Raw genomic sequence first — 102,715 nt, forward strand, 5'->3', positions numbered from 1 at the left:
TTGGGACGGTCCCGCGGGTCTTTCTCCAGCATCGACATGACGAATTGCCGCAGCTGCAGGTCAATGGAATCCGGCAGGGGAGGCACCGGCTCGTTGACATGCGCCGCCGCGATATCAACCGGCGTAGCCCCGGTGAAAGGCCGGTGCCCGCATAATCCCTCGTAGGCGACAACACCGAGAGAGTAAATGTCAGACTGGGCGGTCGCCTGCTTGCCTTGCGCCTGTTCCGGGGAAATGTACTGTGCTGTACCAACCACCATGCCATCTTGGGTGATTTGCTCCTGATTGGTGGAGTATGACACGCCGAAATCGGTGATTTTCACTTCACCATCATCAGAAACCATGATATTGGCCGGCTTCACATCACGATGGATCACACCATGCGAATGGGCGACAAACAGCCCGCGCGCCACCTGAATCAGGATCGGCAACAGTTCCGTAGGATCCATCGCACCCTGCTCGTGGTAAATATCCGCCAAGGATTTGCTGGGCACGTATTCCATGATGAGGAACCCGATACCGTCATGCTCGTAATATTCGAACAATGCGGCGATATTGGGATGCGCCAGATTCGCGGAATTATGCGCCTCAGCACGCAACCGGCGCAGCTTCGCCTCACTGTTGGCGGCGTCGCTGCGCAACGCTTTGATCGCTACCGGACGCCCAAGCTGAATGTCGTAACCTTTCCAAACCTCACCCATACCACCTTGGGCGAGTCGGCGGTCCAAACGATACCGGCGATGAATCAGCTGCCCTTCAATCAATCTCACTGCTTCAACGCCTCCTCCATCACCTGCTTCATAACCGGGCCTGCGGCGGTCACGCCGAACGCATTGACATTATGTATCACCACGGCGACGGCGATTTTCGGGTTGTCCGCGGGAGCGAAGCCCATCACCCACGCGTCGTTGGACTGGTTGTCCGTGCCGATCTGCGCGGTGCCTGTTTTCGCGGCGACTTGAACCCCGTTGATGGCAAGCGTGGGGCTTTCCTTGGACACAACGTTCTCCATCATGCCGGTCAGCGCGCTCGCCGTATTGGAGCTCATCGCCTGGGACATCACCACCGGCTTGGTTTCGGAAATCGTCGACAAGTCGCTCGCACGCACGCGGTCAACCAGGGTCGGCTGCATCAACGTGCCGCCGTTGGCGATCGCCGCGGCGATCATCGCATTCTGCAACGGTGTCTCCAACGTATCTCCCTGGCCGATGGCCGCGAGAGCCAGCTTGTCCGCAGGCAGATTCGACGGGAAGGTTGAAGCGACCGCTTTCATCGGATTGCCGGTGGACGTGGACCCGTCCACGGTGATCGACTGCCCGAATCCAAGCTTTTTCGCCTGTTCGGCAATGGCGTCCTCACCGAGAGCGACCCCGAGCTGGGCGAACGCCGTATTGGATGAGTATGCCATAGCGTCAGACAGCGAAATCTGTCCGTTGGTACCGTTCGCCGCCGTCGTTGCGTTCGTCAGCTGCGTGGCCGTGTTCGGCAGCGTGTAGGCGCTGCCAGCGGGAATCTGGGTATCGGCCTGATACTTTCCACTTTCCAGGGCCGCAGCCGCCACCACAGTTTTGAACGTGGATCCCGGCGGGTAAAGTTCCGACGTTGCACGGTTAAGCATCGGATTCGTCGCGTTGGAAGTCAATGCCGCATACGCATTGTTGACTTTCACGGTGTCATGCTGGGCGAGGACATTGGGGTCGTAGCTCGGCGTACTGACCATGGCGACAATCCGCCCGGTCTTAGGGACGATGGCGACGACAGCGCCGTCATACCCTTGGTTGCTCAACGCCTGATACGCGACATCCTGCAGTTTGGTGTTGATGGACGTTTCGATGGAAGCGCCCTTGTTCTCGGTGCCGGTCAGCAACGCCTTGAATTTCTGTACGGCCAGCGCACTCGCGGTACCGCTGAGCAGGGCCGCTCGGGACGCTTCGATACCACGGTCGGCGTTCTGGCTGATGGAGAAGAAGCCTGTGACCGGCGCGTATTCCTGCCCGTTGGAGTACGAACGCTGATAGGAGAACGCGTCATTCGACGGATCGGATTTTGCGAGTACCGTGCCATCAGATGAGAGAATCGAGCCGCGAGGGGCGCCGAACTGGTAGTACAACGCCCTGCGATTACGCGGATCGGCGTTGAGCTCGTTGGCGCGGAACGCGGTGAAAACCGTCGTGGAGCATCCGAGAATCACGAACATGATGACCACCACGGTGAAAATCTGCCGGAGATTCTTGTTCAACGCGCACCTCCTTTCGCCGTACGCTGCCCCATGGCAGGCGGCGCCGGAGGAGCGGGGGGAGCGCCGAGGCCCATGCCTGAAGGTTCATCGGGAACAGCGGGGATGGCGGCATCGGGCTTATCGGCGTCGGCGGGCAGCTGACTCGTGGTTTCCGCAGGATCGGATGCGTCATCGTCCTGCCAGTCGCTCCAATCACCCCAGTCGCCGTGTTCACCGGCTTGGTCAGGAGTGATGGCTTCCGTCTCATCATCGCCGTCCGCATGCTCACCGTGGGCGGCGTGCAAACCGCGGCCACGCCGCGCCTCGTCACGTTTTTCCGCTTCTGCAGCGGATTTCGCGCGCTCCTTGAGCTCGTGATCGCGCAACACGGCCAACGCCTCATACTGGAACGTGTCCGATGTCAATTCCGGTTCGGGCTTGTTGGCGGCGTTCGAAATAACCAGCAGCAACGTCACCAATATGGAATTCGCCACCAGGGAGGAACCACCGGCGGCCATGAACGGCATCGTCAGACCGGTCAGGGGGATGACCAGCGTGATACCGCCGACCACGGTGAACACTTGGACAGCCATCGTGAACACCAGACCGGAAGCAAGCAGCTTGCCGAACCCGTCCTTGATTTTCATCGCAGTAATCAGCCCCGAGGCGATAATCACCAGGTACAACGCGAGCACCGCCAGCAGACCGGTCAAACCAAGCTCCTCGCCGACCGACGAGTAGATGAAATCAGAATTCGCCAACGGGGTCAGGCTTGGATGCCCTTGGCCGAGCCCCGTCCCCATCAGGCCGCCCGAAGCGAGGCCGAACAAGCCGGTCACCAACTGTTCCGAGCCTCCAGCACGGTTATACACTTTCGCATCAAAGGGGTGCAGCCACGCTTCGATACGATTGTCCACGTGCGCGAACATGCGGCTCGCGGCGATGGCGCCCACCGCGAACGCGAGCATGCCGATGACGATCCAACTTTTCCGGTCAGTCGCCACATACAGCATGCACACGAACATCGCGAAGAACATCAACGACGTACCCAAATCACGCTGAACCACCAGCACGCCCATCGAAATCGCCCAGACCACCATAATCGGCCCCAGATCTTTGATGCGCGGCAACTGCAATCCCGCAATCTTCTTGCCACCCACCGCAAGCTGGTCACGATGGTCGAACAGGTATGCCGCGAAGAAGAACGCGATGAACAGTTTGGCGAATTCGCCCGGCTGCAACGAATACGAGCCGATACCAATCCAGATGCGTGCGCCGCCGATGGTCCTACCCAAGCCAGGAATCATCGGGGACAGCAACAGTACGATGCCGACGACCATACTCACGTACGAGAAGCGTCTCAGCACACGGTAATCACGCAAGCACACCACCAGAATGCAACACAGAATCAGGGCGGTGCACAGCCAGATCAGCTGTCGGGAACCGGCATGGGACCCTTTCTGCTGGTCGATACGAGCGATCAGGGTGATGCCGATGCCGGTGAGCAGCAGCGTACATGGCAGAATCGATTGGCTTGCGTACGGCTGGAACTTGAGCAGCAACGCCCACATGACGATGAACAGGAACGCTGCGACACCAAGCAAAACCGCGTATTCATGCGGAAAAGTCCCGGTCGTGCGTTCAAACATCTGGAAGAAGCCGATGAAGCTGATTCCCATGGCGAGCAGCAACAACGACATCTGGCGCAGACGGGTGACGATCATCCAATCACCACCCCTGTGATTCGGGGCATCGGCAGTTGGAAGGAAGCCGGAGCCCGCACCGAAGACGCGCTCGGGGAAGGGCTCGCCGGCTGACTCGCCGATGGGTTTGCTGATGGGCTCGCCGATGGGCTCGCCTTGTTGCCGTTACCGGTGTCATCCGTGCCTTTATTGTTGGCTTTTTCGGTTGCTTTGAAGCTTTTCATCTCCTGCTCGATGAGCTTGACATGACTGCGCGCCTCGTCCAGACTGTCCACGGTAATACCTTGGGCCAGTTGATCACGCCACGATTGCGGCAAGGACGACACTTTGATGTCAGTATCCTGGACCGCGTGGAAAAGCTCTACGCCGAACACGTTGGTGGGCACGCCCTGGTAAATCGACACGACGCCGTTATGCTCACCAATGTAGTACTTGGTTTGGCTCCACCGGTACCCGGCGAACCCGCCGCCCACAATCGCGGCGATCGCGATGATCAAAGCGGCGATAACCCCCAAACGGGATAGATGCCGACGCTTGCTGTGCACACGATTCTGCTGCGCCTGCTCACGCTGGATGGCTTTCGCCACCTCCGGATCATTCGGATCGGCGGATACGCGGCCATCGCGTTTTTTCACGACAGGAATCTCACCGGTGTCAGTATTCGGGATTTCACCGTTCTCTTCACGCACTTGGGACGGCTGAGCGACACGCGATTGCGGCCCCCGATCCTGCTGCTCGGCATCGCGTGTACTGCGCCCCACGCCTTGGATGAGCGCGGCCGCACGCTGGGCGGGGGAGTTCTTTCCCGCGCGCAACACCGGTGCGGAAGCAACCGGCTTATGCATGATGTCGGCAATCGCTTCGAGACTCGCACTTGCCGCGCCACCGACCAACGGGGTCTGGTGCGGCAGATCAAACGCATCGGCGTCCAAAGCCAGCGTGGCGTCACCGATAACCGCGGTGACATTGTCCGTGCTGCCGGCTTTCAATGCCATGGATACGAGCCGTTGAGCGCATTCCTCCTGATCGGACACCGTGCTGAGCATTTCCTCGATCGTGGAATCCTCGAGCACACCGCACAGGCCGTCGGAGCACAGCAGCCAACGGTCGGCGGGGTGCGCCTGGCAGATTGCGATATCCGGATGCGGATCGATATCGAAATCGCCCAGCACACGCATAACCACATTGCGCTGCGGATGGTTGCGCGCCTCCGCAGCGGTGATACGACCGGTATCGATGAGATGCTGCACATAACTGTGATCCGTGGTCATTCTTGACAGTTTGCCGTCACGGAGCAGATAGGCGCGGGAATCGCCGATATGAGCCAACACCCAGTATCCGGAAACCAACGCGACCGCGACCACGGTCGTTCCCATGCCGGCGAGCTTACGTTCACGCTTCGCCTTGCCGACAATCGCGTCATGCGCAGCCATCACCGAGGTTTCCATCATGTTCGCCACGGTCTGCACGCTGCCCTGCTCGTCATCCTGTTCGATATGGGCGAGCGAACGGATAGCGATCGTGGAAGCGGTATCGCCGCCGGCGTGGCCGCCCATGCCGTCGCACATGGCGATCAAACGCTCACCGGCGAATGAAGAATCCTGATTGTTGCTTCGGACCGTACCCACGTCGGAAACGGTGGTCGAATAAAGGAACAACGTCTGTTTGGCTGTATTAGGCATTCGGCATCACCTCAGCTCAAACGTGGTGGCACCGATACGGACGGGAACGCGCGCGGCCAGCACAGTAGGCACGCTGATGCGGCGCTGGTTGACGACAGTGCCGTTCGTGGATCCCAAATCCTCGATGATCCACGAACCGGAAGACGGATCCGGATAGACGCGGGCATGATGTGATGAGACGAACTCATCGTCAAGCACCACCGTGTTGGATGCAGCGCGGCCAAGCGTGATCGGCGCGTTGCCGAGCGGTACTGAGCTGCCGGCCAACGGGCCGTCAATCACCACCAACAGCGACGGCTGGACCGACTGGCGGCGGACCGGCGACGACTGTCTGACGGCGGCAGGTGCGGGGGTCGCTGTTTTGGCGGCCTTACGGGCCTTACGGTCCCGACGCCTGCTGGACAGTGACTTACGCGGGCTGAATGTCTCAATATCCCGACGCAACGAACGCACGACAAGCCAAAGAAACACCCACAGCAGGATGAGATACCCGTATTTGAGGATTGCAAAGGTAAGTTCGGTGGGCATGACGAAAACTCGCTCTCAGGCCGGGTCAGTCCTGATCCTGTGACGAAGCCCAATACAGGATACGGGTGCGGCCGATGGTAATGGTGTTGCCGTCAAGCAACGTGGCCGCAGGAACCTGATGACCTTCGACGAACGTACCGTTCGTCGAGCCGAGATCGCGCGCGATCACGCCGTTATCAGTGATGTCGATTTCCAAATGCTTGCGGGAGATGCCGGGGTCGTCGATGACGATATCGCAGCCTGAACCGCGGCCGATTACCGTCTTCGGTTTGGTCAGCAGGTACTGGCTGCCGTTGATTTCCAGCATCGGACTGTCTTGTGACTGGTTGTCGGTGGTGACCGGGACTGCGTTGCCTTGCACGGATTCCGAGGTCAGCTTGAAATCGCCTTTGCTCAAGTCAAGGTCTTCCTCGAAAATCACCACGACCGGACCGACGAAAGCGTAATGCTGGCTTTTGGCGTACTGGGTGAGATTATCGGCCAGCTCGTTGGCGAGCGCCTCGCTGCCCCACTGTTCGATGCGGTCGAAATCGGGTGTGCTCAGCTTGAACCGGTACTCGTTGGGGGCCACCGTGCGATCGCGGCCGACCGGCATAGCTTCGGAGTCGATTGCACGTTCGAGGGCGCTTGACAGGTCAACGGGTTGCAGGTCTTTCGGCCCGAACTTCGAAAACACACCGTTGACGGCGCCTTCCACGCTCTTCTCAAAACGGTCGAGAACGCTCATAGTGATCCCTTTCTATATCCTCGTCCATCCTACGCTGTGTCGTCACTTCGTCCAAAATCGTGCGGCAATACTTGCAATTTCTTCATTCCGTGGTGCGTGGATGGTGATGTCGCCCACAAAATCATCGGAAAATGCGGCGGTTGGGGGAGAGATGGCTTCGGATGCAGATTCTGCGGGCCGTTCCGTGCGGCGCGGATTGCGGCACGACTTGCATGGTGTGGAAAGGATACCGGCACCGTCAAGCGTGCAGCGATTGTGAGTCCTTCCGCAAAACCGCATGATTCCGCCGATCCTTCATCTCGCGGTGTCGCTGTTCCCGATTCCATCCCACGGTATCGATTCCACACCAGCACAATCAGGCCGGGAAACGCATGGCATGGAGGCCGGGTCCGTTACCTGCTGCCTGCCTGTCAGCCTCGCAACTCCCTACCGGAGTAGGCTGAAAGCATGAGTGAACTTGATACGCATACCATCGGTTCCGCCGATGGCGATACCGCATCCGCCATTGAGTGTTTCCCCGAGCGTAAGGCCCGGACGCTGCGTTTTACGTGCGGGGCGCCACGATCGGCGACCGTTATCGGCGACGGATCGCGGGCACTGTTCCTACGTTCCGACGGTCCGGAAGACACGGTGACCGCCCTGTGGCTGAGCACCTTCGACGTTGATTGCGGTACTCACGATGAGGTTCTGCTTGCCGACCCGCGTAAGCTGCTCCCCGACGCCGACGCCGAGGAGGTTCCAGCTGAGGAGCGGGCACGCCGCGAGCGCGCACGCGAAGGCGGGCAAGGCATCGTGGCGTATTCGGTTGATGCTGCCGGCGATCGCGTGGTATTCACCATCAACAACCAATTATTCCTCACCCAGATTGACGCGGACGGCCGTGGGGCGCGCACACGCCAGCTTGCCGTCGACACGCTGTCCCCGGCGTCTATCGGCACGAGCGGCACCGAGACGGCTGAGCGTCTCCACGCGCACGCCGCCGGTCATACTTGCGCGGATGAGGATGATGAAGCCGCCGATTTCACGCCTGCCGTCGACCACGATGACCTGTTGCCGGTCCTGAACCCGCGTATTTCCCCTGATGGCCGCCACGTGCTGTATACCACGGGCGGGCATCTGGTCATGGTGGATATCGCCGACTGGCCTCAGGCTGATGAATCTGACACCGATACGCCGTCGCATGACACCATCCGCGCCATCTGGGGCGTTCACGACGACGGCACCGACCCGGCAGGACGCGCGTGGACCATCGGGCTTGCGGAATTCGCGGCAGGTGAGGAAATGGACCGGTATGACGGGTTCTGGTGGTCGCCTGATTCACGGTCTGTCATCTTCGAAACCTTCGACAGCTCCGCGGAACCGGTCTGGCATATCAGCGACCCTGCGAACCCCGACCGCGACGCGACCGCACGCCACTACCCGCAGGCATTGACCCGCAACGCCGAAGTATTCCTCACGCTGGTCGATCTTGAATTCGACGAGCATGGCCGGTATTGCGGCATGGACGCCCGCCGTATCGCTTGGGACCGCGCAACATACGAGTATCTCGCCGCCCTGCGATGGACGGCGGGCCATCGTCCGCTATTGCTCGTGCAGAATCGTTTGCAAAACCATGATCAGGTGCTCCAAGTCGAACGCAATGGTACAACCACCGTGCTCGAAGAGCATACGAACCCCCAATGGCTTGATTTGATTGCCGGCACGCCGTCATTCACCCCGGACGGACGCCTGGTGTGCGCACTCAACGATATGGACGCCGACACCAACCGTCTCACCGTCAATGGCAAGGCGTTCACTCCTGTCGGCTGGCAGGTGCGCACCGTGTTGGATGTCGGCGATGAGGATGTGCTCGCCGTCGTGCAGCGCACACCCGACAATCCGCAGGCCGTTGAGCTTCCGGATGCGTGGGCGGATCAGGCGGATCGTCACGACGCCCGCAGTTTCGACGTGGTGCGCTTGGGCTATGACGGTTCGATCACGCCGATCACGCTGTCTGCCGGCGTGTGGACCGCCACGCGCAATGGCCGGGGAATCGTCGTCTCCGGCAGGGATATGGATCACGCGCAATCGCGAATGGTTCACCTGGTCGCTCTCGATACGGATGGCGATCCGGCGACCGCAGACCGGTTCCCTTCCCTTGACTATCATTTGCGCGCCGAACTCGCCAATCATGCGGCGACACCCGGTTTTACGCCGAACACGCGGTTTGTCAGACTGGGCGGACACCGGCTGTACACCGCCATCACCCGCCCGAGAGTCAACAGCCCGTATGCGAGCGCGCAGCGCCTGCCGGTACTGCTCAAGCCGTACGGGGGGCCAGGCCATCAGGAGGTCACGCTCAGTCAAGCCGCGTATTGGGATGCGCAATGGTGGGCGGATCAAGGTTTCCTGGTGGTCACCGCTGACGGCCGCGGCACCACCGGCCGTGGCCCGCGCTGGGATCGTGAGATTTTCCACGCCATGAAACAAGTCACGCTGGATGATCAGGTCGAGGCTGTGCACGCCTTACAGGAGGCGGCGCCCGAAGCGGATACCGACCGCGTGGCGATGATCGGCTGGTCGTACGGCGGGTTCTTGTCCGCACTGGCGGTGCTTGACGCACCAGAAACGGTTCAAGCGGCATGTGCGGGCGCGCCGCCCACCGATTGGACCTTGTACGACACGCACTACACCGAACGCTACCTTGGTCTCGACCCGGAAACCTACCGTGCCAACAGCATTATCGAGGACGCGCCACAGTTGAGCCGGCCGCTCATGCTGATCCACGGGTTCGCGGACGACAATGTGAGCATCGCCAACTCGCTGCGCCTGTCACAAGCCTTGATGGCCGCAGGCAAGCCGCACACCTTCCTGCCACTCACCGGTATCACCCATATGACCAACGACCCGACAGTCGCACGCAATCTGCTCATCCTGCAACGCGACTTCCTGATCCAAGCACTGGGCATCGCACCGCGAGCATAACCGGCATACGGATTCGGCGCATCGAAACACACTGGAGTATTGGCCATTCGCAGCTTGGATGACCAATACTCCAGCAAACCGTTTCGACTACAGTAGATGCCATGACTATTCCGCTGATCGACGAGAGCCACTATCAGGCGCAAATGGACACTGTGGTCCTGCCCGCACTGAAACGCTGCAGCACCGAAGGATGGATGGATCCCGCGCAAGCCCCCGGGCTCGACCAGCCGGCAACGGAAGGCAAACTGCATTACGTATGCTATGACGCCAGGGAATTCGACAAACTCAACATCGACGGCGCCACGGCAATGTTCAACGGGGCCATCGTCATCTCACACGGTTTCACCGAATTCGCAGCCAAATACAGCGAAATCATCTGGTATTTCCTGCTCGCCGGATATTCCGTATGCTTCCTGGAACACCGCGGCCACGGCCATTCCGTACGCGACGTGGACAATCCGTCCCTCGTCTGGATCGACGACTGGCACCGGTATGTCGCCGACCTCAACAAATTCGCCTTCAACATCGGCCGCGAATACGCTGGAGGACGCCCCCTGTTCCTGTACAGCCATTCGATGGGCGGCGGTATCGGCGCATCCCTGCTGGAAACCTACCCCGACACCTTCGACCGGGCCGTCCTATCCAGCCCGATGATCGCCCCGCAAACCGGCATGCCGAACTGGATCGCCTATCTCGTCTCAAGCCTGATGTGCGCATGCGGGCAAGGCAAACACATCGTATTCGGCCAAAGCGAGTTCACGCCGGAACTCAACATGAACGATTATCCGGGGGCATGCGAGGCACGCGTACGCTGGTATCAGCAACAACGCGTCAACGACGTACACAACCAAACGTATGCTGCGACCTTCTCCTGGGTACGACAGTCACTCCAACTGTCACACGCGGTACAGAAACCACGGGCATGCGCCAATATCGACACCCCGCTGCTCCTCTTCCAAGCGGGACGCGACCAATGGGTGCTCAACGAAGCGCAGAACCGGTTCATCCACTGGGTGATCAACGCCGGGGGAGATGCGAAACTCGTGCGCATCCCCACCTCCCTGCATGAAATCTTCAGCATGCCGAACGATATCCTCGGACCATACCTTGAGCGGATTCTCGCGTTCTACGCGGATGCGGACGAGCTGGACCACTGACAGTCCCCGGCAAGACCCGGCACAGACAGACACACCATCCAGCCGGCGAGCGCTATCCGCCTGCGGTGCGACGCAACCGTCACACCGCGGACAGATACGCCGTCATCATGCGACCGCGGCGCTCGCCGGCCATCTGTTTCGAAAGGGGCTCAATCATTCACTGTCATCATCATCAAGAATCGACTTGAACGGGGCGTCCGGCAGGAATCCGTCATAGGAATGCCAGCGACGTTCAAGCTCCTTGTTCGCCTCGTCATGTTCGCGTTGGCCGCGTTTCGCGTATTCACGCAACTCATTCGGCCCCATCATCTTCACGTCTGCCATGTCTCCCATGCTAGCCGCAAGCGCACGCGACCGGCAGTCTCAGAACACGTATTCACGCAACCGGTCGATCGCCTCACGCACGCGGCTTTCCGGCAACGCCACATTCATCCGGATAGTGTCCGGCATATCGAACATCACGCCATCCTGCCAGGCGACACCCACATCCCAGCCGCGCTTTTCAAGTTCACCGATGCTCACACCATGCTCCCGGCACCAACGCGAGCAATCCAAATACAGCATGTACGTGCCCTGCGGCCGGGCGACTTCCACGCCGTCAACCGATGACAGGTAGTCGAACATCAATTCCACGTTGCGTGACAACACCACGAGCAGTTCATCAAGCCACTGGCGTCCCTCCTGCGTGTACGCGCCGACCAGCGTGTGCATGGCGAGCACGTTGGCTTCGTTGTAATGCGATTTTGACGCTTGCGCTTCAACACGGTCACGCAGATATCGGTCATAGATGATGTGGTAGGCGCCGACCAGACCGGACACATTGAACGTCTTACACGGCGCGTACAAGGCGATCGTCCGCCGTTTTGCATCCTCACCGACCGATTGGGTGGGAATATGCCGGCGGCCGTCCAGCACCAGATCCGACCAGATTTCGTCGGAAATCACCACGCAGTCATTGCGGCGGAACACGTCCATCGCCTGCTCGATCTCCCAACGCTCCCACACGCGGCCGCAAGGATTGTGCGGGCTGCAGAACACCGCCACATGGATGTGGTTCTCCTTCAAGCGCCGATCCATATCGTCGAAATCCATACGCCACACGCCCTGTTCGTCACGTGTGAGAGGGCTGTGCTCGATAGCGTATCCGGCGTTTTCCAGTGTCATGGTGAACCCCACGTAAGTGGGGCTGTGCAGCAGAATCTTGTCTCCCGGAGCCGCAAACGCCGCCACCGCGGACATCAAGCCACCAAGCACGCCGTTTTCGTAGCCGATCGCTTCACGTGGCACGTCGGCGATGCCATTGCGGTCACGCTGCCAGTCGGCGATGGCGTTGAAATAGTCGTCGCTCATCTGGAAATACCCGAACGCCGGATGCTGCGCACGTTGGATAATCGCTTGCGGGATGGTGGGGACTGTGGGGAAGTTCATGTCAGCGATCCACATGGGGATGGTATCAAACCCCGGTTTTGGCGGATCCGGCGCAAACCCGGGCATGGACCCCAAGCCGTCGACGGCGAGCGCATCCTTGCCGTGCCGTTCCATAATCGAAGTGAAATCGTAGGTCATTGCGGATTCTCCTTGACAGGTGATGCTGCCCGAATATGGGCATGGTTGCTGCAGTTGTACTGCTGTATTAGGTGAGCGGCGTTTCATACGCATTGCCGTCATGTCACGGGCGTCGCGGGCGCGGCGACGAATGCGGCAATGTCCAGGAAATGCGAACGTGCCGCCGGAAAACCAGCGACACGTCAGGAATAGTGAAGGACGATGGGATAGTGTCGCGTTTAGTCGTCGACTTTTGCGCGATAGAAGTTGATGTAGGAGCGCGATGGGGTCGGACCGCGTTGGCCTTGATAATGCGAGCCGGTCCCCTTGGACCCGTACGGGTGTTCAGCGGGGGAGCTCAGCTTGAAGAAGCACATCTGGCCGATTTTCATGCCCGGCCACAGTTTGACCGGCAGCGTGCTGACGTTGGACAGTTCAAGCGTGATATGCCCTTCGAAACCCGGGTCGATGAAGCCGGCGGTGGAATGGGTGAGGATACCCAGACGGCCCAGTGAGCTCTTGCCTTCCAAGCGCGCCGCGATGGTGGGGTCGAGTTTCACGTACTCCCATGTGGAGGCGAGCGCGAATTCGCCGGGGTGAAGGATCCATGGCTCGTCGGGCTGGACTTCGAACTGTTCGGTCAGTGCGCCCTGGTTTTCCGCCGGATCGACGTACGTGTAGGCGTGGTTGTTGAACAGGCGGAAGAAACGGTCCAGACGCACGTCGATGGAAGCGGGCTGCACCATCTCGGGCGTCCACGGGTCGAGTGAAATATGACCGTCGGCCTGGGCGGCGAGGATGTCACGGTCGGACAGCAGCATTGGGATTCTCCTTGGCAAGACTATTGCTTATTGCTCTGGTTGCGGTCGGCCGCCTGCTTACGGGCGCGGCCTTTCATGCTGTATGCCAGTGTACGCGGCGGCGCGGCCATCGCCTGTCGCGTCGCCCTGTCGGCATGATTGTGGCACGAAATTGGCAGGATTCTTTCAGGAAAACTTCGAGATGCCCACAGCATCGTGGATTCTAATAGAACATGTCAGCAAATAGCTGATCGGGAACCCGGTTCCTGATAATTGAATCCCTTTTCTTCTTCTCTCTCCTTTCTCTCCTCCCCGGCGGCATCCACCGCCGGGGTTCTCTTTTCCGGGCATAGTCAACACAGAAGTCATCAACGACAACGCATATCCGAACGGATTCCACAACACGTACGGTATACCGGCAACCTTCTGCCAACACTGATTGAATCTTCAGCGGCGGGCCTCACACGTCGTATCGCCAACTCTTATCGGTGAGTACGCGTGCCATCACCAAGCCGATCGGCAGGCAGATGATCACCATGAACGCGCGGAACGCCCAATCCAACGCGTGCAACGTGTCGAAAGCGCCAAGATAGAACATCGCGCGGTACATGTACATGCCGGGCACCATGATCACAATGGACGGCACGGTCATGCAGATGCGAGGGTATCCCAGATGCGGGGGCAGCAACCCGCGCCGGACCGAAGAGCGCCATGCTGACGCCAGCAGGCCGGCGAGCAGCGCACCGATGAACGCCCCGGCCTCGGCAGGCACGCCCATATCCACGATTTCGAGACGCAAGGTGTCAGTGATCATGCCGATGACGGCGGCGACCAAGCACATGCGTTGCGGCGAGTTGAACATCACCGAGAAGCCCCACACACCGATGAATGCGAACACCATGCGCAGCAGACAGTTGACCACCGGATCAAGTCCCAGCGGCTCGAATCCTTGCGGGTTGAGATGCACAATCGAAGCGACCATCCAGCCGGCGAGCGTGGCGATCAGCACGATACACAGCACATACGCCACCCGTTGAATGCCTGAGGGGAAGTCGATTTTCGCCATATCCAGTCCGCCGGTGATCATCGGGAAGCCAGGGATGACGAACAACATCGCCCCGATATACGCGGTGTCATGTTGCAAAGCGACAGGATCGAACAAACCGATCAGGCGCAGCATGCCCGTGCATGCCAGCGCAGCGACGCTCACACATACGAAAGTCACGAAGAACTGGTTGAGATGGTGAGCGAACATGCGTCGACGCAGCCAATGGCCAAGCCCCGCCCCCACGAACGCGCCGATCATATCGTATGGACCGCCACCGAGCAGAAACACGAAGGCCGCGCACGCACACGCCGAGGCGAGCCCCGCGAACGCCGGAGAATACAGGGGTTTGCGACGTTCAATCATATCGAGCCGCTCATGGGCCTGCCGCACGGTGACCCCGCGAGGCCGGTCAGGCGACTGACCGACATGGTCGAAATGGTTCGCATACTCGCCTTTCGGTGGACGCTGGATGCGTTCGAGACGACGGATACGACGACGCCCGCGTGCTTCTTCACAGTGCCCTCGCCGCGTTGTCACCTCTTGCGCCGCCTGTGCACCGCGCTCCGCACGCTCCGCACGATTGACATCGTGGATATCTAGCGGTGTCGCCGTCTGTGAGTCCCCGGTATCCGGACGGGAGAGCTCCGCCTGTTCCAGCGCGTCAAGCACGGGATCGTCATCGGCTTCAGCCGCTTGTTCTTGTGCCTCAAGCTCAGCTTTACGCTCTTTGCTTTCTTTGCGTAGCTGCTTGGACAGGTCGGCGGACACCTGGGAGGCGTCACGCTGGTCGAGATGCTGCATCAGCCCTTCAGATACTTCGGTGCGGCTGTGATACATGGATCCGGTGCCGAGATTCACGTTGAACCAGTCGGCGAAATGCTCGAGCAGCCAGATACGTTCCGTATTGACGCCGGTGGTCGGCAGGTCCACCACTTCGGTGATCCGGTCGTGGCCGTCCGTGCAAGCGGCTTCGATATCGGTAAGATTCACGTCGGCGCGCACGTGCACGCCCAACGGGTATGCAATGCGATGCATCATTTCGCGAACGCGGAAACTTCCGGTGCCCGCCCCCAAATCCAGCATGCCGACACGCACGATCACACTGGCTTTCGCCGCGATCCCCGCTTCTGTGATCGGCTTGTCCCAATCACGCTCGATATCCTCCATATCAAGCGGAATGGAGTGCGTATGGTATTTCCTCACCGCAGCCGCGGCATTTTCAATACCGCTGGACTGTGCACTATCCCGTAGCGTTGCTTGTGGATGTTCTTGCTGTTGCGAAGGCTGTTGTGAAGTCACGATTCCATTACTATCGCAAGCCGTACCCCGTACCTGCCACGCGTCAACGTCGCTGCGCAAACCCGCAGTCAAGCCCGTAAAAAACCTGATATCACACCGATTCATGACATGTCCACCATACGGTCACCGCAGCAATACATTTCGGACATGTTACATACCCGTCGAAAACACAGCCGTATAATGCCACTGCAACCGCTGAACCGACGGCTTTGGGTTCGCAACGGCCGGCACCACAACCGTGGAGGAGCCACGGAAGACCGGCAGACCGAACAACCGGAGGTTTGGAAAAGGAGGTTCAATGACAACAGAAAATCAGCAAATCACGCCAGCCGACGCCGCTATCGTGACGTCCGGCACGGGCACCAAAGGCCCGGAAGAGCGTGCTCTCCCTGATTCGCTGAAGCACGACATGGATCTGTGCCTGCAGATCGTGCGCGAAGTGCTCGGCGAATTCGATCCCAAACTGCTCGAAACATTCGATATCGTCCGCCAGTACGTGGCCGACGCGAGTGCCGAGCATTTCACCAGTGTTCACACGGACCCGAGCGAGGGGCAACGCGAACTGGACAAGGCAGTTGAAACCATCGATGCGATGAATCTGCACGATGCGCAGCTGCTTGCCCGCGCTTTCACCACTTACTTCCATCTGGCGAACCTGTGCGAGGAAAACTACCGCGTATCCGTACTGCATCAGCGTGAAGCCGCAGTCGCCGGCGACGAGGCGGTCGATCCAGTCAACGAGATGACCAACGCCTATCACAAGCTCATTGTTGAAATGGGCCCGGCCAAGGCGAAGGAGCTGCTCAACAAGCTTGAGTTCCACCCCGTGTTCACCGCGCACCCGACCGAAGCCCGCCGTAAGGCAGTCGAAGGCAAGATCCGCCGCATCGCCCAGCTGCTGGAAAGCAGCAAGATGCTCGGCGGCTCCGACAAGAAGGAAAGCTACCGTCGCCTGTACAACGAGATCGACGCGCTGTTCCGCACTTCGCCGATTGCACTGAAGAAGCCGACGCCTGTCGAGGAAGCCGATACTATCCTCGATATCTTCGACAACACGCTGTTCGAGACGATTCCTCTCGTCTACCGTCGTTTCGACGATTGGATCCTGGGCGACAAGGCCGGACTCGTTCCGCCGGTGTGCCCAGCGTTCTTCCATCCAGGCAGCTGGATCGGTTCCGACCGCGATGGCAACCCGAACGTCACCGCGAAGGTCAGCCGTCAAGTCGCACGCAAGTTCAGCGATCACGTGATTGCCGCGCTCGAGGAAGCCTGCCGCACTGTCGGCCGCAACCTCACCATGGAAGCGGGAACCACGCCGCCGAGCGCCGAATTGAAGAACCTGTGGAACCACCAGAAGGAAATGAGCGAACGGCTCACTTCCAAGGCCGCGTTGATCTCCACCAAGGAGATGCACCGCGCTGTCATGCTGGTGATGGCAGACCGTCTGCATTACACAATCGAGCGTGACGCCGATCTGATGTACAAGTCTTGCGACGATTTCATCGCAGATTTGCAGGTCGTGCAACGTTCCCTCGCCGCCGCAGGCGACCCGCGCGCCGCGTATGGCCCGCTGCAGGATCTTATCTGGCAGGCGCAAACCTTCGGATTCCACATGGTGGAGATGGAGTTCCGCCAGCATTCAGTCGTGCATTCGCGCGCGCTCGAGGACATCCGCGAGCATGGTTTGCACGGCGAACGCGGCGAATTGCAGCCGATGACCCATGAGGTGCTCGACACCTTCCGCGCTCTGGGTGCCATCCAGAAGCGCAATGGCATCAAGGCCGCACGCCGTTACATCATCTCCTTTACGAAGTCCGCTCAGAACGTGCGCGACGTGTACGAACTGAACCGTCTCGCCTTCGCCCATCCGGAGGATGTGCCGACCATCGATGTGATCCCGCTGTTTGAACAACTTGAGGATCTGCAGAACTCGGTGGATGTGCTCGATGAAATCATCAAGATTCCTGAAGTACAGGCACGTCTTAAGGCAACCGGCGGCAAGATGGAGGTCATGCTCGGCTACTCGGATTCCTCCAAGGACGCCGGCCCGACCACATCCATCCTCGCGCTGCATGAGACTGAAGGCCGTATCGCCAAGTGGGCCAAGGAACACGATATCGATCTGACGCTGTTCCACGGTCGTGGCGGCGCTGTCGGTCGTGGCGGCGGCCCGGCGAACCGCGCGGTGCTCGCGCAGCCTGCCGGCTCGGTCAATTGCCGTTTCAAGCTCACCGAGCAGGGCGAGGTCATCTTCGCCCGGTACGGCAACCCGGTGCTTGGCATCCGTCACATCGAGTCTGTCGCCGCGGCAACGCTTCTGCAGTCCGCTCCGAGCATTGACAAGATCAACACGGAGATGACCGCGAAGTACAAGTCGATGGCTGATGAGCTCAACGAGACTTCGCACGAGCGCTTCCTCGACCTGTTGCACACGCCGGACTTCGCCGAATGGTTCTCGACCGTCACCCCGCTCGCCGAGGTCGGTCTGCTGCCTATCGGCTCCCGTCCTGCCAAGCGCGGCCTGGGCGCCAAGTCGCTGGACGATTTACGTACCATCCCGTGGGTGTTCGCATGGTCGCAGGCGCGCATCAATCTGGCCGCATGGTATGGTCTGGGCACGGCGTGCGAGAAGTTCGGCGACCTCGATACCCTGCGCAAGGCGTATGAGGAATGGCCGCTGTTCTCCACGTTCATCGACAATATCGAAATGTCGATTGCGAAGACCGATGAGCGTATCGCCAAGATGTATCTGGCGCTCGGCGACCGCGACGATCTGCGTGACAAGGTGCTCGACGAGATGCGTCTGACCCGCAAGTGGGTGCTGCGCATCGTCGGCGACGCATGGCCGCTGCAACATCGTCATGTGCTCGGTCAGGCCATCAGGGTCCGCTCCCCGTATGTGGACGCGTTGTCTGTCACCCAGGTGCTGGCGTTGCGTTCGCTGCGTCGCAAGGTGGACAAGGAAGAACTCAGCCAAAGCCAACAGGCAGAGTTCATCTACCTTATCCTGTGCACCGTTTCGGGTGTCGCTGCAGGCCTGCAGAACACGGGCTGATTTCAATTTCCGACCAGTGCAAACGCGGGAAGGCCTCGTATCCTATGGGTGCGGGGTCTTCCCGCGTTTTCAGGCGGTTTGTACGTGATTAGCGTGTGGCATACGACAGGGTTGGATTTGTCTTCGGATTACGACTGTATGCGATGACATACTCAACTCATCACATGCCACGACGACATGACTTCACTCGTCAGCATTGGACTACCCGGGAATGTCATCGTTCACCCCACCTGCCGGGAGTTTGCATGAATTCGTCGATGGCAGCGCGTTCTCCCGCATATGCGCGGGACTTCTCGCAACAAGTGCGATTCGGGCCATAATCTCCCATCGGCTTGATTCGGGTCGTGTTGGTATTTCAACGTTTTCCTTGGCGCATTATCGCCGAATCACGTTCTTGCGAGTAATCTCCCGGGAGATTATCTACCGCCTCGTGAATCTGCGAAGAACTCCCGCGCTCCCGTCCCCATCAGCAACTGCCGAAAAAGCAAGCGCCCGTCGTATGGGATGATACCCACACGACGGGCGCGATTCAGATGGGTGCGATGCCAACCCAACAGCTGCACGAAAGAAATCAGGCTCCCAGCAGATCAAGCATCTGCGGCACCGATTTCTTGCCGAATTCGATGGTCTGCTGCGCACCGGGCCGGGTGATAACCATGCACGGCACGCTCATCACGCTGAACTTGTCCTTGAGCTGGGGGAAGTGCGCGATATCGTAGGCTTCCGCCCGCACCTTCGGGTTCGCGGCGGCGATCCGTTGTGTCGCGAGCACGGTTTCCGGGCACATCGTGCAGGTGAGCGAAACCAGCAGCATGACATCAACCGGCTTGCTGATGGAAGCAATCCGCTCAGCGGTGTCATGATCAAGCGCCTGCCCGGGACCGGCCACGTTGTACAGGGCGAGTACGAAGGAGTTGAACTCATGCCCGCTTGGAACACCATGGAAGGCGATACCGGTTTCCTGCGGCTCGCCGTTCGCTCCGACCGTGCACAACCGCACGTTCGGCCGCGCATCCGGCAGAGGGTCATCGAGTGACGTCTCACCGGCGTCGGCCGAAGCCGTATCGACCACCGTGCTCAGTTTGCCGCCGCTCAACGCCACCATTTCACCGATGAACGCCTGCAATTCCTTGGACAGCGGCGAATCATCGAGCTCGAGCTTCAACACCAGCGGACGTGCCATCCGGGAGAATACGACCGCAAGCTGTTGGCGGATCGCATCGTCGAAGAACGCATGATTACCGGCGCCCGACGCGGAAGAGGCACTGCCAGAGCGCTGTGGCGCCGGAGCTGGGGACGTGCCCGACGCGCTGGCGGCCTTCGCGGCTTTCTCTTCCTGCTGCTCGTATGCGGATGTCGTCGGGCGCGGCGGCATCAGTCCGGTCTTCTCGCTCAGTTGCTTCGCATACCGTTCCAGTTCGACCGCGGCGATTGCGCCATCGGCGGTCGCCGTGACCACTTGGCGCAAATTCTTGACCCGCAGATCGCCCGCCGCATACACGCCAGGAACCGAGGTCTCCAAGTAGCCGTGCGTGACCACATATCCGTGATCATCAAGCTCCACAACACCACGAACCAGCTCGGTCTGCGGCACATAGCCGGCGAACACGAACACGCCGAATGTTCCACCATCCGCAGGCTTCCATACGGTTGTCTCGCCGGTTTGCGTATCGCGCAGCGTCGCCTCGGTCAGCCCACCGGAACCGGCGGCGACCCCTTCGAGCTGTGTATGGTACCGCACTTCGATCTTCGGGTGGTTCTTGGCTTCGGCTGCGACAGCCGCGTCACAGGTGAAATCGCCTTCACGCACGAGGATGGTGACTTTGCTGGCGTATTTTGTCAGGAATACGGATTCTTCTGCCGCCGCGAACCCGCCACCGACCACGATGACCTCACGGCCATTGAAGAATTCGCCATCGCACGTGGCACAATACGCCACACCGCGACCCGCGTACTCCTGTTCGCCGGTAAAACCGATTTTGCGCGGTGAAGCGCCGGTCGCGATGAGGATGCCGAAACAGCGGATATCCCCACGATTGGTGTGGACGATTTTGATGTCACCGTCCACGTCCAATCCTGTTGCTTCGGCGATTTTGAATTCTGCTCCGAAATTCTGCGCCTGCTTGCGCATGGTCGCCGTGAGTTTGCGTCCGTCAGTGCGTTCGACACCCGGATAGTTCACCACTTCGGATGTGATGGTGATCTGCCCGCCGAAATCCGCCTTTTCCAGTATCAGGACGCGATATCGCGCACGCGCCAAATACAGGCCTGCGGTCAGACCGGCAGGGCCGCCGCCGATGACCACGACATCATACAAATCATCTTGCTGTTGCATTGTCAGCTCCTCATATCGTACCGATTACGGGTTCATATGACGGGTGCCGCCGCCTGGCGCAGCCACAAACCTGACTGGTTGCGATGGTGCGACCGGCGACGGCACCCAGAGTAGGGACTTTCAGCTGATCAGCTGACCGTCACAGCTGGCCGACAAGGTCAAGCGACGGCGCGATGGTGTCCTCACCCGGTTCCCACTTGGCGGGGCACACCTGATCGCCGTGCTCGTAGACGAACTGGGATGCCTGCACGCGGCGCAGCAGCTCTTCGGCGTTGCGGCCCACGTTGGAGGAGATCACCTCGTAAGCGACGACTTTGCCTTCCGGGTTGATGATGAAGTCGCCGCGCTCAGCCTGGCCGAGTTCCTCATTGTAGGTGTCGAGATCGCGGGCGAGCAGTGCGGTCGGGTCGGCGAGCATCGGATATTGGATTTTTGCGATTTTCTCATTCGCGTCATGCCACGCCTTGTGCACGAAGTGCGTGTCGTGGGAGACGGAGTAGATTTCGCAGCCGATCTTCTTGAACTCTTCGTAGTGGTCCGCGAGATCTTCAAGCTCGGTCGGGCAGACGAAGGTGAAATCAGCCGGATAGAAGAAGAACAGGGACCAGTGGCCGAGCACGTCAGCCTTGGTCACTTCGTGGAAATCGTTGTTCTGGAACGCCTGGACAGTGAAGTCGGTCAGTTCATGTTGCAGTAGTGTCATGGTGCACCTCGTCGTCTCGTTGTTCGATGCTGACGGGCTTTGCGCACGGCCCGCCTGTGTACGGGCCCGGAGGTTCCGGCCCCGCGTGGCTCCCATGCTAGACCATGACCGATGGAAAAACTCGGATTTCTGCTGTGGCAATCATCACACTGTGTCGTGCTTGACATCCATGCGCCGCACAGCGATACTGTCGTCTTTCAAGCCGATGATGGCAGGAGTCACGCTACCGTAACCGGTTGGCGAGATTGCCGGTTGGGCGGTTGCCGTCATCCCACCGGATGCATATGGGTTGGGCGCATAGAATCCGCTCAGCCACGGCATCGTCGAATCTGCGATACGATGGCAACGCACATCACAGGCAGGAGGCCCCATGGCAGACCAGACACACAATGATGACGTCCAGCACGAACCGACCGCAACGTCGACGTGGAGCCGCCTGCTCGCCGGTAACCGGCGTTTCGCTCAAGGCAAGATGACACACGCCTGGCAGGATTGTGAAACCCGTGAATCATTGCTTGATTCTCAGCGTCCCGATGCGGCTGTGCTGTCTTGTTCGGATTCCCGGGTGCCGCCGGAAATCATCTTCGATGCCGGTCTCGGCGATATGTTCACGGTTCGGACAGCAGGGCAGATCATCGATGACAGTGTGCTCGCCTCGCTCGAATACGCTGTCGACAAGCTGCATGTCAGTCTGCTGGTCATTCTCGGGCATCAGCACTGCGGTGCCATCCAAGCGGCGGAGACACAGCTTGGAGTGCTGGCGTCGCGTGTAAGACACGGCGATGATTCGCCTGAAACCGCACAATCACTGGCATCCGTCATTGATGAAATCGAAGCGATAGACGACGCGCAAACCGCCGAAACCGCACAAGATCAACTGGAAGAATCCTTGGAACATCTGGTCGCCGAAGCGACTTCCCCGATTGTGCGGTCAGTCGGCCCATCCGTTCTCCAAGCATATGAAGCGCAATTGCGCAATCACGAGGATATCGAACGCGTACATATCGCCCACACCATCGAGGAACTGGTCGATCGTTCGCAGCCGATCCAACAAGCCCTGGCGGATGAGCGCCTGATGCTTGTCGGAGCACGCTACTGCATGGATACCGGCCTGGTGGAAGTGTTGAGCTTCTAGCGAACCCCGTGATTTCGGATTCAAACTCCACGCCGACCGCCTGGATTGCCGCGTCATTCCCACTCGTCAGCGTCTCACGCAGCAGGATCGCCGCTTGACCGACGCTTCTTCTAGAGTGGAAGGCATGTCGTCACTGTGGTTGAATGTCCTGCTGATCTTTGTGTTTCTCGTGCTCGGATCGGTGTTTTCCGGCACAGAGCTGGCGCTGGTGAGTCTGCGCGGTTCGCAGATCGATCAGATGGAGCAGGAGGATGCCCGCGGCGCACGCGTTGCGCGTATCGCACGTGACCCCAATACCTTCCTGTCCACAGTACAGCTTGGCGTCACGCTATCCGGCTTCCTCTCGGCTTCTTTCGGCGAATCGGCGATATCCCCGATGATTGTCCCCGTGGTGGTCAGTTGGGGTGTGCCGCAGCATATCGCCGGCCCACTGACCACGATCGTACTGACGTTGATCATCTCATACTGCTCGATCGTCATTTCCGAGATGGTGCCGAAACGTATCGCCATGCAACGCACCGAACAGATCGCCCGCGCAGTTGTCCCCGCCATCGATGTATTTGCGAAAGTATGCAAGCCGATTATCTGGCTGATCGGCAAGAACACCAATGGTCTGGTCCGTCTGCTCGGCTTCGACCCGAATGAGACGGAAAGCGAAGTTTCCGACGAGGAGCTGCGTGTGCTGGTCAACACGAATACGCGGCTTGGCAAGGACGAACGCACCATTCTGGACGACGTATTCGACGCGTCCGAAACGATTGTGGCCGAAGTGATGCGGCCGCGCGCCGATGTTGTGTTTCTTGAAGGCGATATGACCATCGAGGACGCCGCCGCCTACGTGCGTGAGATGCCGTATTCGCGGTATCCGGTCACCGGCAAGGATTTCGACGACGTGCTCGGTTTCGTACACGTGCGCGACCTCCTGGACGTGCGCGACCCCAACGCCAAAACCGTGGCGGATATCACCCGCGAAGGCATTTCCCTGCCAGGTACGTCGAAACTGCTGCCCAGCCTTGAGCTACTGCGCAAAAGTGGTATTCATCTCGCCGTGGTCATTGACGAGTACGGCGGCACGGACGGCATTGTGACGCTTGAGGATATGACCGAGGAGCTGGTCGGCGACATCCACGACGAATACGATCTGCCGGAAACCAAGGATGGCAAGACCGCACCGGACACCGCGTTCGTCAATGGCGTGGCGACCATCGACGGCGGCATGACGATCGAGGATTTCGCCGATCTGACCGGCATCGAACTCGAGGACGGCCCGTATGAGACGGTCGCCGGGTATTTCCTCGCTCATACCGGCAAAATGGGCGCTGTAGGCGATGTACTGCACTCCGATGACGGCTACGATATGGTCGTCACGAAAGTCGACGGCCGGCGGATCGAAACCGTTGAAGTCCGCAAAAGCGGCTCGCCTGATCATGTGGATATCGCTGACAATGGAAAGAAGCCAGCAAATACCGACGAATCACACGACAGCGATGCCGTGGCCCGCTGACCAGTCGCGCTGACTATCTCAGGTCAATCGCCGGCCCTCACAGCACGGCGTAACGGTTGAGTTCCCGTCGCAGGGTACGCCAGTCGGGCAAGAACCGGTCCATCAGCTGTTGGAATCGGGACCCATGGCCGCCCGCCCACAAATGGGTCAGTTCGTGGACCAGCACGTATTCCAAGAATCGCGGCTCCATCAACCCCAACTGCAAGTTGAGCCGGATCCGCCCTGTCGCCGGGGTGCATGACCCCCACCGCGAATGCATGATACGGAACGTGATGCGCGTCGGCGAGCGCCCGATGATGCGTGTCCAATGGTCCAGGAGCGCCGGAAGCTGCCGTTCCAGCGATTGTTTGGCTTGTTGCCGCATGTCGTCGGTCCACCCTGCGACCCCGGTGGCGGAGTGTGACGGGTTTGCTGTATCAACGCCGGATTTCTGCCTGTCGGACTGCCCATTGCCGGACATTTCGCGCATCAGCCGCATAGTGTCGTGCTGCATCCGCTGGATGGTGCGCTGTTGCGCGTGAATCCACGCCACGCGTTCGCCGACGAATGTTTCGATCCGTTCCGTGGGTATGCGCATGGGTGCGGTGACTTGGATGGTGCCGTTCGGCGGTTGGACGCGCAGGTACATGTTGCGGATCGGCTTGCGGATGACGGTGACGGTCATGCCGCCGATACGCATGGTGGTTGTTGATGCGGTGCGCCTTGATGCGCGGCGTCGGGTGCTCACGGCGCGTCCTTTCTGCTGGGTCGGGTGTCGGGTTCCGCGCTATCCGCGGATTGTGGTTGCGGATGTCACAAACGCAGCGTCATTTCATCATACGGTGCGGTGAGTTCCGGCCCGTCCCCGCGTAATGGCGCGACTTGATGGCATGCCAGACGCGCTTGTGACAGCTCCGCCCCACGCGCGGATGCCGCGGAAAGCAGCTTGCCTCCAGGAATATTGCGATTAAGCCATTCCTGGGCATGGTCTGTGTCGCACAGTACTGGCATCCGGTCATGTACGTGTGCGGCGACACCAACCGAGTCGCGTGTCAGGATGGTCGTGGTAAGCAGCCATGTGGCGTTGTCATGATTGCGGGGCAGCCACCATGAGTACAGGCCGAGCAGTAGCAACGGCTGGTTGTCGTTCGCGTGGAAATAGTAGGGCTTGCGGTCTGCCGACCACTCGTAGTAGCCGGAGACGGGGATGATGGCACGGTTGTGTTGTGCTGCTTGTGCGAAGGTCGGCCGGTTGAGTGCGGATTCGATGCGTGCGTTGAAGGTGGGGTAGGGCAGTTGTTGTGATTCCGCGGTGGGCGGGATGAGTGACCAGTAGGCTGGCGCAAGATGGTTGACACCATGGGCGTCCTGACCGACGATGGCGATGGTCTGGGTTGGGTTGATATTCCATGACCGCTCCGGTAATCCGGCGGACGGTTGCGCGCGCAGCATCCGCGCGATTTCAGGGTAGTCAAGCTCCGCAGCGAATCGTCCACACATGTTGTTCAGCGTAGTCGGAACGGGTGAACGATTGTATGGGCTCAGATAACTCGGCAAACGCAACACGCCGGACACACGCAAGTTGACTGCTTCTGCCACTGTGGTATTATATCTGCTTGTGCGCTTTTAGCGTGCGGATCGGGCCCGTAGCTCAGGTGGTTAGAGCGCATCCCTGATAAGGATGAGGTCGGAGGTTCAAGTCCTCCCGGGCCCACGTCGGAAAATTCAGCGGCTCGCGAGCCGCTCTTTTTTTCACACGGGGCTATAGCGCAGCTGGTAGCGCATCTGCTTTGCAAGCAGAGGGTCGCCGGTTCGAACCCGGCTAGCTCCACAGCAAACCCCCGGAACCTTTCAATCAGCAGAGTTCCGGGGGTTCTTGTATTTCCGCTTCTTCCTTCACAAACCAACTACGCGAATGGCCACGCAGGCGTAACCGGTTTGGGAAGGACGGGATTTCGGGGTCAGCGCACGTCGGATGGCGTGTCAGAGGCGTTGCCGCCGCCCTGCTTGGCAAGCTGGTCTCGGATTTCACGCAGCAACAGCACGGTCTCTTCGTCGTTGCTCAGTTTCTCCTCCTGTTCCTTCTCGACCTTGGCGTCCTCTTCGCCCTTGGCTTTGGCGATCAGCGCTTCGGACATGTCACGCAGCTTGTTGATTGGCACGAGGATGCAGAAGTACACGGCTGCGGCGACGACCAGGAAGTTCAACACTTCGCCGAGAATCGCACCGAAGGATACGGTCGCGCCGTTGAACGTGAAAGCGAGCAGCCCGTCCATATTCGGTTTGCCGAAGATCATGGCGATGAGCGGGTTGATGAGGTTCTTGACGATGGAGTTCACCACGGCGGTGACCGCGGCGCCCATGACCACGCCGACAGCCATATCGATCATGTTGCCGCGTGAAATGAATTTCTTGAATCCGTCTATCATATTGTTCTCGATTCTTTGGTTGGTCTGAAAGTCGTATGACTGGCCGACATGGCCTGCGTGAACGGTAAGGCGTCATGCCCGTTCTCATCATACCGTGTGTCGTGCATCGTTTGACCCTATGACACACCCGTGCACCGGGCGATATTGGGCGACCAAACCGTAGTCAACGTCTTGCCGTAGGGGTGTATTCGCGCTTACAATACAACCGTCTTATCAATAACCCGACCAATGAGGGGAGAGCTATGCTCACCGAAGAGTATGTCAAGCGCGTGTATGCGCAAGTGGAACGCCGTGACGGCGACCAGCCAGAATTTTTGCAGGCCGTGCATGAGGTGTTCGAGAGTTTGGAGCCGGTTGTCGCCAAGCATCCCGAGTATGAGCGCAACGGCGTGCTGGAACGGTTCGTTGAGCCGGAACGCTTGGTGAAGTTCCGCGTCGCATGGACTGATGACGAGGGCCACGTCCAGGTGAACCGCGGCTACCGCGTCCAGTTCAATTCGGCGATCGGCCCGTACAAGGGCGGCCTGCGCTTCCACCCGACGGTCAACGAGTCCGTCATCAAGTTCCTCGGTTTCGAGCAGATTCTCAAGAACTCCCTGACCGGCCTGCCGATGGGCGGCGGTAAAGGCGGCTCCGATTTCAATCCGAAGGGCCGTTCCGACGGTGAGGTGATGCGCTTCTGCCAGGCGTTCATGACCGAGTTGCAGCGTCATATCGGCCAGTTCACCGATGTTCCCGCCGGCGACATCAATGTCGGTGCCCGTGAAATCGGCTATCTGTTCGGCCAGTACAAGCGTATCCGTGACGAATACTCCGGCGTGCTCACCGGCAAGGGCCTGGAATTCGGCGGTTCGCTCGCCCGCACCGAGGCGACCGGCTACGGCCTGTGCTACTACACGCAGGAGGCGCTGCGTGTGCTGCGCAACGATTCCTTCCAAGGCAAGACCGTGGTTGTTTCCGGTTCCGGCAATGTCGCGATTTTCGCGATTGAGAAGGCGCAACGTTTGGGCGCGAAGGTGGTCACCTGCTCTGATTCGAGCGGATACGTGTACGATCCCAAGGGCATCCAGCTTGATGTCGTCAAGGATATCAAGCTCGGTCATCGTGGCCGTATCAAGGAATACGCCGAACGCGTGCCCGGATCCGAATATCATGACGACTGCCGTGGCGTGTGGACGGTTCCGTGCGATATCGCGCTGCCGTGCGCCACACAGAACGAGATCGACGGCGAATCCGCCCGCACGTTGGTGGACAACGGCTGCACGGTCGTGTGCGAAGGCGCGAATATGCCCAGCACGCCGGAGGCCATCGCCGTGTATCAGGGCGCAAAACTGCTGTACGGCCCTGCAAAGGCCGCCAATGCCGGTGGCGTGGCGGTTTCCGGCTTGGAGATGAGCCAGAACTCGTATCGTCTGAGCTGGACCTTCGACGAGGTTGATGCCAAGCTCAAGCAGATCATGGAAGATATCGTGGCGAACTCCTTGAGCGCCGCGAAGGAGTACGGTCACGAAGGTGACCTCATGCTGGGCGCGAATGCCGCCGGCTTCGTCAAGGTCGCAAACGCGATGGTCGCGCAGGGTATTTTCTGACCCTGTTCTGCGTCTGTCTACGCTGGCAGCTGGCAGCTGGCTGGTGTCAGCGTAGACGAACGCGGGAATCACCGCCCTGCTGCAGGCGTTTCACGGCCCTGCCGCCCATCCTGCTGATTCTGCGGTATGGATGGTACCGGCGTACCATCAACGGTATTCGTACGCTCACGTTCCGTTTCAGTATCGCCCGGAATATAATCCCACGGCATCTGTTTGAATACCAGTGCGAACACCGCGACCGCGATGACCAGAAGCCCGCTGTGAGCGTCCTTCTGCAGCAGGGTCAGCAGGAACCATCCGCCGATAATCACCGTGCGAATCACATAGAACAGCACACGTTTCCAGCCGCGTCGCGCACGGGTTTCCATACTCATGTGGGTGAACATGCCGCCGAGTGTCTGTCCGCGGTGCGAGGCGGGAATCCACAGCTCGAAGACGAGGAATGACACCATGCCAAGCACGGTGACTATGGTGTCCAACGATTCGACGTGTACGATAGCGCCCGCCAGCTGGAATGTCCCGTCGGGAAGCGGCTTCGCCAGCATGTGGAACAGCAGGATGACCACCAGTCCGAGCGGATAGTAGCCCAATGTGACGATGATCATATCGATGGCGAAGGTCACGCCACGATGCACAATGCCCGGCCTGTGGTTGACTTCCAGCCGATCTACCGGCCGGTACGGCCATCGGCGGTCGCACAGCTTCGCGATACCATACCCTGCAACAGCACCCAGCGTATTGGTCAGCAGATCGTCGACATCGAACTGCCGGTACGAGCACGGGTAGAGGCCCAGCAAACCGCTCAGCTGGGTCAGTTCGATCACCAGTGACAGGATGAACCCGACAATCGCCGTATGGGCGAATCCTCGGCGCAGGAACCGCATGAGCAGGAATCCGAGCGGCAAGAACAACACCACGTTGAGCAGCAGTTGCAGGACCGCGGAGACACCACCCGTGGTGATGTCTTGGATGAATGCCAGCGGGTTGAGTTGCGGGGACAGGTGATGTGTGGCGCAGTAGCGGTCGGGGTTGTCCGGCATCGGATACTGGGTGAACGTCACCAGGCCGGCGACATACAGTACACTCAGGTAGGATCCGATGACGGAAGCCAGACGCAGCCGATGGTCGCGATGGTAGAGCAGCGCGAGAATCGGCAAGGTCAGGAACGCCGAGATGAACGGCCAAGCCACCAGCGCGATCAACAGGGGAGTGCTGAAAGTCTTCGCATACAGGGTTACGATACTCATCGTTCACCACACTAGTGCAACGGCTGCGGGTTGTCCCGGCACCGGTACGGTTTTTGGCTCGGCGGAGGGTTCCGGGAACACACGTTCAGCCTGTGGACGATAGCGGATTGTAAGCCGCCACTAGGTTCAGTTGATTACAGCTTGGCGAGGGCCTCGCTCACCCAGGGTTCGGGAATCACACGCCGCCACGCCATCATCGACGCCCATGTGGTGACGATACGGAAATACTTGCGTCTCGCGTCCGGCTTGGACATGCTCAAATCGTGCAGACCGCCGCGGATGGTCGCCAAGGCGATCACATCGCCCAGATGCAATGCCGCTTGGCGGATTGCGGTGATGTCCAGCACGCTGTCCGCTTCACGCATATCCTCGTCCCACGTGGTTTGCAGCATCATGGATTTATCCGACGTACATACCAGCACAGGGATTTGGATATCAAGATTCTTCGCGATCTCATCCTGCCCGTTGTAGATGGCTTGCATCCAGCCTGCCCGAGGCAGGAACTCCACATCGGGGTTGAGCGGATGGTCAAGATAATCCCATTCCCCGCCGGTCGACCGTTTGATGCACCGGGCGTAGAATCCCGGGTCACGCATCGGCATAATGGTTTTGCCGCCACGCAAGCGGTACATTTGCACGACCGGCGTGGACAGCAGACGGAACATCCGGTTGCCTTGCAGCTCAAGCCAAGGGGAGTTGAGCGCCAACGCCTCGACATGGTGCGGATGCTCCGAATCAATCCACAGTGAAGCGCTTAATCCACCTTGAGAGTGGGCAATCATCAGAATGCGTACATCCTTGCCCTGTTCTTTGACGATCTGGTCACGCAACGCGTTGAATTCCAGACGGTAGTCGTGCAGGTCTTCGATATATCCGGGAGTCTGGTAAGAACGGTAGGATCGTCCGAATTTGCGCAAATCCACTGCGTAGAAGGGGATGCCCAGCGACTCCCAGTATTCGGATGCGTGCCGGCGGTAAAAGTAGTCGTTCCAGCCGTGTACATACATGATCGCCAAGCGGTGGCCTCGCATGCTGTAATGCCAGCGGCGCCACCGTTGCTGTAGGGACAGCTGTGAGGGATTTTTGCGCACAAAGGTCGCCACAATCTCACCTTCGGCGTCTTCACCGAGATGGACTGTCGCCTGCTGGTATCCTTCAAGTACGGTGTCAGTCTTCCATGGATCCACATACGCGTATGCGGCTTGCGAGTCGGTTGTGCGCTGATGTTGCGAAAGCGCATCATCCGGCAACGGTTCCGACGATGAGGCGGATACGGCAAGCGTATTGGCTGAATCCATCGAAGTTCCTGTCATGGCTGACACCTCCTGATCTGCCGTATGGAGCCATTACTGGCTATCTTATTCAAGCCGCGCACACGTTCGCCATAAGCATGTGTCCCATCCTGCTTCTGCCGACGCTCACACCGTGCTCAGCGTCGGCAGAAACAAAGAACACACCCTCCACCGACGCTCACCGCCCCCTCAGCGTCGGCAGAAACAGGATGGGGGGCCGACCGTGGTCTGGATGGGGGTCGCGCTGGTGATGTCACGGATGATGGTCACGGTTGTGGGGATAAGCGAAGGGGCGGCTCCGAAATTCGGAACCGCCCCTCATCATGGTTGTGATGGCTATGGGAACGCGTCAGTCGTCGCCCAGCGTCACATGGACGCCGCCGACCAGCGAGCTGACCACGTTGTACAGGAGTGCGAAAATCGTCGCCAGGAGGGTGAACAACACCACACCGACAATGGCAAGAATCGTCACCGTGCTCAGCACCGTACTCAATGAGAGCACATCAGCGAGGTTGAATCCACTGGAATCAAGGCCTGTCGATGAGACGATCTGCGTGACCTGATCGAATACGCCTGCCAGGTTGAGGATCAGCCATACGAGTGCCGCTGCGACGATTTGGATGATACCGCCCGCCACGCTGAGCAGGAAGGTGACTTTGGCCACCGACCAAGCGTCCACGCGGGTCAGGGACAGGCTCATGCGCCGTGCGCGAGGCGTATGATGCCGACGCTTGCTCGCCGCCGCCGCACGCGCCGCGGATGGCATCGGAGCCTCATTACCGGTACTGATCGGCTGATTTGAGACGGTCCTGCCTACGCGCGGTTCACGGCGCCCTTCTTCGTCGACGTTTTCGCTCATTGTTTCTCCTTGGACGTTTCCGACTGCCTTCGCCTGATTAGTGAACCTACCAGTGTTCGGGGACGATTACCGCCCTGATACCGAGGTCTGCACACTATCCGGCGAACCGAGCCCATTGTCCGGTTCGCCGGCAGCGTGTCATCATTCGGTTGGCGTCACAGTTGCCGCATCAGCCGGCTGATTCTGCTGGTCTTGCGACGCCGTATTGTTCTGGTCGGTATCATCGTCGTCGCCATCGTCATCCTTTTCGGCGTTGCGTGCGATGGCGAGAATCTCGTCACCCTTGTCAGGCTTGGCGAAGGTCACGCCCTGTGTGGTCCTGCCGGTGCGATTGACCTCGGACACGTCGGAGCGGATGACTTTGCCGGACTTCATGATCGCCATGACTTGGTCGTCCTCGCTGACTACGAGCGCACCGACCAACGAGCCACGGCCTTCCGTCAGTTGCAAGGCTTTGACACCGAAACCGTTACGGCCTTGCAGACGGTATTCGCTGATGGCCGTACGCTTGGCGAAGCCTTCGTTGGTGACCACGAACAGGTCTTTGTCGCTGTCGCCCCAGATGACGTCCATGGACAGCAGTTCATCGCCGTCACGGAACTTCATGCCTTGTACGCCGGCGGTCTGGCGTCCCATCGGACGCAGTTGCTCGTCGTCCGCGCGGAATTTGAGGCTCATACCGTGCTTGGAGACGAGGATGATGTCGTCCTCCGGGTTGCACAGCGCGGCGCCGATCAGCTCATCGGCCGGCTCCCCGGTTTCCGGATCGGTCGCCAGACGCACGGCGATGAGGCCGCCCTGGCGAGGCGAATCATATTCGGCGAGGCTGGTTTTCTTGACTTTGCCGGAGCGTGTGGCGAGCACCAGATATTTGGCGACCTCGTAGTTCGGAATCGACAGCACCGCCTGGATAGTTTCGTCGGGGGCGAACTGCAGCAGGTTGGCCACATGTTGGCCCTTGGAATCCCTCGACCCTTCGGGCAACTCGTAGGCTTTGAGACGGTATACGCGTCCCTTGTTGGTGAAGAACAGCAGCCAGTTGTGCGTGCTGGTGAGGAAGAAGTGGTCGACCACGTCGTCCTCGCGCAGCTTGGTGCCCTTGATGCCTTTGCCGCCGCGGTGCTGGGCGCGGTATTCGTCGGCTTTGGTGCGTTTGATGAAGCCGGAATGGGTGACCGTCACGACGACGTTCTCTTCGGCGATCAGGTCTTCGACGTTCATCTCGCCAGAATACGGCAGGATGCGGGTACGGCGTTCGTCGCCGTACTTTTCGACGATTTCGTCAAGTTCGTCGCCCACGATCTGACGCTGGCGTTCCGGCTTGGCGAGGATGTCGTTGTAATCGGCGATCTTGCGCTGCAATTCCTCGTGTTCGTCGAGGATCTTCTGCCGTTCGAGGGCGGCGAGACGGCGCAGCTGCATCGCGAGGATCGCGTCCGCCTGCACGTCATCGACGTCCAGCAGGTCCTTCAAGCCTTCACGGGCGGTGTCCACGTCCTTGGAGGAACGGATGAGGGCGATGACCTCGTCGATCATGTCGAGGGCTTTGAGATAGCCCTGCAGGATGTGATCGCGTTCTTCAGCCTCACGCTTCAAATACCGGGTACGACGTTCGACGACATCAAGCTGGTGGGAGACCCAATGGCGGATGAACGCGTCCAGGCTGAGCGTGCGCGGCACACCATCGACCAAGGCGAGCATATTGGCACCGAAGGTCTGCTGGAGCTGGGAATGCTTGTACAGGTTGTTGAGCACGACCTTGGGGACCGCATCACGCTTGAGCACGAGCACCAGACGCTGGCCGGTACGGCCGGAGGTTTCGTCGCGCATGTCGGCGATGCCTTGGATCTTGCCGTCACGCACCGCTTCGCGGATGGAGACGACCAGACGGTCCGGGTTGACCTGATAGGGCAGCTCGGTAACCACCAAGCACATACGCCCGTTGATTTCCTCCGTGTTGACCACGGCACGCATGGTGATCAGGCCACGGCCGGTGCGGTACGCCTGTTCGATGCCCTTGTGGCCGAGAATAGTCGCTCCGGTCGGGAAGTCCGGCCCCTTGATGCGTTCGATGAGCGCGTTGAGCAGTTCTTCGCGGCTCGCGTCAGGATGGTCGAGCGCCCAATGTACGCCGTCAGCCACTTCGCGCAGGTTGTGCGGCGGGATGTTGGTGGCCATGCCGACGGCGATGCCGGCGGAACCGTTGACCAGCAGGTTCGGGAAACGGCTGGGCAGTACGGTCGGCTCCTGAGTTTTGCCATCGTAGTTGGGCACGAAATCGACGGTGTCCTTGTCGATGTCACGCACCATTTCCATGGCGAGCGGAGCCATACGGCATTCGGTGTAACGCATGGCGGCCGCCGGGTCGTCGCCCGGGGAGCCGAAGTTGCCCTGACCGTCCACAAGCGGATAGCGCATGGACCACGGCTGGGCCATACGCACAAGCGTGTCGTAGATGGCGGCGTCGCCGTGCGGATGATACTTGCCCATGACGTCACCGACGACGCGGGAGCACTTGTTGTAGCCGCGGTCGGGACGGTAGCCGCCGTCGTACATCGCGTAGATGACACGACGATGGACCGGCTTCATGCCATCACGCACGTCAGGCAGTGCGCGTTCCACGATGACGGACAACGCGTAGGCCAGATATGATTCGCGCATTTCCTGCTGCAAATCGATCGGTTGGACGCGCTGGCCTTTCATCAGGCCGTAATCGGTGTTGTCGGCCTCTTGGGGGCTCAACGGCTCATGGTTGTTGTCGAGCCCGTTGATCTGGTCGTCATTGCTGGCCCCGCTGTCTTCCGGATTGTTGGTGTTGGTTTCGTCTGCCACGGTTAATCCTTCGTTTCCTTGTCCATCCTTGTGGGATGGCTAGCCTGACACGGCTAGTGGTGAAGTGTGCTGGTTTCCGTGCCAGGACCCGTGGAAAATCGCGAATCCCGGCATTGTACGGTCACGCGTCGATGAATCGTGCGTCGTGCGCGTTGCGCTGAATGAACAGGCGTCGGGGTTCGACCTCGTCTCCCATCAGCATGGAGAAGGTTTCGTCCGCCTGCGCCGCGTCCTCGATGTGGATTTGCTTGAGGATGCGATGATCGGGGTCCATGGTGGTTTCCCACAGCTCCTGGTAGGTCATCTCGCCCAGACCCTTGTAACGCTGGATGCCTTCGCCCTTCGGCAGCTGACGGCCGGACCCCTTGCCTTCACGCAGCACGCGGTCGCGCTCGGCGTCCGTGTACACGAAGGAGTGCGGTCCCTTGGTCCATTTGATGCGGTACAGCGGCGGCATGGCCACGTACACGTATCCGGCGGTGATCATCGGGCGCATATAGCGGAAGAACAGCGTCAGGTTCAGCGTGGCGATATGTGCACCGTCGACATCGGCATCGGCCATGATGATGATCTTGTGGTAGCGCACCTTGCTCACGTCGAAGTCTTCGCCGTAGCCGCCGCCGATCGCGGTGATCAGCGACTCGATGGTGTCGGACTTGAGCATGCGGTCGATGGATGCGCGCTCGGTGTTGAGGATCTTGCCTCGCAGCGGCAGAATCGCCTGCGTGATCGGGTTGCGCCCCTGGATGGCGGAGCCGCCTGCGGAGTCACCCTCGACGATGAACAGCTCGCATTCCTCCGGATTGTTGGACTGGCAGTCCTTGAGCTTGTCAGGCATGCCTGCGGATTCGAAAATCGACTTGCGCCGGGTCGATTCGCGGGCCTTCTTCGCGGCGATACGGGCGCGGGAGGCCTCGATCGCCTTCTGGATGACGCTTTTAGCCTCGGCAGGGTGTGCGTCGAACCAGTCGCCGAGTTTGTCGGTCATCACACGCTGGACGAAGGTCTTCGCCTCGGAATTGCCGAGTTTGGTCTTGGTCTGGCCTTCGAACTGCGGGTTGGTGAGTTTGACGGATACGACGGCGGTCAGACCTTCGCGCACGTCATCACCGGAAAGGTTGTCGTCCTTTTCTTTGAGGATGTTCTTCTCGCGCGCATACCGGTTGACGAGCGTGGTGAGCGCCGCGCGGAAGCCTTCCTCGTGGGTGCCGCCTTCGGTTGTGGAGATGGTGTTGGCGAAGGTGTGCACCGATTCGGAGTAGGCGGTCGTCCATTGCATGGCGATTTCCGCCGAAATGCCGATGTTGAGGTCTTCGGCCTCGAAATCGATGACTTCCTCTTCAATCGGGTTGGTTTTGCGGCTTTTGACCAGATAGGCCACGTAATCCTTGATGCCGTGCTCGTAGCAGTACGTCACGGAGCGATGGAGCTCCTCGACCGGGTTGTCGCCGTCGCCGGCCACCTCGTCGCCCGCCTGGTCGATTTCACGCAGGTCGGTCAGGGAGATGCGCAGGCCGCGGTTCAAGAAGGCCATCTGCTGGAAACGCGAACGCAAGGTTTCGAAATCGTAGACCGTGGTTTCGAAGATCTTCGGGTCGGCCCAGAAGGTCACGGAGGTGCCGGTCGATTCGCCGTCTTCCATGGGTTTTCCTTGGGCGAGCGGAGCCGTCGGATGCTGGTCGATGTACGTCTGGGTCCAGTGGAAGCCCTGCCGGCGCACCTCGATTTCCATACGCGTAGACAGCGCGTTGACCACGGAGATACCCACGCCGTGCAGACCGCCGGAGACCGCGTAACCGCCGCCGCCGAACTTGCCGCCGGCGTGCAGCTTGGTCATCACCGTTTCGACACCGGAGACGCCTTCGCCCGGCACGATGTCGACCGGGATGCCTCGACCGTCGTCGACCACCCGGATGCCGTTGTCCGGCAGGATGGTCACTTCGATATGGGTGGCGAAGCCGGCGAGGGCCTCATCCACCGAGTTGTCGACGATTTCGTAGACCAGATGATGCAGGCCTCGCGGACCGGTCGAACCGATATACATGCCCGGGCGGATACGCACCGCTTCGAGGCCTTCCAGCACGCGCAAGTCGCTGGCGTCGTAATGGTCCGGCGACAGCGAATCGTCAAGCTGGGCGTTCTCGAGCTCATCGTTGGCGATGGCGTCGTTGACTTTGTCGTTGAGTTCGGCCTTGGATTCAGTGCCGGGTCGCGACGGTTCCCCGGCTTGTCCGGGCATATTGGTGTTCAGCGAATCAGCTTCAGCGTCTGCCACTCAATTTCCTTCCCGTGCCCTGTGCAGCGCCCCTGCTCACACAGTCGATATACCCTAGAACGTAAATAATGGGGGCTTCTAGGCTTTCAATAGTACTGCACGTGATTCTACACATCAATGGGGACTTTGCGGCTCTCAGAGCAATGCAGACATTTCGGCTTGTCAAAGCCGAATCAGTTCGGTCATCAATCGGCGAGACGACACAGATGTCACCGTTGGCGGCACACTCACCGGTAGTGGCGATACCGGCTTCCTCCAAAGGGGTGAGCTTGCGGTCCGGTCACTTTGATTTCCCTGATTTCGAGCCCGTCAAGCCGCTCGCGGATGGTGCCGGTCAGTTGCGGGACCATATAGGTCAGTGTTGTGGTCCATGATGGCGACGCCGTGCGGATGGTCAGTATCCCGTCTTGGAATGAGGCGACTTGGGAGTGTTGTGCGATTTGGGGGCCGACGACTTGATCCCAATGGTTGCGCAGTTGAGCGAGTTTGAGATGTGGCATCCAGTTGTCGTTCTGCGCGAGCACGGTGACCAGGCTTGCCAGGGTGTTGGGGTCCCGGCCCGGTTTGCCGAAATTTTCCCAGGCTTCGGTTTCCCGCCGCCGCCTGTCCCGTAGGATTCCGGCGCGTTGCGCGTATCGTTCGAAGACTTGGGCGGGCAGTTTTCGCGGGTCCAGCTTGAGTTTGGCGATAATCGGCTCGTTCATGCCGAGGCCTCGTCGACGCCGTCAGCAGCCGGCTGTATGCCGGTGTGATGCTCGCGAACGGCTTTGATTCGCGCGATGGTGTCGTCGTCCAGCAGCCGGTCGGATTCTTGTTGGGCGGCGGTGCGGCGCAACGCCGCCACATCGATGATTCGGGCGGCGGTGCCGTATGCCGACAGATCCGGGATGTCACCCGCCGCGGCTGCGGTGATCAGCACTTGGTTCTGTTTCACGGCGAAGTCAAGGATCTGCCGGCGGCGCGTCTCATCAAGTTGGGCGAACACATCGTCCAGGATGACAATCGGCGTGGTTCCTGACGTCTGCGTGATCAGGCCGAACAACGCCATTTTCAGTGCCAAGGCCATTGTCCACATCTCGCCGTTGGATGCGAATTCCTTGGCGGGGATGCCGTCCAAGGTCACGGCCATATCGTCACGGTGGGGGCCGATGAGATTGCGCCCGCGCGCCACTTCGCCGGGGTAGATGCGCTGGAAATGCTGGCTGATGGACTGGTGCGGCGACGGGCTGGCCAATACTTCCTCGAAGGAGGGGACGTATGCGACGGCGGCGTGCTGGGCTGATCCTGCGAGCTCGTCATAGATGGCAGCGAACGGCCCGGCAAGTGCGTCGAGTATGCGCATGCGCATCCGGGTCAGTTCGATGCCGGCTTCAATGAATTGTCCGGTCCAGATTTCCAAACCGTTGAGGCTTGACTCGTTGATTCCCGTCGTTTCACCGGACGGCGCGGCTGCGAGGTGTTTGAGCAGTGCGGCACGCTGTTTTGCGATTTTTGTGCAGCGCTGATGGACATCGGCGTATCCGGGGATCAGCATCGCTCCAGCCTGGTCGAGGAAGCCGCGTCGCGCTGCGGGATCGCCGGATATCAGCCACTGGTCTTCGGGAGTGAATGACATGCTGGGGACCCGTCCCAAGATTTCGCGCAAGTACAGCGAGCGTCCGCCATCGATTCGCGCTCGGTTCGTACCTCGGGCGCGAATGGTCACCTCGATGGTGGTTACGGCAGGGGAGGATTGCTCCGACCGGGTGGATGACCGGTCAACACTGAATGAATCTTGTTTTTCATTCAGTTTTCCGTTGTCGTCATGAAATTCCGCTGACATGTAATCCGAATGTGATTCAGGATTCGCATGATGTTCTGCCGAAGAGCGCGGTTCATCACCGTTGTCGGCGATATTGACCCGGATGGTCGCTGTATCCTGCCCGCGTTCGACCAGTGGCAAAGAGCTTGAAACCCTATGACTGGAGCCGGTTGACAGGACTTCGATGGCTTCGACGAGATTCGTCTTCCCCTGGCCGTTCGCCCCTTGGATGATGGTGACCCCCGGGTCAAGGTCGACAACGCAATGATCCCACGACCGGAAATGGTCAAGTGCCAATCGGGTAATGATGACGCCCATTTGGCACCGTCCTTTCTGTCGTCGTCGCCGGTGGTGTCGTTTGCCCCGGTTGATTGTGGATAACTCGCCAGAATCTGTATATCGTGTCCTCGCGTGATTGTGCTGGACACCAGAGTATACGAAATTCGCGAAGTGAGCAGACCATACGGCGAGTTCGTCCGAGACAATCACGCACAGTGAAGGATTCCGCCACTCGACGGGTTATCCACACCCGTATGGGCGGCGGAATCCCGGGGATGCGCTCAGTTGGTGAACCGCATCGGCACCAGCAGGTACCGGTAATCCATGGATTCGTCGGAATCGGCTTCCTGCTGACCATTGAATTCGACCGGTTTGATTGCGGTCGTCATCTTCATACGCACGAACGGTTCGGCGATGGCGCTTAATCCTTCAATCAGATAGCCGGGGTTGAAGGCAACGGTGATATCTTCGCCGTCAAAATCCACATCGATGACGTCGCTGGCCTGGTTTTCATCAGCGACACCGGCACTTAATGTCACCGATCCGTCCGAAAACGCCATACGAATCGGCGCGTTGCGTTCCGCCACCAGGGACACTCGCTTGATGGAACTGATAAGTTGCTGCTTATCGATTACTGCTTGGATCGGATATTCGTCGGCGAACAGTCGATCGATAGCGGGGAATTCACCATCAATCAACTGCGACGTCGAAATACGACCGGCGTTTTCGAATGCGATGAGCGAAGGATTGTCCTCGTCGAAATCGATGACGACATTCTGGCTGTCGTTCAACGTTCTGGCGACGTCACGCAAGAGTGATCCGCGCAGCAGAGTGGAGGTTGACACGTCCGGATTTTCCGGGGACCAGGTGAATGTCGCGCGGGACAGGCGGAAACGGTCGGTTGATGTCATGACGACCTTGTCGCCTTCGAACTGCATATAGACACCGGTCAGTACCGGACGTGTTTCTTCCCTCGAAACCGCGACGCAAGCCTGGTCTACCGCCTGGTGGAAGGTTTCCCCGTCAACTTTGCCCAAAATCCGCGGAACAGCCGGCAAATCGGGATATTCACTTTCCGGCATAAGCTGCATCGTGAACTTCGCCTTGCCCGAGGTGATAATCAGCGTCGAGTTTTCCGTGGCCAAATAGGTTTTTTCCGAAGGCAGCGATTTGGTGATATCAGCGAGAATCTTGCCTTGGACCACACTGCTGCCGGCTTCATCCACACCGGCTTCGATATGGTCGCGTGCGGAAATTTCAAAATTGAACGTTGACAGTTGCAGCGTTCCGTCAATGGCTTCGAGCTTGATGCCTGCAAGGATCGGGCTTGCCGGTCGGGCGTCGATGACTCGCGTGGTCCACGCGACCGCATCGGCGAGTGAGGTCGTATTCACTTCGACTTTCATGATTCCTCATTTCGCTTGGTGTTCTGTGGCTATTCTAGCCGGACTCGAACGGCTGGTTGTCGGTTGGTGAATCGGCAGCTTATCACGGTGATGATGAATCGTAAGTGAGAACAACAGTCTTCGTAATAAGTCCGGTGGATGATGTGGATAAGTGGAATCAGGCCAATCGCGAGAAGACCTCAACTGCCGTCCACCAATGTGGATAACCTCAGGATAGCCGGTGCATAACTAGGTGAGTTATCCACAGCGTAAGCGGCGCCGAAAAGTTATCCACAAACAAGCGGGATTCATCCACGAGTTATCCACCATTTTTCTGGGCTTGCCCACGGGTTATCCGCAGCCCTTGCCCACAATTGTGCACAAACCTGTGGATAACTTTTTTCTGATTTTTCCACCGCCCGGTGTGTCGTTATCCACCGAGGTGGACGAGTCGGATATGCCGAAAAACCGTCTCTGGGCGGCGTTCTGCCAGCCGGATAGCCGGTATCTACGGGGAAGTTCGGCGTTTATTCAGCCGAGGAATGATGCTTAAGCCTGACGGTGAGCTCCATCACGTAGTTGTATGTTTCCTGCTTCTCTTTCATCTCGTCACTGATGCGGGTATACGCATGCATGACGGTGGTGTGGTCCCGTCCGCCAAAGACCTCACCGATATCGACCAGACTCATACTGGTCATTTCACGGGCCAGATACATCGCGATTTGCCGGGCAAGCGCTACGTTTTTTGTTCGCGCACGCCCCACCAGATCATCAAAGGTCAGATGGAAATACTTCGCCACCTGGGTGATAATCTCGGTCGGCTTGATCTCGACATCAGTCGAGAAGAAATCCTGCAAGGTCTGCTCGGCCAACGCGCGGGTCACCGGCTGATTGTTGAGCGACGCGACCGCGGAAACACGTGTCAACGCACCCTCAAGCTCACGGATATTCTCCGTGAACCGTTCGGCGATCAAATCAAGCACGTCGTTGGGGATCTTCATATGGTTCATCGTGGCGATCATGCGCAGGATGGCGATACGGGTCTCCAGATCCGGCGGCTTGACATCGACGGTCAATCCGGATTCAAAGCGGGAAATCAGGCGCGCCTCGAAGCCCTTGAGGTTCTTCGGCGCGACATCCGAAGCGATGACAATACGCTTATTCGCCTGATACAAGGTGTTGAAGGTGTGGAAGAAGCTGTCGAGCGTCGCTTCCTTGCCTCCAAGGAACTGGATATCGTCGATGAGCAGGACGTCAACCTCACGGTACCGCCGGTTGAACGCGGCGATCTGGCCTTGCGACTGGTTCGGGTTCTGCAACGCCTCGATGAACTCGTTCGTGAACTCCTCGCTGGTGACATAGCGCACCTTGAGTGAGGGATCCTTGATCAGCGCATAATTACCGATGGCGTTCAACAAATGGGTTTTACCCAGTCCAGAACCGCCATAAATACACAACGGGTTGAAATCACGCCCCGACCCCTCGGCGACCGCCATGGCGACCGTTCGCGCGAACCGATTGGAATCACCCGGCACGAAGGTTTCGAACGTGGCGTTCTTGTTGAGATGGGTTTCCGGATCAAGCGCCGGCCGATGCTGGTCGATGTCGAAATTCTCGTTCGGCTGCGGCCGGTCATAGGCGTTCTGGCTGGCCACCGGTTGCGCGGCGGTCGCGGACTGGTGATCGCCATACCCGGCAACGGTTTGGGTATACCGGTCGGCATGCTGTCCGGTCATCGGTTGAGACGGCGCATACCCGGTGGGGTACATGGATGGCACAACCGGCGTCTGGGGATGCGGCATCACCGGCGATACCGACGGGGAATCAGGCGTATCGAACTGGGCGAACTGCGGCTGGGATGCTTGTTGTGCCCGCCAAGCGACCGGCTGCTGGGGCATCGCCTGCTCGGCGGCAGGGGAGAGGGGGTGCTGGCGCTCGCCATAAGTGGTGGCGCTGTCCGACGCGTATGGGTCCGGCTCCGCCGCTATGGCGGGATCCGGCTCGGGCGCCTGTGGCTCCGGATGAGGCTCGATTTTGAATGCCGGGAACATGTCGGTTCCGGTGCTCAGCTTCAATGCTTTGAGCAACGGTTGATTCAGATCGGTTTGCAACGCTTTCTGCGTCGCGGCGTTCGCCACGGTCAGCACGATGGTCGTGCCGAATACGGCTTCGGGAATAACGCCTTCGAACCATCCTTTATCCCGTGCGGTCAAGGATTTGTCGTGTTTGAGTACGGCAAGGGTATCCGACCAGATACGTACGGCCTGGGTCGCCGGATCTTGCGCACCATTCGCCATGCGGCCCTGTCCTTTCTCCATATCATGTCGGCTCCGCGTGTTGCGGAGAAGTATCGTAGCTATGTTTACACCGATGTCGCGAAGTTATCCACAGCCTTGCGTGTTGAAACGGCTGAATTGTGAATAACATCGATGTAATTTGTGGATAACTTTCCGCATGGTTTCGTTGGTATTGCAACGTTTTCACCGTGTAAGCCGTCTTGGAGGGGTTGTGGAAAACTTTACCGAATTATCCACATTCCAGGGCAGGATGCGGTGTCGTGTTGACGAATGGCCATGGGTGAGAGTAGGTTAGTAGAGCTTGACTCATGAGGAGCCATGCTGTTGCATGGCTGAAAAAACCGGGAGCATACATTATGAAGAGGACATTCCAGCCGAATAACCGCCGTCGTCACATGAAGCACGGATTCCGCGTGCGCATGCGCACCCGTTCGGGCCGCGCCGTCATCAACCGTCGTCGCGCCAAGGGCCGTAAGACCCTGTCTGCCTGAACCGGCGACTCCAGAGTGGAGCGGCTGAAAAGTCACCGTGACTTTGTCACAGTGCTGAAACGTCGCAACAAAGTCAGCGACCATGACATCGTCGTGCACTATTTGGTGCGCGACGATTCACATTCATGCCCGAAAACGTCGCAATCCGACGGCATTCCGGCCACGCAGGCCGATCAGCGGCCGCCATCGGATCCGTCCGGGCGACGTGTGGGCTTAGCCGTATCCAAAGCGGTCGGCCATGCCGTCACCCGTAATGCCGTCAAACGGCGATTCAGGGTGCTTGCGCGCCAATATGAGCAGTTGCTGCCCGAACATTGCGACATAGTGATGCGGGCGAAGCCGTCGGCCGCTCACGCTGCATACGCTTCGCTGGATCGTCAGGTCGAACGGCTATTCGCCGCGGTCGGAACGCGAGCCGCACAAGGCAGGTGAATCGACGGTGGCATCACAGGCGGCGAAGGCTGCAAGCCGGGCAATCCACTGGTATCAGCGGGAGATTTCCGCCAAGAATCCCGCGTGCTGCCGCTATTATCCGACATGCTCAAACTATGCGTTGCAGGCCATCGAACGCTTCGGCTTGGTCCGCGGTGGGCTGTTGGCGCTGATGCGTCTGTTGCGGTGCCGCCCGTGGAGCCGTGGCGGAATCGATGATGTTCCGCAGCGTTTTTCCCTGTTCTATCGTTTTCGGTGGTCGAAGGCCCATGAGGAGCCTCGATATGCACCACTGGCCTCGCAAACAAAGGAGATGGCCTGATCGATGAATACCAATACCGACCAATTCTTGCTTGACAGTGGCTTTTGGGGCTGGTTGTACAAGCTGCTGACCCCGGTCGAATGGCTGATGACGCAGATCATGGCCATCTTCCACAAGTTCCTGACCATGCTGGGAATGCCCGCCGTGGGCACCTCTTGGGTGCTGTCCATCATCTTCCTGGTGATCGTGGTGCACGCGTGCATCATGCCGATCTTCGTCAAGCAGATGCGTTCGATGCGTAAAATGCAAGCGCTCCAGCCGCAAATGCAGCGTATCCAGAACAAGTACAAGGGCAAGAACGATCAGGCGAGTAAGGATGCCATGAGCCGTGAGCTCATGAAACTCTACCAGGACAATGATGCGAATCCTGCCGGCTCCTGCCTGCCGATGCTCATCCAGGGCCCGGTGTTCATGTGCATGTTCTACGTGCTTTCTGCGATTGAATACATCGCCAAAGGCAAGCGTGCTCCGCTTGGTGCTTTCGACAAGGCGACCGCACAGCAATTCTCTGACAGTTCGCAGTTTGGCGTGAATATCACCACGCGCTTCCTGCACGCGGATATGCATGCCAAGATCGTCATCGGCGTCTTCATCGCGCTCATGTGCTTCTTCATGTGGCTCATGCAGTTCTACAATATGCGCCGCAATCTGCCACGCGCTTCGATGCAGGGACAGCAGTACCGCATGCAGCAGGCGATGACCTGGATGTTCCCGATCATGTACATCTTCTCCGGTTTGAACTTCCCGTTCGCCGTGCTGATCTACTGGCTGACCAACAATGTGTGCAACTTCCTGCGTTCGCTGTGGCAGGTGTACACCTTCCCGACGCCCGGTTCCCCGGCGGCGGAGGACAAGGAAGTGCGCGACCATAAGCGTGAGAACGCCCGCCGCAAGCGTGCCGGTGAGCCCTCGCTTGAGGAAGAGCAGCTTGAGAAAGCCAAGGCTGAGGCGGCCCGTCGTGAGGTGGAAGGATACCAGCGTCAGCAGCCGAAGCGTAAAAAGAAGAAGTGACCGGATCGGTGTGGGCGTGCGGGTAGGCTGCGCGCCCACACATCGATTAGACTTGACCTCATACAGCCAACAAGGAGTACTACATGGCACAGGATGACGAAAAGACGATCGACCAGCTCAATGATGAAGCTGATATCGCCGCCGACTATCTTGAGGGTCTGCTGGATATCGCCGATTACGACGGTGATATCGAGATGGGCATTCGCAACAACCGTCCCGTCGTACAGATCGTGGCCGACGATGACAGCGATATCAAGCATCTGGTCGGCAAGAACGGCGAGGTGGTCGACGCGCTGCAGCAGCTGTCCCGACTCGCCGTACAGCAGAAGACAGGGGAGCGCTCGCACCTCATCGTTGATGTTGACGGGTATCTCAAGCATAAGCGTCAGCATTTGCGCGATATCGCTTTGGATGCCATCGACGAGGTGCGGGAGACCGGCGAGCCGGTTGACCTGCAGCCGATGAATTCCTTTGAGCGTAAAGTCGTACATGATCTTGTTCGTGAAGAAGGATTGAAGTCGCGTTCTCACGGTGAAGAACCGAACCGTCATGTCACGGTTTATCTTAAGGCCAATGCTGACGATGAAGCGGAATCAATCGATCAGGATGATTATGACGATGCCGATCAGGTTGAAGCCTGATTCCAACCGGAACGACTGAAACGGCATGCCTTGGGCTTGTTGTTAACGGGCCGTCTGCGCTGCGTATACATGGCGTGGGCGGCCTTTGTCGTGTGTGGACATCGATCGGAATGACAAGGGTTACTGGATACAGACTGCATGAATCATGAGTGCTCTCCTCGTGGTCTTCCACCGCGAAGAGTACATTGATACCGTTACCGAAGGATGATGACGATGACAGATACCGACATTGATACCGCCGCTGAAGTCCGCGAGGATCCGTATGACGAGCTTGACGGCTCACCCATTCCTGAACAGGTGCTGGGTGCGGCGTTCCCGGCCTTGAACGTGTTTCACGGCAAACTCATGGCTGAAGGGGAGCCGCGTGGCCTGATCGGCCCGAGGGATATTCACATCATTTGGGAGCGACATATTCTGAACTCTGCGGCGATTGTCCCGTTTCTGCGCAAAGCTGTCGCCCACGATGCGGTGAAATCCATTGCCGATGTCGGCAGTGGCGGCGGTTTCCCGGGATTGGTGGCTGCCGCATGTCTGCCAGAGTGTTCGTTCACGTTGATCGAGCCGATGGAACGGCGAGTCGCATGGCTTGAGGAGTGCGTGGATGACATGGGGTTGAAGAATGTCACCATTATCCGCGCACGATCCGAGGAAGTGATTGACCGGGTGCGTAAGCATACGCTCAAGCCTTTTGTCGCCGTCACCTGCCGGGCGGTCGCCCCGATGACTAAGCTTTCCGGATGGACGCTGCCGTTGCTGAAACCGCATGGTCAGCTCATCGCGTTGAAAGGCCGTTCTGCTGAGGCTGAAATCAAGAAGGCCGATACGCAAATCCGCCGCTTCCATGGCATCCATCCTCGTGTCTGTCTTGCGCCGGTGGGGGAGGGGCTTGAACCCACCCACGTAGTGCTGGTCGATAAACAATAGCGGCTGCGATGAACCGGCGGGCGTTTCACGTGAAACGCCCGCCGGTGGTGTTTCATGTGAACCATCGATGGTGAGGCGTGTTCCACGTGAAACGATTCTGCTGATTCTGGCTGCGGCGTGGTGTGTTTCACATGAAACACGGTGGGTCGGTGTCTTGTTGGTTATGATGCACTCGAAAACAGGGTAGAATCAATGTGTGCGTCAAACGAGGTTATCCACAATCTACAGGGTGTGTAACAGTTATGCACAGGCAGGGTGTTTACCTCATGGACATAGAAAAAGGGCGGAACATAAGGCATGCGATGAGTTGTGACCTGAGTTATCCACACACTTAGTCCACGTTGTCCACATGTATCCACATTTGCGTGGATGTGACGGAGGGCATGTCCAGTACCGTAGCGAAACTGGAACAATCGCGTATCAAGGAGGAGCTGTGTCGTCAGCTACACACCATTCATCAGGTTCTGAGCAAGGGGGACAGTCGATGGATTCCGCATCAGATATCATCCGGCGTATTTTCGGCGATCAGATTGATACACTAGGTGGCGAAATCGCAGAGGCGACGACACGATATGATGCGCTTCATATGGTTGAATTCCCTAAGCCTGAGCAAACCAGGCGTATTGCTGTCGCCAACCAGAAAGGTGGTGTCGGCAAAACCACGACCACGGTGAATCTCGCCGCGGCATTGGCACAAAGCGGTGCTCGTGTCTTGGTCCTTGATATGGATCCGCAGGGTAACGCCTCAACGGCATTAGGGGCCAAGCATATTTCAGGGGAGCCTTCGATCTATGACGTCATTGAAGGCCGACTCACCATCGCCGATGCCATCCAACAGTGCCCGTCTTTCGATACTCTCGACGTGGTTCCGGCATCCATCGATTTGAGTGGTGCCGAGCTGGAGATCGCTGATCTCGGCAACCGGACGGAACTGCTCAAACAAGCGTTGGACACGTATCTGGCATCCAGCGAGCAGCATTACGATTACGTATTCGTGGATTGTCCACCGAGTCTGGGGCTGCTGGTCATCAACGCGATGTGTGCGGTCACTGAGGTCCTGATTCCGATTCAGGCAGAATACTATGCGCTTGAAGGGCTCGGGCAGTTGATCAACACCATCGGTCTGGTGCAGGAACACTATAATCCTGTGCTGCTGGTATCCACCATGCTGGTGACGATGTTTGATCGACGTACGATTCTAAGTCGGCAGGTGTATGACGAGGTGAAAAGCCATTATCCGAACATCGTGCTGGATACGACGATCCCGCGGTCCGTGAAGATTTCGGAAGCGCCGAGTTTCCAGCAGAGTGTCATTGCCTATGACGCTCGTGGCATGGGTGCTATCGCGTATGGGGAGGCCGCGCTGGAAATGGCCAGACGCTCTCCCGCAGTATTGGCGACATTGGAAGCAAAGCGAGGTGAACACTGATTATGGCATCGAAGTCACGGCTCGGCAAAGGTCTGGGCGCACTGTTCCCCACACTTCCCGGTGACCCCAATGCGACGTCGGGTGAACCGGCGGATCAGAAGACAACGCCGCTGGGTCAGGAGCATCACGTTTCACGTGAAACGTCACAAGAACACGGCGAGAAGCCAACGGCGGGAATCAAGCGCACAAGTGTTTCACATGAAACGTCGGGCCGTCAATCACAGGCGCCGACAGGTGGTTCCGTTGACGACTCAAGGGCCGAACATGCGTCGGACCGTCATGCGAAGGGAGAGCCGCAGCGGCCTTCCGCGCATACCAAGAAGAGGATGAGTGTCCCCTCCCTTCAGACGATGGCACATCCGAGTGACCTGTTCTTTGGCGGTTCCGCCGATTCCGACAACCACGGAACCGTTGAGTCCACCGGGGTTTCCGGTATGTCGGAACACAGCAAAGACATGCGGCGGATGACCAGGGTGCTCAACGATGCCGTGCTGACCTTGGGACAACATGACGGTATCGCGACCGGAACTGCACCTTCGGACCATGCCGACGCGAACGCCGCCGCGTCCGCATCACAGCCGGAATCGGAAGTGAAGCCCGAAGCCAGTGTTTCACGTGAAACGCCAGATGAGGCCTCGCCATCAGAGGATGCAACGGCTGTGCCGGAACAGACCGAAGCATTGAAACCGGTTGAGGGAGGATACCTCGCCGAACTGAAACTCAGCGATATCGGGCCGAATAAGGAACAACCGCGGACGATTTTCGATGAGGATGAGCTACGTGAGCTTGCCGACTCCATCCGCGAAGTCGGGATTTTGCAGCCGATTGTGGTCAGGAAACGTCCGCTCGAGCAAATCAAAGCGTCTCAAGACTCCGACAGGACAGACACGGCCACCGGTGTCTCTGGAGTATTGGCGGCCGCACAAGCCCCGGTTGCTCATATGGACAGTCCGTATGAGCTCATCATGGGGGAGCGTCGCTGGCGCGCCTCCCAGCTTGCCGGTCTTGACACGATTCCGGCGATTGTGAAAACAACCGCGGATAACCACATGCTGCGTGACGCGTTGTTGGAGAATCTCCATAGGGTCGCGCTCAACCCGTTGGAAGAGGCTGCGGCGTATCAGCAGATGATTGACGAATTCGGTCTGACGCAAGCGCAATTGTCAACCTCTGTTTCGAAGTCACGTCCGCAAATCGCCAATACCTTGCGCCTGCTTAATCTGCCGGCTTCCGTGCAGAAGAAAGTCGCCGCAGGAGTGTTGTCCGCCGGCCATGCCCGGGCGCTACTGGGGTTAGGCAGTGAAGAGGAGATGGAGAAACTCGCCGATCGAATCATCGCCGAAGGACTGTCCGTACGCAGTACGGAAGAAATCGTCGCGATGAAAGCCTTGGAGGGTAATCCTGAGAAGAAGGGGAAATCCAAGGCGGCGAATCCGTGGAACAATTCTCCGATTCGACATAATCTCGAACAGCATTTTGATACGAAGGTCGCCATTCGAGGAAATAACAAGCACGGCAAAATCGAGATTTCCTTCTCCTCTCCCGACGATATGCAGCGCATTCTGGATTTGCTGATGCCGCAAGAGCAGAAGGCGGACAGCCCGGCAGCTGCACCGCAACAGGCGTAAGCGAATCCGGTCGGGTGGCGACGAAACAGTACAGCCCGAACATGCATGAGGCTTGGCGTTCCTTTCCAGGAAGCCAAGCCTCATGCATTGCGTAACGGAATCGTTCTAGTGTACTCGATGGTGTTCTGTAACCGCACTTAGTCGAGATTGGTGAGATAATCCTGTGCGTCGAGCGCCGCCCTGCAACCCATACCGGCAGCGGAAACCGCCTGACGGTAGACGCTATCCACCACATCGCCGGCGGCGAATACGCCCGGCACATTGGTTCGGGTTGAAGCGCCGTCAACAACGATAAAGCCATGCTCATCAAGCTCAAGCGCCCCATCAAGAAACTCGGTTGCCGGCGTGTGTCCGATAGTGACAAACACGCCATTCGCGGGCAGTGTTGATGTGGAGCCGTCTACGGTATCCCGCAGAACCACCGACTGGACGCCGGAATCGTCGCCGTCGATGCGTTCGACCACAGCGTTCATATGCAAGGCGATACGTTCGTTGGATGCAGCCCGGTCAACCAGAATCTTCGACGCGCGGAACGCATCACGACGGTGCACCACAGTGACCGATGAGCCGAATCTGCTGAGGAAGTCAGCATCGGTAAGTGCGCTGTCACCACCACCGACCACCACAATCGGCTTACCGCGGAAGAAGAACCCGTCGCAGGTCGCGCAATAGGATACTCCACGTCCTGCGAATTCCGCCTCGCCCGGCACCCCGAGCTTACGGACACGGGAACCGGTGGTAACCACCACGGCACGTGCGGTGATGGTATCGCCGCCGTCAAGGGTCAGCGTCTTGGTGCCCGCGGAAAAATCAACACCGACCACATCGTCATAGACAAGCTTGGCGCCGAAGCGCTCTGCCTGCTTGCGCATCGCATCCATGAGATCGGGGCCCATAATGCCTTCCGGGAAGCCTGGATAGTTTTCCACCTCGGTGGTGTTCACCAGTTGTCCGCCGGGGGTGAGCGCTCCGGCGATCACAGTCGGCTGATATCCGGCGCGCCCCAAGTAAATCGCGGCCGTATATCCAGCCGGTCCCGAACCGATAATCGTAACGTCTGTCTGCTGTGCTGTCATGCGTCCTAACCTAGCACGACTGCGCTGAAATGCTTGCGCTGGCAGCTGAGTATGGACATGCCTGCACCAGCCCCGCCACGGCTCATGCGTGCGGCCCCTGAACCGGAATGATTCAGGGGCCGCAAATCATAGGCACACGTGTCGTCAGTGTGACATCAGTACAGTTCCACCGAGTTGATGTACAGCTGGTTGCCGGGAAGACTGTCACGGGGGACCCACATGAGGAAGTCTTGGCTCTTGACGGTCTTGGTGAGTTTGACCTCCGTCTTGCCGCTCGCATCGAAGGCGAACTGCGCAACCTGCTCACCTTGCGTCGGATCCGCTGTCGTATTCGCATACAGGTAGCCGGTACCACCGGACGACCTGATGGACACCACGAAACGGTACACGCTTTCGGGTTCGCTCAGATGCATGTAATAGCCATAGCCGTCCTGTCCACCGGGCTTGGTGAGGAACTCCTGCTTATCAATGGTGTACGGGGTGTTGTTCTCAGGAACGGTTGGAGTCGGTACTGCCGAAGCGTCCTTGTCGGCATTGATGACCTTGCTCTTGCCGGAGCTCGACGACGACCCCGATGCATCGCTGGTCGGAGTGCTGCTGCCGAACGGGACTTTGTCCAAGTTCTCGGAAGGCCATGCACTCGACTGTTTCGCCGCACCGATGGTGGTGCCTCCGGAAAGACTATGCCATGCCAATCCTGCCGCGGCGGCAACTACGACAATAACCACGACAATGGCAACGACTTTGGTGCTGAACCTGCCGAACAGCGTCGCATCGGCAACATCATCCTGCTCCACCGGATTGTAAGCATCATGCTCTTCATGCTCCGGTTCGACGGTTGGAGTGAAACTCGGCGGACGGCTGATCGGCGAATTCGCGGCGAGAATCTGCGTCTGCTCGTCTTCCAGTGCGCGACGAGACTCATCGCCCGGTTCCACTGGCATGCCGTTCGCATCGAACACCGGGATACGGCTTGTCGATTCCCCGGTTGACGGTGGTTGCAAACGATGAGCGTTCTTCGCCGCTTTACGAGCGAAATCGAAGCGCATCGTGGCTTGCGTATCCGTATACGGGTCGGTTGGCACGTTGAAATTCGGGAAGATGGCGTTGTCGGGATCCGGTACTGACGGAGCTATGATATTGGCGACTTCAGCGGCGGCGATGTCATGGAAATCGTAGTCGCTGCTGTCGGACGGATCCGGACGCGGAATCGGCGGCTGCCGGTTCGGGTTACGTGGAGCCGCCTGACTGTTCTTCATCCACTCCGCCGACTCCTGTTGCATAGCCTGCTGCATGGCCTGCTGGCGTTCGGCGATATCCTTGGCCTGCTGGTCATCCGTGGTCGGCTTGGACGGAAGCGGCACCGCCGGTATCGCACCGACCTGGGCGGCTTGCGCCTGGGCATAGGCATGCTGTTCGAAGGAGGATGCAAGATCCGGCGGGAAGTCAAGAATATGTTCCGGTACCGGAGCACGTAATGCTGCGGATGCGATGGAACATTCAGCGTCAACGCTCGGCAGGGCGATATCACTGTCATGCAGCTGATTGAGCGGCTCCCAATTGCCCAACAACGCGGTCAATTCGGCCAGTGATTCCATCGGCACGACACCTGGTTCGTTGGATGATCCAAGACCTCGATGGCAGATCAAACGGAATTCGCCGGGAACATCCGGTCCGAGACGGTTGAGATCAATCGGAGCGTCCACAGACGACGGGGTACGGGTGATCAGCGCATACAACACTGCGGCAAGCTGGCGTATAGCAAGACGCTCCGGGCTGAGACCGGCCGGCGCACGTGAAGTGTCGGCAAGCATCGGGCTGATGGTCGCGTCTGCAAGCTGAACGCCATTGACGGTCAGTCGGATGGTGTCAGTGCTCAGCGAATAGTGGGATAGTCCGTCAACCAGAAGCTGACGCATAGCCGACGCGGTTTCGCCGAGAATCGAACGGATAGCCGCCTGGCTCAGTGTTTTGGATGCAGGGCCGCGGAAGTAATCGGTCAACGACAAGCCGTTGTCAACCGCCGTGATGATGATCGACACGCCTGCACGATGCTGAAGCTGGAGCACCTGCGTATACCGGCGATTGCGTGACAATGCCAGTGAGGATGCGATCGCGTCAACCGTGGGGATGGCGTCGGCATCGGTGACGATGAATAGCTGGCAGTCACGGGCGAGGACGCGATCATTCGCCTTCCAAGCTTGTAAGCCGGGTTCGTCGCGTAGCAATGACACCAACGTGTACCGGTTGATAATGGTGTCTCCCAGTTGTGGCTTCATATGTTCCTTCGCTCCATATCGAGAACATCGCGCGATCGCGGTGCGGTAGTAGTCATTCTACTGACGGGAGTGGTCGAAACAGCGGCAGCGGCTACCGTGTGCTCATCCCCATCAGATGCCGGGGCATCCGGGTGTTCCGCAGACGGGACGGGAGGTTCCTTCGATTCGTTCCCGGCTGCCGGAATTTCGGCGGGTGCTGCGCCGTGACGGCTGAATCGACGCTTCAGCGACGACAACAAGCCGAGCAACTCCTCGGTGTGCATGCCCCAGAGCGCACCCACGAACATGACGGTGATGATGACTGCCAGAATCACGCATACCAGCACCGCTTGGATCCAGTTCATGTGAGGGCGACCGCCGTCCAAATCGGCACCAACCAGATGATAGACCGGTGTACGCAGCCACAAGCCAACCACGATCGCCGCCCCGGTGGCGACGCTCGCCTTGATGAATGACAAGGCGATACGCCTCCCATCCAGACGGTTCTCGAACCGCTTGCGCAGCATCCACACCAGCAGCGGGAATGACGTCACATAGGCGACGGTCACCGCAACCCCGCGCATCGTGGTCCAATGCAGTGGGGACATCGTATACGTGACCGCCAGTAGGATGATCATCTGGATGCTGAGTTGGACAGCCATGAAGATGAACGGTGAGCGACCGTCTTCGAAAGCGTAGAAGGTGCGTTGAATGATCAGGTAGGCGCTCGACAGCGGCAGCGACAAGGACAGTGCAATCATCGGGCCCGACATGAGCTGGGCTTCACCGACGCTGATCGAAGGCAGCAAAGCCAAAGAAATCGGCACGGACATCACCACGAATACGGCGGTGAAATAGCTCATCAAAAGAGAAACATTACGCAGGGCGTCACTTAAATCAATACGTGCGGTTTGCATGTCATTATCGGCAACCGCACGGGAAATCTTCGGGAAAACCGCAGTCGCCACAGACACCGCAATCAGGGAATACGGCAGGATATAGATGGTGAACGCGTTCTGATACGTGGCGTTCCCCGCTACCAGCGTCTCATCGATACCGAACAGCTGATGGGCGCGCAGCGGCGCATTCGTCGTGATACGAGTCGAAAGAATCGTCAACAACTGGTCGACACCGACAATGCCGAGACTCCACGCAGCAACCGAACCCATCGAACGCAAGCCGATACCGTGAACGCCCCAACGCCACCGGTAATGCACGCCCAGACGGAACAGCGGGATGAACAACACCAGCGCCTGGACCGCCACGCCAAGCGTCCACGTGCCGGCGGTCAGCATGATCTTGTCCGTCGTCCAGAAATTCAGCGGCTGCTTGTCGGCTTTGCCGAACAACACGATGAACAGCGTGAACCCGGCGCAACTGACAATATTCGCGGCAACCGAACTCCACGCGTACATGCCGAAATGATTCTTCGCCGCCAGAATCTGGCCGAGCACGGTATACAGGCCATAGAAGAAAATCTGGGGCATGCACCACAGCGCGAATGCGTTGGTCAGTGCCAGCATGTCCTTGCCGCCGTTCGCATACAAGTGGGTGAACGCCGGGGTTGTGGCGGTCAACAGCATCATCGCGATAGTGATTCCGGCAAGCAACGCGATCGCGAAAGTAATGAGCTTATTGAGCCGGTCCTCAGCGTCATCCTCCTTTAACGTGCGCACAATCTGCGGAACCAGCACCGCGTTGAAAATACCGCCGGAAATAAGGCTGAAAATCACTTGGGGAATCATCGAACCGGCCTGATAGGCGTTTGCCGCCATACCGGTCGTGCCAACTGCCGCGGCGAGGAGAATGGTACGGATCTGGCCGGTTAGTCGCGAAGCGGCCGTACCGATGGCCATGACGAGGGAATTATGCCCTACTGAAGAACTCATTCGTCAGGATCTTTCTTCCGGTTGAATTGACGCCACAAACCAAGAACACCCAGCAATACCGCCACAATGATGAAAGCGATACCTGTCTTATCGCTGATTTGCAGAGAACTGGTAATCGTCGTGGTCTGCGGTGAGGAGAAGTCCTTGCCGGCCTGATCCTGCAAGGACAAGTGGACATTGGTGGTTCCCGAAGTCGCCACACGGATTGTGAACGTCACTTGCTCCTCACCCCGCGCCGGGACGGTGACGTCAGCGTAACGGTTGGTGACGATTTCCATCGAATCAGTCAGTGACGAAACCCGGACACGAACCGGATACGGTCCGGCGTTGCTGACCGTGACCGGCAGTTTCGCCGTCTCACTGACCACCGTCACCGTATCGGTCGGGGTGATGGTGATATTGCCGAACAATTTCGACGACAGGCCAGCGGCATCATCAGCCATCCGCTGGGACAATGACGTGTCGCCGGACAGTGCGAACAGCGCCATCCGGGATTGCAACGAAGACAGGCACGAAATCCATATGGAAGGACCCGTAGTCTTGGTTTGTGCGATTTTGTTCGCATCATGGCGGGCGAGGGACTGCTCGTCGCCGCTGCTCGACGTCTCCGACGCGGTACTGCCAGGCGTTGAAGATAAGGAAGCGGACACGTCAGATGACAAGACAGTCTTCTTGAACCGTTTGAGACTCTCAACATCCCGGGAGAACGCCGAAAGCGCCGCTTCAAGACGTTTGCGGCACGAGGCGCCAAGGCCGGACGACTGCGGGACATACTCGGCGGCGGACTGTCCGCTACGGTAAGCGTCCGCATCCATCAATGTGTTCAAATCAGTCAGATTCAGCCAGCTTGACTGTTCAAGAGCGCTCATCAGTGAGTCAGCGAACGCCGTAGACGTTCCCGCATCAAGACAAACCAGCAGATTACGCGACGTATACGGCTGCTCCATCTGATAGAACGCGCTTTGCGCGATGAAGCGCGACAGCCTGCCCGCATCACTGGTCTCACTGTCAGCCTCGCTACTGGTCGCCTTGCCGCGAGCCAGGCCGGTCAACTCCTGTTGGGCGACCAGCACGGTGATATCGCCGGAATCAGTGGACACGTCGTATTTGCCGGTATGCACCGTGCCCGAGGCGCCGCTTCCGTAGCCGGACGTGGCAATAACCGTCGAATATCCGGCCTGCCGTGCGATATTCAACGCGCGCTGGGTCCAACGGGCATGGCCTTGCAACGCGATCGCCTGCCGTGTCGACGTCGTGCTGCCGACCGCGGAACGGTATGCGGACACGCTTGCCGACGCATCCCAATCCGAAGTATTCACCCCGGCTTTCGTATACTTGTCAGGCGAATCAAGCGCTGCATACGCGGTGATGTCGAACATGCTCGGCTGCATGATCGCCGTAGTCTGGGCGGGCATGGCCATCGCCTGAAGATACGACGGGTCGGCAAGAACTTGGAGTTTGGCGTGCTTGGCCAACAGCTGCGATTGCGCACGTTCCGTCTTGGCGATATCACCGGCAGGGGAGATCGCGTCAACAACCGACCTGCTGTTGAGCCACGAGCTTTCCGCATTCAGCATGTTGGTGACACTGGCGGTGTTGGTCTGCCACGTCTTTGACGCGAGCGGCTGCACGATCGTGATACCCATCGCAGGGGTGTCGGCGGTCTTCAAACCATCTGATGAGCGCGTCAGGAACGTATGCAGTGACGTTCCGCCCAGATGTGTCCCATCGGCCTGCGCTCCCGGAGTATAGGTGATCCTTACCGGCTTGGGCCCCCAGTTGGTTATTGCCGCCAGCTGTGGGGAAGAAGCATCGATATCGACATTGACTGTTGCGGTGCCATGGGCGGCGATAGCGCCGACATCGGTTTGGGCGAGCTGATCGTGCATCGGGATCCTGGATTGCCCTTGCGCCCAATCCTGTATATCCGTACGGGACACGAACGTGTAAAACACATTCGTGGATACGGTCAACGTGCCCGCCTCGTTCGTTGTGGTGCCGACATTGTGCAGGGTCAAACGGAGATGATAGCCGGAGGATGACGTGACAACGGGCGTGATGCTGTCGATGGTCATCGTAGTGCCGTACGACGCTTCGGAGGAAGCCGATGTTGCGCTCGCCGACGCCGTGTTGCGGGCATGTTTGGCGGACGGCACCGTGCTTGCCTCAGCCATGGTGCAGCCGAACAGCGATGGCAGTATGATTGCAAGCACGATGGCGACCAGCAGGCATATGACATGCCGTGCCCGCGCCCTCATATTGTCGTGATGTACGGGGTAGTTCAACGTTATGCCTGCCTGTTCAGTTTCCTCGCGTAAAGCCATGCGATCTTGCGTTCATTAGGATAGCTGAGCACATTGTCCAAATCCTCGAACTTCACCCAGATGGCGTCTTCGGCCTCGTGATCGGGATCGCCTTCAACCGTGAGTTCGCCGCTGATACGGCGGAGCGCATAATGATGGACAAGCTTGTGTACGCGCTGGCTGGTGCCGGTGAACCAGTAGTCGATGGTCGCAATGGAATCGACCACCTCGCCGAGGATCCCCGTCTCCTCATGCACTTCACGGACCGCGGTCTCCTGCGGTGTTTCACCCTTCTCAATATGCCCTTTGGGCAGGCACCATTCCAGATGGCCGCTGCGTGAATGCCGGGCGATAATCGCGACACGCCCCTGATTGTCAAAGACCAGGCCGCCGGCGGAATATTCCCTGACAACTGGAAGCTCCTGGGTGTCCAGTGAGGCGAACGTCGCGGGCATATCCCCGGTACGACGTTGTGGCATCAGTGCGGGAGTAGGGGTGCCGGGCTCCTGATCTTGATAACGTACCGGCCGTTCCGACTGCGATGTGTACATCAGCGTGTCGGCGATCGGCCCGTTTTGGGTATGCTTATCCGCAGCGTTGGCGAGCATGCGCGCAAGGTCTGCGGGAGTAATCATGTCTTCCACCTTACTCAAACCAATGTGCAGGTGGAGTGACGGTATGCTTGAAGGCGTAGAAAAAGTGACGAATCGAAAGGGCGCGCGTTGAATTTCGAAGTCTGGCCAGAGGCGATAGAGCTGGGCCGTATGTTCGCGGACGAAGGGTATGAGCTGGCTCTGGTGGGAGGTCCGGTTCGTGACTTGCTTCTGCATCGCAAATCCCACGACCTGGACCTCTGCTCGTCTGCACGCCCCGAACAGTTCGAGCATATCTTGCGGGCGTGGGGGCATGACGGTTTTTGGGATATGGGACGCAAGTTTGGCACGCTCGGTGCGATGCGACGCCGACCGGACGGCACTGCGGTCCAAGTCGAAGTGACTACGTACCGTCGCGACACGTATGATCCGGATTCGCGCAAGCCGGAAGTCGATTACGGTGACTCACTCGAAGGTGACTTGTCCCGTCGTGATTTCACGGTGAACGCGATGGCATTGCGCGTGCCCGACTTGGAATTCGTCGACCCGTTCGGCGGCGCCAGCGATCTGGCCAAAGGCGTGTTGCGCACGCCGGTCGACCCCCGTCAATCCTTCGACGACGACCCGCTGCGCATGATGCGTGCCATCCGTTTCGTCGCCCAGCTGGGATTCAACATCGAACCGGAAACCGCACAGGCGATCACAGAAATGACCGACCGCATTCGTATCGTTTCCGCGGAACGGGTGCGTGACGAACTGGTCAAAACATTGCTGTCGTCCCGTCCCCGCGCCGGTATCGAAGCGCTGGTGGATTCCGGTCTCGCCGATATCGTGCTGCCGGAAATCCCCGCGCTGAAACTGGAAATCGACGAGCACCACCGGCATAAGGATGTGTTCGAACACACGATGATCGTGCTCGACCGTGCCGTAGCGCTGGAAACCGGCCCCGACGGCCCGGTTCCGGCCCCCGACCTCGAGTTGCGTTTGGCTGCGTTGATGCATGATATCGGCAAGCCGGCCACCAGAAAGTTCGAAGATCACGGCAAGGTCAGCTTCCATCATCATGATGCCGTCGGCGCGAAATTGACGCGCAAACGGTTGCGTGCCCTGCATTTCGACCATCATATCGTCCAGGATGTGAGCGAACTGGTGAACATCCATCTGCGGTTCCACGGGTATGTCGACGAACCGTGGACTGATTCCGCTGTCCGCCGCTACGTGCGTGACGCCGGACCGCTCTACGAGCGTCTCAACCGGTTGACCCGCGCCGACGCGACCACACAGAACAAGCGTAAAGCCCAGATGTTCTCGGATGCGATGGACGAAATGGAGCAACGGGTCCGAGACCTGAAGCAGCGTGAGGATATCGAAGCAATCCGTCCTGAACTTGACGGCAACGAAATCATGCAATTGCTCGGACTGGAACCCGGACCGCAAGTGGGTGCCGCCTACCGGCATATGCTGGAATACCGGTTGGATAATGGTCAGGTCGGGCATGATGCCGCAGTTGAAGAACTCAAACGTTGGGCGGCATCAGCAGGCAAGTAAGCCGGCGTCAAGCCCGCATATCAACCGCATGCCGCCCACGTCGTCACGCCGCTCACGTGAACGGGGTGACGACGGTAACGCAATGCCCGGTGCGCGGACGCATCCGCACACCGGGCATTGCGTGGGCCTAATCGGGCTGTGCCCGAAATCAGTTCACCGGATCATGGGTGAGGGCCTTCGGCAGACTCGTCATCTTGCTGCCATCAACACAGCCGTCGATATTCGCGATTTTTGCGCCTTTGCCCAGAACCCGCGACTTGGTTTTCAAATTGTCGAACGTGGCGCCAAGCACCACATCAATAAGTTTGTCCTGACGGTCATCCATCCTCATGACCGCGTCGGTGAAGTTGTCATTCAACGTGTACGCTTCGTTGATGGCGTTCTTGCCGTAATAGATCACCGTGCGCTTGACATCGGTTTTCTGATAGTTCGCCACATTCTCCACCGTGAACCCGCGGTTCGTGAGCGCCTCGCCGACAGCGCGGGCGAAACCGGAATGCTGCGTGCCGTTGAGTACCCGCACATGAACAGCCGACGTGTCCACGTATTTGGCCGTGCCAGACGAATCAGGTACCGCACATGCGACCGTCACGCCATGATTCGGCTGGTTTTCAGCGTTTTGCGGCTCCCCAAGACCAAAGATATGGAAATAGAACAGCAGCGATATGACCAGCGCGACCACCATGCACGCGATGGTGATGGAAAACACTGCGGTTTGTCGGCGGCGCACATAAGCCTTACGTGCCGCACGCTCATCATAGATTCCGGTCATAGCATCCTCTTCGTCTTGGTATCCTTCTTACTCTACCGGCAATCGCTGACGCTGGGCAGGACCTGTATTCGAGGCTGTGCCGGGGCGTTCGCTTCGATGAACCGATCAACAGCCCGACCGTCACGCCACGCCCGCCTGACCCCATCCATCGCCTGATCTGACGGCACAAACGCCACAACCGACGGTCCGGAACCGGAAACAAACGCATGCGACGCGCCCGCGGCGAGAGCCACATCAATCGCGATACCGCTGCGTGGATGCAACCGGATGGCCGCATACTGCAAATCGTTTTCAGATCGCGGGCGGCATGAATCATCCTTGCCGTTGCCGATACGGTCGAATTCGGCATAGACTTTAGGCGTGCTCAACGGGGTGTCATAGGCGCCAATCAGCACCCTACCGGCGAATCCTTGCCGTTGCAGGTTGATTCCGGCGGCACTGTCAGCGGCAATCCGGTCGATGCGCTCGCCGAAACCGGTGCCGTGTGCGTACCCGCCCACCAGGCAGAATGGCATGTCAGCGCCCAGTCCGGCGGCAATAGGCATCAGCTGTTCCATCGGCCAATGCAGTCCCCATAGGGTGTTGAGTGCGAGCAGTGTGGCGGCGGCGTCGGCGGACCCCCCGCCGAGTCCGGCGGCGACAGGAATGCGTTTGGTGATGTGTACGGCGGCGTCGGCGGGATGTCCGCTTGCCTGGGCGAGAGCGTCGAGGGCCCGGATGGCGTGATTGGCGTGGATATCACTGTCGGGGGTCAGGTCGCCGAGATGTTCGCCGATGATTCGCAATGTCGCGCCGCTGCCGGCTGGGGCCTCGGATACGGTGACCGTGTCAGCCACGCTGAGGGCGCAGTAGATGGTGTCCAGTGCGTGCCGGCCCGCCCATGCGGCTTGTTTCGCCCCGACATGCAGGGTGAGATTGGTTTTGGCGGGGCAATCCACGCTGACCGTTGCGCTCATGCCGATGCCTCCCGTCCGTCAGCGTTGATACGGTCGCATGCGGCGGCGAGCCGGGTGAATTCGTCGATGGTCAGGGTCTCCCCGCGGCGTGTCGGATCAATATTCGCGGCTTCGAACGCCGCCTGGGGCACCAGGTGTTTCAACGCGGCATGCAGGGTTTTACGGCGCTGCCCGAACGCGGCGTCGATGAGTGTGAACACCCGGTCGCGTGCGGGTGGTTCGCCTTGCGTCAGCGTGAGTTGCCCGTCGGGATACCGGGTGAAGGTGACGAGTGCGGAATCCACGTTGGGGGCTGGCCAGAACACGTTGCGGCCAATCAAAGCGGAACGTTCCGCATGGCCATACCAGGCGAGTTTGACGCTCGGCGTGCCGTAGATTTTGCTGCCGGGCTTCGCCGCGAGCCGGTCGGCGACTTCTTTCTGGACCATCACGGTGAAATGGTCCAGCTGTCCGAAACGTTCCAGCAAGGTCAGGATGATCGGGGTCGCCACGTTGTACGGCAGGTTCGCCACGAGGGTGATATGGTTCGCGTCACGTAGTTCGGGGACGTCATCAGGCGTTACGGTCAGCGCATCATGGTTGATGACATGCAGGCGGTTCGAAGCGTCCGGCATGAAGGTGGCGACCGTGCCGGGTAGGCGTTGGGCGAGTGCCGGGTCGATTTCGATGGCGGTGACACGCGTGCCGGCTTCTAGCAGGGCGAGCGTGAGTGAGCCCAAGCCCGGCCCGACTTCAAGCACGGTATCGTCTTGCGATACGCCTGATTCGTGGACGATTTTGCGCACGGTACCCGGGTCGATGACGAAATTCTGCCCGAATTTCTTGGTTGGCTTGATGCCGGCGTCCGCTGCGATGCGGCGGATGTCTGCCGCCCCGAGCAGATGCCCGGATTGGTGCTGGCGCATCGATGTGGATTCCACTGTTGTGCTTTGCTCGTGGGACGGTTGTGGGATGGTTGTGGTGGTCATGTGCGCTTCTTGCTGTGTGTGCTGCTGCTGTATTGTCTGTTGGGGTTGCCGGTTCGATTGTCGTGCGTGCCGCGTCGGCGGGGATTATCCGCGGTTTGGTGCGGGCGGCGTGCAATCGGGCGAATCAGTACCAGTTGTGGTCCTGCCAGTGTTTCCACGCTACGGATGGCGACCCGTAGGTGGTGGCGATGTAATACAGGCCCCAATCGATTTGCACGGCGCCGTCATCCTTCCAGTTGGCGCCGAATCGCGCCATTTTGCTGCCTGGTAGGGATTGGGGGATGCCGTAGGCACCGGACTTGGGATTGCCGGCCCACCAGCGCCAACCGGATTCCTTGATCCACAGGTTGACCAGACAGTTCCACTCGTTGCCGATCCAGCCGCGTTGGGCGGCAGCGCCGGCCGCATAGGTTTGGGCTTGTTGGACGGTCGGATGCCACAGGCGTGCACCGGCCGATGAGGAGCTGTTGTTGGAGTTGTTCGTATTGCCGGAATTCCCTGAATTCGAAGTGTTGCCGGTATTGGTTGACGGTTTGGACGTGCTCGGCTTCGGCGCGGGGGTTGTGGTCGGTGCTGGTGTGCTCTTCGATGGTGATGGTGATGGTTTGGCGGATGCGGACGGACTGCTCGAGGCTGATCCGGACGGCGACGGAGAGGATGAAGCTGACGGTGAAGAGGATGATCCGGACGAGCTGGAGCCCTTGTCCGATCCGGATGATGTCGATCCGCTGCCGGAATCGGACGATCCGCCTGCGGATTCGCTTGAATCGGCACCGGAATCAGTGTTGGTGTCGGCATCGTCTTGTGCCGGCTGTGCTGGCCCGACGGCGATGATCTGCGTCACCGGGATAGCTGTTGTTTGCGAGGAGATGAGTGTTTCGCTTTCTTTGACACCATCGACATATGTCACGTTGTAGGTGTCGGTTTTGCTGCCGTTCTGTCCTGCCTGTTGGATGACGGTTTGTCCCGGTTGCAAGCTGGTGTCGACGATGGTCTGTGTGTCGAAGGGGATGTTTTCCGTACGGGTTTCAGTTTCATGCTTGACGCGTTGGACGCGCAGGATTGTGGTGCCGTTATCTTTTTCGACGCTGACGCGGTCTTCTTTGCCGAGCGTGATGCCTTTGGAATCGAGGATTGAGGCGGCGGTCAGTTTGCCGTTGGGGGCAATGGAGGTTTTCCCGTCCGCGATGACGGTCACGGGGCCGTTTTCGTTGATGACCAAGCCGCCGGTGAGCTGGTTGTACACGTTTTTGATATCGACGGTGACTTTGGATGCCGCGACCTCGTTGGCTTCGAAGAATCCCAGCAGCTGGTCCATGCTGGTGGCGACCGTCCAGAACGGCACTTCGGTGCCGTCGATGTTGATTGTGGTCTCGTACGCCGAGCGGACGGTGACTACATCGTGGTCTTTGAGCTCGCCTTTGACGGTGGATTCGACGATGTCGTGTGACTTGACTGTCACGTGTTGTTCTTGCAGCAGCCGCTGGACCGTGGATGCATAGGTGGTCACGGTTGAGGTCTGCCCGTTGATGGACAGGGCGACAGTTTTGCGCGCTCCAACCGCGAATGTGCCCACTGAGGCGAGTATGACGGCGATTGAACAGCACGCCACTCTGATACGACGTAACATCACTGTGCGCTGTGGTGTCCAACGACGCGCCATGCCATCACCTTCCGAATACGTTGAATGGGTTGCCTGTGTGGCAGAGCCTCTGGCTTGCATTGTAGCGGTTTGGGCGGGCGTGATGCTCAATCTGGCGGGAGCTCGCAACATTCTCCCACATTCTTTGGGGGCATTCTTTGCTGGAGGTGATGGCGGCCTATCCTGCCTCGTAAGAAAAACGTCGCGATATAACGCGAGTCGCCCGGGGTTCTGCACCGCCGGACGACTCGCGCCAAGAGAAAGGGGAGCCGAAGAGAAGGGGATGTTCCGGCTCCCCTTAAGGTGAAGCTGGTTGGGGGGACGCTCCACCTTTTCCCAAGGGCCGTAGTTGGGGGGAAGGCCCTTGGTTTTACTTACTCGTGGTAAGACTCAATGTGATGCCATTATGCTGGCATGCTAATACTGTATCACGTTTAGAGCCTCCTGTCGGGATCGAACCGACGACCTGCCGCTTACAAGGCGGCCGCTCTGGCCATCTGAGCTAAGGAGGCGCTGTCGTGTTCCCGCTGATTCGGCGTGTCGCCGAGCGCGGAACATACGAAAAGTAGCTTACCAGTGGTCGGGGATATTCGGTGAGATGATGTGGCGGATGTCTCGCTGTCTGAGCGGTCTATGAAACGTATGGGGGTGGTTCTGCCGATACCGCATATGTTCACTATAGGCGAAATGTTATCGGATTGATTGACCATAACCGGATCGCCACGTCTTTCGACCGCGTTCAGTCACACGGATGCCACGTACACAAAAGGGCCCGCCGGCAACCATGCCAGCAGGCCCCATCACAACCGTATGCCGTGCGATCACTCGCCGGTATCGATCGACTTCGGTTTATCCTTCGAACTGACCGACGGCATGACACCGCTTTTGCCGACATTGCTCTCAGAAAGACCGATCGCGTTGAGTATCGCGTCCTTGACAGACATATTCAGCGACGCGACCTTATTCATATCGATGATCTTGCCGTTGATGGTCACGGTCGGCGTGGACATCTGACCTTTCAGCGAGCCGGACACATTCTTCAACTCGTTGCGTTGTGTGGTGTAGCTGTCCACAGCCTTGAGCCACTTGGTATACGTGCCCGCGTACGCCTTCGACGCGACCGATTCGGGCACGCCCGCCTTGATGGCCTGCTCTTTGAGCTTGTCATTGCTGACGGGGACGTAATCACTGCCCTCGCTCGGCTGGAAGTCCTCCGCGTACAGGTTCGTCATGTACTGCAGCAGATGCTCCGGATTGCTGTCATGCTGGGCGATATACACAGCAGAGCTTGACGCGCGCGAAGAATAATCATCACTGGAATTCGCGTCCAACGAAGTCATCATATGGTATTCGAGATTCACCTGGCCGGCCTCATACATGGATTTCAGTGTCTCATCGATCTGACGATGCATCTGGCCGCAGCCGGGGCACATCGGATCCATGTAAACCGCAACCGTCGGAGCGTCGCTGATGGTCTTGTTATAGCCGTCTTTCGAGAAGGTGAAGCCGCCGTCACTATTGGCGACAGAAGGCTTCGGCTTGACCGCGCTCATCGCTTTCTTCGCTTTGGCCAGGCTGGCGGAAGACGTCGTTGCGGTGGGGGCGCTGGAAGGATGCGTGTTGCGGTACACGGTAATGCCGATCACCGCAATCAAGGCGATGACCACGACTACGACGATGGCGCCGATCAGTGTCTGCTGTTTACGCTCTTTTTCGGCCTGCTCGGCTTCAGCGCGCAGGCGGGCCTCTTCCTGTGCCCGGCGCTCTGAGCGTGTGCGGCGCTTCACGCTTCTTTTATCGTTCTGAGGCATGGGTGTCCTTTCTGCAATGCCTGATTGCGCGGCCGCATCCGCGACCAGCCACTGCCGGATAGTCTAATCGACGACAATGAGAACTCGAGAGGCATATCTCGCAGCGATAACACCGGTGGGCGATCAGGCTACGCAGTCAGCGGCGACCAGTCGATTGAGCCGGTCATAACCATCACGGTTGCGGCGCAGGCAAGCATCAGCAGCCAGACGACCAGCAGCGCGGTCCTACGCGTATGCGTACGGGAAGCATCCTGCGAGCCGGCTTGGCCATCGGCGGCCGAATCCGGAGTATCGGTGGGAATATTCGCATCCGCAGGCAGACCGCGCAGCGACCCGGCACCAATCCGGATCATCGCGGCGCCGGGCGTGAACACGCTCGCCAGCCAGCCGATAGCCGTAAACCCGGCCAACGTCAAGCCGCTCGCCGACAGCGGGCTGCCGGCCAACAGCACGAACGGCACAACCCAACCTTGCCAATGCCACGGGGCCGCGAACGTCGGCAACTGAAGGGCGAGTGCCGCCACAACCGTGCCAAGCGCCACAATCGCGGCAATCAACGCCATCCGAGGAATGGCGAAAACCAGCCCCTTGAGCAGATGCCAAGGCATCGTGACCGCACGCAACGCACCATCGCCACGCTTGCGGTTCCCGCCGCGTTTGCTTTCACGCTCCAATTGGGCGTCGGCGTTCAGTCCGACCGCCGTAAGCAGCCACGCGGCTACACCCGTCGCGATCACGCCGATCACCGGCATGGCGGCCGACAGGACGGCGATCGGAACGGCAAGGAGAAACAGGGGAAGCGTACCCCGTTTGAGATAGCGGCTGCGCTTCAAGTCAGCCGCATCGGATGGGCCGGAATCCGCGGCGGCCGCGGATGCGTCAGGTTCACGCTCGGTAGGCGGGATTGTAGGCGGCATGACAGTGGTCTCGTCCGGTCGTACCGGATTGGCCATCACTCGTGTCTGGCCGGATTGCGGCAAAACCGCCGTACCGTCGGACAGTGTGGTGGTCGGGCTCACAGGCTTGTCGGGAGTTGCCGATGGTGGACGCTTCGAGGCCGTGACCGTCGGGGCGTTGCCGATCACCGTGGTCGCGCCGTCGGTCCCGACACTGTCGGTGTCAGGTGTGTCGCCGCTGCCCTGCGGTTCCCGCGACAACTCCCGCGAAGTTGTCGTCCACAGTGTTCGTGGATTGTCTGGGGTGTCGGGAACGACTTCGCCAGCGTTGCGCTCAAAAGGGAGCATCGTCGACCCATATTCGCCGCCACGCTCGGTACGGTCATGGTGCGTGGACTCATCCGATGACGCGGCAACATGCTGTCCATCGACCATCTGCTGCTGCGCATCGTCCCAAGCCGCAGGATTCAACGCGTCGATGGATATCGCCTGCACCAGCTGATCCGGCGTGCACCGATGGCCGGGGTCAGGAGACAACGCTGAACGGAACGCCGCCGACGTGCGTGCCGGCAGTCCGGCCAGATTCACATTGCCTCGCGCCTCACGCTCCAACACCGCCATCATCGGCTTCGTGCCGAATACCGGCTGGCCGGTCGCCGCAAACGCCAACACTGACGCTGTCGACCACCAGTCCGTTGCTTCGCTTGACTCAGCGCCATCAATGATTTCAGGGGCGATGAATCCGGGCGTGCCCATCACCAGCCCGGTACGGGTGACGTGGCTTTCCCCCTCACCCATCGCGATACCGAAATCCACCAGAATCGGTCCGCTCGCCGAAACCATCACATTCGTCGGTTTGATATCACGATGCACGATCCCCGCCGCATGCACCGCCTTCACCGCATCAATCAGTTTGCGTGACAAACGCTCCAAATCATCGCCGATATACCGGCCGTTCACGGCGACATCCTCACGCAGATTCCTGCCCTCAATCAACTCGGTGACAATGAATGCGACCGCATCGTCCAACTCCATATCAACAATGGAGCACACGCCGGGATGCTTGATGCGGCGTAACGCCATCGCCTCACGGCGCAGGCGCTCGCGGGCCGTCGCATGGTCGCGCGCCTCCTCCGTGGTCGTATTGCCTTCGTCGACCAGGGAATCGCGCAGGATTTTCATCGCGTATTGTTGCCCGCCATCATCTTTGACGCGCCAAACCGACCCCATCGCTCCGCTGCCGAGGCGGGAAATCAGCGTGTAACCGCCGATTTCCTCGCCCGCTTCAAGATTCAACGCGTTCAAATCGCTCATATCATCAATCCTAGTGGCGGCAGGGGAGGCGCGCGCGGGAGGCGACATGCAGTTATCTGGCAGTATCCGGAACAGGAAAGCCGGGATGCCGCCGAATTTCTGACGTCCTGCGCGTCGGGGCAGGCCGCAACCGAGAGTCGTCGGTCTTGTCCGCGGTTGTTGTGCGGACTGTGCTTCAGGAACTCGGATCCGTGTTTTCATCTTCGATTTCCCGTAGCGGGAGCGGCGCAACATATGGAAGATATCCGCATAGACGCTTCAGATTGTGGTGGATGCGCCGACTTCAGCAGGTCGCCGCGGCACGTCGCGCGCAGGAACCCGGAACTACGCGTCGTTCTTCCGGTCGCCGATCGTCGCGTACCTATTCTTCATATCCGCACGGTGTACGGGTACTACCATCGGCCGGCGGAGGCATCCGGCGGCCGATGTAGAACGTTGCACGACACGCCGTTGAGATTGTCATTTCCTCGTGTATAGTAGGGGATGGCTCAAAGAAGAGAACCTTCAATGGACCGGAACAAGTAAACGCCGAAGCTTGCAGTTTCCGACGCCGGATACTACGAGTGAACGCACCGAACCCTCTCACTACGGATCGTGAGGCACGTACCTGCCTCTGAAAGGATGACATTATGGCAGAAGTCGTATTCGACCACGTCACGCGTATCTACCCGGGCAACGATAAGCCCTCGGTTGATAACCTCAATCTCGATATCAAGGATGGCGAGTTCCTCGTGCTCGTCGGTCCGTCTGGCTGCGGCAAGTCCACAACGTTGCGTATGCTCGCCGGCCTCGAAGAAGTGAACAAGGGCCGTATCTTCATCGGTGGCAAGGATGTCACCACCATGCAGCCGAAGGACCGCGACATCGCAATGGTGTTCCAGAACTACGCGCTGTACCCGCACATGACCGTCGCCGACAACATGGGCTTCGCCCTGAAGATCGCCGGCACCCCGAAGGATGAGATCCGCAAGCGCGTTGAAGAAGCCGCGAAGATCCTCGACCTGACCGAGTTCCTCGACCGCAAGCCGAAGGCTCTCTCCGGTGGCCAGCGTCAGCGTGTCGCCATGGGCCGCGCTATCGTGCGTAAGCCGAAGGTCTTCCTCATGGATGAGCCGCTGTCCAACCTGGACGCCAAGCTTCGTGTACAGACCCGTACGCAGATCGCCGCACTGCATCGTCAGCTGGGTGTCACCACCCTGTACGTGACCCACGATCAGACCGAGGCTCTGACGATGGGTGACCGTATCGCCGTCATCAAGCTCGGCAAGCTGCAGCAGGTCGGCGCTCCGACTGAACTGTACGATCGCCCGGCGAACGTGTTCGTGGCAGGCTTCATCGGCTCCCCGTCGATGAACCTCAACACCCACCCGGTGGTTGACGGCAAGGCAAAGATCGGTGATGACACGCTCGATCTGCCTGCTGAGGCTGTCAACAAGCTCACCCCGGAAGATGGCGGCAAGATCGTCGTCGGCTTCCGTCCGGAAGATGGCTCCCTGGCTGCGCCGGATGAGCCGAACGCGTTCTCCCTCAAGGTCGTCAACGTCGAAGATCTCGGCTCTGACGGCTACATCTACGGCAACATCATCACCGATGGCTCGGTCGCCGAAACCACCACGCTGATGTCCGATCAGAACAAGCTCACCACGATTCGCGTGAACCCGCGCGTGCTGCCGCGCGTCGGCGAGGTCGTCAAGATCAAGATCGACCCGTCGAAGATGCACCTGTTCGCGCCGTCCACCGAGCTGCGTCTGAACTAATACTTGGCGGGAGCGATCCCGTCAACCAGTAACACGAGGCTTCTCTTCCTCTCTTCGGCCTCGTTGGAAAAGCCCCGCATAGCTGCGGGGCTTTTCTGTTGGAAAGGGTAGCATAAGCACCATGGATACGAACGACCAGTCACAGCTTGATCCGCGTGCGGTGAACGCGACATCCGTCAACGCAGAAGATGACACCGAGGAATCGAAAGAACCCGAAGCGTTGAATATCACGGCGGCGAGCTCAAACCCCAAAATGTTCACCCTGCCGTGGAACCAGCCGTTGGCCACGTGGCCTGATGATCTGCTGGTCAACCTGCCGCGAGGCATCTCCCGGCACGTGGTGCGTTTCGTGCGTGTCGGCGATGACGTCTACGCCATGAAGGAAATCACTCGCAGCGTGGCCGAGCGCGAATACGAGCTGCTGCGTCGCCTGCGCAAGCTGGACCTGCCTACCGTCACGCCGATTGCCGTCGTCACCGGACGCCATGACAAGGACGGCAATCCGCTCGAAGCCATGCTGGTGACCGAACATCTCAAGTATTCACTGCGGTACCGTGCACTCTTCGCCAGGAACCTGCGCACCGATACCGCGGAGCGATTGATTGACGCGCTTGCCGTGCTCATGGTCAGGCTGCATCTCGCCGGCTTCTACTGGGGCGACGTGTCCCTGTCCAACGTGTTGTTTCTGCGTGACGCCGACGCGTATTCCGCGTTCCTTGTGGACGCTGAAACCGGTGATTTGCACGCGAACCTCACTTCTGGCCAGCGCGAATACGATATCGATTTGGCGCGCACGAATATCATCGGCGAACTCATGGATTTGAGTTCGGGCAAACTGCTGCCGAGCGACGTGGATGAGGTCGAGGTCGGCAACCGTCTGGTTGACCGATACCATTCGTTGTGGAGCGCACTCACCGACGTGGACACCTTCAACCCGGATGAGATGTGGAAGATCGAGAAGCGTGTCAACAAGCTCAACGAGCTTGGCTTCGACGTGGATGAGCTCGAAGTGAAAACCGCAGCCGACGGTACGCATGTGCTCGTACGCCCGCGCGTGGTTGATGCCGGCTACGCATCCCGCAAACTCATGCGTTTGACCGGTCTTGACGTGCAAGAGAACCAGGCTCGCCGTCTGCTCAACGATTTGGATACGTATCGCGCCTCCACATGGCGGCAGAACGATGATCTTGAAGTCGTGGCGACCGACTGGATGCGCGAAGTGTATGAGCCGACCGTGCGCATGATCCCGCCGGAATATCGTTCGCAAATCGAACCCGCACAGTTCTTCCACGAAGTGCTCGACCATCGTTGGTTCCTCGCCGAGAACGCCGGCCACGACATCCCGATGGCGGAAGCCGTGCAAAGCTACGTCAAGAACGTGCTTCCGCAGTACAAGCTGGATAAGAAAGCAATGAAGGCGATTAACGCCGACGCGGACTCCGGCGTGATTGACGACGAATTCACCTATGGCGACAATCCTGCCGCCACGGCTGGCGGTCATGGCGTTACGGGAACCGATGACGACGGGTACAATCCCGAAGACGACCCCGACGCCGCAGTCTGGAGCCACTGACAGGTGGACTGACAGGTGGACTGAGACAATCCCCGCCCCGATACACAAACTGGTTACGCTGGGAAGCTTCCCAGCGTAACCAGTTTGTGTATCAGGGCTGTACGGTTGGCGGTTGGTTACTTGGCTGCCGCCTGCGCCTGCTGTTGCGCGGCCTCACGGCGTGCGCGCGCCACCGCGTACAGGCTGATACCCGCAGCCACCGACGCGTTCAACGATTCAACCTGGCTGTCAATCGGAATGCCGGCGATAGCGTCACACGATTCGCGCACTAGGCGGCTGATACCCTTGCCTTCAGAACCGAGCACGACCACAAGCGGATCGGTTTCGAACCCGGTTTCCCCGACGAGCGCATCCCCGCCGCCGTCAAGCCCGACAACGTAATATCCGCGCTCTTTCAGCGCCTCGATCGCCTTGGTCAGATTCACGACGCGTGCAACCGGCAAATGAGCCGCCGCACCGGCGGACACCTTCCACGCGGATGCCGTGACGGAAGCGGAACGGCGTTCCGGCAGAATCACGCCATTCGCGCCGAACGCGGCCGCGGAACGGATCACCGCGCCCAAGTTCTGCGGGTCGGTCACACCATCCAAGGCGATGAACAGCGGGCGAGCGGAAATACGGATTTGCGGGGAGTCGACCTGCTCCATGGCTTTCGCACGCTTCTCCGCTTTATCAGCCAAATCACGCAGTGACGCGTACTCATACGGCTGCACCTTGAGGATGATGCCCTGATGGTTGCCGGAATGGGCGATATGATCCATTTCCAAACGGTCGGCTTCCAGCAGGTGCAAGCCCTGGCCGGTAGCGATTTTGATGATTTCGCGCGTGCGGTCATCATGCTCGATATGCGAGGCGATATACAGCTGGGTGCTCGGCACGCCTACGCGTAGCGCCTCAAGAACAGCATTACGACCGATGACCAGATCAGCGCCGTCGGACGTATATTTGGCGGCCCGCCGGCGGGCGGCAAGACGCGGGTCGGCGGCCTTGCGGCGATCCGCCACCTGCTTTGCCTTATATGCTTTGTGATAGACACGATCCTCGGCTTTCGGGGTCGGACCCTTGCCCCGAAGCGCATTACGATGTTTTCCGCCCGAACCCTTGGTCGGACCTTTCTTGTTAGCCATACCCTCCATTATCTCATGGCCGATGGAGCAAACGCCCCGTACAACACGGCAGGGTGTGATGTTGAAATGTCGCAAAGAAAAGCGAATTTCCGCGTTTCGTGAACACTCGGATAGGGGGTGCTTTTGTAGAATATCCAGTATTGCGTCGTAGGCATTCGCCCGGCGCCCATAACCGCGCAGCCTTGCCGTGCCGGCCTTGTCATCACAGACAGCGGCACGAGGGCTGACTACTCCGCGGCTGACTGAGGAGACCATCATGGTTGATCACCAGCTCGATCAATCCGTATCCCATACCCCCCAGGCGCAGCTGTCCTCAGATGTCGACCCGTCGCTCGCCGACGCGTCGGATGTCGCCAAGGCCCTGCACGTCGATCCCGCAGTCGGATTGAGCACGCAGGAAGCCCGCCGTCGCAAGGAACAGTTCGGCCCCAACCAGCTGGCCAGTGCACCGCCCATACCCAAATGGAAGAAATTCCTCGCCCAATTCCGCGACCCGCTGGTGTACCTGCTGCTTGTCGCAACAGCCATATCCCTGGTCGCATGGTTCATCGAACGGGCGAACGCGCAGCCCGGCTCATCCACAGAAGCCCTGCCATTCGACGCCATCGTCATCGTGATGATCCTCATCGTCAACGCGGTGCTCGGCTACATCCAGGAAGCACGAGCGGAACAGGCGGTGGCGGCGCTCGCCAGTATGACCGCCCCACAGACTTCCGTGTTGCGTGATGGCAAAGTCATGCGTATCGACACATCGGACGTCGTACCAGGCGATATTCTCGTACTTGGCGAAGGTGATTCCGTATCCGCTGACGGCCGATTGATCGCCGCCGCCTCCCTGCGAATCGCGGAGGCAAGCCTGACCGGCGAATCCGTGCCGGTCGCCAAGAAGCCCGACATGCTGGACAGCGCCAAAGCGCTCGGCGACCGCACCAACATGGTATTCAACGGCACGTCCGTCACTCAAGGCACCGGGCGTGCGATCGTCACCGGCACCGGCATGGACACGCAGGTTGGCAAAATCGCGGACATGCTGTCGCAAACCGACGACGAGCAAACCCCACTGCAAAAGGAAATGGCGCACGTTTCCAAGGTGCTGGGTATCGCCGTGTGCATCATCGCTGTCGTGGTTCTGGCGGCGCTCGCATTCATGGAAGGTTTCCACGGCATCGATGACATCATCGAATCCCTGCTGCTTGCCGTGTCGCTTGCGGTGGCGGCTGTTCCCGAAGGCCTTGCCGCGATTCTCACCGTGGTGCTGGCGCTCGGCGTGCAACGCATGGCCAAGCATCATGCGATTGTCAAGAAGCTGTCGTCCGTCGAAACGCTCGGTTCCGCTTCAGTGATCTGCTCCGACAAGACCGGCACGCTCACCCGCAACGAGATGACTGTCGAACGGGTGGTCACACCGAGCGGCGAAGTGCAATTGACCGGCACCGGGTATGCTCCCGAAGGTCGGATGATCGCCGTCGGTGCTGCGGACGGTGACTTGGAGGTGCCAGCAGATATCCGTGCGGAAGTCTATGCCACGTTGGGTGCCGGCGCCTTGGCGAATGACGGTGAACTACGTGAAGGCGACAAGCCCGGCACGTGGGATATCGTGGGCGATCCGACCGAAGTGTCGCTGATTGTCGCGGCACGCAAGACCAAGACCGACCGCCGGTTCGAGAACTTCCAGAGGGTCGGCGAAGTACCGTTCACGTCGGAGCGCAAACGCATGTCGATTGTCGCCAAGGACAACGCGGATTCCGGTAAGCTCACGGTATTCGCCAAAGGCGCCCCTGACGTACTGCTTGGCTACTGCACCCGCATCGCCGTGGGTGGTGCGGTACGCCCGATCACCGAAGGTGACCGGCAGGAAATCCTGCACCAGGTCGAACGACTGTCGAACGAGGCCTACCGCACGCTCGGCGAAGCTTACCGCCCGCTCGACACGGCGTCCATCGCCGAAGTGCCGGGCATGGTTTCCAACGCCGCCGGTGAGGTGATGGATATCGCCGACCAGAGCGATGCGCTGGAACGCGACATGATTTGGACCGGCATGGTCGGCATCATCGACCCGCCGCGCACCGAAGTGCGTGACAGCGTTGCTGAAGCGCATCGCGCCGGCATCCGTACGGTTATGATCACCGGCGACCACCCGCTGACCGCCGCGCGCATCGCCAGCGATCTCGGCATCATCGAGCAGGGCGGCAAGGCCCTGACCGGCGACCAGCTGGATGCCATGAGTCAGCAGGAGTTCGACAAGGCGACCTCCGAAGTGTCCGTATACGCTCGCGTCGCCCCCGAACACAAGCTCAAGATCGTCGATTCCTTGCAGCGGCAGGGCAATATCGTGGCGATGACCGGTGACGGTGTCAATGACGCCCCAGCCGTCAAAACCGCGGATATCGGTGTGGCAATGGGCATCACCGGCACCGAGGTGACCAAGGAATCCGCCAAGATGATCCTGGCGGACGACAACTTCTCCACCATCGTGGCCGCCGTACGCGAAGGCCGCGGCATCTTCGACAACATCCGCAAATTCCTGCGGTACCTGCTCAGCTCGAATGTCGGCGAAGTGTTCACCGTGTTCTTCGGCGTGGTACTCGCCGGCTTCCTTGGCATCACCCAGCCGGGGGCCGCCGGCGTCACCGTGCCGCTGCTGGCGACGCAATTGCTGTGGATCAACCTGCTGACGGATGCCGCGCCGGCGCTCGCCATGGGCGTCGACCCGCAGACCGAAGACGTGATGAACCGCAAGCCGCGCAAGCTCACCGACCGGGTGATCGACCGCTCCATGTGGGGTGACATCGTATTCATCGGCGTCATCATGGCTGCGGTCACGCTGATCGGCATGGATATGCACTTGTCCGGCGGCCTGTTCACCGACCGTTCCGTCAACGCCATCGGCCATGACGCACAGATGGTGGAAGCACGCACCATGGGCTTCACCATCCTTGTGTTCGCCCAGCTGTTCAACGCGCTCGCCTCACGTTCGGCACGCCAATCCGCGTTCGTCGGCCTGTTCTCCAACGGCTGGCTGTGGGGTGCGATTGCGCTGTCTGTCGTGTTGCAGCTTGCGGTGATCTACCTGCCGTTCCTCAACACGGCGTTCGGTACCACCCCGCTCAGCGGCGGCGCCTGGCTGGAATGCATCGGTCTGGCCGCCATCGTGCTGGTCGCCTCCGAACTGCGCAAACTGGTGCTCCGCACGGTGGAACGCGGCAAGAAATCCGTGAAATAACGCCGGATTTGGCTGCCGGGAGCGGCATCACGTCAACTCCCGCAGCCGGACCGCGCCGCTAAGCAAGGACGCCTTGTGACGGTCAAGCAATCAGATCCGTCATGCGGCGTCCTTGCCGTATTCGGATGCGGAATGCGCAGTATTCTGCGGTTGCGGCGGCATATGGTGAAACGATGGTGACAACAATACGTACGTGCGTGAGGCTGTCAGACGGTGAACGATAATGGCTTGTGCATATTCGTGCATGAGCACGGCAAGTACGGCTGGAAACGTGAATGAAGGCATGATGACAGACGACGGACAGACGCAAGCGCAGCCCGCTTTCCCACAGCAGGACGCGTTCGACAACCAGCAGAATAGCTGGGATGATCCGCTCAACCCGTGGGGCACCCTGTATGGCCGTGCTCAAGCATCTCCACAGCCGGATGACGACGTGATTGCTGAACGCCGGGAACATGAACACACGTCCCTGTCGCCCCAAGCCTCAGCGGCGTATGCGGCAGGCAAAGCGCCGGTACCTTCGCCGCAGCAGAGTGAGCGTAACGGATCGGCAGCCGCAGGTCGGAGGCTTGCCGCAGACAAGACGCCGTCCAACGAATCGTTGACAGACGCCCACTCCAGCCGGGAATCTGACCATACCGCCGAGACAACTTCCGCAGACCAGCCGACGGTCGAGCATCCCCATGAACGCGAGTTCCACGCCGGTGAGAACCGTGACCCGCATGCTCTTGCGACGCCGCGGCCCAAACGTGAGCGCAAGCCCATCCCCACCGCCCTCTGGATTGCGGGAGGTGCAGCATGCAGCGCCATCATCGCGCTCGCATGTTCGGCATGCGCAACGGTCCGTGCAGTCGCCCCAGGCAAGCTATCCCAGCTCGCTGCGGTTCCCGTCTCGGCGCTGACCGCCGTGGCGTGCGTGTTCGCCGTACTGGCCATCATTCTGGTGATTGCGGCTCGTGTTGCGGATTCCAAACGTCGCAAACGCGGGTATATCGGCACTACTGCCATCGTGCTCACCGCCTTGGCTGGCATGTTGATCGCCAGTGCGCTGGTGGTCGGCAACTTCTTCCCCGACGGCATCATAAAAGCGTCAGGACGTGATAACGCCCCGGTCAACAGCGTGGCACGCATGGAAACCGATATCGAGGCGGCAACCCAACGATGCACGGATGGCTGGCAGGTTATGGACGTCAGCGGATATCCAGGCATGAGCACGGTGGCGGTATGCAAAACCACGCGGATGGCGTTCGTCACCTTCGACAACGCGTCGGCCGCCTCCATGTACCACAGCGCGATTACGTCGAAAATCTCATCCACACTGGACAGCTACTCCACCGACTCGCGTGCCCAAGGCGACTGGTGCATCCTCAGCGGCGAACGCTGGATCGCCTTCGGCCAGAAATCCGACATCGAAGCCCTGCACGAGCAGTGGGGCGGCACCATCAGCACCGTGCAGTGACTGCGGTTTCGGCATGATGACGCCACCATCGGACAGTTGAGAACAATCCGCGGGTATATTGGGCGGTATGAGTGAATCTTCGCAGCTGGTGGGTCGTGAATCGAGCGTGGTGCCGGGGCGGTTCGGCGAACCGATGCAGGTGCATGAAGCCCAATGGTCGCGCGGAGGCGGCAACGCGCAACCCAATCGCCCGATGCTGCTGTGCCTGCACGGCTGGGGGTCGAATGAGCAGGATCTGGCGGACATGATGCGCTATGTGGCGCCCTACAACGATTTCATGTCGCTGCGTGCGCCGCTCGTCTTACAAGAGGAGCGCGGGTCGATTCCGGGTGCTTACACGTGGTTCCACGATTGCGTGCCGACCGGCGAGGATCTCGACTGTGACGCCTTCGCCGCCGCCAACGCGATCGACGCGTGGGTGTCGGAGCATATCCCCGCGGAACGTGACGTGGTGCCGATCGGCTTCTCCCAAGGCGGATTGCTCGCGATTCACCTGCTGCGTGTGCATCCGGAACGGTATCGTGCCTCGATTTCGTTGTCCGGATTCCTTGCCCCCGCGCAAGTGCCGGGCACTGCTCCAGCGGATGATCGGCTCGCCGACTTGCAGATCCCGACCTTCTTCGGCTACGGTCAGGCCGATACCGTGATTCCCGCGTATGAGATCCACGCGATGTCCGCCTGGCTGGAGGAGCACACCTGGCTGACGGAGAAAAGCTACCGCGGGCTCGACCATGCGGTGAGCCTGCAGGAGTTCAACGACCTGCGCCAGTGGCTGATGCTGAACAACATCACATCCGGCATGCTGTGAGCGGCGCGGTGCCGGCGGTTGTGTGAGGATTCGCTCACAATGTGGCCCCCAGGATGCCCCCAACGGCTGATTGGCTGGTGTCAGGAACCTGTGCGTGAGACCCGCGATCCGCTCACACGCCGGAATCCGCGTCCACCTGCATCACATACACGTTGCGTCGCAGCTGTCGCATCTGAGCGCGACTAATCCGTCCGTCCTCGAACATATCCTGGATGATGCTCAGCTCAATCGCATAGCTGTCGCGCTTCACATCCTCCACTTCGTTGATGGTCTCCGCGCTACGCTCCATATTCGGCCGGTTGCGTAGGGAAGCCTCCGCCCGCTGGTAATCCAAAATCAGCGCCGAACAATCCTCGGTATTGTACGTGCCGGAGTGCATCTGCTCATACAGCTTGCCAAGCACCACGTGAATCGCTTGCAGCTGGGTGCCGCGTACGGCCGCATAAATCTCATCCTCACTCATCAGCGGGGTCGTGCGCAGAATCTTGCCGTAAATCCGTCGTGTCAACAGTGATACGCGGCGTTGCAGTGCCCGCAAGCGTCCGCGAATCTGCGATACCGCCCGCGAATTGCCGGAGCCTGCGGTCGCATGGCGCAACGTGGTCATCAGCTGGTCGAGCATGCGCTCGCAGGCTTCAATATGCAGGTCGCGCTGGTGGGTTGCCGCGGGGGTGGTGGGTTCTTCGTTTTTCAGGTCGATGATTCGCTGCTTGAGGAAATCTTTCTCCCACGTCAACGCTTCGATTTGCAACGTTTCGAAACCTTGCGGATCAGCACTGCCGATGCGGTGCTTGAGCCGTGTGATGCGTTTGGTGTACGAGTCGATGACCGCGAGTACGGACCGCCGGTTTTCTGGGGTTACGCGGCGTGCCAGCTCCTCGACAGTCTGACGAAGCACTTCTACGGTGATATCGTCAAGCTCCTTGGTGCTGTGCCGATGGTTCGGGGCGAGCAGTGGTAGCAGGAAATTCGCGAGCAGTAGCGTCACGATGATGACGCCGGCGGCCACGAATATCAGCTCGTCGCGCATCGGAAAATCAGCTCCCGCGGCGATGGTGTACGGGATGGTGAACATCAGGGACAGTGTGATGGTGCCCTTGGGGCCGCCGAAAGTCATGATTGCGGCGGAACGCCAACGTTCCGCAGTCATATGACGCCGTTGCCCGGTGTGCTGGTCGCGGGCGATGCGCAGCATGGCGGCCACCCATATGAATCGCATAACGACCACCACCGCGGATACCAAGGCGATAATGCCCAGCAGCCTCATGTTGTTTTCCGTGGGATCCGTCCATGTGGTGCCAAGCACGTCCGGCAGTATCATGCCGAGCATGATGAACACGGAACCGTTCAACGCGAACGAAAGTACCGCCCACACGCTGGATGACACGATATTCGTGCGCGAAACATTCGGGCCGACCCCACTGCGGTCGTAGCGCGCAATCAGGCCGGCTGCAACCACGGTCAGAATGCCGGATACGCCGATCGCTTCGGCGCCCAAATACAGCAGGAACGGCAGGAACAGTTCCATAAGGATGCGTGACGTGGTGGTTTCCCAACCGAAGGATCTCACCAGACCAAACAGCCAGTTGGCGAAAGCGCCGGACACCAAGCCGAGCAGAGTCCCGCCAAAGAATGAAACCGCGAACTCCCCGGCGGCTGCCCCGATGGAGAACGTGCCCGTGATTGCCGCGAGAATCGAAAACTGGAATCCGACAATACCGGAAGCGTCATTGAACAAGGATTCGCCTTTGAGGATTCCGCGTTGCCGTTCACTCAGTGTGGCCTCATGGCTTAAGGACGCTACGGCTACCGCGTCAGTCGGGCCGAGGGCGGCCCCCAATGCGAACGCGGCCGCAAGCGGTACGGCGGGCCATGCGGCATGCGTCACATACCCTACGGCGATCATTGTGGCGATTGCCAGGCCGATGGCCAGCGACAGCGATAGTTTCAGGTTCTTCAACAATGCTGTTTTATCAATGCTGCGTGCCTCAAGATAGAGTAGCGGAGCGATGAACAGCACCATGAACAGTTCCGGATCCAACGTAGCGTCCGGAAAGAACGGCAGTCGCGAAGCCAGCGCACCGAGCACGATCTGCACGAGCGGCGTGGACACTTTGGGAATGAACCGGCTGAGGAACGATGACACCACGACCGCGCCGACAATGCACAGTACGAGGGTCAGTTCCGTCATGATACCGCCTTTCTGCTTGAATGCGTCGAAGTGAAGCACGATGCTATGGCGCGCGTGCGCATACTTCCAGACTACTGGGGGCAAGTGAATTCTGTTCGCTGCCGGCAGTGTCGCTACACTGGCTGATATGGCGGAAACGGGAAATCGTGGGGCGGTTGGCGAGATGTTGTGTGAGTCGATGCGACTGGCGCTGAATCTTGCGCATGAAGCAGCGCAAGATGGGGAAGTGCCGGTCGGGGCAGTGGTGGTTGGACCGGATGGCGCGGTGCTCGGCCGTGGACGCAACCTGCGCGAGCACGGCGGCGATCCGCTTGCCCACGCCGAAGTCGAAGCGATGCGGCAGGCCGCGGCCACGCAGGGAAGCTGGAATCTCGCCGATTGCACGTTGGTCGTCACATTGGAGCCATGTCCGATGTGTGCTGGAGCATGCCTGCAAACTCACATCGGACGTATCGTGTTCGGCGCCTGGGATGCCAAACTGGGCGCGTGCGGGTCGGTGTGGGACATTCCGCGTGACCCGCATGTCGGCTCGTTCCCTGAGGTCTACGGCGGCGTATGCGAGGGCAAGTGCGCCCGCTTGCTTGCGGATTTCTTCAGTCGCAAGCGGTGACGCGTTCATGTGTCAGGCGTTCCCGCTGGTATCTGGCACTCGTGGCTGAGAGGTGTCAACAGTATCCGCGAGAACAGCGAGGTATCCGAATATCGCGAAACCTGAAATCGCAAGGATTGAGCATACGAAATTACGGTGGATATACGAATGGTTTTCAGTCAAGGCCAGCCAGATGAATGGAGCTAACGCGACCATCGCCATAGGAAGCGGATTTACTGACCTGAACATTCGAGTGACTGTCGTGCTGCCGCTGCGCCTGCCCTTGCGGATAATCATGACTGCCAGTACCAGCAGGACAAGGAGGACAAGCAACACGTGAGCGGGCATAGCGTAAGGGGAGATGTTGCGTGCGAGCGTTCCCCAGTAGCTGACGGTAGTGGTGCCGGCCTCTCCGGGCTGCTGTGCCGAACTTGACGCGCGTACGGCGACCTGGTGCAACGCATCTGTGATGACCGTTCGGCCGAGCACCGCCGCACCGATAACCCATTTCGCAGCCCACATGACACCGTATCCCGCCGCCCATGCCGCGGCATATCCGATGATATGCCCCGGTCCAATCGGTTGATCTGACGAGCGTTGCTTGTCGGGGCCATCCACGTATGTAATTGATGCGGTTTGTGCGGTGGCATGACTGAGAACATACGCGGTCACCGCGCAGATGCCGAATGAGAACAATGGATATGACAGCAAATCCATGTAGCTGGTGGTTGCTCCGACGAGCATGAAGAAACACGGATAGCCAAGACGACCGGTACGGATTGACGGATACTGGAGCATCAGCAGCATACTGATCATGGCGATGAACCATACTGTGGCGAATTGCATGCTCAGCATGGGTGTGACGGGCAGCATCAACGTGTGCAGCCCGACGAACGCGACGGCGAATGCGGCCAATCCGCGTCGTGCGAGCGTGTAGGATATCGCTACGATTATGGCGACGACAGCCGCGATGAGGAGAATCCTGATATTCGAGTAATCGCACACTTCCAGCAGCAGTCTCAGCGGCAGCATATAGCCATGCCAGTATCGCGCATATGAGGCGGTTTGCGTGGGTTTTGCGGCATCCTCACCGTTTGGATCCAGTTGCGCCCGGGTGTTGGCAATCAAACTGTCGTATCCCGGAATGCCGGCGTCTGTGATCCCACGCTGAACATAATAATTGCCGAGGCTTTTCTCGATGATGGTATGCGGACCATCGTATTCGGCCATGAGCAGCATCCACGCATCGGTATTGTTGTCGGGGATGGCGTTGGCAGCACGTCCGCCTACTAATTGCGGGAATGCGCCTTGGGTTTCGATGATTTCAGCCGAAGACGTTACGTGGGCGCGCACGGGGCCGTTGGGGAGCGCATACGCCACAATCATCGCGAGCCAGCCGACGATAATGGTGACAAGCATGATTACGAGCGGTTTCGTCATGCGGTGCAACCAGCGTTGATAACGCGGCGATTCAGCTGATGGCATGTGACGATGATTGACAATGGCATTCTTTCCCACGCTGGATATCCTACGGCGCATTGACGAATTCGTGGATACCGCGTGGGGTGGCGCCGGCGTGCCGATACGGTTCTCGAATTATTGTGACGGAACGATATCGGCATGCCATGGTGTGGCGGTCCCAGCGCGGGTTGGGCCGCCACACTGCTGGAACATCACACACGCACGGCTTCGAAGAGTACGGCTTGTGCGGGGTGCAGGCTCGGCGGACGCAGACCGTAGGTTTCGAGCGCGACCGCAGGCAGAGTCACACCGTCGGCGGTCCACCAGCCGAGCGCTGATTGCCCGTTGCCGATGCCTTCGTCGTCAAGATTCAGGCTTGCCGGCAACGGCTTGACCTGGTACGCGGCATCCGGGTCAAGACCAGGAAGATCGACCGGCGCCGCAGGGTAGGTCTGCGATGTGGTCAGCTGGGTGAACCGGTAGACGGCGTGCGAACGGTCGGCGCTGACCATGCCGTCCAAGCGTACTGCAGGATCCGCGGTATCCGCATGCACTGCCGTCCCCGTTTCGAACATCTTGCGCTGCTCTTTGTATGCACGCACCCACACGGCGAGCTTGTCCAAGTCTGCTTGCGGCTCTTTGAGCAGGTTCCATTCGATGCCCATGTGCCCGAAGAACGCCGTGGCCATGCGCATGTCCTGGCTGGTCGCGCGATGCGTTGAATGCGCCGGGCTGGCGCCCACATGCTCACCCATCATTTCTGGCGGCACCAGCAGCGACGTGTACCGCTGGATGTCGGCTCGCTCCACAGGATCCACGCAATCGGATGTCCAGATGCGGTCAGCGTAGCGCAGAATACCAAGGTCGATGCGGCCGCCGCCGGACGAGCAGCTTTCGATTTCGAGTCCGGGATGTGCGAGTTTCAGATCGCGGAAGATGCGATACACGGCGAGGGTCTGCTCGTGGACGGCAGGCCTGCCGGTGCGGGGGGACACCGCTTCGGTGACGAGTTTGTTGTGGTCCCACTTGATGTAGTCGATGCCCAGTTCGCCGACCAGATGGTCCATTGCGCCGAACACGTAATCGTATGCGTCCGGATTGGTCAGATCGACGACCTGCTGGGATCGTCCTTGCATCGGCAGACGGCCGGGGGTGGGGCGCAGAACCCAGTCCGGGTGGTTGCGGAACATGTCGGAGTCGGGATTGACCATTTCCGGCTCGAACCACAGGCCGAACTCCATGCCTTTGCCATGCACGTAGTCAGCAAGCGCCTTGAGGCTTTTCTCGCCGTCGGGCCACACGTCCTGCGAGATCTGCCAGTCTCCGAGGCCGGCGGTGTCATCGCGCCGGGCGCCGAACCAGCCGTCATCCACGACGAACCGTTCCACACCGCTGTCCACGGCCTTGTCTGCGAGTCGGACAAGCGTGTCGTAGTCATGCTGGAAATACACCGCTTCCCACGTGTTCAGGATGACCGGACGCGGTTTGTTCGCAAGATTGGGGTGCTGGGCGCGCACAAACTCATGGAAACGGTGTGCGACCTCGTTTAATCCGGTGCCGAACGCGCCATACACCCATGGCGTGGTGTACTGGTCGCCATGCTCCAGCGTGATTTCCCCGCCGAATAGTTTTTCCCCGCCGCCGATCACGCCTTGTGTGTAGGGCAGACGTTCCGCGGACAGCACGCTGTTGCCGCTCCATCCGACATGCACGGAATACACGTCGCCGTGTTCGAAACCGAAACCGGGGGCGCCGGCAGTCAGGAGCAAGGACGCGTCAAAGTCGGGGCGTCCGGCCATGGAGAGCTTCTCAAAGCGGCCGACGGTGAGCGGCTGACGCTGCGGTGAGCGCTCATGCAGATGGTGACCGGTGGTGGTGAGGATCTCGACGGCCTGCTGGGGCAGGGGGTAGCCGAGTTCGATGCCGTTGACGTCCAGGGTGCCGTCGCCGAGATTGGTGACGGTGACGCACTGGCGGATCAGGCCGGAATCGGTCAGTTCGCAGGTCCAGTGCAGGGCGACTTGCTGGTCGGCGTCTTGCGCGTCGACGCTGATCATGGAAGCGTCCTCGTTATCTCCTGCGTCGGGGCTGATGGCGGTGACGGCGAAATCGCAGAACAGTTCACGGCCATCTCGGCGGATATCGATGCGTTGCGCGCCGATCCACGCTTCGGACTGCGTGGGCAGGATGCTCGGCCATGCGGTGTTGTCCAATGCACCGGACACGCGTTGCGGTTTGAGCGCGTCATACAGGTGCACGAGGGTTTCCGGGTGCGGCAAGGGCCGCCCCCAATGGACGAACCGGGGGAGGGCATGGCCGGGGAAAATCAGCGCGAACGCCACGTCTGCCGCGGTGTTCTCCGCGTATACCGCGGTCAGATCGGTGCCGTCGTTCGCTGTTCCGGGGATGATGGTGATGCGCGTCATTGCACTCCTTTGGTCCGTGAAGTTTTGTCGTTCCTTCGCTGTGCCGGTTCGGCGCGTTTCCTCTTGCCCCACACCGTGCCGACATCGTTGGTTGTATGGTATGTGTTCCCGTTTTCCTTGTCTTCGGACGCGTGTCGCTTGCATTGCGCAAGAAAAACGGGGGTTTCCGGGAAGTGTTGAAGGAAACGGGGGTGTTGAAGGAAACGGGGGTGTTGAAGGAAACGATGGCATCGGGAGACAACACAAGCGTCGGGAAACCGACGTGGAACGAGGGCGTTGTATGGCTTCCGGGCGCGCTACAGTTGGTGCCGACCGTGTCGTATTCATGCGCGCGAGAAAGCGGGAAAGGGCACCTATGGCGTATTCCAGCACACAGGATCATGATGCACTCGGGGGTAATCTTGTTCGTCGTGTGGCGGTGCTGGCGATGGTGGGTGTGCTGTCGGGCCTGATGTCCGGTCTGTTCGGCATCGGCGGCGGCACGATTATCGTACCGGCGTTGGTCTGGCTTGGCTTGACACAACGCCATGCGGTCGCCACCTCGCTGGCCGCGATCATTCCGACCGCCATCGCCGGCGTGATTTCGTACGCGCAATCCGGACATGTGGACTGGATCGCCGCGCTGCTGCTCGCCTGCGGCACAATCGTCGGAGCGCAACTTGGCAGCTGGCTGCTGTCGCGATTGCCGGAAATGGTGTTGCGCTGGGCGTTCGCGGCATTTCTCGTATTCGTGATTGTTTCGCAGATTGTCGGCACGCCGTCGCGTGACGGTACGATTCACATGACGTTCCTGACCGGCGCTCTGCTGATGCTCCTCGGCATCTTCGTAGGCACGCTCTCCGGCCTGCTTGGTATCGGTGGCGGGGCGATTGTCGTTCCGGCGTTGTCGTTGGCGTTCGGCGCGAGCGACCTGGTGGCCCGCGGCACGTCATTGCTCATGATGATTCCGAACGCCATCGCCGGCAGCGTCGCGAATGTCCGGCGTGGCTTGGTCAACCTGCGTGACGGCCTGATCATCGGCGTGGTCGCGGCATGTCTGACCCCCGTCGGCGCGTGGATCGCCGGTTCAATCAGCGCTCGCTTGGGCGCGAACCTGTTCGCCGTCTACCTGTGCGTGATCGGCGTGCGTTCCATCTGGGCCGCGATCAAAGTGACGCCGGCGCTCGCCGACCGGCTCCCGCACCGCAAGTCCGGGCGCTGACAGCAATCGTCCGCACAGGCGGCGCTTACCTTCCGGCCCGCTCCACGAGCCTCGCCAGCTGTACCCGGTTCATGCTCAGGCGTTCGCTGGCACTGGACAGATGCGCTTTGACCGTGCGTTCGGAAATGAACATCCGTTCGGCGATTTCCTGATTGCTCATGCCTTGCGCGGCCAAAATCACGGTTTCCCGCTCCCGTTCGGGCAGGCTGTCGAGCATGCCTCGTGCTTCGTCTTCGCGGGCGTTGAGCCGTGTGCTCGCCATATCGTCCAGCAGCTGGCGTTGTGCGGCTTGATTGAATTGCGGTTCGCCGTCGCGCACGGCGAGAATCCGTTCGATGATGGTTTGTGGAGCATCGGTTTTGGAAACGAAACCTTCCGCTCCCATTTCCACAGCGCGCTCCACTGTGCGTTGCGGGCTGAGTGAGGTGAGGATCAGCACATGCGTGCCCGGGCTGACGTGTCGCACACGGTCGGTGGCTTCGATCCCGTCCATGGCGGGCATGTCGATGTCCATGAGCATGACATCAGGGTGGTCGCGTTCGGCTGCGGCAACGGCCTGCACGCCGTCCGCGCAGGTGTCGAGTACGCGAATCCGGCCGCGGGAATAGTCCTGCAGGATCAACGCCATGGTCTGGCAGATCATGGGGTCGTCATCGGCGATAATCACAGTTACCGGGGCTTCGCCGCCCGCCGCCGCATCATCTGGCTGTTCCGTTTTCTCTTGTGTCCGCACGGCTCCATGATACCGGGAACGCTGTCTGTGCGTGTGGGGAGGGGGAAGGGACGGCTACTGATTTGCATTGAGAATCCTTGACGGGAAAGCCGCGTCAAGATGGAAGACGCCGCGCTTGTCGCTTCCCCAGGTACAGGTGCCGCCGACCGCAGCCACGCGTTCGCGGATACCACGCAAACCGTTGCCGCCCACGGGCTTGTCTGCGATGTTGCGCCCACTATCGCCGGTATGTTCCGGCATTTGGGCGCCGGTGGGATTGCTGATATGCACGCCGATGCCGTGCCCGGCGGAACAGGTGACCTCCAGCTCGATGGGCTGTCCTGGAGCGTGCCGCCGTGCATTGGTGAGTCCTTCTTGAACGGTACGGTAGGCGATTTTCGCGATATCCGGGTGGATGGCACCCATGTCCTGGATGTCAATCCATGTGTCGATGTGCGCGCCCGCGGCTTTCGCATCGGCGATCAGGCCGCTTAATGATTCACGTGACAGTGACGTGGTGCCGTCCGGCTCGAGTGTTTGCCGGGCTTTGTTCGGGTTGTGCAGCAGGTCGATGATGCTGTGTGCTTCATCCAACGCCCCTGCCGCCTGTTTGCGGATGTCCTCGGCGCGCTGTGCGATGTCATGCAGCTGCCGGTCGGTGATATTTCCGGCCTCGAGTGTCCCGCATTGCACTTGCAAGGCTGAGGCGTTGACTGCGATAAGCGACAGGCTGTGTGCGAGTGTGTCATGCGCTTCTGTGGCGATCGCGTCTGCCAGTTGCTGGTTGGCGAGGTCGGATTGCAGCATTTGCGCGCGATTTTGCTGCTGTGCCGCCTGCCGTTGGGCGCGTTGGGCGCGTGAAGTGTTGCGGTTCGCCACACCGACAATCGCTGCGATGGCGATGGATATCACGGCGAGGAGCAGCCCTGACCACAGCATGCCCGGTTGGCTTGCCGCGTGGACGACACGTCCCTGATCATTGGTGCTGGACAGCATAGTGCCGATGATGGAATATTGGGCGGGCATTAGGGCGTCGCGCAGGCGGGAGATGACGGTGGCCGCGCTGCTGAGCGCGATGAGTTCGTAGAGGCGGCGATCCGGGTCGCGTCGGGCGATCAGTGCGCTCTGCGCCATGAGCGCTGTTAGCGGGCTGATCGGCAGACATATGGTTACGATGGCGACAATCAGGCATACGAATTCAGGTTTTTCGTCGCGTTTGCGCAGTAGGAGCGGCAGCGCTGCGCCGGCAACCAACCCGATGAGCGACCAGAACATGCCGATATCGCTGTGCCACGCGGACATGCCCTCATAGATGAACGCCGGTTGTACAAGCCCGCAGGCGATTGCGCATGCGAGCATCACCGTTGTAATAGTGACGCGGCGGGGCTTCCCGTTGCCGGGTGCGCCCGTATCGGTCCTTCCGGCTTGCTGCCGGGGTGTCGTGTATGGCTGCTGCGGCACATACGGTTGCGATGATTGTGGCGGTTGCGGCTGCTGAGGCTGCGCTGGCCGTTGAAACCGCCAGGGTTGCTGTGTCGCATACGGCTGCTGGTACTGGTATGTGCCCTGGAATGAGCCTTGGAATGGGCCGCCGCTGTATCCGTATCCTTGTCCGCCGCATGATGCCCGGTATCCGGCATGTGTGGGCGCCGCAGCGGAAGGCGCCTGGGGTGTTCCGATGGTGCTGTCCGTTCCTGTGATTCCTGCGCCCATCCGTTTGCCGGGCTCGCCGCTCGGACGCCCTCCTGCTTCACTCATGCCGCCCACTGTACTCACATGATTATCTCGCGGCTATTGTCCTTTCGGGTATACCGGTACGGCCTGTCGTACACTTTCCACTTCTTTCCGCAGCCCGTAGCGTGGGGATTGTCCTGATCGGAAGAGAAAAGCGAGGATGACATGGACAACAATCAGCAGCTTGAGCCGCAGTCGTATGACGGCTCTCAGCCCGTATACACGCCGCAACAGCAGGCGGCTCCTACGATGCCGGCGACTCCTGGGGGAACGCTCCCGCCGAACACCGTATATCCTCAGCCTGCGCCGGGCGATAACCCGGGTGGAGACCGTCCGCGCAAGTTGAGCGCCGCCGCTGTTACCGGTCTGGTGCTCGGCATCATCGGCATTGTGTTCAGTTTCATCCCGATTATCAATAATGTCGCGTTCATTCTTGGCGTGATCGGTCTGGTGCTCGGCATCATTGGCTTGGTGGCGACCAAGCGTGACGGCAAGCGTCGCGGCAGGGGACTCGCAATCGCAGCGGTTATTCTGACGATTTTGGCGATGGTGATTACGCTGGTGATGCAGCAGGCGACTGGTAAGGCGCTTGATGATGCGCTTGGCACGTCTTCCACCACGTCCCAGTCGGCTTCGTCCGATGCGAAAAAGAGCGGCGGCGAATCGTCGTCTTCCTCTGCGGCGGCGTCCGGGGCGCAGGACACGGAGGGCGATCTTGACAAGCTTCACGTGAAAATCGTGTCCGCCGCCAAGTCCGGGGCTGATTACAACGGTCAGCCGACCGTGCTGGTGACCTACGAGTGGACGAACAACACCGACAAGAACCAGGTGTTCTCGGTGGCGACGTCCGCGAAGGCGTTCCAGAATGGCAAGGAGCTTGACATGGCGATCTACACGGAAGCGCCGGCCGGCTACGATTCCAATGCAAGCCTTCAGGAGGTGCAGCCCGGCGCCACCCAGCAGGTGAGCGTTGGCTATGTGCTTCAGGACGATTCGCCGGTGGATGTCGAAGTGAGCGGCACCCTTGATCTCTCGGGTGCCAAGGTTTCGCACACCTACCAGTTGCAGTAGATGGTACGGGCCTGTGCGGCCGGTGGTCTGTCGGCTGCACAGGCCCGTCATCGTGTGAGGATTGGCTCACAAACCGACCGGTAGAAACACGATTCCGCTTGTTTGGCCGGCCCTATACAGCCCGTTGTGTGAGTGAATCCTCACCAACAGCCTGTGAAATACATGGGGCACGATTGGCAGCGCGCGCCATAGCCACCCCGCCTCACCCGATATATCGTGCGATCGCCCGTGCGGCCGCGGCTTTCGCCCAGCTTTCCCAAGAGAAGTCAAGGATTTCGAAGTCGACGGTCGCCGCCTGACTGGGGCGATACCAGTTGATGCCGCTTCGAATCGATTCTTGGTTCATTTTCGCGAGGAACGATGATTCCCCGCTGATCAGCACTTTCGACGGCATCGCGAAGTTCGCGACCATAGACACCAACACGCCAAGGCGGAAGCACAGGCGGTTGAGCAGCTGTCGCGCCTGCGCGGTCCCTTCCTGTGCGTCGGCGGCGAACTGGTCGAAGGTGACCATATGCCCCACCAAGGCCGAATACTCCTCGGCCAAGGAATCATTAGTCAGACATTGCGAACAGCCGGTATGCCCCGCATAGCAGCGCGGTCCCTCCGGGTCGACAAGAATATGTCCTGCCAGACCGTAACTTTTGTCCGGATAATCCACAGGCATCCCGTCTTCTGCAAGCGAATACCCGACGCCCGCCCCAATGGTGACCACCGCAAACCGCCGCACGCCGATTCCCGCCCCGAACCAGCTTTCATACTGCAATAACGAATCCAGATCATTGAACACCGCCGTCGGCAGTCCGCCGGTCTGTTCAATCGCCCCGGCGGCATCAACCCTGCCGTCCCAATGCAAGAACGGCGCATACGTCACATACCGGTCATCCTCGGCATGCCCGCCAAAACTCAGCCCGACAGCCACTGGACTGGGGGTGATGGCCCGGCGGTAATCCTGGATCGCGCTGCCGATCAGCGTGGCAACATCCTGCGGTTTGGTGGATTCAAGCGTAAGCGTGCGACATGGCCCGACCGGCCGACACAGTGCGTCAACAGCCACAATACTGACCTCGGAACCGTGGATGTTGACGCCGAGGAAGGTGCGCTCGCCTGCCCGCAGGCGCAGATTGGTCTGGGGGCGCCCTCGTTTTTCGCGCGGTTCTTTCGGGGTGAAGCCCTGTGGAAGTTTGCCTTGTTCCGTCGCATCGTCGGGGAGTTCCTCAATGACGCCTTCATATATCAAATCGCTGGTGATGCGCGATAATGCACCTTGCGACACCCCTAGGAGTTGCGCGAGTGTCGTGCGTGCGATGGGGCCGTATTGTGCGATGGCGCGAGCCACCCGGTGGGTTTGCGGGGAGCCGGTGAACCATTGGATATCCGTTGTCTGCCTGTTGTCATCGTCTGATTCCGCGGATTTCTGCGCATCTGTCGCGTATGCTGTCATCGCTGCTCCTTGCCTATGTGCTGCCGCCGGCGCGCGAGGATACGACCCTGTTCTCATTGCCTCGCATCTGGTATCTTGTATTTTCTTTCTCAATACATAAAAATACCGTGTTTTTCTTTCCTCATGCAAGAGGCGCGCAGGGGCTGGGAATGAAATCCATGTTCACGTATGCTCGGAACCACAAACAAAGCCGCAGCGATGGTGTTGTGGTGCGGAAGAGGCAAAGGAGTCTTCATGAAGACGGATTCCCATTCAGGACGCGGAACGCTCAGGTCGGCATTTCGTCGGGCGCTCACCGTGGCGTGTGTTGCGGTGATGGGTCTCGGTGCTGCCGGATGCGGGTCGTCAAACGCGCAGACGGTGACGTTGGATTTCTTCCAGTTCAAGTCCGAGGCTGCCGACCAGTTCAAGAAGATGGCTCAGGAGTTCGAGAAGGAAAACCCGAATATCCGCATCAATATCAATAATTCCGCGAATGCGCAGACCGATCTGCGTACCCGGTTCGTGAAGAACCGTGTTCCGGATGTCATCACGTTCAACGGCGATATCAGCTTCGGCATGTTCGCCGCCACTGGCGTGTTCCACGATTTCACGGATGATCCGATTGTCGACGAACTCAACCCGGGCATGGTCCAGATCGCCAAGAACCTGGTGCAGACCACTGATCCGGCGAAGAAGCGCCTGTATGGTCTTCCGTTCTCCGGCAACGCATCCGGCTACATCTACAACAAAACACTGTGGCGCAAGGCCGGTGTGGATCCGAACAATCCGCCCAAGACCTGGGACGAATTTATTGCCATGTTGAAGAAATTCAAGGCGGCGGGTATCAACCCGGTGCAAGCCAGTGTCGCTGACGCATGGACCACCCAGGCGCCGCTCGCCTCGCTAGCCGGCACGCTGGTTCCGGAATCCGAGTACACGAAGCTGAAGGAAGGCAAAACCGATTTCAAGACCATCTGGACTGAGGTCGCGCAGAAGGAAGTCGAAATGTACTCCTACTCGACATCCGACAAGGGCGTCACCTACCAGGAGGCCACCCAGAACTTCGCGAAAGGCACGGCTGCGATCATTCCGCTCGGCACATACGCCATTCCGCAGATCACGATGATCAACCCGGACATCGACCTTGGTTTCGCGCAGATGCCGGCAACCAACAACGCCAAGGAGCAGAAGCTCACCGCAGGTGATGACGTGATGCTCACGATGGGCGCCAACACCAAGCACCCGAAGGAAGCGATGAAGTTCATCAAATTCCTGATGAGTGAGAAGCAGCTGAACGCCTATGCGAAGGCACAGTCCGCGATCACCCCGCTCAAGGACACGTACTTCGGCAACAAGGCGTTGGAAGGTGTCCGCCCGTTCTTTGAAAGCAATGATGTGGTTGACTTCTGCGACCACTACATCCCGTCGTCCATCAATATCGGCGGCTACCTGCAGACCATGGTGATCAGCGGCAACGTCCCCCGCTTCATCAATTCGATGCAGAAGGAATGGGACAAGGTCCAGGCTCGTACGGTCGAGTAAGTCGAGTAATCGGACACGGAGAAAGGAAATAGCATGTCTGCAACAGTCGTATCGTCGAAGCAGCCGGCGGCGTCGGACAAGCCTGCCAAGAAACGCAAGTCCGCGTTTTCCAAGCGCAAGGTGGATCGCGCGTTCTACTGGATGACCGTCCCCGCGGCGATTATCTTCGCGATCTTCCTGTATGTCCCGTTCATTCGCGGCATCGGCTACTCGTTCACCAATTCGCAGGGCTACGGCAACTTCAAGTTCGTCGGCTTGCATAACTATCAGGCGCTGTTCAGCGATGATCGCGTCGGCCACGCCTATCTGTTCACGTTCTTCATCGCCATCATCATCACCGTGCTGATTAACTTCATTTCGATGTTCCTGGCGGTGCTGCTGAACAGCAAGATTGCGTTCAAGAACGGGTTCCGGGCGATCTTCTTCATCCCGTATATCCTGGGCACGCTGGTCATCGGCTACGTGTTCAAGTACATCTTCATGTCGCCGCTTCCCGCGCTTGGCAAGGCGCTGGGCATCGGCTGGCTGTCCGAATCGATGCTGACCAGCGAACAGCATGCTTGGATTCCTGTGGTGTTCCTCGCCGTTTGGCAGGGTGTCGCCTATTCCACGCTGCTGTACATCGCCGGCTTGCAGACCATTGACGATGAAATCTATGAGGCCGCGTCGATTGACGGCGTGAACGCGTGGCAGAAGTTCTGGAAGATCACCTTCCCGTTGATTGGGCCGTTCGTGACCATCAACCTCGTCCTGTCGCTCAAGAACGCACTCGGCACCTTCGACCAGGTGGTCGCGTTGACGGAGGGCGGCCCGAACTCTTCGACCGAGACCGTGACCTACCTCATCTGGAAGGGCGGCCTGACCGGCGGCGAATACGCCTACCAGACGGCTAACGCGGTGCTCTTCTTCATCGTTCTCGCGATTGTCGCGTTCATCCAGCTCGGATTCTCGAGAAGCAAGGAGCAGATCTGACGGCCGCGCACTGATGCTCGGCTGACAGAGGGGAAAGGAATATCATGAAAGACAAGACATTCCACAAGGATCATCGGATTAACTGGTGGCTGACCGCACTGACCGTGGTGCTGTCGCTGACTGTGCTGATTCCGCTGTATTTCACTATCGTCACGGCGTTGAAGACGCCGGCTGAAGCGGGCTCGTTCAGCCTGCCGACCTCCTGGCAGTGGCATAATTTCGCGGATGCGTCAGCGAAGGTCGATTATCCGCGGGCCGCGCTGAATTCCGCGATCATCACGGTGGCCGCGGTGGTGCTCACGCTGCTGACGAACACCTTCGTGGCGTACGCCGTCGCTCGCAACATGGACAAGCGCTTCTTCCGCTTCCTGTACTACTTCTTCATCGCCGCGATGTTCGTGCCGTTCCCGGTGGTGATGCTGCCGATCGCCAAGCAGATGGGCGCCTGGCATTTGGATAACCAGTTCGGTCTGATTCTGCTGTACATGACGCTCGGCTTGGGTACAAACCTGTTCATCGCGACCGGCTTCATCCGTTCGATCCCGCCGTCGCTTGAGGAAGCGGCACGCGTGGATGGCGCGAGCACATGGAAGATCTTCTGGAAGATCATCTTCCCGCTGATGAGCCCGATCAACGCGACGATCGGCATCCTGACTGCGCTGTGGGCCTGGAACGACTTCCTGCTGCCGCTGATTGTGCTGACGGACCAGTCCAACCAGACGATTCCGCTCGCCCAGTACGTGTTCAGCTCCCAGTTCGCGACCAATTATCCGATGGCGTTCTCCAGCTATCTGATGGCGATGGCTCCGATTCTGATCGTCTATGTCTTCGCCCAGCGTTGGGTCGTCAGCGGCGTAATGAGGGGCGCGGTGAAGTGAGGTAGTGGAAAGCCCGGTGGACTTTCCACTCACCGCACCGGATTGAGCGGGGCTGCGCTCGCGGTTTCCGGCTCGTTCCGGTCCTCACTTGCTTACTTCTATTCGATTGTTCTCTCCCGCTGAGGGGTCTGTGATCATCCACAGGCCCCTCAGTCTGTTTTCCTAACGTTGTGCGTCTGCATCATGCCTTTTGTGAGCATGTTTTCTGCGGCGATTCAGCCGCAAGGCTCAACTCCTGAAGGCATCCAATTCACTGCCCACCCGCAGTGGCACAATTTCGTGGATGCTTGGAAGATGGCGAATATCACCCCATTGCTGCTGAACAGCATGCTGTTGGTGGTCGTTGTGGTTCCGAGCGTGATGATCCTATGTTCCTTGGGCGGCTACGCATTCGCCCATCTCAGTGTGCCGTGCAAAGGCTTGATTTACTTCCTGTTCCTGATTGGTCTGACCATTCCGTTCGAAACCCTGGTCACTCCGTTGTATTACGAAATCAGCGACATGGGCATACTCAATACCCGACTGGCGTTGATGTTGCCCCTGATCGGTCTCAACATCCCATTCGGCATCGTGTGGATGCGGTCCTGCTTCGAGCAGATGCCCCGTGATTTGATTGAGGCGGCAAGCATCGACGGTGCCGGGCACTTCCGTACATTCGTCTCGGTACAACTGCCGCTCGCTCTTCCCGCGCTCTCATCGCTGGGCATCTTGACGTTCCTGGCGACGTGGAATCAGTTCCTTCTTGCGGTTGTGCTGGAGGATGATCCGAACAAGCGCACGATGGCAGGTGCTTTGCAGTCTTTCGTCGGCCAATATCAGACCGATGTCGTGCTCCTCAACGCAGGCGCTCTGCTGATCATGGCGCCGACGATGATTTTGTTCATCATCCTGCAGCGGTACTTCATCCGTGCCATGCTGGCGGGCTCTGTCAAAGGATGACCTATGGCCGAGAGCAATGCTGATAATTGGTGGAGAAACGCCGTGGTCTACGAGGTGTATCCCCGGTCGTTCAATGATTCCAACGGTGACGGGGAAGGTGATTTCCGCGGCATCATTGATCGATTGGACTACCTGCATGACCTCGGTGTGGATGCATTGTGGCTCACGCCGTTCTATCCCTCACCACTTGCGGATGGTGGGTATGATGTCGCTGACTATTGTGGCGTAGATCCAAGGTTCGGGACGCTGCGGCAGTTCGCCGATCTCGTTGCTCGCGCGCACGACCGGGGAATACGCATTATCATCGATATCGTGCCCAACCACACTTCGGACAAGCATCCTTGGTTTACCAAGGCACTGCATTCGGCGCCGGGATCGAAGGAACGGAACCGCTATATCTTCCATGTCGGGCGGGGAGAGCACGGAGAACAACCGCCGACGAACTGGCTGAGCAATTTCGGTGGATCGGCGTGGGAGCCTTGCGGGGACGGATGGTACTACTTGCATTCGTTTGCCAAGGAACAGCCTGATTTGAACTGGGATAATCCTGAAGTTCAGCAGGATTTCCTGGATATTCTCCGTTTCTGGTGCGAGCAAGGTGTAGACGGGTTCCGTATTGACGTATCCCATGGGCTCGTCAAAGACCTGAGGGAGCCGTTACGGGATCGGCCGGATCCGGCATTGATGTCGCCACAAGCTGCGGACGGGACTGACCCTTTGTGGGACCGTGATGGTGTGCATGAAATCTACCGTCAATGGCGCGAACTGTTGAATCAGTACACGCCGGTGAAGTACGCGATTGGGGAATCTTGGACGCCGTTCACTCCACGGGTATACCAGTATGCTCGGCAGGATGAACTCGGATCGATCTTTGATTTTTCGCTGCTCAAGGCGGCGTGGAACCGAGACGATTATCGGAAGATCATCGAGCGAACTGGCGTATGCGCTGCCGCTGCCGGTTCCGCGCCGGTCTGGGTGCTGGGAAACCATGATGTGCCAAGACTGGCTTCGCGGATTGCGCTTCCCAAAGGTGCGGATGTCGAACATTGGGTGACGTCGGACGGCCGCGACCCGAGTATCGATCCTGCCCGGGCGGAACGCCGTGCGCGCGCCGAAGCGCTGTTGATGCTTGGTCTACCCGGCACAGCGTTCATCTATCAGGGTGATGAGCTCGGATTGCCTGAGGATCTTGATTTACGGCCTGCGGACGTGCAAGACCCGATTTGGGAGCGGTCCGGGCATCGATTCAAAGGGCGTGACGGCTGCCGTGTGCCCCTGCCTTGGAACAGCGATTCAGTGTCGTTCGGTTTTAGCCAGTCTTCACATCCTTGGCTGCCGCAGCCGGCATGGTATGCACGGTTTGCGGTGTCCAATCAGGAATGCTCGCCGGAATCGATGCTGAATCTATACCGTGCGGCTATCGCAGAGCGTCGCCATTGGATTGGGCCGGGGGATGAAGCCGAATGGCTCACGGATGGTGAATACGCTGAAGATGGTCTTGGCTGGAGAGTGTCTTCCGGATTGGAAGTCTTGGTGAATTTCTCTTCCGAGCATGCGATTCGCCTGCCGGAAGAAGCGACTATCCTGTTGAATTCGTGCCCGGAAAGAACGGATCGCGCGAATAAGCAGGTTCCACCTGAAAGCGCGGTCTGGTATTTTCGTGGAACCCCGGTGTCTCGCAGCAAGGAGAACCAATGAACAACGTATGCCCAATCGATGTTGTGCGTGTCCAATCCAGCATCCTGAAAGAAGACACGCATGAGTGCAAGGAATGTGCCGTTCCGGCAACGGCGGTGAACATCGAGCCTCACCATGGGGACGATGCTGTCTGGAGTCTGTCAATCTGCACTGAGACCGGGTTGGCGAAGAGCGAGCAGAAATTCATCGCCTGTGATTCATTCGCGCCGTGCGATGCCGTACGGGTCGACTGCAAGATGGGTGCGGCTGCTGACGGCGAGATTCTGGCGCTGTACCAGCACAAGGAGTGGTGGATGCGGCCGGCATGGTGTTCGACGACCGCGCACATCCCGTTTGGCACCCAACTGCTTCTTTGGCGTCGGAAGGATCACGACGGTAGTGTGTGGTGGAACGCGGTGCTGGCGATTTGCGATGCCGATTTCCGTACAGACATCAGAGGGGACGCGCAAGGTATCGAGTTCGTGGTGTCGTCGAACCGTATGGGAATGACTCATATTGCAGCGACGCTGGGGTTCATGTCGGTGGCGGCAACCCCGTACCTTGCCGTTCAAGCGTGCGTATCGGCAGCCGCCGGGCACACGGGTATCAGCACCCGCAGGCAGAAACCTTTCCCGGAGAATCTGTCCGGTTTGGGTTGGTGCACTTGGGATTCACTGGGCCAGAACGTCAATGAGCGCAACATCATCGAGAAGATGCAGGAATTCCACAAGTTGGGAGTGCCCATTTCCTGGGTGCTGATTGATGACGGTTGGTCGGATGTTGACAGGTCCCGACAGAAGTTGCGCTCCTTCGATGCCGATCCCGAGCGTTTCCCGCAAGGACTGAGGCATACGGTCGACGTGCTTCGCAAACAGTTCGGAGTGAAACATGTCGGCGTATGGCAAGCGTTCCAAGGATACTGGAATGGCATCGATCCCGATGGCCCCATCGCTTCGACTTTGGGCGACTGCCTTGCTCGGCGTCGCGATGGCGTATTGGTGCCGGGGCCGATGAGAAATCAGGCTGCACGCTTCTGGGGTGACTGGGATTCGGCACTGGAGAAGCAGGGTGTTGATTTCCTGAAGGTCGATTCCCAAGGTTCAATCGCGGTGATGACCATGGGGCAGGAGAGTTTCGGGGCGGCAACTATCGGCCGCCACCAAGGGCTTGAAGACGCGTCGAACTGTATGGGTGGAACGATTATCAACTGCATGGCGATGACTCCGGAGAATTTCTGGCACAGTGAACGGGCTCAGGTCATACGCACCAGCGATGATTTCCTTCCGAGATCGCCCGAGTCTTTGGATGAGCACATCATACAGAACGCTTACTGTTCTTTGTTGCTTGGGCAACTTTATTATCCGGATTGGGACATGTTCTGGAGTGAACATCCGTATGCGTGGGCAAGTGCGCTCGCAAGGGTGTTCAGCGGTGGTCCGGTGTATTGTTCGGATGCGCTTGGCCATACGAACGCGTCTGTGCTCCGTAGCATCGTCGGTGATGATGGCAAGGTGCTGCATCCGGATTCGCCGGGGGTTCCTGTAGAGCAATCATTGCTGAATGATCCGCGGCTCTCGGACACGCCTTTAGGCATTCGTGCGCCGTTCGGCGACCGCGAGATGACACTGTACATTGGTCTGCGCAAACAGGATGAGCAACATGTCAGGCTGGTGGCTGATGCGCCGGTGACGGTATACGGGCCGGCTGAGGGGGCGGTCAGCCGCTTATGCGAGTCGCAACATGCGGATTTCCGCCTCGCGTATGGGCAAGCGCTGCTCGTTGATATCCCTCGGCGGCATGCTGAGGGCGTCATAGCAGGATGACAACAGCCGGATATCACATCCGTCGCATCTGCCGCTGTCCGGTTATCTGCCCGCTGTGTGATTGTCCAGTCGCATGGCGGGCGGTTGTCGGTGGCTGCCTCTGTGTTTGCCTTGGTTATCTGTCTGTTGTGTAGCTTTCCGGTTGCACGCCAGCCAGTTTCCGCTTGCTGTGCGCGTGTTGGCCCCCGCTATCCGCCCTCCGTGTGACTGCTCAGTCGCACGTCGCCCGAATATCTTTCCTCGCGCAGCCGGCACGCCAGCAATAGGAATGAAAACGTGTGCATCGTACGATAATCCCAGCAGAACAACACCAGACAGCAAAGGAGCTTGCCATGACCAATTTCAATCGTCCGGCCCTTCCCGCCGGTGTCCGCACGAATGGGGCGTCCACCAGCCCGTGGTGGGCGAACGCCGTGGTGTACCAGATTTACCCGCGCAGCTTCCAGGACACGGATGGCGATGGCCTCGGCGATATCAAGGGCATTACCCGCCGCTTGGATTATCTCGCCGATTTGGGCGTCGACGTGCTGTGGTTGAGCCCGGTCTACAAGTCCCCGCAGGATGACAACGGCTACGATATCGCGGATTACCAGAGCATCGACCCGATGTTCGGCACGCTTGACGACATGGATGAGCTGCTCGCGCAAGCGCACAAGCGCGGTCTGAAAATCGTGATGGATTTGGTCGTCAACCACACGTCCGACGAGCACGCATGGTTCCAAGCGAGCCGCGACAAGAACGACCCGCACGCCGACTGGTATTGGTGGCGTCCCGCCCGCCCCGGCCATGAGCCGGGCACGCCTGGTGCCGAACCGAACCGCTGGGGCTCGTATTTCGGCGGCTCCGCCTGGCAGTATGACCCCAAGCGCGGCGAGTACTTCTTCCACCAATATTCCCCGAAGCAGCCTGACCTCAACTGGGAGAACCCGCAGGTGCGTCACGCTGTCTACCAGATGATGAACTGGTGGCTTGACCGCGGTATTGACGGTTTCCGCATGGACGTCATCACGCAGATTTCCAAGCGTGTCGACCCCAACGGCAAGCTTCCCGGCGAGACCGGCAGCCAGATCGAGGATTATCCCGCCGGCCCTGACGGCTACTCATCCCCGTTCCCGTTCTGCTCCGACGGCCCGCGTCTCGACGAGTTCCTCAAGGAAATGCATCGTGAAGTGTTCGACGGCCGCGAAGGCTATCTCACAGTCGGTGAAGCGCCAGGCGTGGCCCCGCAGCGCAACGAGCAAATCACCGATCCCGCTGCCCGGGAGCTGGACATGCTGTTCATGTTCGAGCACGTCGACATCGATTGCGAAAACGGCACGAAATGGAATCCAACCCCGTTGGACGTCCCGAAGCTGAAGCGCACGCTCGCCGCCCAACAGGATGCGGTTGCGAAGAAAGGCTGGGTAAGCTTGTTCTTCGACAACCACGATCAGCCGCGTGTCGTGTCCCGCTGGGGTGATGACTCCACGGAGGAGAACCGCGTCCATTCCGCCAAGGCGCTGGCGATGCTGCTGCACATGCATCGCGGCACCCCCTACATTTACGAGGGTGAGGAGCTCGGCATGACGAACGCGCATTTCACTCGGCTCGACCAGTATCGTGACCTTGAATCCCTGAACATGTTCCGCCAGCGGGTCGAACAGGCACGCATCCAGTCCGCTGAATCCATGATGGACGCGCTCGCCAAACGCAGCCGCGACAACGCCCGCACCCCGATGCAATGGGATGATTCCACGTACGCCGGGTTCACCGCTACCGACGCCCGCAAGGAACCGTGGATCAGCGTCAACCCGAACCATACGACGGTCAACGCGCAAGCCCAGCAGGACGATCCGGATTCGGTGTTCTCCTTCTTCAAGCAGCTCATCGCATTGCGTCATAACAATCCGGTCGTGTCCGCAGGCGACTGGCACCTGCTTGACGAGTCCGACCCGCAGGTGTACGCCTTCACCCGCACGCTGGGCGATGAGCGGCTCCTCATCGCAGTCAACCTGTCCGGAAAGGAAGCGCGCATTCCGGGGGAAACCGAAGCCGCGCTCACCGCCGTCGGCGAAACGCCCGACATCATGCTGACCTCGTATGATCCGCAGCATTCCGCCGATTCGTTGGCTGCACGCACGCTGTCCCCGTGGGAGGCGGTGACGGTCCGACTCTAGCTGAACACAGACTTGATGATAGTTCGTCGTCGTGCGGGTGATGCCGGATAAGCTCCCGCACGACAGCTGGTGAGTTGCCTCAAGGTGCGAGACACTGTGACATGCTTGTGCCTTGACGGTCTTACAATAACGATCATGGAACAAAACGAGGTTCTCAAAGCATTGCAGCGCGATCATGCCGCTGAATTGAAGCAGGCCGCCCAGCGGCTCAAAGGCACGGCCAGGCACACGGAGATTATTCCCTCCCCGGTGCTGTCCGACATGACCGGCCATCAGATTCTCCTCAAGCCGGAGAACCTGCAGGTCACCGGGTCCTTCAAGATTCGCGGCGCCTACAACAAGATCGCTTCCCTGTCTGAGGACCAGCTGGCGCGCGGTATCGTCACCGCGTCCGCCGGCAATCATGCGCAGGGTGTCGCCTACGCCGCTCGCGAACGTGGCGCGAAAGCAACCATCTGTATGCCCACCATCACCCCTCCGCTCAAGGTCGATGCCACGAAAGCCTATGGTGCTGACGTCGTCCTGCATGGTGATGTGTTCGACGAAGCTGCTGCGTACGCCCAGAAACTGAGCGATGAGCAGGGCATGATCTACGTGCCGCCGTTCGACGATTACGAGGTCATCTGCGGTCAAGGCACCATCGCCATGGAAATCCTCGAAGATGTCCCGAATGTCACCGATATCGTCGTGCCGCTCGGCGGTGGCGGCCTGGGCGCTGGCGTGGCGCTCGCCGTCAAGACATTCAAGCCCGAAGTCCGTGTGATTGGTGCGATTCCTGAGGGTTCTCCGGCGTTCAAGAACTCGTTTGCCGCGGGCCGCGTGGTGCCTGCCGACAAGGTGGTCACTTCCGCTGAGGGTGTCGCCGTCAAACGCCCGGGTGATTTGACCTTCGCTTTGCTCAATGAATTCTTGGATGATTTGATTACTGTTTCCGAGCGTGATATCAACGAGATGATTCTCTTGATGCTTGAGAAACATAAGCTCGTCGTCGAAGCCGCGGGCGCGGTGTCGCTCGCCGCATTGGAGCATTTGAACTTGCGTTCGCGTAAGTTCGCCTCCGCTCCCGGCCCGCATGTTGTCGTCCCGATTATGTCGGGCGGCAACATCGATACAGTCACCATCGGCGCGGTCATCCAGAAGGGTATGATCGCCCGTGGCCGCATCATGAACTTCGAGGTCGAGCTGCCCGACCTGCCGGGACAGCTGCTCAAGGTCGCTCAAGTGCTGGCCGACCAGCGTGCCAACGTGATCGCCCTCGACCACGACCAGTTCAAGGCGTCCGGCCATTACACAAATGCGGTCGCCCTTGGGGTCACCGTCGAAACAAACGGCCCTGACCACATCGACCGCGTACTCGAAGCGCTGAAGCAGGCCGGTTTCGACCCCAAGCGCATCTACTGACGCGTTCTTGCCGGTCATTCGGTATGGCGAAGGCCCCGGAATTCTTGGATTCAAGGTTCCGGGGCCTTCGCGTTTCCTCCGTTGTCTTCCTGTCCGATGCAGGCTTAGCGGCTACTGTTCATCAGCCTGAGCTTCGGCGATGGTCTCGTCCACCAGCTTCGGCAGCGCGACGGCGATATCCTCATGGATGAGCCGCGTGGCGATATTGTCATACTGTGTTTTGCCCATATTCATGATGGTGACGGGCACACCGGCCTGTGCGGCGACCGGGGCGAGTGACGCCGCCGGGAACACCTCAAGCGTCGAACCGATCACCCAGAACTCGTCAGCCTGCGAGACGAGCCGCATCGATTTCTCCATCGCCCCATCCGGCAGCATTTCACCGAAATACACGACATCAGTCTTGATGATGCCGTTGCATGGCATGTCGCCCTGGTACTTAAGACGGCGATGGCAGTGCGGATCAGGTTCCTCGTCAAGGCGGGCCATGATGTCCGCGGTGGCGTATTTCGCGTGGCACTTCATGCAGTGGGACGTGCCGATGGTGCCATGGAGGTTCACGATGATATCCGGTGAATTTCCGGCTTTCTCGTGTAGTGCGTCGAAGTTCTGCGTGGCCAGGAGCGTCAACAATCCCGCCTTCTCGAGTTTGACGAGCGCCTTGTGCGCGGTGCCCGGCTGGGCGTTCCACACGGGGGATTCCTTCTGCCAGCGCCACGAGTATTCGCGATCCTTCTGACTGGTAAGGAATGCGTCGATGTCGTACACCTTGGTCTGTTCCGGATGTTTGGTCCACACGCCGTCGGGCCCGCGGAAGTCTGGGATGCCGGCTGATGTCGAGATGCCGGCGCCGGTGAGTACTGCGATCTTTTTGCTCATACCTCAGGGATACCACGCTGTGATGTCCGTATGCCCCGCGGTGTTGGTTCGACGCGCCGTGGTGTGGGGTGTTGGTGTTGTGTTGTGTTGGTGTGTGTTGGGTGTTGTTGGGTGTGTTG

At 59.4% G+C, this 102,715-nt stretch carries 74 protein-coding genes and 3 tRNA genes (1 of these 77 only partly in view); 33 read left to right on the plus strand and 44 right to left on the minus strand.

Annotated features, from left to right (window positions below):
- The 6 genes in view from BBOU_RS05520 to BBOU_RS05545 are tightly spaced (at most 25 nt apart) and all read right to left on the minus strand, a layout consistent with a single transcriptional unit that may run on beyond the window.
- On the minus strand, nucleotides 1-770 hold the 5' portion of the coding sequence (locus tag BBOU_RS05520) for a serine/threonine-protein kinase (protein WP_026503042.1). 262 nt of this gene lie to the left of the window's left edge; only the first 770 of its 1,032 coding nucleotides appear in the window; the start codon lies at nucleotides 768-770; its stop codon lies beyond the left edge, outside the window.
- Nucleotides 767-2,239, minus strand: coding sequence for a peptidoglycan D,D-transpeptidase FtsI family protein (locus tag BBOU_RS05525; protein ID WP_026503041.1), 1,473 nt, complete (start codon nucleotides 2,237-2,239; stop codon nucleotides 767-769). Before BBOU_RS05525 ends, BBOU_RS05520 begins: the two co-directional genes overlap by 4 nt.
- Nucleotides 2,236-3,942, minus strand: coding sequence for an FtsW/RodA/SpoVE family cell cycle protein (locus BBOU_RS05530; RefSeq protein ID WP_026503040.1), 1,707 nt, complete (start codon nucleotides 3,940-3,942; stop codon nucleotides 2,236-2,238). Before BBOU_RS05530 ends, BBOU_RS05525 begins: the two co-directional genes overlap by 4 nt.
- Complete coding sequence (locus tag BBOU_RS05535; RefSeq protein ID WP_026503039.1) at nucleotides 3,939-5,603, minus strand: PP2C family protein-serine/threonine phosphatase; 1,665 nt, start codon at nucleotides 5,601-5,603, stop codon at nucleotides 3,939-3,941. Before BBOU_RS05535 ends, BBOU_RS05530 begins: the two co-directional genes overlap by 4 nt.
- 6 nt (nucleotides 5,604-5,609) lie before the next feature.
- Complete coding sequence (locus BBOU_RS05540; protein WP_026503038.1) at nucleotides 5,610-6,131, minus strand: FHA domain-containing protein FhaB/FipA; 522 nt, start codon at nucleotides 6,129-6,131, stop codon at nucleotides 5,610-5,612.
- 25 nt (nucleotides 6,132-6,156) lie between these two features.
- Nucleotides 6,157-6,858, minus strand: a complete 702-nt coding sequence (locus BBOU_RS05545; RefSeq protein WP_026503037.1) for an FHA domain-containing protein — start codon at nucleotides 6,856-6,858, stop codon at nucleotides 6,157-6,159.
- 447 nt (nucleotides 6,859-7,305) lie between these two features.
- On the opposite strand from BBOU_RS05545, the gene BBOU_RS05550 reads away from it, so the two are divergent.
- Both BBOU_RS05550 and BBOU_RS05555 read left to right on the plus strand, forming a co-directional pair.
- Nucleotides 7,306-9,822 carry a S9 family peptidase gene (locus BBOU_RS05550; protein WP_051616793.1) on the plus strand — a complete coding sequence of 839 codons (2,517 nt, stop codon included), beginning with the start codon at nucleotides 7,306-7,308 and terminating at the stop codon, nucleotides 9,820-9,822.
- A gap of 101 nt (nucleotides 9,823-9,923) precedes the next feature.
- Complete coding sequence (locus BBOU_RS05555) at nucleotides 9,924-10,979, plus strand: alpha/beta fold hydrolase (RefSeq protein WP_026503035.1); 1,056 nt, start codon at nucleotides 9,924-9,926, stop codon at nucleotides 10,977-10,979.
- Between the two features lie 153 nt (nucleotides 10,980-11,132).
- On the opposite strand, the gene BBOU_RS05560 is transcribed toward BBOU_RS05555, so the two are convergent.
- The 4 genes from BBOU_RS05560 to BBOU_RS05575 all read right to left on the minus strand — a co-directional run bounded on the left by BBOU_RS05560 (nucleotide 11,133) and on the right by BBOU_RS05575 (nucleotide 15,539).
- On the minus strand, nucleotides 11,133-11,303 hold the full coding sequence (locus tag BBOU_RS05560; RefSeq protein ID WP_235342102.1) for a hypothetical protein: 171 nt from the start codon (nucleotides 11,301-11,303) through the stop codon (nucleotides 11,133-11,135).
- 39 nt (nucleotides 11,304-11,342) lie between these two features.
- Complete coding sequence (locus BBOU_RS05565; protein WP_026503033.1) at nucleotides 11,343-12,545, minus strand: MalY/PatB family protein; 1,203 nt, start codon at nucleotides 12,543-12,545, stop codon at nucleotides 11,343-11,345.
- A 218-nt stretch (nucleotides 12,546-12,763) separates the two neighbouring features.
- On the minus strand, nucleotides 12,764-13,345 hold the full coding sequence (gene dcd / locus BBOU_RS05570; protein WP_026503032.1) for a dCTP deaminase: 582 nt from the start codon (nucleotides 13,343-13,345) through the stop codon (nucleotides 12,764-12,766).
- Between the two features lie 439 nt (nucleotides 13,346-13,784).
- Complete coding sequence (locus BBOU_RS05575) at nucleotides 13,785-15,539, minus strand: threonine/serine exporter family protein (protein WP_238552090.1); 1,755 nt, start codon at nucleotides 15,537-15,539, stop codon at nucleotides 13,785-13,787.
- A gap of 430 nt (nucleotides 15,540-15,969) precedes the next feature.
- Between BBOU_RS05575 and BBOU_RS05580 the strand changes: the two genes are divergently transcribed.
- On the plus strand, nucleotides 15,970-18,726 hold the full coding sequence (locus BBOU_RS05580; protein ID WP_033490218.1) for a phosphoenolpyruvate carboxylase: 2,757 nt from the start codon (nucleotides 15,970-15,972) through the stop codon (nucleotides 18,724-18,726).
- 571 nt (nucleotides 18,727-19,297) lie between these two features.
- Here BBOU_RS05580 and BBOU_RS05585 read toward each other — a convergent pair.
- Both BBOU_RS05585 and ahpC read right to left on the minus strand, forming a co-directional pair.
- Nucleotides 19,298-21,061, minus strand: coding sequence for an FAD-dependent oxidoreductase (locus BBOU_RS05585; protein ID WP_026503029.1), 1,764 nt, complete (start codon nucleotides 21,059-21,061; stop codon nucleotides 19,298-19,300).
- Nucleotides 21,062-21,200: 139 nt separating this feature from the next.
- A complete protein-coding gene (gene ahpC, locus BBOU_RS05590; protein ID WP_026503028.1) occupies nucleotides 21,201-21,764 on the minus strand; it encodes an alkyl hydroperoxide reductase subunit C in 564 nt (187 codons plus the stop codon).
- A 370-nt stretch (nucleotides 21,765-22,134) separates the two neighbouring features.
- On the opposite strand from ahpC, the gene BBOU_RS05595 reads away from it, so the two are divergent.
- Complete coding sequence (locus BBOU_RS05595; RefSeq protein WP_026503026.1) at nucleotides 22,135-22,899, plus strand: carbonic anhydrase; 765 nt, start codon at nucleotides 22,135-22,137, stop codon at nucleotides 22,897-22,899.
- Between the two features lie 124 nt (nucleotides 22,900-23,023).
- Entirely contained in the window at nucleotides 23,024-24,403 is a 1,380-nt protein-coding gene (locus BBOU_RS05600) for a hemolysin family protein (protein ID WP_026503025.1), read from the plus strand.
- Between the two features lie 37 nt (nucleotides 24,404-24,440).
- Here BBOU_RS05600 and BBOU_RS05605 read toward each other — a convergent pair whose 3' ends face one another.
- Nucleotides 24,441-25,130: a M48 family metallopeptidase gene (locus tag BBOU_RS05605; protein WP_420885352.1), complete on the minus strand. Its 690-nt coding sequence runs from the start codon at nucleotides 25,128-25,130 to the stop codon at nucleotides 24,441-24,443.
- Between the two features lie 65 nt (nucleotides 25,131-25,195).
- On the minus strand, nucleotides 25,196-25,981 hold the full coding sequence (locus BBOU_RS05610) for an SOS response-associated peptidase (protein WP_238552077.1): 786 nt from the start codon (nucleotides 25,979-25,981) through the stop codon (nucleotides 25,196-25,198).
- 41 nt (nucleotides 25,982-26,022) lie between these two features.
- On the opposite strand from BBOU_RS05610, the gene BBOU_RS05615 reads away from it, so the two are divergent.
- Together BBOU_RS05615 and BBOU_RS05620 are read left to right on the plus strand one after the other, a co-directional pair.
- A tRNA-Ile gene (locus BBOU_RS05615) sits at nucleotides 26,023-26,096 on the plus strand.
- A gap of 44 nt (nucleotides 26,097-26,140) precedes the next feature.
- A tRNA-Ala gene (locus BBOU_RS05620) sits at nucleotides 26,141-26,213 on the plus strand.
- A gap of 130 nt (nucleotides 26,214-26,343) precedes the next feature.
- Here the strand turns inward: BBOU_RS05620 and mscL are convergent.
- Nucleotides 26,344-26,811: a large conductance mechanosensitive channel protein MscL gene (mscL, locus tag BBOU_RS05625; protein ID WP_026503022.1), complete on the minus strand. Its 468-nt coding sequence runs from the start codon at nucleotides 26,809-26,811 to the stop codon at nucleotides 26,344-26,346.
- Between the two features lie 242 nt (nucleotides 26,812-27,053).
- Between mscL and gdhA the strand changes: the two genes are divergently transcribed.
- A complete protein-coding gene (gene gdhA / locus BBOU_RS05630; RefSeq protein ID WP_026503021.1) occupies nucleotides 27,054-28,400 on the plus strand; it encodes an NADP-specific glutamate dehydrogenase in 1,347 nt (448 codons plus the stop codon).
- Between the two features lie 68 nt (nucleotides 28,401-28,468).
- Here the strand turns inward: gdhA and BBOU_RS05635 are convergent, their stop codons facing one another.
- The 9 genes from BBOU_RS05635 to dnaA form a co-directional block, all read right to left on the minus strand.
- Nucleotides 28,469-29,647: a VanZ family protein gene (locus BBOU_RS05635; protein ID WP_051616791.1), complete on the minus strand. Its 1,179-nt coding sequence runs from the start codon at nucleotides 29,645-29,647 to the stop codon at nucleotides 28,469-28,471.
- A gap of 134 nt (nucleotides 29,648-29,781) precedes the next feature.
- Complete coding sequence (locus tag BBOU_RS05640) at nucleotides 29,782-30,960, minus strand: alpha/beta hydrolase (protein WP_238552080.1); 1,179 nt, start codon at nucleotides 30,958-30,960, stop codon at nucleotides 29,782-29,784.
- A 328-nt stretch (nucleotides 30,961-31,288) separates the two neighbouring features.
- On the minus strand, nucleotides 31,289-31,798 hold the full coding sequence (locus tag BBOU_RS05645) for a DUF3566 domain-containing protein (protein ID WP_026503020.1): 510 nt from the start codon (nucleotides 31,796-31,798) through the stop codon (nucleotides 31,289-31,291).
- Between the two features lie 141 nt (nucleotides 31,799-31,939).
- Nucleotides 31,940-34,630, minus strand: coding sequence for a DNA gyrase subunit A (gene gyrA / locus BBOU_RS05650; protein WP_026503019.1), 2,691 nt, complete (start codon nucleotides 34,628-34,630; stop codon nucleotides 31,940-31,942).
- A gap of 121 nt (nucleotides 34,631-34,751) precedes the next feature.
- Entirely contained in the window at nucleotides 34,752-36,869 is a 2,118-nt protein-coding gene (gyrB, locus tag BBOU_RS05655; protein WP_238552092.1) for a DNA topoisomerase (ATP-hydrolyzing) subunit B, read from the minus strand.
- Nucleotides 36,870-37,132: 263 nt separating this feature from the next.
- The gene (locus BBOU_RS05660) at nucleotides 37,133-37,609 is read right to left on the minus strand and encodes a DciA family protein (RefSeq protein ID WP_026503017.1); all 477 of its coding nucleotides are present in this window, start codon (nucleotides 37,607-37,609) and stop codon (nucleotides 37,133-37,135) included.
- Nucleotides 37,606-39,024: a DNA replication/repair protein RecF gene (recF, locus tag BBOU_RS05665; RefSeq protein ID WP_026503016.1), complete on the minus strand. Its 1,419-nt coding sequence runs from the start codon at nucleotides 39,022-39,024 to the stop codon at nucleotides 37,606-37,608. Before recF ends, BBOU_RS05660 begins: the two co-directional genes overlap by 4 nt.
- Nucleotides 39,025-39,266: 242 nt before the next feature.
- Nucleotides 39,267-40,391, minus strand: a complete 1,125-nt coding sequence (dnaN, locus tag BBOU_RS05670) for a DNA polymerase III subunit beta (RefSeq protein WP_026503015.1) — start codon at nucleotides 40,389-40,391, stop codon at nucleotides 39,267-39,269.
- 506 nt (nucleotides 40,392-40,897) lie between these two features.
- Nucleotides 40,898-42,688, minus strand: coding sequence for a chromosomal replication initiator protein DnaA (gene dnaA / locus BBOU_RS05675; protein ID WP_420885351.1), 1,791 nt, complete (start codon nucleotides 42,686-42,688; stop codon nucleotides 40,898-40,900).
- Between the two features lie 335 nt (nucleotides 42,689-43,023).
- On the opposite strand from dnaA, the gene rpmH reads away from it, so the two are divergent.
- The 8 genes from rpmH to BBOU_RS05715 all read left to right on the plus strand — a co-directional run bounded on the left by rpmH (nucleotide 43,024) and on the right by BBOU_RS05715 (nucleotide 49,545).
- The gene (rpmH, locus tag BBOU_RS05680; protein ID WP_026503013.1) at nucleotides 43,024-43,158 is read left to right on the plus strand and encodes a 50S ribosomal protein L34; all 135 of its coding nucleotides are present in this window, start codon (nucleotides 43,024-43,026) and stop codon (nucleotides 43,156-43,158) included.
- 15 nt (nucleotides 43,159-43,173) lie between these two features.
- Nucleotides 43,174-43,590 (plus strand): ribonuclease P protein component, encoded by a 417-nt coding sequence (gene rnpA / locus BBOU_RS05685; RefSeq protein WP_026503012.1) that lies wholly within the window; start codon nucleotides 43,174-43,176, stop codon nucleotides 43,588-43,590.
- 7 nt (nucleotides 43,591-43,597) lie between these two features.
- Nucleotides 43,598-43,912 (plus strand): membrane protein insertion efficiency factor YidD, encoded by a 315-nt coding sequence (gene yidD, locus BBOU_RS05690; protein WP_026503011.1) that lies wholly within the window; start codon nucleotides 43,598-43,600, stop codon nucleotides 43,910-43,912.
- Nucleotides 43,913-43,915: 3 nt separating this feature from the next.
- A complete protein-coding gene (yidC, locus tag BBOU_RS05695) occupies nucleotides 43,916-44,923 on the plus strand; it encodes a membrane protein insertase YidC (protein WP_026503010.1) in 1,008 nt (335 codons plus the stop codon).
- Nucleotides 44,924-45,006: 83 nt separating this feature from the next.
- The gene (locus BBOU_RS05700; protein ID WP_026503009.1) at nucleotides 45,007-45,564 is read left to right on the plus strand and encodes a Jag family protein; all 558 of its coding nucleotides are present in this window, start codon (nucleotides 45,007-45,009) and stop codon (nucleotides 45,562-45,564) included.
- Between the two features lie 213 nt (nucleotides 45,565-45,777).
- Nucleotides 45,778-46,488, plus strand: a complete 711-nt coding sequence (rsmG, locus tag BBOU_RS05705) for a 16S rRNA (guanine(527)-N(7))-methyltransferase RsmG (RefSeq protein ID WP_033490212.1) — start codon at nucleotides 45,778-45,780, stop codon at nucleotides 46,486-46,488.
- Between the two features lie 484 nt (nucleotides 46,489-46,972).
- Complete coding sequence (locus tag BBOU_RS05710) at nucleotides 46,973-47,917, plus strand: ParA family protein (RefSeq protein WP_026503457.1); 945 nt, start codon at nucleotides 46,973-46,975, stop codon at nucleotides 47,915-47,917.
- Nucleotides 47,918-48,267: 350 nt separating this feature from the next.
- On the plus strand, nucleotides 48,268-49,545 hold the full coding sequence (locus BBOU_RS05715; protein WP_338010548.1) for a ParB/RepB/Spo0J family partition protein: 1,278 nt from the start codon (nucleotides 48,268-48,270) through the stop codon (nucleotides 49,543-49,545).
- Nucleotides 49,546-49,682: 137 nt separating this feature from the next.
- Here BBOU_RS05715 and trxB read toward each other — a convergent pair whose 3' ends face one another.
- The 5 genes from trxB to BBOU_RS05740 all read right to left on the minus strand — a co-directional run bounded on the left by trxB (nucleotide 49,683) and on the right by BBOU_RS05740 (nucleotide 57,706).
- Nucleotides 49,683-50,621: a thioredoxin-disulfide reductase gene (gene trxB, locus BBOU_RS05720; protein WP_026503455.1), complete on the minus strand. Its 939-nt coding sequence runs from the start codon at nucleotides 50,619-50,621 to the stop codon at nucleotides 49,683-49,685.
- A gap of 155 nt (nucleotides 50,622-50,776) precedes the next feature.
- Nucleotides 50,777-52,900, minus strand: a complete 2,124-nt coding sequence (locus tag BBOU_RS05725) for a protein kinase family protein (protein ID WP_026503454.1) — start codon at nucleotides 52,898-52,900, stop codon at nucleotides 50,777-50,779.
- Nucleotides 52,897-54,768, minus strand: a complete 1,872-nt coding sequence (murJ, locus tag BBOU_RS05730) for a murein biosynthesis integral membrane protein MurJ (protein WP_081815572.1) — start codon at nucleotides 54,766-54,768, stop codon at nucleotides 52,897-52,899. The genes BBOU_RS05725 and murJ overlap by 4 nt, the downstream gene beginning before the upstream one ends.
- The gene (locus tag BBOU_RS05735; protein ID WP_152595603.1) at nucleotides 54,765-57,092 is read right to left on the minus strand and encodes a DUF6049 family protein; all 2,328 of its coding nucleotides are present in this window, start codon (nucleotides 57,090-57,092) and stop codon (nucleotides 54,765-54,767) included. Before BBOU_RS05735 ends, murJ begins: the two co-directional genes overlap by 4 nt.
- A complete protein-coding gene (locus tag BBOU_RS05740; protein ID WP_026503452.1) occupies nucleotides 57,056-57,706 on the minus strand; it encodes an NUDIX hydrolase in 651 nt (216 codons plus the stop codon). The genes BBOU_RS05735 and BBOU_RS05740 overlap by 37 nt, the downstream gene beginning before the upstream one ends.
- An 87-nt stretch (nucleotides 57,707-57,793) precedes the next feature.
- Here BBOU_RS05740 and BBOU_RS05745 point away from each other — a divergent pair, with 87 nt between their 5' ends.
- Nucleotides 57,794-59,212: a CCA tRNA nucleotidyltransferase gene (locus BBOU_RS05745; RefSeq protein WP_026503451.1), complete on the plus strand. Its 1,419-nt coding sequence runs from the start codon at nucleotides 57,794-57,796 to the stop codon at nucleotides 59,210-59,212.
- Nucleotides 59,213-59,360: 148 nt separating this feature from the next.
- On the opposite strand, the gene BBOU_RS05750 is transcribed toward BBOU_RS05745, so the two are convergent.
- From BBOU_RS05750 to BBOU_RS05780, 7 genes are all read right to left on the minus strand, one after another.
- On the minus strand, nucleotides 59,361-59,984 hold the full coding sequence (locus tag BBOU_RS05750) for a LytR C-terminal domain-containing protein (protein ID WP_026503450.1): 624 nt from the start codon (nucleotides 59,982-59,984) through the stop codon (nucleotides 59,361-59,363).
- 32 nt (nucleotides 59,985-60,016) lie between these two features.
- Entirely contained in the window at nucleotides 60,017-60,940 is a 924-nt protein-coding gene (locus BBOU_RS05755; protein ID WP_033490209.1) for a 4-(cytidine 5'-diphospho)-2-C-methyl-D-erythritol kinase, read from the minus strand.
- Complete coding sequence (gene rsmA / locus BBOU_RS05760) at nucleotides 60,937-61,845, minus strand: 16S rRNA (adenine(1518)-N(6)/adenine(1519)-N(6))-dimethyltransferase RsmA (protein WP_051616895.1); 909 nt, start codon at nucleotides 61,843-61,845, stop codon at nucleotides 60,937-60,939. Before rsmA ends, BBOU_RS05755 begins: the two co-directional genes overlap by 4 nt.
- Before the next feature lie 187 nt (nucleotides 61,846-62,032).
- Entirely contained in the window at nucleotides 62,033-63,571 is a 1,539-nt protein-coding gene (locus BBOU_RS05765; RefSeq protein WP_026503447.1) for a resuscitation-promoting factor, read from the minus strand.
- A 417-nt stretch (nucleotides 63,572-63,988) separates the two neighbouring features.
- Nucleotides 63,989-64,062: transfer RNA gene (locus BBOU_RS05770), tRNA-Thr, on the minus strand.
- Between the two features lie 309 nt (nucleotides 64,063-64,371).
- On the minus strand, nucleotides 64,372-65,361 hold the full coding sequence (locus BBOU_RS05775) for a DsbA family protein (RefSeq protein WP_033490205.1): 990 nt from the start codon (nucleotides 65,359-65,361) through the stop codon (nucleotides 64,372-64,374).
- A 128-nt stretch (nucleotides 65,362-65,489) separates the two neighbouring features.
- On the minus strand, nucleotides 65,490-67,571 hold the full coding sequence (locus BBOU_RS05780; RefSeq protein ID WP_051616889.1) for a serine/threonine-protein kinase: 2,082 nt from the start codon (nucleotides 67,569-67,571) through the stop codon (nucleotides 65,490-65,492).
- A 629-nt stretch (nucleotides 67,572-68,200) separates the two neighbouring features.
- Here BBOU_RS05780 and BBOU_RS05785 point away from each other — a divergent pair.
- On the plus strand, nucleotides 68,201-69,328 hold the full coding sequence (locus BBOU_RS05785; RefSeq protein WP_035142635.1) for an ABC transporter ATP-binding protein: 1,128 nt from the start codon (nucleotides 68,201-68,203) through the stop codon (nucleotides 69,326-69,328).
- Between the two features lie 121 nt (nucleotides 69,329-69,449).
- Nucleotides 69,450-70,901: a DUF4032 domain-containing protein gene (locus BBOU_RS05790; RefSeq protein WP_026503443.1), complete on the plus strand. Its 1,452-nt coding sequence runs from the start codon at nucleotides 69,450-69,452 to the stop codon at nucleotides 70,899-70,901.
- Between the two features lie 116 nt (nucleotides 70,902-71,017).
- Here the strand turns inward: BBOU_RS05790 and rlmB are convergent, their stop codons facing one another.
- A complete protein-coding gene (gene rlmB / locus BBOU_RS05795; RefSeq protein WP_026503442.1) occupies nucleotides 71,018-72,028 on the minus strand; it encodes a 23S rRNA (guanosine(2251)-2'-O)-methyltransferase RlmB in 1,011 nt (336 codons plus the stop codon).
- 256 nt (nucleotides 72,029-72,284) lie between these two features.
- On the opposite strand from rlmB, the gene BBOU_RS05800 reads away from it, so the two are divergent.
- The 3 genes from BBOU_RS05800 to BBOU_RS05815 all read left to right on the plus strand — a co-directional run bounded on the left by BBOU_RS05800 (nucleotide 72,285) and on the right by BBOU_RS05815 (nucleotide 77,518).
- Nucleotides 72,285-75,251 (plus strand): cation-translocating P-type ATPase, encoded by a 2,967-nt coding sequence (locus BBOU_RS05800; protein ID WP_026503441.1) that lies wholly within the window; start codon nucleotides 72,285-72,287, stop codon nucleotides 75,249-75,251.
- Nucleotides 75,252-75,534: 283 nt separating this feature from the next.
- Nucleotides 75,535-76,710 carry a hypothetical protein gene (locus BBOU_RS08900; protein WP_152595601.1) on the plus strand — a complete coding sequence of 392 codons (1,176 nt, stop codon included), beginning with the start codon at nucleotides 75,535-75,537 and terminating at the stop codon, nucleotides 76,708-76,710.
- Between the two features lie 67 nt (nucleotides 76,711-76,777).
- Complete coding sequence (locus tag BBOU_RS05815; protein ID WP_026503439.1) at nucleotides 76,778-77,518, plus strand: alpha/beta hydrolase-fold protein; 741 nt, start codon at nucleotides 76,778-76,780, stop codon at nucleotides 77,516-77,518.
- Between the two features lie 112 nt (nucleotides 77,519-77,630).
- On the opposite strand, the gene BBOU_RS05820 is transcribed toward BBOU_RS05815, so the two are convergent.
- Entirely contained in the window at nucleotides 77,631-79,709 is a 2,079-nt protein-coding gene (locus tag BBOU_RS05820; RefSeq protein ID WP_035142638.1) for a cation:proton antiporter, read from the minus strand.
- 127 nt (nucleotides 79,710-79,836) lie between these two features.
- Here BBOU_RS05820 and BBOU_RS05825 point away from each other — a divergent pair, with 127 nt between their 5' ends.
- Nucleotides 79,837-80,319 carry a nucleoside deaminase gene (locus tag BBOU_RS05825; RefSeq protein ID WP_412677555.1) on the plus strand — a complete coding sequence of 161 codons (483 nt, stop codon included), beginning with the start codon at nucleotides 79,837-79,839 and terminating at the stop codon, nucleotides 80,317-80,319.
- 12 nt (nucleotides 80,320-80,331) lie between these two features.
- Here BBOU_RS05825 and BBOU_RS05830 read toward each other — a convergent pair whose 3' ends face one another.
- Both BBOU_RS05830 and BBOU_RS05835 read right to left on the minus strand, forming a co-directional pair.
- On the minus strand, nucleotides 80,332-81,738 hold the full coding sequence (locus BBOU_RS05830; RefSeq protein ID WP_152595600.1) for a hypothetical protein: 1,407 nt from the start codon (nucleotides 81,736-81,738) through the stop codon (nucleotides 80,332-80,334).
- 233 nt (nucleotides 81,739-81,971) lie between these two features.
- Nucleotides 81,972-84,185 (minus strand): alpha-galactosidase, encoded by a 2,214-nt coding sequence (locus BBOU_RS05835; protein ID WP_026503435.1) that lies wholly within the window; start codon nucleotides 84,183-84,185, stop codon nucleotides 81,972-81,974.
- A gap of 355 nt (nucleotides 84,186-84,540) precedes the next feature.
- On the opposite strand from BBOU_RS05835, the gene BBOU_RS05840 reads away from it, so the two are divergent.
- Nucleotides 84,541-85,386, plus strand: coding sequence for a sulfite exporter TauE/SafE family protein (locus BBOU_RS05840; protein WP_026503434.1), 846 nt, complete (start codon nucleotides 84,541-84,543; stop codon nucleotides 85,384-85,386).
- 25 nt (nucleotides 85,387-85,411) lie between these two features.
- Here the strand turns inward: BBOU_RS05840 and BBOU_RS05845 are convergent, their stop codons facing one another.
- Both BBOU_RS05845 and BBOU_RS05850 read right to left on the minus strand, forming a co-directional pair.
- On the minus strand, nucleotides 85,412-86,119 hold the full coding sequence (locus BBOU_RS05845; RefSeq protein ID WP_081815571.1) for a response regulator transcription factor: 708 nt from the start codon (nucleotides 86,117-86,119) through the stop codon (nucleotides 85,412-85,414).
- Nucleotides 86,120-86,173: 54 nt separating this feature from the next.
- Nucleotides 86,174-87,856, minus strand: a complete 1,683-nt coding sequence (locus BBOU_RS05850) for a sensor histidine kinase (RefSeq protein WP_152595599.1) — start codon at nucleotides 87,854-87,856, stop codon at nucleotides 86,174-86,176.
- Between the two features lie 141 nt (nucleotides 87,857-87,997).
- Between BBOU_RS05850 and BBOU_RS05855 the strand changes: the two genes are divergently transcribed.
- Nucleotides 87,998-88,903: a DUF5067 domain-containing protein gene (locus BBOU_RS05855; RefSeq protein ID WP_026503432.1), complete on the plus strand. Its 906-nt coding sequence runs from the start codon at nucleotides 87,998-88,000 to the stop codon at nucleotides 88,901-88,903.
- 202 nt (nucleotides 88,904-89,105) lie between these two features.
- Here the strand turns inward: BBOU_RS05855 and BBOU_RS05860 are convergent, their stop codons facing one another.
- A complete protein-coding gene (locus tag BBOU_RS05860; protein ID WP_152595598.1) occupies nucleotides 89,106-90,347 on the minus strand; it encodes an ROK family transcriptional regulator in 1,242 nt (413 codons plus the stop codon).
- 234 nt (nucleotides 90,348-90,581) lie between these two features.
- On the opposite strand from BBOU_RS05860, the gene BBOU_RS05865 reads away from it, so the two are divergent.
- The 8 genes from BBOU_RS05865 (at nucleotide 90,582) to ilvA (ending at nucleotide 101,717) form a co-directional block, all read left to right on the plus strand.
- A complete protein-coding gene (locus BBOU_RS05865) occupies nucleotides 90,582-91,871 on the plus strand; it encodes an ABC transporter substrate-binding protein (RefSeq protein ID WP_026503430.1) in 1,290 nt (429 codons plus the stop codon).
- Nucleotides 91,872-91,904: 33 nt separating this feature from the next.
- Nucleotides 91,905-92,843 (plus strand): carbohydrate ABC transporter permease, encoded by a 939-nt coding sequence (locus tag BBOU_RS05870; protein ID WP_026503429.1) that lies wholly within the window; start codon nucleotides 91,905-91,907, stop codon nucleotides 92,841-92,843.
- Between the two features lie 44 nt (nucleotides 92,844-92,887).
- A complete protein-coding gene (locus BBOU_RS05875; RefSeq protein ID WP_026503428.1) occupies nucleotides 92,888-93,721 on the plus strand; it encodes a carbohydrate ABC transporter permease in 834 nt (277 codons plus the stop codon).
- A gap of 168 nt (nucleotides 93,722-93,889) precedes the next feature.
- Nucleotides 93,890-94,660, plus strand: coding sequence for a carbohydrate ABC transporter permease (locus BBOU_RS05880; protein WP_051616886.1), 771 nt, complete (start codon nucleotides 93,890-93,892; stop codon nucleotides 94,658-94,660).
- Between the two features lie 3 nt (nucleotides 94,661-94,663).
- On the plus strand, nucleotides 94,664-96,358 hold the full coding sequence (locus BBOU_RS05885) for a glycoside hydrolase family 13 protein (RefSeq protein WP_051616885.1): 1,695 nt from the start codon (nucleotides 94,664-94,666) through the stop codon (nucleotides 96,356-96,358).
- On the plus strand, nucleotides 96,355-98,160 hold the full coding sequence (locus tag BBOU_RS05890; protein WP_051616884.1) for a Sip1-related alpha-galactosidase: 1,806 nt from the start codon (nucleotides 96,355-96,357) through the stop codon (nucleotides 98,158-98,160). The genes BBOU_RS05885 and BBOU_RS05890 overlap by 4 nt, the downstream gene beginning before the upstream one ends.
- A gap of 332 nt (nucleotides 98,161-98,492) precedes the next feature.
- Nucleotides 98,493-100,316 carry a glycoside hydrolase family 13 protein gene (locus BBOU_RS05895; protein WP_026503427.1) on the plus strand — a complete coding sequence of 608 codons (1,824 nt, stop codon included), beginning with the start codon at nucleotides 98,493-98,495 and terminating at the stop codon, nucleotides 100,314-100,316.
- A gap of 135 nt (nucleotides 100,317-100,451) precedes the next feature.
- Nucleotides 100,452-101,717 (plus strand): threonine ammonia-lyase, encoded by a 1,266-nt coding sequence (gene ilvA / locus BBOU_RS05900; protein ID WP_026503426.1) that lies wholly within the window; start codon nucleotides 100,452-100,454, stop codon nucleotides 101,715-101,717.
- 111 nt (nucleotides 101,718-101,828) lie between these two features.
- Here ilvA and BBOU_RS05905 read toward each other — a convergent pair whose 3' ends face one another.
- Complete coding sequence (locus BBOU_RS05905) at nucleotides 101,829-102,596, minus strand: Sir2 family NAD-dependent protein deacetylase (protein WP_026503425.1); 768 nt, start codon at nucleotides 102,594-102,596, stop codon at nucleotides 101,829-101,831.
- Between the last annotated feature and the right edge of the window lie 119 nt (nucleotides 102,597-102,715).

Source organism: Bifidobacterium boum, assembly GCF_000741535.1.
GTDB classification, from domain to species: domain Bacteria; phylum Actinomycetota; class Actinomycetes; order Actinomycetales; family Bifidobacteriaceae; genus Bifidobacterium; species Bifidobacterium boum.

What these genes read in the sequence shown, in the direction of transcription:
- BBOU_RS05530 (WP_026503040.1), bottom strand. Translation starts at nt 3,942, where the DNA reads ATGATCGTCACCCGTCTGCGCCAGATGTCGTTGTTGCTGCTCGCCATG.
- BBOU_RS05535 (WP_026503039.1), bottom strand. Translation starts at nt 5,603, where the DNA reads ATGCCTAATACAGCCAAACAGACGTTGTTCCTTTATTCGACCACCGTT.
- BBOU_RS05540 (WP_026503038.1), bottom strand. Translation starts at nt 6,131, where the DNA reads ATGCCCACCGAACTTACCTTTGCAATCCTCAAATACGGGTATCTCATC.
- BBOU_RS05545 (WP_026503037.1), bottom strand. Translation starts at nt 6,858, where the DNA reads ATGAGCGTTCTCGACCGTTTTGAGAAGAGCGTGGAAGGCGCCGTCAAC.
- BBOU_RS05550 (WP_051616793.1), top strand. Translation starts at nt 7,306, where the DNA reads ATGAGTGAACTTGATACGCATACCATCGGTTCCGCCGATGGCGATACC.
- BBOU_RS05555 (WP_026503035.1), top strand. Translation starts at nt 9,924, where the DNA reads ATGACTATTCCGCTGATCGACGAGAGCCACTATCAGGCGCAAATGGAC.
- BBOU_RS05560 (WP_235342102.1), bottom strand. Translation starts at nt 11,303, where the DNA reads ATGGCAGACGTGAAGATGATGGGGCCGAATGAGTTGCGTGAATACGCG.
- BBOU_RS05565 (WP_026503033.1), bottom strand. Translation starts at nt 12,545, where the DNA reads ATGACCTACGATTTCACTTCGATTATGGAACGGCACGGCAAGGATGCG.
- dcd (WP_026503032.1), bottom strand. Translation starts at nt 13,345, where the DNA reads ATGCTGCTGTCCGACCGTGACATCCTCGCCGCCCAGGCCGACGGTCAT.
- BBOU_RS05575 (WP_238552090.1), bottom strand. Translation starts at nt 15,539, where the DNA reads ATGGAGGATATCGAGCGTGATTGGGACAAGCCGATCACAGAAGCGGGG.
- BBOU_RS05580 (WP_033490218.1), top strand. Translation starts at nt 15,970, where the DNA reads ATGACAACAGAAAATCAGCAAATCACGCCAGCCGACGCCGCTATCGTG.
- BBOU_RS05585 (WP_026503029.1), bottom strand. Translation starts at nt 21,061, where the DNA reads ATGCAACAGCAAGATGATTTGTATGATGTCGTGGTCATCGGCGGCGGC.
- ahpC (WP_026503028.1), bottom strand. Translation starts at nt 21,764, where the DNA reads ATGACACTACTGCAACATGAACTGACCGACTTCACTGTCCAGGCGTTC.
- BBOU_RS05595 (WP_026503026.1), top strand. Translation starts at nt 22,135, where the DNA reads ATGGCAGACCAGACACACAATGATGACGTCCAGCACGAACCGACCGCA.
- BBOU_RS05600 (WP_026503025.1), top strand. Translation starts at nt 23,024, where the DNA reads ATGTCGTCACTGTGGTTGAATGTCCTGCTGATCTTTGTGTTTCTCGTG.
- mscL (WP_026503022.1), bottom strand. Translation starts at nt 26,811, where the DNA reads ATGATAGACGGATTCAAGAAATTCATTTCACGCGGCAACATGATCGAT.
- gdhA (WP_026503021.1), top strand. Translation starts at nt 27,054, where the DNA reads ATGCTCACCGAAGAGTATGTCAAGCGCGTGTATGCGCAAGTGGAACGC.
- BBOU_RS05635 (WP_051616791.1), bottom strand. Translation starts at nt 29,647, where the DNA reads ATGAGTATCGTAACCCTGTATGCGAAGACTTTCAGCACTCCCCTGTTG.
- BBOU_RS05640 (WP_238552080.1), bottom strand. Translation starts at nt 30,960, where the DNA reads ATGACAGGAACTTCGATGGATTCAGCCAATACGCTTGCCGTATCCGCC.
- BBOU_RS05645 (WP_026503020.1), bottom strand. Translation starts at nt 31,798, where the DNA reads ATGAGCGAAAACGTCGACGAAGAAGGGCGCCGTGAACCGCGCGTAGGC.
- gyrB (WP_238552092.1), bottom strand. Translation starts at nt 36,869, where the DNA reads ATGCCCGGACAAGCCGGGGAACCGTCGCGACCCGGCACTGAATCCAAG.
- BBOU_RS05660 (WP_026503017.1), bottom strand. Translation starts at nt 37,609, where the DNA reads ATGAACGAGCCGATTATCGCCAAACTCAAGCTGGACCCGCGAAAACTG.
- recF (WP_026503016.1), bottom strand. Translation starts at nt 39,024, where the DNA reads ATGGGCGTCATCATTACCCGATTGGCACTTGACCATTTCCGGTCGTGG.
- dnaN (WP_026503015.1), bottom strand. Translation starts at nt 40,391, where the DNA reads ATGAAAGTCGAAGTGAATACGACCTCACTCGCCGATGCGGTCGCGTGG.
- dnaA (WP_420885351.1), bottom strand. Translation starts at nt 42,688, where the DNA reads ATGGAGAAAGGACAGGGCCGCATGGCGAATGGTGCGCAAGATCCGGCG.
- rpmH (WP_026503013.1), top strand. Translation starts at nt 43,024, where the DNA reads ATGAAGAGGACATTCCAGCCGAATAACCGCCGTCGTCACATGAAGCAC.
- yidC (WP_026503010.1), top strand. Translation starts at nt 43,916, where the DNA reads ATGAATACCAATACCGACCAATTCTTGCTTGACAGTGGCTTTTGGGGC.
- BBOU_RS05700 (WP_026503009.1), top strand. Translation starts at nt 45,007, where the DNA reads ATGGCACAGGATGACGAAAAGACGATCGACCAGCTCAATGATGAAGCT.
- rsmG (WP_033490212.1), top strand. Translation starts at nt 45,778, where the DNA reads ATGACAGATACCGACATTGATACCGCCGCTGAAGTCCGCGAGGATCCG.
- BBOU_RS05710 (WP_026503457.1), top strand. Translation starts at nt 46,973, where the DNA reads ATGGATTCCGCATCAGATATCATCCGGCGTATTTTCGGCGATCAGATT.
- BBOU_RS05715 (WP_338010548.1), top strand. Translation starts at nt 48,268, where the DNA reads ATGGCACATCCGAGTGACCTGTTCTTTGGCGGTTCCGCCGATTCCGAC.
- trxB (WP_026503455.1), bottom strand. Translation starts at nt 50,621, where the DNA reads ATGACAGCACAGCAGACAGACGTTACGATTATCGGTTCGGGACCGGCT.
- BBOU_RS05725 (WP_026503454.1), bottom strand. Translation starts at nt 52,900, where the DNA reads ATGAAGCCACAACTGGGAGACACCATTATCAACCGGTACACGTTGGTG.
- murJ (WP_081815572.1), bottom strand. Translation starts at nt 54,768, where the DNA reads ATGAGTTCTTCAGTAGGGCATAATTCCCTCGTCATGGCCATCGGTACG.
- BBOU_RS05735 (WP_152595603.1), bottom strand. Translation starts at nt 57,092, where the DNA reads ATGGCTTTACGCGAGGAAACTGAACAGGCAGGCATAACGTTGAACTAC.
- BBOU_RS05740 (WP_026503452.1), bottom strand. Translation starts at nt 57,706, where the DNA reads ATGATTACTCCCGCAGACCTTGCGCGCATGCTCGCCAACGCTGCGGAT.
- BBOU_RS05750 (WP_026503450.1), bottom strand. Translation starts at nt 59,984, where the DNA reads ATGACCGGAATCTATGATGAGCGTGCGGCACGTAAGGCTTATGTGCGC.
- BBOU_RS05755 (WP_033490209.1), bottom strand. Translation starts at nt 60,940, where the DNA reads ATGAGCGCAACGGTCAGCGTGGATTGCCCCGCCAAAACCAATCTCACC.
- rsmA (WP_051616895.1), bottom strand. Translation starts at nt 61,845, where the DNA reads ATGCGCCAGCACCAATCCGGGCATCTGCTCGGGGCGGCAGACATCCGC.
- BBOU_RS05765 (WP_026503447.1), bottom strand. Translation starts at nt 63,571, where the DNA reads ATGGCGCGTCGTTGGACACCACAGCGCACAGTGATGTTACGTCGTATC.
- BBOU_RS05775 (WP_033490205.1), bottom strand. Translation starts at nt 65,361, where the DNA reads ATGCCTCAGAACGATAAAAGAAGCGTGAAGCGCCGCACACGCTCAGAG.
- BBOU_RS05780 (WP_051616889.1), bottom strand. Translation starts at nt 67,571, where the DNA reads ATGAGCGATTTGAACGCGTTGAATCTTGAAGCGGGCGAGGAAATCGGC.
- BBOU_RS05785 (WP_035142635.1), top strand. Translation starts at nt 68,201, where the DNA reads ATGGCAGAAGTCGTATTCGACCACGTCACGCGTATCTACCCGGGCAAC.
- BBOU_RS05790 (WP_026503443.1), top strand. Translation starts at nt 69,450, where the DNA reads ATGGATACGAACGACCAGTCACAGCTTGATCCGCGTGCGGTGAACGCG.
- rlmB (WP_026503442.1), bottom strand. Translation starts at nt 72,028, where the DNA reads ATGGCTAACAAGAAAGGTCCGACCAAGGGTTCGGGCGGAAAACATCGT.
- BBOU_RS05800 (WP_026503441.1), top strand. Translation starts at nt 72,285, where the DNA reads ATGGTTGATCACCAGCTCGATCAATCCGTATCCCATACCCCCCAGGCG.
- BBOU_RS08900 (WP_152595601.1), top strand. Translation starts at nt 75,535, where the DNA reads ATGATGACAGACGACGGACAGACGCAAGCGCAGCCCGCTTTCCCACAG.
- BBOU_RS05815 (WP_026503439.1), top strand. Translation starts at nt 76,778, where the DNA reads ATGAGTGAATCTTCGCAGCTGGTGGGTCGTGAATCGAGCGTGGTGCCG.
- BBOU_RS05820 (WP_035142638.1), bottom strand. Translation starts at nt 79,709, where the DNA reads ATGACGGAACTGACCCTCGTACTGTGCATTGTCGGCGCGGTCGTGGTG.
- BBOU_RS05825 (WP_412677555.1), top strand. Translation starts at nt 79,837, where the DNA reads ATGGCGGAAACGGGAAATCGTGGGGCGGTTGGCGAGATGTTGTGTGAG.
- BBOU_RS05830 (WP_152595600.1), bottom strand. Translation starts at nt 81,738, where the DNA reads ATGACGAAACCGCTCGTAATCATGCTTGTCACCATTATCGTCGGCTGG.
- BBOU_RS05835 (WP_026503435.1), bottom strand. Translation starts at nt 84,185, where the DNA reads ATGACGCGCATCACCATCATCCCCGGAACAGCGAACGACGGCACCGAT.
- BBOU_RS05840 (WP_026503434.1), top strand. Translation starts at nt 84,541, where the DNA reads ATGGCGTATTCCAGCACACAGGATCATGATGCACTCGGGGGTAATCTT.
- BBOU_RS05850 (WP_152595599.1), bottom strand. Translation starts at nt 87,856, where the DNA reads ATGAGTGAAGCAGGAGGGCGTCCGAGCGGCGAGCCCGGCAAACGGATG.
- BBOU_RS05855 (WP_026503432.1), top strand. Translation starts at nt 87,998, where the DNA reads ATGGACAACAATCAGCAGCTTGAGCCGCAGTCGTATGACGGCTCTCAG.
- BBOU_RS05860 (WP_152595598.1), bottom strand. Translation starts at nt 90,347, where the DNA reads ATGACAGCATACGCGACAGATGCGCAGAAATCCGCGGAATCAGACGAT.
- BBOU_RS05865 (WP_026503430.1), top strand. Translation starts at nt 90,582, where the DNA reads ATGAAGACGGATTCCCATTCAGGACGCGGAACGCTCAGGTCGGCATTT.
- BBOU_RS05870 (WP_026503429.1), top strand. Translation starts at nt 91,905, where the DNA reads ATGTCTGCAACAGTCGTATCGTCGAAGCAGCCGGCGGCGTCGGACAAG.
- BBOU_RS05875 (WP_026503428.1), top strand. Translation starts at nt 92,888, where the DNA reads ATGAAAGACAAGACATTCCACAAGGATCATCGGATTAACTGGTGGCTG.
- BBOU_RS05885 (WP_051616885.1), top strand. Translation starts at nt 94,664, where the DNA reads ATGGCCGAGAGCAATGCTGATAATTGGTGGAGAAACGCCGTGGTCTAC.
- BBOU_RS05890 (WP_051616884.1), top strand. Translation starts at nt 96,355, where the DNA reads ATGAACAACGTATGCCCAATCGATGTTGTGCGTGTCCAATCCAGCATC.
- BBOU_RS05895 (WP_026503427.1), top strand. Translation starts at nt 98,493, where the DNA reads ATGACCAATTTCAATCGTCCGGCCCTTCCCGCCGGTGTCCGCACGAAT.
- ilvA (WP_026503426.1), top strand. Translation starts at nt 100,452, where the DNA reads ATGGAACAAAACGAGGTTCTCAAAGCATTGCAGCGCGATCATGCCGCT.
- BBOU_RS05905 (WP_026503425.1), bottom strand. Translation starts at nt 102,596, where the DNA reads ATGAGCAAAAAGATCGCAGTACTCACCGGCGCCGGCATCTCGACATCA.